Source organism: Candidatus Pelagibacter sp. PS_40 (assembly GCF_059417765.1).
Map to the genome: position 1 here is coordinate 1,210,197 of NZ_CM182064.1, position 86,764 is coordinate 1,296,960.

Below are 86,764 nucleotides of genomic sequence, written 5' to 3' on the forward strand. Positions count from 1 at the left end.
TCCATGTGGATGTGATGGATGGTCATTTTGTTCCTAATTTAACCATGGGTCCACCTATCATAAAATCATTAAGAAAATTCACAAAACTACCATTTGATGTTCATTTAATGATTTCACCCGTGCATAAGTATATTAAAGATTATGCAGATGCAGGTGCAGATATTATTACTATACACCCAGAAGCAACTGAAAATTTAGCAGTCTCTATTGACCATATTAAAAGTTTAGGAAAAAAAGTAGGGGTTTCTTTAAATCCAGAAAGTAAAATTAATTTAATAACTGACTTATTAAATGAGATAGATTTAGTTCTAATTATGAGTGTAAACCCTGGATTTGGAGGACAAAAGTTTATGCCAGAAGTTTTAGAAAAAATTAAAGAATTAAAAAAAATAAGAGATCAAAAGAATATAGATTTTGATATCGAGATTGATGGTGGGATTAATTTTGACAATAATAAACTAGCAATAGAAGCTGGAGCAAATATTTTAGTTTCTGGTACAACTATATTTAAAAATAACAATGGAGATATAAAAAAAAATATAGACCTTTTAAAATCAAGTTAGAATAATGATTTTAAACAATTCATTTAGACTTATTAAAAAAAAAATTCGTCACTTTTATTTAAACTCCTATCTATATAATAAAAAAATTACACCCTCTTCTATTGAGTTACTCGAATATCAGCCAAGCCCTAGCTTGTTAGATGGCCTTATAAAATATGATAAAAAAAAGATTAACATAGAAAATTATTCGTTAAATGAAATTTGGGATAATCCAAATTTAAAAGAAAAAGACCAACAAAATTTAAACAGTTTTTTTTGGCTATTTAGCCTAGATCTTAGATCTTCAAAAAAAGATACTCAAAATGTCATTAATCAATGGATTAATACAAATGACAGGTACAACTCTAAAAATTGGAAAATTGATATAATTGGAAAAAGAATAATAGCTTGGATTTCAAATTCTAGACTTACCTATGAAGATGGTAATATAGATTATAAAGACAAGTTTAACGGCACTATAAAGAAGCAGATCAATCACCTTATTAATGAAATTGAAGTCTCTGAATTAATCGATAATAAAATTATAGGCTGTGCAGCTATCATTTTAACTGGTCTATCGTACCCTCAAAATAATAATTATTTAAATATTGGGTTAAGTTTAGTAAAAAAATTAGCCAAATATTCATTGGATAATGATGGCTTTCCAAAATCAAGGAATATTAGACAGTTAAGTTTTTACTTAAAATATTTTATATTAATTAGGGAATGGTTCAAAGAATCTCAAAATGAAATACCAGATTTTATAAATGAAAATATATATTATTTAGGTCAGGCTTACACTTTTATTTGGCAAAACAATAAAATAGATTTTCTCTTTAATGGTAATCATAAAACAAATAACCATAATTTTGACCTTTATTTAAAAAGACTTGGATATAATTTTAAAAATCAAAATAATGAGCTGGGTGGCTATGTTGTCCTTAATAATAAAAAAAATTCTTTAATAATGGATATTGGATCGAGCCCAAATAAAAAATTATCTTCAGATTATCAAGCTGGTGCTTTATCTTTTGAGATTATATCAAATAATAAAAAATTAATTAGTAATTGTGGTTATTTTCAAAAAATTGATCATCAATTAAATGAGATATCTAAGTCAAGCGCAGTCCATAGCACACTAATTTTAGATGATAAATCCTCTTGTAATTTTAACAAAGTAAGAGGTAAAAAATCTAAAATTAATCAAGAATTAAGAATATTAAAAAAAAAAGTAGTATTTGAAAAAAATTATTGGAAAATTAATGCTTCTCATGATGGCTATTCAAAACCACTTGGTATTGTTCATGATCGAGAAATAGAATTTTACCCAGAACAATTAAAATTCATTGGCCATGATAAAATTATTTCTAACAAGGGTATTAAAAACTTAAAATTTGATATTAGATTTCATTTGGAGCCAAATATTCGATTAATGAAAACTCAAGATGAAAAATCAATACTTATTGATCTTGATGGAGAAGGTTGGAAATTTAGCTCAGAAAATTCTAAGATAAATATTGAAGAAGGGTTATATTTTGGAGAAAAAAATTCTTTTACAAATAATCAAAATATATTTATTTCAGGAATGACTAATGAAGAAAATCAAACTATAAGATGGGAAATCACAAAATTATAATGAAAAAAATAAAAAAAGCTCTTATTTCAGTATCTGATAAAAAAGATTTAGGCAGTCTTTTAAGAGTTTTAGCGAAATACAAAATTGAATTAATTAGCTCTGGAGGCACCTTTAAAGAAATAAAGAAACTTAAATTTAAATGCCAAGAAGTTTCAGAGTATACTGGTTCACCAGAAATTCTTGGTGGAAGAGTTAAAACGCTACACCCAAAAATTCATGCTGGTATATTAAGTAAAAGAAACGACAAATCTCACACTAAAGAACTAAAAGCTAATCAATATGATGAAATTGACCTTGTTATTGTTAACTTTTATCCTTTTGAAAAAACTTTAGATCAAACAACCAATCATTCAAAAATAATAGAGAATATTGATGTTGGAGGTCCCACTATGGTTAGGGCAGCTGCCAAAAACTATAACGATGTTACTGTTATTACATCCTCAGATCAATATGAAACCTTAATTAATGAATTAGAAAATAATAAGGGATCAACATCTATTGAATTTAGAGAAAAGATGTCTTTAGAGGCCTTTTCTGAAACAGCTTATTATGATGCTGTAATTTCTAACTATTTTAATAAAATTAAAAAAAACAATTTTCCCAAAAAAAAAATTATTTATGGAAATTTAATTGAAAAATTAAGTTATGGTGAAAATCCACATCAAGAAGCTGCAATTTATTCTAAAACTCAAAATCTTAATATTAAACAAATTCATGGTAAGCAGTTAAGTTATAATAATTATAATGATATTTTTTCTGCATTAACAATATCAAAATCTTTACCAAAAAACTCCGGAACCGTTATAGTTAAACACGCTAATCCTTGTGGTGTTTCGATTAATAAAAATAGTTTAAAAAGTTATAAATTGGCTCTTGCTTCTGATCCAGTTAGCGCTTTTGGTGGAATAGTTTCTTGTAATTTCAAAATGAATAAAATTCTAGCATTAGAACTTAATAAAATTTTCTTAGAGGTTATTATTGCTAATGGTTTTCAAACTGATGCTTTAAAAATTTTAAAAAAGAAAAAAAATATAAGAATTATTGATGCATCAGAATTTATGATGAAAGATTTAATAAGATTTGGCTCTGTGAATGAATCTATTTTAACACAATCTGAGGATTTAAAAGTTTTTGAACCTAAAGATTTCAAAGTTGTTTCAAAACTAAAACCAAATAAATCTCAGTTAAAAAATTTAATTTTTGCATTTAATGTTTGTAGATATGTAAAATCAAATGCAATTGTTCTTGCAAGCCAAGAAACAACCATTGGTATTGGTTCAGGACAACCTAGTAGACTTGATAGCTGTCAAATTGCTATAGATAAAATGAATAAATTTCAAAACTTAAAAGAAGATGTTGTAGCAGCTTCTGACGCATTTTTTCCATTTGTTGATGGTATTGAAAAATTAGTACAATCAGGAGTTTCAGCTGTAATACAGCCTTCTGGATCAATTAGAGATAAGGAGATAATAAAATTTGCAAACCAAACTGGTACTATTTTAGTTTTCTCTAAAACAAGACATTTTAGACATTAAAAATTTGATCAATTTTTGCTGCTAAAATAAAATCATTTTCTGACAGTCCTTCAATAGCGTGAGTAGTAATTACAATTTTAGCATATCCCCAACCAAACGAAATATCTGGATGATGATTTTCATTTTCCGATATTTCACTAACTTTATTTATAAAATTTTGACTATTAACAAAATTCTTAAAAGTAAAATTTTTCTCTAAAAAATATATTTCTTTTGTATTTTTTTTAACATCCCAACCATCAACTTTTTTTTGATATTTATGAATTTCACTAATATCAAAAGGTAAAATTCCACCCTCACATGGTACACATTTCTTATTAAGTAAATCACTCATTGATTAATTTATATAAAATTAAATATATATAGGATATTAAAAAATGAAATCCATTTAAGAAAATTGATAAATAATACAAAAAATTTAATATACTCATTAAAATGAATTTTTTAGAGGCCCAAAAATTTATAAAACAAAAAGAGTATGGAAAAGCTTTAGATGTTTTTTTAAAATTACAAAAAAATGGAATAAAAAATAACACTATTTATTTTTATTTAGGGTTAATATATTCAGAATTAAATGATTTTAATAAAAGTATATTAAATTACACGGAATATCTAAAATTTGATCCGGACTCAAAAAGTGCTTTATTTAATCTTGCTATTGCAAAACAAAGTATTGGCAAAATAGACTCTGCTAAAGATATTTATTTAAAATTAATCACTTTAGAAAAAAATAATATTAGACCATATTTTTCTCTTTTAATGCTTGATATTAATTTTTTAACAAATGAACATTATCAATATATTAATAAAATAAAAAAAAATGACCAAATTAGTCTTTATGAAAAAAGTTTGGTATATTTTATTTTAGCCAAGATAGCACAGAAAAATAAAAATTATAAAAATGAGATTAAAAATCTAAAAAATTTTAATATAAATAGTTTTAATTCTAATTTTACTTACAATAAATCTTCACAGTTTTATTATAATGAAATTATAAATAAATTTTACAATAAAATTCAATTTACAAATATTCAAAATACTCCAAAAAATAATACTCCAATATTTATAATTGGACTTCCTAGATCTGGTTCAACATTAATAGAATCACTATTAACTTCAAGTGATCAAACAGTAAAAACTTGTGCAGAGAGTCATGTTATTAATATGTCGATACTTGAACAAGTTGGTCCTAAAATTTTCTCAAAAAATTTTGATCCTAATAAATTTATATTTGAAATTAACCAAGCGAAATTAGAAAATTCTATTTTGAAAAGATACAATAATTTCAACGTTATAAACACAAATTTAAATTTTACATTTATTGACAAATCTCTTGAAAATTTTTTTAATATTGAGATAATTTTGAAAATTTTTCCTAACGCTAAGTTTCTACACACATTTAGAGACTCAATAGACTCGGTTATTTCAATATATCAATCTATGCTTCCTGAATTATCATGGACACATAAAATGGAAGATATATTAGATTACATAAATAACTATAAAAAAATAATAAATTATTTCAAAATAAAATATCCAAATATAATTTTAGATATAGATTTAAAAAAGTTTACTAATGAAGCTGAAGAAAATGGAAAAAGAATCTATGAATTTTGTAATTTAAAATGGAATAAAAAATATTTAGAATTTTATAAAAGAAAAGATTTATATAGTAAAACGATTAGTTTTAATCAGATTAGAAAAAAGATATCTATCTACGATATTAAAAAATATAGGCCCTATGTAGATTTACTAGATTCGTATAAAAATAAATATGAATGGTTAAAAGATACCTAATTTTATTTTATAAGATCTTTTTTTCTAAATGTTAATTGTGGTTCCAAGATACTATTAATAAAGCTTGATCTCACATCTCCAGAATAAATATTTTTGTAACTAAAATCGCCAATTAAATTAGCATAACTTATCCAATTTTTAATAATCAAAATATCAGATAAATTTATCCCTTTTAGAGATTTATGAATTTTTTTTTTATCTAGTTCATTTCTTATAGGAATCTTATTATCAATCATTAATTCTTTATTTTTCCAATTTTTATCATATTCCATTTGTTGCTTTTGGTTGACATTTATCTTTTCAAAATCTGGATATGATTCATAAAATTCTGAGCAGCCATGTTTTATTATAATCTGAATTCCCTCAAATTTATTCTTATTAGTAATTTCAGAAATTTTATCAAAAATTTTCTTCGCTTCATCTATTCCATCGCAATAAATATAACCCTTATAATTTCCTGGAATATTAAATCTAGTTTCTATTATGCACTTCCTTATATTGTTTTTTTCTAAATAAAGATTATCAAAAATAAAGAATAGTCTAATTAAATCCACTACATTTCTTAAAATTATTTGAATTTTATAACAGGCAAAACAATATTCAGGTATAATGTTAAATTCATTAAATACCTTAAAATGTCTTTTACAGTTTAAATCAATTGAATTTTTTCTATATATTTGTGTTTCATTATAGTTAAATTCTTTTTCATAAGTTTTAATTATATTATCACTAATTTTTAAAAGATTTTTTATATTTTCCAATTTGATAGAGTCATTATTGGTAATTTTATTATTAATATTTTTAATTTTATTATTTATTTTTATTAAAGAATGTTCATTTGCACTTTCTATTTTGACAACTAGAAATAAATTAATTAAATTTTTTTTTGCACTATAATTTTTTTCGTTCAAAATTAAAGCTTGTGAAAAATATTTTGCTGCAACTTCATAACAACCTAGTTCATTATAGGAGCTGCCTATATTGCTATATACTAAATCAAAATTAGGATTTTCTATAATTGCTTTTTTAAATGTCTTGATTGATTCATTAATTTTTCCAAGGTTAAATAAAGCTACACCAATATTATTATATATTCTAAATTTTTTATCTTCAAAAAGTAATATTTTATTATAATAATGAATTGAACTCTCCCAGTTTTTTTTTTTAAAATAAATTGATGCAAAAAGTTTATATATTAAATGTTTGTTTGAGTTTGTTATGATTATCTTTTTTAATTTAGTTAAACCATCATCCAAATATCCATCTTTTAATTTTTGAATAATTATATCGATTTCAATTGCGTTTTTAATCATATTAATAATATTATATTATTAATATTAATATGCACTTTTAATGAAACTAGATTGTGTTGTATATCTATTAAGATAACTAAGCGCTCAAAACAATGGAGCGGGTCAAGGGAATCGAACCCTCTACCTAATCGTTGGCAACGATTCGCTCTACCAATGAGCTAGACCCGCTTATAAAAGATATTATAAATAGATGGTTTTTTTAGTTCAATCAATAATAAAGTTTTAAATTAATATAACGATTTTTAATGAATATAACTAAAAGACTATTTACTAGAATTAAGTTTTTTAAACTATTGTTATTTATACCCAAGGTTAATCAAATCTTCTTCAAACATGTCATGTAGTTCTCTTTGTTGATCTTTATCTAAAATTTTCTTCCAATCATTATCAGGACCTAAATTAAAAAAAGGAATTTTCTCTTTATTATTTCTTGTGGGCACCGCTTCAACAAAACCATTTTTCTTTTCGTCATTTTTTAATTTGTCAAAATAGGTAGAGTTGACTGAATTTTTTAATTTATCATTGTTTATTTTTTCCTTTATGTTCAAAGTTTTATTTATAAATTCAATAATATCTTTAAATACTGCATACGTTTCCTTCAATAAATCTTCATATTGGATTATTTTTATTGGAATTTTTTTTTGAACTTTCCAAGATCTATAGTTTATTTTCCAAGAGCTTATAAATTGAAAGTCACTATAGCCATATTGTTCTACTCTCGCCACATCATAAATAAATTTATTTGGATCCGTCATCCATTTTAAAGATGTTTCATAATTTATCTCATAATGATTTCTTATTGATGTTATTACATTTCTGGGGTCTCTAACAATGTAAACGCATCCTGCAGAATTTTGTTTATTCGTGAAGTCATATCCGTTTACCTTACCAAAAACATTATGGGTTTTAAAAAATCTTATTTTTTTATCAGCATTGATTTTTTCCTGTGATTTAATCCATAGCTTTGTAGTATCTACCACATTTTCTTGATTATAATCAAAACCTGCAAAATGACTCCTTTCTGGGAACATTTCTATATTTTTTAAAATACTTTGTTCAAAAATTCCATCTTTTGAATAATAATAGGCGCTAATCAAAGTTCTTAACCAAGTATTTCCACTTTTTGGGTAAGAGGCTATCCAGAATATCATTGTACAATTATTATAGATGAATAATACTTATACTAGTAATAAAATTTTATGAAAAATTTACCAAAAACAATACCTGTTTTTCCACTTAGTAATTTTATTATATTTCCTCATACAACAGTTCCTTTAAATATATTTGAACCAAGATATATTGAAATGATTAATGATAGCATGAAAACAAACAAGATGATTGGTTTGGTTCAACCAAAAAATAATGATGATAGTTCAATCCCTGGTCTTCATAAGGTTGGCTGTTTAGGTAAAATAACCAATTTTAAAGATACATCAGATGGTAGGTATATGATTGATCTAAATGGTATAACGCGGTTTGTAATAACTAAAGAAATTAAAAGTTCAAAACCTTATCGTATTTGCGAAACTAGTTATGATAATTTTGAGCTTGATTTAACTCCTGAAAAAAAAAAATTAAAATTTTCTGATCTAGAGTCAATATTTAAGGATTTAAAATTATTATTTGAAAAAAAAGGATATATTATAAATTGGAAATCTTTAGAGAAACAAGATTTAAATGAAACGATAAATGCTCTAGCAATGGCATCTCCTTTTTCACTAGAAGAAAAACAAATTTTATTAGAAAGTAAAAATTTAGAAGAAAGAAAAGATAAAATTTCAGAAATATTGAGTACTTACAGTTTTGATGATTTTCACAATACAACTATTCAGTAGGCTTAAAAATTTATTCCTGCATCAGCTAGTTTAATAAAATAATTATTTAGATTTTTATTTTTTCCAATATTTTTAAGAATTTTGTTAAAGCTTTTATTTTGAATTTTTTTATCTAAATTAAAAGATTCATGAATTAAGTCAATGGCTTTAGAAAAAACAAAGTTTTTATCTTTCGTTTTTTTTTCAAATTCATCAAATATCTGTGAATCTAACTGCATACCCAATTCAATTTTGTCTTCAATAATTTTAGTTAGAATTCTAAGATCTCGTATTGTCATATTAAATCCTTGTCCTGCTAATGGGTGCACTCTGTGTAGCATGTCTCCAAAAGCTAAGATATTTTTATGATAATAGTTTCTTAAATTTGAAGAACTCAACTCAAAACTATTTAATTTATCAATTTTATTAATTAGATATTTGGGATTATTTTTATTAATTAAATCTATTACATCGCTATTATCAAATTTTTTATTCTTAATATCCATTGAGTATACTACAGATGTTTCAGTGTTAGAGATTGGTAAAAATGCAATTGGACCTTGCTTTGTAAAAATTTGAGTTGCTGTATTATTCTCTATTTTTTTATGTTTTAAAATAGTGGTATAAGCAAGATTATAATAATTTTTACTAATTTTTTTTGTAAAGTACTTTTTTGCTAAAAAATTATTTGCATCACAATTTATTATTAAATCATATTCTTTTTTATTTAAAAACTCCTCATTAATATTTTTGCTCAATATTATTTTTTTAAAAAATTTACTTTTAATAAGGTTATTATTTAACGATTTTAGAAGCTCATCATTTTTTATAATATAAAATAGATCATTTTTATCATTTTCAAATTTTAATAAATTTTCTGTATCAATTTTATCAGTATAAATTTCTATTCTATTTATTTTCCAGTAATTATTTTTTGAAATTTGAAAAATTTTTTCTTTGAAAAATTCAAAATTACTTTTAGATATTCCTATTGTTCTATTGGAGGAAAAATTACTATTTCTACTTTTATAATAATAATGAACATTTATTTTTTTATTTATAAGGCTTTTAGCTAAAGATAGAGCAGTTAGACCTTCACCAATAATACAAACATTCATAATAATTTTAATTTTAACAATAAAAATTAGATGATACAAAGTGATTAATTAGACTCATTTATTTATGGAATTTAAAAAATTAGCCAACAATACAATTAATTTTGGTATAAATAGAATTATAGAAACTGCTGGAATTGCTTTTATTATAATTGGTCTTCTTTTGCTGATTTCCCTTGCAACTTTTTCTCCTGATGACCCTAATTTTATTTTCCCAGATAATACAGAAATTAAAAATTTGCTTGGTTTTAATGGAAGTTACACAGCTGATCTTTTTTTTCAAACTTTTGGACTCATTTCTTTATTAATCCCATTTACACTCATATTTTCTGGCATAAATATAGTTCTGAATAAGAAAATTTTTTTGATATTTGAAAGTATTTTTTATTCAGTTCTTTATTCTTCATTTGGTTCTCTATTTTTCTCTTTTTTTTACCCTACTGCCTTCAACCTTTATATTAATGGAAATGGTGGTTTTATTGGAAAATATTTAGAAACAACTTTTTTAACTTCTTTAATTAATATTAATTCTCAAATTTCTTATTACTTTTTAATTTTAATTATTATAATTTTATTTTTAATTAGTATCCATTTTAAAATTATTTATTTTTATAAATTAATAAAAAAACTTTTTAAATTAATCTTTATAAAAAAAGAAAAAAATTATACTAATGAAAATGAGATAATTAGTGAATTTATACCACAAGAAGAAATTACAAATTTAATTCAAGAAGATTTACCTTTTATAAAAAGTGAAAATAAATCTCCTAGTAAAAAAATTCGCTTCAAACTACCTACTATCGACTTACTTAAAATCCCAACACAAAAAGATAGGGAAAAGCTAAAAGATGAAGATTATATTGATAGTGAATTTTTAGAAAAAATCTTATTAGATTTTGGGGTTAGTGGAGATATAAAGAAGGTTAGTCATGGCCCTGTGGTAACACTCAATGAATTTGAGCCAGCAGCTGGTGTTAAAGTATCAAAAATTATTAATCTCTCAGATGATATTGCTCGAAATACTAGCTCTGAATCAGCAAGAATTGCTACTATTCCAGGACGTAGCACCATCGGTATAGAGCTTCCAAATTCTAGTCGTGAGAATGTTTTTTTAAGTGAAATACTCTCTAACTCTGATTTTAATAAAAAAGATATTCGATTACCAATTGCACTTGGTAAGAACATTTCCGGTGTTCCTATTGTTGGAGACTTAGCTTCTATGCCTCACTTATTAATTGCTGGAACCACTGGATCAGGTAAGTCTGTTTGTATAAATACTATTATCTTGTCTTTACTCTACAGGCACACGCCAGACAAATGTAAGTTCATACTCATCGATCCTAAAATGCTTGAACTATCAACCTATGAAGGCATACCTCACTTATTGTGTCCTGTGATTACTGAGGCAAAAAAAGCAGCTTCTGTCTTAGGTTGGGTTGTTAAAGAGATGGAAAATAGATACCGACTTATGACCAAAGAAGGAGTTCGTAATATTGATGGCTATAATGCTAAGCACACTTTGGCCATGCCCTATATTGTTGTTGTAGTTGATGAAATGTCTGACCTAATGCTTGTTGCTGGTAAAGAAATAGAAAATTATATTCAAAAATTATCACAAATGGCAAGAGCTGCTGGAATTCACATTATAATGGCCACACAAAGACCAAGTGTTGATGTTATTACAGGAACTATTAAAGCAAATTTTCCAACCAGAATATCTTTTCAGGTAACCTCAAAAATAGATAGTAGAACAATTTTAGGCGAACAAGGTGCAGAGCAACTACTTGGTAAGGGAGATATGCTTTATATGTCTTCAGCAAATAAGATCGTTAGAATTCATGCTCCATTTGTATCTGAAACTGAAATTGAAAAAGTTAATAATTATTTAAGAAGTCAAGCAGAGCCAGATTATATAGATGAAATCTTAAATTTTGCTGATGAGAAAGAATTGAGTGGAGAAACTTCTAGCTCTGGAGATAAAGATGAGTTGTACCAGGCTGCACTTGATATTATTAAATCAGAAGGCAAGGCATCCACTTCATTTTTACAAAGAAAATTACAAATAGGGTATAATAGAGCTGCAAGAATTATTGATATGATGGAAGCTGACGGGGTTGTGAGTAAAGCTAATCACGTTGGTAAAAGAGATGTGCTTTAATGCGTAAAGTAATAATCATCTTATTGTTTTTCAGTTTTTATCTTCCAGTCAACTCATCCCCAAAAGATAAAATAATTTCGCAAATGAAACTTACTAATAATTTAAGTTTTAATTTCAAACAAACCATTAATGATAAAAGTGAAGATGGAAAATGTATCATTGAATATCCTAAAAAAATTTTTTGTGTATACAATAATGCTAATAAAAAAAATTTAGTTTCAAATGGACGTTCTTTAGTTATTAAGACTAATAATAAAGGAAGCTATTATCGTTATCCACTTAACAAAACTCCTTTAGAATTTTTACTAGATAAAGAATATCTAATTTCTAAAATAAAAGAACTGGAGCCAAGAGATATTGATAATAAGTATTTAAATTTTAAAATTTTTGAGAATAATAATGAAATTAATATTTTTTTTGATAAGAAAGATTTAAATTTAATTGGATGGCAAACTGAAGATATTTATCAAAACTTATCAATAACATTTATTTCTTCTATCAAAAAAAACAAAGAGATAGATGAAAAGATTTTTAAATTACCTGAAAATAATTAATCATCTAATTAAAGTTTCAGACTTAAAATTTTTCATACCTCTGGCTAGGTAATTTTTTAACGCATTTTTGTGATCTAGAGAACAAGTGTGAAGCCAAACTCTTACACCACCCATATTAAATGAGCACTTAATTGCCTCACTTAATAAATATCCTCCTAATTTTTTTCCAAAATATTCTTCTAAAATTCCAAAATAAGCAATTTCGGCTTCTTTGCTTTGTTTATTAAATAACAGTTCAAAATAGCCAGCTATTTCACTTTTATCTTTGAGAATGTATGTAGATAACTGATCATTAGAAACATAATCTGTCCATTTTAAGTCTGTCCAAATAAGTCTATCAATCCATTGACAGTTCTTACCAATAGATTTGTAAAAAAATTTATTTAATTGAAAATCTTTTGGTTCTACAAGCTCTACGGAGTAATTTTCTGCAGGCCTCTTAACTTCTTTTAATTCATCTAGAGATCTTATCTCTAAATAACTTCGGTAAATTTTTTCTGTCACTCAACCATTTTTCCAACTTTTTCTCCTCCAAATAAATGGAAGTGTAAATGTGGAACCTCTTGACCGCCATCTTCACTCAAATTTGTTAAAGCTCTATAACCTTTACCCGTGTCTGTTGAGATATTTAATATTTTCGAAACTTCTGTAATAGCTTTACTTAACGCAACGATCTCTTGATCTGAAGCTCTAGCATTAAAATCATCTAAATCAATGTACTCACCTTTTGGAATAACTAGTGCATGTATTTTTTTTTGAGGACTTATATCATGAAAAGAAAGAACATGTTCATTTTCAAATATTTTTTTACAAGGAATTTCTTTTCTCAAAATTTTTGCAAAAATATTATTTTTGTCGTAACTCATTATCTATTATTCTTTTCTTCAATACCTGATTGTTTTTTTCTGTCTTCCAACTCTTTTAAGACGTCTTCAAACTTAATATCGGCTGCCTCAAGTGTAACTAATATATGATATATTGTATCTGCTGCTTCATGAACTATATTAGATTTATCATTTAGGGCCTCTTTTAGTTCATCAAATTCTTCTTCCATTTTATCTATACATTTTGACAGGCCACCTAATAATAATGATGAAGTATAAGATTTATCTTCATCCTTATTTTTTCTGTCTCTAATTGTATTTACTAAATTTAATAGATTTTCTGACATCTCTAAATCCTAACGGGAATTCCTTTTGAATTCAAATATTGTTTAGCTTCATTAATTGAATGTGTTCCGTAATGAAAGATTGAAGCTGCTAATAAAGCGCTAGCATTGCCAAGTCTAATACCATCCACAAGGTGATCCAGGTTACCTACTCCACCCGATGCAATTATGGGTATGTTAACCGTTGAAGATATTTTAAACATTAAATCATTATCATAACCAATTTGGGTGCCATCTCTATCCATAGAAGTAACTAATAATTCTCCTGCTCCATTATCTTCCATTTTTTTTGCAAATTCTATTGCATCTATATTTGTGTTGTTTCTTCCACCATGAGTAAAAATCTCCCATTTATTGCCATTTTTTTTAGCATCTATTGCAACAACAATGCACTGTGATCCAAATTTTTTTGAACTTTCAATTATCATTTCAGGGTTTTGAACTGCCGCAGTATTGATTGAAACTTTATCTGCACCACAATTTAATAATTTATTAATATCTTCAACTCCTCTAACCCCACCCCCAACCGTTAACGGCACAAAACATTTTTTAGACGTTCTTTCAACCACATCATATATTGTGTCTCTATTTTCATTGGAAGCAGTAATGTCTAAAAAACAAATCTCATCAGCACCACCATCACTATAAATTTTAGCTTGCTCAACTGGATCACCGGCATCCTTTAAATCTACAAAGTTAATTCCTTTAACAACTCTGCCATTTTTAACATCTAAACAGGGTATAATTCTATTTTTAAGCATCTAATTCTTTTACTAATTCTTCCAGTTTAATATCACCATCATAAATAGCCTTACCAACTATTATTCCTTCAATATTTTTTAAACCTTTTGCTTTTTTAATGTCGTCAATTGAAGACACCCCTCCTGAAATAATTACCGGGCAATTAGATACATTTGCAACATTGGTTGTTTCTTCAAAATTAGGACTTTCTTTAGTGCCATCTCTATTTATGTCTGTATAGATTAATCTACTTGCACCATAATCGTTTACTTCTTTTAAAAAATCTAAAGTCAATTGATTAGAATTTTCCTTCCATCCTGAAACTGACAAGTATCCATCTTTAGCGTCTAGACCTAAGGCAATTTTATTTGGAAATTTTTGACATGCTTCTTTTAAAAAATTTTTATCTTTTATAGCTGCACTTCCTAAAATAACTTTTTCAACTCCTACATTTATATATTTTTCAATACTATCGATGCTTCTAACGCCTCCACCTACTTCAATTTTTAAATCAAATTTATGAACTATTTCTTTAATAATATCCAGGTTAACTGTCTCTCCCGTTAAGGCGCCATCTAAATCAACAATGTGTAAATTTTTAAAGCCATGATCTTTGTATTTACCAGCTTGATCAACCGGTGATATTTCATATTCAGTTTTGTTATTAAAATCCCCTTTAATTAATCTTACACATTTCTTATCTTTAATATCTATAGCTGGAAATATTTTCATATTTATAAATTTAAAAAATTTTCTATAATTTTAAGTCCTAATTTATCACTCTTTTCAGGGTGAAACTGGGTTCCATAGATATTTTCTTTTTCAACTGAACAAACAATATTTGATGAATAATTTGTTGTTGAAGAAATTACACTTTTATCATCTGGAATAAATTCATAGCTATGTACAAAATACATGTGTGATTTATTTTCTATGTTCTTAAAGATTTTATTATCTTTAATAATGTTAATTTCATTCCAACCAATGTGTGGAAGTTTGAATTTATTATTTTGATTATCAATTTTTGATACTTTTCCTGAAATCCAACCAAGTCCTTTTGTTTCAATTTCTTCATACCCAAGGTCTGCAAACATCTGTAAACCAACACAAATTCCAAGAAGAGGTTTTTTATTGGTTATTGCAAATTCATTGAGTGTTTCTACTAAACCATTTATGGCATTTAATGCATCAACACAGCTCTTAAACGATCCCTGTCCCGGTAAAACTACTTTATCGCTTGATTTAATCTTATTTAAATCAGAAGTCACTTCGATATTAACTTTATCTTTAGCGACCTCTTTAAAGGAATTTATTACAGAGCTGATATTTCCTGAGTTATAATCAACAATTGTGACATTCATTAAACTTATAATGAGCCTTTAGTTGATGGAATGCTCTTCTTATTTCTAGGGTCTATCTCTAAAGCTGTTCTTAATGACCTTGCTAGAGCCTTATAACAAGACTCAATTATATGATGACTATTATCTCCGTAAATATTTTCCATGTGCAAAGTTATTCCTGCTGATTGGGAGAAAGCTTGAAACCATTCTTTAAAAAGTTCTGTGTCCATCTCTCCAAGTCTTTCTACTTTTAATTTAACTTTCCATATTAAATAAGGTCTATTTGAAACATCAATTGCAACTCTTGTTAATGTTTCATCCATTGGAATCATTGCATGAGCGTACCTCTTAATTCCTTTAAAATCTTTCAATGCTTTTTTTAAAGCCTCACCTATAGCAATTCCAGTATCTTCTGTTGTGTGGTGAAGATCTATATGAGTGTCACCTTTTGCTTTAACTTTTAAATCAATCAGTGAATGCTTTGATAATTGTTCGAGCATATGATCTAAAAAACCTATTCCAGTATCAATTTTATATTGACCTTTGCCATCAATATTAACTTCAACACTAATACTGGTTTCTTTTGTTTTTCTGGAAACTTTTCCAATTCTGCTCATAATATATAATATGTATATAGGGATTAATTAACTATATCAATATTTGCAATCTACTACTTGAAGAATAAAAATTAATATCCATTTATAATCTATGACTACAATAGTGCTTATTAGAAAAAACAATGAAGTAGTGGTTGCTGGAGATGGCCAGGTTAGTATGGGCAATACTGTTATAAAAAGTACTGCTGCAAAAGTTAGAAAAATTGAAAAAAGAAATGTAATAGCTGGATTTGCTGGATCGACTGCAGATGCTTTAACTTTGTTTGAAAGACTAGAAGCAAAACTTGAAAAACATGCTGGTAATCTTCCAAGAGCAGCTGTTGAGTTAGCAAAAGACTGGAGAACTGACAAATACTTAAGAAGACTTGAAGCTTTAATGGCAATTGGTGATAAAGAAAATAGTTTTATAATCTCAGGAACTGGTGATGTGTTAGAACCAGAGGGTGATGCCATAGGTATAGGATCAGGTGGAAATTATGCTTTGGCTGCTGCTAAGGTTTTATTAGATACAGATTTGAGTGCTGAAGAAGTTGCTAAAAAAGCAATTCAAGTTGCATCTGAAATTTGTGTATTCACTAATAATAATATTAAAATTGAAAAAATTTAATGGAAGACACAAACGTTACACCTTTTCCAAAAGAAAAAACTGAAAAGAAAGATAACTCTTTAGTCAGTTCTTTATCACCTAGAGAAATAGTTTCTGAATTAGACAGATATGTTGTTGGACAAAATAAAGCTAAAAAGGCGGTGGCTATTGCTTTAAGAAATAGGTGGAGAAGACAAGCTTTAAAAGGTGAAATGAAGAATGAAGTTTTACCTAAAAATATTTTAATGATTGGGCCAACTGGAGTTGGTAAAACAGAAATTTCTAGAAGACTATCTAAGTTAGCTGAGGCTCCTTTTGTAAAGGTGGAGGCTACAAGATTTACTGAGGTTGGATATGTTGGGAGAGATGTTGAACAAATTATAAGAGATCTTCTTGAAATTGCAATTGCAATGGAGAAAGTAAAAAAAAGAAAAGAAGTTCATACGAAGGCACAAAAATTAGCAGAAGAAAAAGTTTTGGATGCTCTAGTTGGAAATAAAGCAAGTCTTGCTACTAGAGAAAGTTTTAGAAAAAGATTAAGAGATGGTGATTTAGATGACAACGAAATTGAAATTGAGGTAAATAATACTGGCTCTCAAGCTGCATTTGAAATTCCTGGAATGCCTGGAGCAAACATTGGAATGATAAATATTGGAGAGATGATTGGAAAATCTGTTGGTAATAAACAGAAAAAGAAGAAAATGACTGTCAAAGAATCTCATGAAATTTTAATTAATGATGAAGCTGACAAGCTAATAGAAGAAGATAAAATTATAAAATCAGCAAAAGATTCAACAGAAAATAATGGAATAGTTTTTTTAGATGAAATAGATAAAATTTCAGGAAGAACGGATAGATCTGGTGGGGATGTTTCTAGAGAAGGAGTACAAAGGGATTTGCTTCCTCTAATTGAAGGAACAACAGTTAGTACAAAATATGGTACAATTAAAACTGATCATATCTTATTTATTGCCTCTGGAGCCTTCCAGCTCGCTAAACCTTCAGACTTACTTCCAGAGTTACAGGGTAGATTACCAATAAGAGTTGAACTTGAAGCTTTAACCAGTGATGACTTTAAAAGAATTCTTAAAGAACCAGACTATAGTTTGATAAAACAATATGTTGCTCTTTTAAAAACAGAAAACGTTGAACTAGAATTTTCTGAGGATGGTATCGATGCAATTGCTAATATGGCTTCAGAAGTTAATAACACTGTAGAAAATATTGGTGCTAGAAGACTTCATACTATTATAGAAAGAATATTAGATGATATTAGTTTTACTGCAACAGATAGGGCTGGTGAAAAAATTATAATAGATTCTAATTATGTAAAACAAAATCTAGATGAGCTTGTTAAGGATACAGATTTATCTAAATTTATTCTTTAAATTTGTTTTTATTTTTAAGATAAATATAAAAAGCTCCACTACCACCATCTTCAATCTTAGCATCTGTTGTTTCAATAATAAATTGAGTTAAACTTTTATTTTTTTCAATAAATTCTGGAACTGAATATTTTAGTATGCTCAAATCTTTTGAGAGGTAAGGGTTTTCAATATTTTTAGATCTTAGTCCTTTGCCTGTAATCACTATTATTTTAGTAACATTTTCATCAAAACATTTTTGAATAAATTGTTCTATAGCTTTATTTGCTTCTTCAATAGTGTAACCATGCAGATCTATTTTCTTTATCTTCTCGTATCTTATACTTTTTTTAAGAATAAAATCTTTATTGGGAATTTTCTCTTTAGTGTTTAAAAAGTTTTCCCAGTCCTGTTTGTTTTTGTCTGGGTTATTTATATCTTTTTGTTTTACAGAATTTTTATTAAGAAGTTTTTTTTTATTGTTTAGGAAGTTTTCCCAATCTTCTTTATCTTTGTCTGTTATCTTCTTAATCAATTAGGTAATAGTATTAATTAATAACCAATTTGGATTTGATGATTTAATGTCTTTTGAAAAAACCCAAGTATCATAAACAGTTTTTATTTTCTCACTATCCCCTGATACAATATTTTTATCTTTATCTTTTACACATGTTATAATTTCACTAACAAAATCTACTGTAACTTCTAAGCTATCTTCAATCTTTTTATGAGTTTTAATTACAGCTGACTTAATACCTATAAAAGTTATTTCGGCAAAATGACCTTTGTTAGCTCTATCTTCAAGCGCCTCTTTAAACTGATCATAAATTTTTTTACTTAAAAGCGGTTTGCTTGCTATCAGCTTATTATCACTATCACTAAAATCTGTAATAATTGTTTCATAAGCAATTTTAGCACCTTTTAAAAATTCTTTTTGTGACACTTCATCAAAATTTTCACTAACTGGTTTTGGAGTTATATTTGTTTTTTGAAATTCCTTTTCAAATTGTGGTGGAATTTTCCCTTCGAAACCAGTTTTTTTACCAAGTATTCCTCTTAGACGAAGAAAAATAAAACCAGCAATCATTGCTAAAAGAATAATATCTATGTACTCAAAACTATAACTCATAATTTAATAATATTTACTATGTTGATTAATTACAACTAGCAATTTAGACTAAGGACAAATGAACACATTTTTATTATTATTAGTTGGTATTCCAATCGTTGAGATTTATTTGTTTATCAAGCTGGGTTCTCAAATTGGAGCCTTTAACACCATTTTACTTATCTTTATTACGGCTTTTTTTGGGGTTATCTACGCCAGATATGAGGGCTTTAACACTCTAAAGTCCGGGATGTCTCAAATGGTAAAAAATGAATTGCCAGTTTATGAAATTATTTCAGGTGCAGCTTTAGCATTTGCAGCATTACTTTTGATTTTACCTGGTTTTGCTACAGACTTCTTGGGTTTGTTAATAATATTTCCACCAACAAGAAAATTGATATTTAAAAAAGTATCAATTAAAAAAAGGCCTATAAATAAAAAACAAGATTTTATTAATGGTGAATTTGAAGATATAGAGGATGAAAATGACAAAAAATTATAAAATCATTGGAAGTTTTATTAAAGATATGTCGAGTGAAACACCTGACACTCCAACATATATATTTGTAAGAGATAAAATTTCTAAATACAAATTAAACATTGATATTAATTCAAAGGCAGTGAAAAATGGAATTATTGAAGTCAACACAATCATAAAATTTTCAGACCAACCTGAAATTTTAAAAAAAGCACATTTTGAGATAACTTACACATCTATAGTTAAAGTAGATGAAAAGGTTTCTGATAAAAAAGAAATGGAAAAAATTATTCTATGTGATGTCCCTAATAAAATTTATCCTGACCTAGAGAGAATATTTTTAAATTTATTAACCGACTCTGGTTATCCTGGAATAAAATTTGAAAAAAAAATTGATTTTACTGAATTATACAAACAAAGAGCTAATTAAAAAAATTCTTCTTTAAACTATTTTTTAAATATTCTTTATGAAGTTTAAGTTCTGCCTCTGATGGTTTAACTACTTTTTTATAATACTGATTTGTGTCATTGGAGTTTATTATTATTTTTTCATTATCTTCATTTTTAAAATTTAAAGTTGGTTCTTTTTGATCAAGAAGATTAATATAAACTTTAGCTAATAGATCACAGTCAATAAGAGCAGTATGTTGTGTTCTTTTTGAGTTATCTATTCTGTATCTTTTGCACAATGCATCAAGACTTATTGGAGAGCCTGGAAATTTATCCCTGGCTAAAGCAAGTGTGTCTACGACATTTTCACTATCTAATTTTTCCTTGCCTAGTAATGATAATTCATTATTTAAGTGAGATAGATCAAATTCGGCGTTGTGTATTACAAGTCTCTTATTTTCTATAAAACCTAAAAACTCATCAACTATATCTCCAAACTTTTTGTGGGTAGATAAAAATTCATCTGTATAACCATGAACTTCTAGGGCTTTTTCAGAAACTTTTCTTTCAGGATTAAGATAGCAGTGAAATCTATTTTTAGTTGGTATCAAATTTTCTAACTCGATGCATCCAATTTCTACAATTCTATGTCCATCTCTAACAGATAGTCCTGTTGTTTCAGTGTCTAGTATTACTTCTTTCATTTTATATAATTTCTTTTAGTATTTTTTTTACACTTTTCTTAACAAGCTTATTGGTAAAATTATTTTTAATAACATGATTGGCTTTTTTCTTTTTATAACTTAGTGGTAACTGTATTTTTTTAAATTGATTATATAAATTTAAATTAAAATTATCTCTTTTTTTTAGTCTTTTTATAATTTCACTTTTTTTTGACTGAACAAAAACTATTATATCACTTTTTTGGTTTAATTTATTTTCTAATAAGAGAGGAATGTCTAAAATTATAGCTTCTCTTTTTTTATTTTTTTTTAAAAAAATAGTTAATTTCTTTCTGACTTCTGGATGAATAATTTTAGTAATTTTTTTTAAATTTTTTTCACTGTCCTCTATTGCTTTTATAATTTGTATTTTGTTTGCTGGAAATACTGAAAAATATTTAGGTAAATTTTTTTTTAATTTTCTAAAACAATTTTTGTTTTTTTTATATATGCTTGCTACTTCTTGATCTGCATTAAAAACTGGATAACCAAAAAGTTTAGCAATATGACTTTTTCCAGAACCAATATCTCCTACGACTGCGATTTTAATCATACATCTAAAAGATTAATTGTTTCATTGTCTACTTCTGGAACAACTTTATGCCAGATAAAAAAGGCTTTTTGAGCTTGATAAATAAACATCATTTTACCATTTTTTGTTATTCCACCATACTTTTTTGCATTTTTTAAAAAGTTTGTTTCTGGTGGATTATAAATTACATCATAAAAGAATTTATCTTTGCTAATTTGTTGATAATTAATATTAATTTCATCTTCTTCTTTTAATCCAATGCTTGTTGCGTTTATGATTGTGTCAAAATCTAAAGTTTCTCCCCATTTAATTATTTCAATTTCTGGAAAATTTCTTTTTAGTTCTATTGCCTTTAATTCTGTTCGATTACTTAAATAAATTTTTTTAATTTGCATTTTTTTGAGCGCAATAATAATTGAGGGAACAACTCCACCCGCCCCAAGTATTAGAGCTTTTTTATTTTTAGTTTCTTGTTCTGTTTTTTCTAAACTAAGTTTAAAACCTTCAATATCAGTGTTATCGCCTAAAATTTTATTATCCTTTTTATAGATTGTGTTCACTGATTGAGAAATTTTTGCTTCTTCGCTTAACTCGTCTAAAAAAGGTATAACCGTTTTTTTAAATGGTACTGTTACATTTATTCCACAAATTTTTTCTTCTCTGATATTAAAAATTAAATCTTTAATCTCATTATTATTTAAAAGCTTTTTTTCATAAACTGCATCAATTTTATATTTTTTTATCCAATGATTATGTAATTTTGGTGATAAGCTATGATCAATTGGATTTCCTATAACTAAAAAATTTTTTTTCATTTTATAATTTTAAAATATTCTTTAATTTTTTTAACTGGAAGGCCCATGATTGTATCTTCATCTCCTTCTATCTTTGAAAATAAATTTCTTCCTTCTCCTTCAATTTGATAAACATTATAAGCATAGAGATCCTTATCAGAAATTTTTTTTAGGTAGTTCTCTAATTCTAAAAAAGTCATATTTTTCATGGTTAATGAGGCTTTATCAGTATAATTCCATATCATCGATCCGCCCCTTGATATACAAACTGAACTTATCAATTGATGAGTTTTTCCATTCATTTTTTTTAGTATTTCTAGGGCTTCTACTCTATCGTTTGGCTTTGATATTATTTTACCTTCTAAATCTATTACACTATCTGCTCCAAGTACTATTTCCTCTGAAAATTTTTGGCTAATTTTATTGGCCTTTAATTCTGCTAGATTTTTTGAAATAATTGTTGGAGTTGCTTTTTCTTTTAACAAACTTTCTTTAACACTATCCTCATCCACATTGGATGGCTCCACCCTAAATTGAATATTATTTTCTTCTAAAATTTTTTTTCTCACACCACTTTTAGATGCAAGTATTATTTCTTTAACCATTATTTTTTTTTATTTCATATATTTTAATAATTGATGCTGCAGTTTCTTCTACTGATTTTCTAGTAACATCAATTGTTGGCCATTTATATTTGGTAAATGTTTTTTTAGCTTCGTTAATTTCTTTTTCTATCTTATTGATATTTGTATAGTTTGTGTTTTCTTTTTCTTTAAGCGCATTCATCCTATTTTTTCTAATATCAACTAATCTCTGAGGTTCAGTTGTTAAACCAACTACACAAGAGAGATTAGGATTCTTTTTTAAGCTTTCTGGTATTGATTGCTCATTTACTAAAGGAATATTTAAAGTTCTATAACCTCTGTTAGCAAGATAAATTGAAGTTGGTGTTTTGCTTGTTCTGCTTACCCCCAATAATATCAAATCTGCTTTATCTACATCTTCAACAAGGTTTCCGTCATCATGAGCCATGGTAAACTGGATGGCCTCTATTCTTTCATAATACTCTTCATTTAAAGCATGTTGCCCGCTTGGGACATGAGATGCTTTTTGATTTAAAAGTTTGGAGAAGTTCATAATTAAATTTCCCAAAACACTGAAGCACGGAATCTTTTTTTCATTCCCCTTATTTGCCAAAAATTTTGCAAGTGAAGTGTCAACAATCGTATATAAAATTATTGCATTATCATTTTTTGTTGCCTCATCAATTATTTTAGTAGCTTGATTTTCCGTTCTAGTAAAAAAATAAGACTTAACATCATACTCTATGTTTTTAAATTGAGCTTTAATCGCTAGAAAAACTCTATCTAGTGTCTCACCTGTAGAGTCAGAAATAAGGTATATTTGATATGTATTACTCATGAATAAAATGTTGATAATTAAGTATTATTTTTATCATTCTTTAAAATAATCTTGTTTGTTATTTTTCTTTGTAAAAACCCATTTTTATAAACATTAATAAACATGTTAAGCATTAATATACATTTTATCTAACAATATTAAATAAACCCATAAATTTAAGATTATATAACAGTTCTATAAATTATTAATTGTTGATAAATCGTGTATAAAAACTGAAAAACAATTAATTACCATTATTCACATACTATATAACTAATACTATAATTAAATATTTACTTATTATTATGACACCCATCCAAGAAACCATAATAAACAAAAAAACTAATAATTCTCCAATATGGTTAATGAGACAGGCAGGTAGATATTTACCAGAGTTTAGAGAAATTAGAAAATTAAATCCAGATTTTATAAATTTATGTCTAAACGAAAACCTATCTTCAGAAATAACTTTACAACCTCTTAAAAGATTCGATCTAGATGCTGCTATAATTTTTTCAGATATTTTAATGATTCCATATGGATTAAACCAAGAGGTAAAATTTGAAAAAAATTTTGGTCCAAAACTGGGTTCATTAGATTTAGAAGAAATATCCAAGATTGATGAAATTGATTTTATAGAAAAATTATATCCAGTTTATAAATCAATTAAAAAAGTTAGCGAAGACAATTTAATAAAAAATAAAAATTTGATAGGATTTGTGGGTGCACCATGGACATTATTAGTCTATATGATTAATAAACATTCCCCAAAAAAAGATCTGGTAAAAAACTTTTTTAAAGATGAATTTTTAATAAATAGAATTCTAATAATTTTAGAAAAATTTTTGAAATTACATATTGACCAACAAATTAAGAACGGTGCTACAATAATTCAAATTTTTGACAGTTGGGCTGGTCTCTTAGAAGAAAAAGACCTACCAAATTATGTATATGTGCCAACACTAAATTTAGTGAATTATATTAAATCATTAAATATTCCTGTAATTTGTTTTCCAAGAGGAATAAAAAATTATAAAAATTATTGTGATATCGTTAAACCTGATGCAGTTAATATTGACTATGATGTTGATCCTGTTTCAATATGTAGAGAAATAAAAATACCAGTTCAAGGAGGTCTTGATCCTAAAGTTTTATTAACGGATAAAGAAAATTTGAAAAAAGAGACTTTGAAGTACTTAAACACCTTTAAAGATCATCCCTATATATTTAATTTGGGTCATGGGGTGTTGCCTGAAACCAATCCAGATATGGTAGAGTATTTGGTTAAAACAGTGAAAGATTATTAAATGAAAAAAGCAGTAATTTTATTTAACCTTGGTGGTCCTGATAAAATTGAAAATGTAGAGCCGTTTTTATTTAACTTATTTAATGATCCTGCAATTTTAAATTTACCAACTATATTAAGATACCCTTTGGCAAAACTGATATCTAACAGAAGAGCACCCGTTGCTAAAAAAATTTATGAAGAGCTAGGTGGCTCATCACCGATACTAAAATTAACCAAAGAACAATCAGAAGCACTAGAAACAAAATTAAACCAAACCGAAACCGATAGCGAATATAAATGTTTTATTGTAATGAGGTGTTGGAACCCTAGAGCAAATGATGTGATCAAAGACGTTCAATCATTTAACCCCGAAGAAATTATTTTAATGCCTCTTTATCCACAATATTCTGCCGCAACTTCTGGGTCTTCAATTAAAGAGTGGAAAAATGTTTGTAAAAAAAACAACTACCATGTTAAAACAAGTACAATATGCTGTTATCCAACAGATCAAAATTTTATCAACGCACACACAAAAGAAATAGTAAAAAAAATTAAGAATCTTAAAAACTTTAAACTAATATTTTCTGCTCATGGCCTGCCAGAAAAAAATATTAAAAAGGGAGATCCGTATCAATGGCAAGTAGAACAATCTGTTAAAAAAATAGTTGAGAATTTGAACATTGAAAACTTGGATTGGATATTAAGTTATCAAAGTAGAGTTGGTCCACTGAAATGGATAGGACCATCGACAGAAGATATAATTGTTGAAAATTCTAAACTTGGTAAACACATTGTTTTGGTCCCTATCGCATTTGTTTCTGAACACTCAGAAACATTGGTTGAACTAGATATAGAATATAAGGAGATTGCAGACACTAATGGATGCAAAAATTATACACGTGTTCCGGCTCTTGGCACTAATGAGGATTTTATTAAAGCAATGTCGGAATTAATAATAAAAAAAAATGAATATAAATTAAGTGAAAATCTTTATCCTCCAAAAATTCAGTGTCCTTCAAATTTCAAAAAATGTCCTTGTTTAAATTATGAATAGTTATTTACTGTTTAAAAGTCTTCATCTGATAGCTGTAATTTCTTGGATGGCTGGTCTTTTATATCTTCCAAGAATTTTTGTTTACCATGTTGAAAATATTGATCATAAAATTTCATCCTCAATATTTAAAACAATGGAAAGAAAATTATTTTATTTCATCATGATGCCAGCAATGATTTTATCTTGGATCTTTGGATTAATATTAATCTCTGTTATTGGACTTGAGGTCATCTTAACGCTTTGGTTAAAACTAAAATTAATATTAATAACTTTATTAACAATTTATCATTTCTATTTAGGTAAATTACTCAATGATTTTAAACTAGATCAAAATACTAAATCCTCTAAATTTTTTAGAATAATTAATGAAGTGCCAACAATATTGCTTATTTTGGTTGTTTTTATTGTTATATTTAAACCGATCTAGACTTGAAATACTCGTTAGAGTATATATATTCAAATCATCCAATAACCTTAATCACAATCCCTCAACATGAATATTCAAGAACTAAAACTAAAATCGTCTGAACAATTAATAGCTCAAGCAGAAAAGCTTGGGATTGAAAATGCTAGCACACTTAGAAAACAAGAAATTTTATTTGCGATACTAAAAAAAGTTGCAGAAAAAGAAGAAATAACTGGAGCTGGTGTTTTACAATTATTACAAGATGGATTTGGTTTTTTAAGAGCAATGGAATCAAACTATTTAGCTGGACCAGACGACATCTATGTTAGTCCAAGTCAAATTAGAAAATTTGGTTTAAGAACAGGAGACACAGTCGAGGGTCCTGTTAGAGCGCCCAAAGAGGGAGAAAGATATTTTGCATTATTACAAGTAGAAAAAATAAATTTTGAAGAACCAGAAAAAGCTCGTCACAAAATTGCATTTGACAATTTAACTCCACTCTACCCAAACAAACAAATGGTGATGGAAGTTGAGACAACCAAGATTGAAAAAAAACCAGACTTAACTCCAAGATTAATTGACCTTGTGAGCCCTATCGGAAAAGGTCAAAGATCAATAATTATATCACCTCCTAAAGCAGGTAAGACAATGATTTTACAAAGTATTGCAAACTCAATTGCAAAAAACTATCCAGAAAGTTATTTGATGGTTTTATTGATTGATGAAAGACCAGAAGAAGTAACGGATATGAAAAGAACAGTTAAAGGAGAGGTTATTAGTTCTACTTTTGATGAGCCTGCATCAAGACACGTTGCTGTAGCTGAAATGGTAATTGAAAAAGCAAAAAGATTAACTGAACATAAAAAAGACGTGGTAATTTTATTAGATTCGATCACAAGACTGGGTAGAGCTTATAATGCAGTAATTCCAAGTTCTGGAAAAGTATTAACAGGTGGAGTTGACGCGAACGCTCTTCAAAGACCAAAAAGATTTTTTGGTGCTGCAAGAAACATTGAAGAAGGTGGATCTTTAACAATCATCTCAACAGCATTGATTGATACGGGATCAAGAATGGATGAAGTAATTTTTGAAGAATTTAAAGGAACTGGAAATAGTGAAACAGTTCTAGATAGAAAAATTGCTGAAAGAAGAATTTATCCAGCAATTGATATAACTAAATCTGGAACAAGAAGAGAAGAATTACTTTTTGATAAAGATGACCTTTCAAAAATGAATGTGCTAAGAAGAATTATCAGTCCGATGGGAACAATGGATGCTATTGAATTTATTAATTCAAAACTTAAAGAAACAAAAAGTAATGCAGATTTCTTTAGCTCAATGAATAAACCAGCATAAGATTATTAAAAATAATCTTTTTAAATATATTTATTATAATAATATATTTCAATGGAAGAAAAAAGTTTAACATTCAAAAAATTATTTTATGAAAAAAAATATAATGAACTAATTTTTGCAATTCAAACTACCCCAGAAAAAAAACAAAAGACAACACCAATACAAAACTTATTAGGCGCCTGTATAACATTAAGATCTAATGGAAAATCAAAAGAAGATCTTCTTTGGGCAACAAAAATTTTTAAGCAAGCGTATTTTAATGAAAAACAAACAAATGATGGTTTGTTTTCCTTAGTAAACTTTATCAACACTTCTGTTGATATTAATAATTTTTTTGATGCTGAAGTTAATTTTAAAGAAATATTTCATTATTTTGAAGAAGCAAATTCGTTTTTTGGAGACAATGAAGGATTAATTTTAGCAATCCTACGTGTTTATAAACATCTTAACAATTCAGAAATGATTTTGTTTTATTTAAAATCCTTGGTTCAAAAAAAAAACTGCAAAATTAGTACTATTTGTAGTTATATTTATTTTAATTGTTTTAAAAAAGAACAAAACCAAAAATTTTTTCTTGATCAATCAAAACTTCTAGAACAGAATTTACCAAAATATGATGAGAAAAAATTAGTTAAAATCCATAAAAATAAAAATGATAAAATTAGGCTAGCTTTTCTGTCAGCTGATATTATTGGGAGGCACTCAATAACATATTTTTTAAAAACAATTTTACTTAAATATGACAAAGAAAAATATCAAATATTTTTATTTTTTAATAATACTAAAGAAGACCAAACCACAAACTTTTTTAAAGAAATAGTTGATCAGAGTTTTAACCTTAAAACATTGAATGATACTGATGCTATCAATTTAATTAGAAAAAATAAAATAGACATAATCATAGATCTTATGGGTATTACATCTGAAAATAGAATTGCACTTTTTAAAAATAGGTTGGCACCAATACAAATCTCCTGGTTAGGATATTGCAACACAACAGGATTGAGAAATATGGATTTTATTATTTCAGACCGAAATTTAATTTATCCAAACGAAGAAAATTTATACACAGAAAAAATAATTTTTTTACCAGAAATTTGGAATTGTCATTCAGGTTTTGACTTGAAAAGGAAAGACAACCCTCTTCCCTTTAAAAATAATAAGCACATAACCTTCGGGTCATTTAATAATTTTAATAAGATAAATAACAATGTGGTTGAAACTTGGTCTAAAATTCTTAAAGAAGTTACTAACTCAAAGTTGATTTTGAAATCATCGATAAAAAAAAATACAGAAAAACTAAAAGAGCTTTTTAAAAAGAATGATGTTTTAGAGTCAGTAACCTTTATTGAAAGAACCTCGTCTTACGAAGATCATTTGAATGTATATAAAAAAATTGATATAGCACTCGATACATTTCCTTATAATGGCGTGACCACATCTTTTGAAGCCATTTGGATGAATGTGCCCGTTCTAACGATGAAGGGCTTTAATTTTAATTCAAGGTGTGGCGAATCTATTAATAAGAATATAGGATTAAACTATTTAATAGCTGATGATGAAAATGATTATATATTTAAAGCTATCGAATTAAGTAATGATACTGAGAAACTAATCACCATTAGAAACAAAATATTTAAAGAGGGAACCTCAAGTTCATTGTTTGATATAAGTAAATTTTCTTTTGAGTTTTTTAAATCTTTAGAAACAGTTTATAATCAATTATAATATTTTAATGAACATCTATGCTTTATCTACTGGGCCAGGCCTTTCTGGAATTGCGATAATTAGAGTATCAGGTCCTGAAACGGATAAAATTGTAAAATTACTAACAAATGAAGAGATTCCAAAACCAAGAGTTGCCACATTAAGAAAAATCAACAAAATCAACACTTCCGAACTTATAGATGAGGGTATAATATTGTGGTTTCCTGGTCCTGAGAGCTACACAGGTGAGGATATGGCTGAATTTCATATACATGGTAGCAAGGCAGTAATTAATGCCCTACACCACTCTATTTCAAAAATTGAAAATTGTCGTTTAGCCGAGCCGGGTGAATTTACAAAACTTGCATTTCAAAATGGAAAAATAAATTTACTCAAAGCAGAAAGTATTGCAGATTTAATTTCGGCAGAAACTGAAATTCAAAGACAACAAGCAATAAAAATTATGAATGGAAATTCTGCAGATAAGTTTAATAAGTTAAGAGAAAAACTTTTAAAAATTTTATCACACGTTGAAGCAAAAATAGATTTTCCAGATGAAGACCTGCCTGAAGATATTTTGAAAAATATAAAAAAAATTTCTAATGAAGTAATTTCAAATATAAAAAAAATTTTAGATGATCAGAAAGTTGGTGAAAGAATTAGAGAAGGTTTTAAGATTGCAATCATAGGACCAACCAATGCTGGAAAATCTAGTTTACTAAATCACCTTTCTAATCGAGATGTTGCAATTGTTTCAGAAATAGCTGGAACAACAAGAGATGTAATTGAGACTCATTTAAATATTGATGGTTATCCAGTTGTTGTTTCTGATACTGCAGGAATTAGAGACTCTAAAAATGAAATAGAAAAAAAAGGAATAAAATTAGCACTTGATAAAGCAGAAAATGCAGACCTAAAGTTGATAGTTGTAGATGCCAAAAGTTTTGATTTTAAAGGAGTTTTGAAGGAATTGATGGATGAAAATGCAATACTTGTAGTTAATAAATCTGATCTTTTAAAAGAAGATTTAAATTCTGAAATAAAAAATTATGAACATGTTTTAATTTCAGTAAAAAATAATCTCAACTTAGAAGATTTAATCTTAAAAATTAAAAATAAATTGAAAAATAAATTTATCACAAGTGAAGATATTTTAATTACCCGTGCAAGACACAGACAACATCTCGAACAAAGCTTAAATTATTTAAAAAACTTTGAGGAAAAAAATGAATCAGATGATTTTGATAAAGCTGCAGAAGATCTTCGTTTAGCAACACGACATTTAGGAATGATAGTCGGAAAAGTAGATGTTGAAGAGATATTAGGTAGTATTTTCAATGATTTTTGCATTGGCAAATAATCAACATTTAAGGGGTTTTTTAGTCTATTTTTTCTATTTTAGTAGATAACCATAACTAATTCTTCAATTTTAATCATAAAAACGTAGCCTTAATTAACTTAAGAAATATTTATTAAAAAAATACTGTCTGCTTGTAAATATTTATATCAGTTATAAATTTAACTTATGAAAAATGATTTATCATTTGAGGTAGTAGTTATTGGAGGAGGACATGCTGGCTGTGAAGCTGCTGCAGCGTCTGCTCGTCTTGGTGTTAACACTGCCCTATTTACACACAAAATTGAGACCATAGGAGAGATGTCTTGTAACCCAGCGATAGGTGGTCTTGGTAAAGGTCACCTTGTAAGAGAGATAGATGCCTTAGACGGTGTGATGGGAGAGGTTGCAGATAAATCAGGTATACAATTTAGATTATTAAATAGAAGTAGAGGGCCAGCGGTACAGGGGCCTAGAACGCAATCAGACAGATCATTATACCGTAAATATATGCAAGAAAAATTACTAAACTATTGTAATTTAAGCATTTTTTCTGATCCTGTAATAAAATTTATTTTTAATAAAAACACTATAAGTGGTTTTGAAACAAAGTCAGGTAAAAAAATTTTATGTGGTAAGTTAATCTTAACAACGGGCACATTTTTGAATGGTTTGATTCATATTGGTGATGAAAGAACACCAGCTGGAAGGTTTGATGAAAAGCCTTCAACAGGGTTAAGTGAACAACTTGAAAAATATGATTTCAAAATAGGAAGACTTAAGACAGGAACACCACCAAGGCTTGATGCTAGAACAATTAAGTATGATAATTTAGAAGAACAGTTTGCAGATGAAGATCCTTACTTTTTTTCTTTCTTAACAAAAAAAAATTTAAACAAAAAAATTTCATGTCGGATGACTTATACGAATGAAAAAGTTCATAAGATAATCCAAAAAAATTTAAAAAAAAGTGCGATGTATTCAGGTAGCATACAGGGGGTTGGCCCAAGATACTGTCCTTCAATAGAGGATAAGATAGTAAAGTTTGCAGATAAGGACCGTCATCAGATATATTTAGAGCCAGAGGGCCTGAATGACCACACAATATACCCAAATGGAATATCTACATCTTTGCCTGAAGATGTTCAGCAAGAAATTTGTAACAATATCAATGGTTTAGAAAATGTTAAGATAATTAGACCAGGTTATGCCATAGAATATGACTATATTGACCCCAGAGAACTATTTTTAACTCTTGAAACTAAAAAAATTCAACATTTATATCTTGCTGGACAAATAAATGGAACGACTGGTTATGAAGAAGCTGCAGCCCAAGGATTAATTGCTGGAATTAATGCTGCGCTATCTTTTAAGAAAGAAGAGCCATTTATTTTAGATAGATCAGATGCATACATTGGAGTTATGATAGATGATTTGGTAACAAAGGGTGTTGCAGAGCCCTACAGAATGTTCACTTCAAGAGCAGAATATAGACTAAGTCTGAGAGCAGATAATGCCGACCAAAGGTTAACAAATAAAGGTATTGAAATTGGATTAATATCAAAACAAAGAGAGGATATTTTTAAAGATAAAGAACATAAATTAGCGATAATATCCAAAATAATGTCTGAGTCATCAATATCTCCAACAAAAATAAATAATTTTGATATTAAAATTGCAAAAGATGGCATTATAAGGAAATCTTATGAAATATTAACCCAAAAAGGTGTTGATATGAAAAAAATAAGAGAAATTTGGCCTGAAATTCCTTATTTTGATAAAAAAATAGACGAGCAAATTGAAATAAATGCTCATTACAGAGGTTATCTTAAAAAACAAAAAGCAGATATATTAGCATTTAAAAGAGACGAAAATTTAGTTATACCTGAAAATGTTAATTATGATGATCTTTCTGGACTATCAAATGAGGTAAAAGGCAAATTTAAACAAATAAAACCAAAAACTATGGGACAAGCACTGAGAATTGATGGAATAACTCCAGCTGCTGTATATATTTTGTTGTCACATGTAAAAAGAAAGTCTATTAAGCTAATAGCTTAATGGAAGAAATTTTTAAAAATTATCCACTACTAAAAAATCAAAATGTTCCACGTGAAACATTAATTGAGTTTGATCTATTCAAATCTATGCTTCAGGAGGAAAATGAAAAAATTAATATAATAAGTAAAGAAACAGCTAAAAATGAGATAATTAGAGAGCGTCATATAACTGATTCAGCGCAAATTATTGAATTTATTGATTTAAATAGTAATATTATAACAGATATAGGTTCAGGTGGAGGTATGCCAGGTATAATTATATCAATTATGATTAAAAATCAAAAAAATTTAGCCAAAGTTCATTTATATGAAAAAAGTCACTATAAAAGCTGCTTTTTAAGAAAAGTGTCTAGAGATTTAAAATTAAATACTGAAGTTATGCAAGAAAATATTTTTGAAGCAGAAAATTTAGACTCGGGTACAATAATGGCAAGAGCTTTTAAACCTTTACCAATAATTTTAGATTTAGTTTATAAAAATTTTAGCAGTTATAAAAATTTAATTGTATTCATGGGAAAAAATGGAGAAAAAGTTTTAGAAGAAACTTTAATGAATTGGGATTTTGATTTTGAAAAAAAAAAAAGTATTACGAGCGATGATTCATTTTTATTAAATATAAAAAAAATTAAAAAAAAAATTAAAAAACTAAATGCAAATTATTTCTATCATAAATCAAAAGGGTGGGGTTGGAAAAACAACAACAGTAATTAATCTTGCAGCAGGTTTAGCCCAACACGAAAAAAAAGTTTTAGTAATAGACCTTGACCCACAAGGAAACGCTACTACAGGTCTTGGTCTTTCAAATTTAGAAGATTCGACAGATACTATTTATGGGGTGCTGAATGGAACAAGAGTCATTTCTGATGTGATTAGAAAAACAGCGTTTAAAAATTTAGATATTATCACTTCAAATGTAGATTTATCTGGGCTTGAGGTTGAGACAGCCGATGATAGCATGAGAGCATTTATTTTAAAACGCGAATTAACCGCTTATTTAAATGATTCTAGAGCAACCTATGATTATGTGCTTATAGACTGTCCACCATCACTAAGCTTGCTTACGGTTATGGCTCTTGTGTCTTCTCACTCACTACTAGTTCCACTGCAGACTGAATTTTTTGCTTTGGAGGGTTTAACCCAGCTAATGAAAACCATAGAACGGATAAAAGTTAATTTAAATCCTGAATTAAAAATTAGAGGCATACTTTTAACAATGTTTGATAAAAGAAATAAGCTATCTACACAAGTTGAAAAAGAAGCAAGAGACTATTTTAATGAAAAAGTTTATCTAACAGTAATTCCAAGAAATGTTAGACTGTCCGAGGCACCGTCCCATGGCATGCCAGTTTTAATGTATGATAAATCTTGTCCTGGTAGTAAATCATATTTTAACTTTACAGATGAATTTATTAATCAAGAACAAAAAATAGGGAGCGCCGCATAATGGATGCAAATAAAATAAAAAAAGGCCTAGGTAGAGGTTTGTCATCTTTAATAGGTGAAACAAAAGCCGAAATAAATATCAATAAAGTTTCGATATCTGATCTCGTAAGTAATAAATTTCAGCCAAGAAAAACATTTGATGAGGAAAGTTTACAAGATTTAACTAACTCAATAAAAGAGAGGGGTATTATTCAGCCGATTATTGTCAGAAGATCTAGTGAAGGTAGCTCAAAGTATGAGATAATTGCAGGAGAGAGAAGGTGGTTGTCAGCACAAAAAGCAGGACTACATGAAGTTCCAGTGGTTATTACGGACGTAGGTGATTTAAAATCTTTAGAATTTGCAATTATTGAGAATGTTCAAAGAAATGATTTAAATGTAATAGAAGAAGCACAAGGTTATCAGCGTCTTATTGAAGAGTTTTCATATGATCAAGAAAAAGTAGCGCAATTTATTGGAAAAAGTAGAAGCCATATTGCTAATTGTTTGAGATTACTTAACCTTCCTCAAGCAGTTTTAAAGTTAATTGAAACGCAAAAATTATCAGCAGGACATGCAAAAATTTTAGTAGGTCTGGATAATGCAGAGTTTGTTGCAAATAAAATAATTGAAAAAAATTTCTCAGTTAGACAGTCAGAAAATTTTGTTAAAATATTTAAAACTAAAAAGCACTCTCTTAAAAAATCTAAGGATATTAACTTACAAGTCTTAGAGAACTCAATTAGAGAAAAAATTGGTCTTAATGTTTTAATTAAAAATAAAAAAAATAATTCAGGATCTTTATTATTAGAATATAAAGATTTAGATCAGTTGAATAAAATAATTGAAATTATTAAATCTAATTATTAGTTTTTTTTGAATTATTAATTATAAAATCTGCCAATATATTTTTAGCAAGCGCTGAGTTTTTTTTAACTAAAAGTTCAATTTCATTAGTTTTATAAATTAACTGCTCTAACCCATCTTTTTTCCAAGACCTTATTTGCTGAGTAACAAGAGGTTTATCTTTCCAAAAAATTGGTGGTTTACAAGCAGAAATTGCTTGTTCAATATTGTTTTTTTCATTAACCAATTCATGAATTTTAACTAGTCTTTTTAGTTTAGCTAATAATGTTCTAATTATTATAATATTATCTTCGTCTGAATAGTTGTTTTCACCTAAAATAGCGACTGTTTTCCTGGTATTTTTAGCAAGAGAGTGATCCACTAGTTCAGAAGCACTATAATTGTCTGCAAGGTTAGTTAATTTAATTATTTCTTGAATGTTCAAATTTTTTTTATTTAATGAAAAATTTTCAATCTTTTCTAATTCATTATTCAGGTTTTTTCTATCACCCCTGCTTCTTTCTACTAAGACATTAATTAATTGTTGAGATATTGGGATTTTTTTATTTCTAAAAAAAAGACTAATAATTGAGTTTAAAGTTTGATTATTATCTTCATAAAACGGGATACATACAATTGATCCTTCTTTTTCGAAGAGTTTTCTTAAGCTAGATCTTTTTTCCAAATTTTTTGAATTTAAGATAATTTGTATATCCTCAAGGTTTTTCTCCATCAACTCTTCTATGACTGTTTTAATTTTATCTGTAGCTCTATTAATAATTATGAGTTTTTCATTATCAAAAAAGGATTTAGTAAGAACACTATTAAAAAAAATATTAATATCATCTAATATCTCTTTTTCTTCATATCTATGAATTTTATCTTTATAATTTTTTTCAAATAAATTTTTAATATTTTCTTCTTTTAGACCTTCATTATCACCATAGAATAGATAAAATTTATAATTATTTAGTTTTATTTTGTTCAATTCAAACGACTTTAGTATCATTGAATATCAGATAGTTTAAAAATTAATTTATCAGAAGCTGTCTCAGCCAAATTATTTTTAATATCTTTTTCAAGCTGCTTTAAATCAAATTTATTAGAAATATTATTATAATTAAAACTTTCCAAAATTACGAAATTGCTTTTAAATTTATTGTTCATCAAAACTTCTACATTAATAGAAATTGAATTTTTAAAGGAAGTTGCGTCACCAGCAGTATTTTTTGATAAAATTACTTTTTCTGAAGTGCTAGAAATTTTTAGTATAAAGTCTTTCTCTTTTTTATCTTGAGCATAGTTATTTAGTTTTTCTTTGATCTTTAGATTAACTGTTTTATCTCCAACAAAGTTTAATTCACTTACTGAAAAACTATAATTTATAGAATTCTTTTTGGAGTATATTGCTTCATACCCACAAGATGATAGTAGCAATAAAAGAAGAAGTATAATTTGTTTTTGGAACATTTTTTATAGTATAATATTTATAAGTCTATTGGGTACAAATATTGATTTTTTTATTTTTTGGTCTTTTAGAAATTTTTCAATTTCTAGGTTTGTTTTTATGATCTCTAAAATTTCTTTTTCAACAACATCTCTTTTTACCTTTAAAATAGCTCTTTTTTTACCATTTATCTGAACAACAAAGTTAATATCTTCTTCTATTAAATCTTCCTTTGAAATTTTTGGCCAATTTATTTGATTTTCATTAATGGTATTTAAACATTCATTTGAAAAATGTGGAATAAATGGATTCATTAGAATTAAAATTTTTTTATAATTTTCAATTAAAATCTCTTTTTTTATAGGTTTGTCTATTTCTTTGATTAAAAAATTATACATTTCATAAAAGTTAGCAACTATTACGTTATAATGAAACTTTTCTAGGTTTTGGGTTATTTTATTAATTAGTTGATTAGTAAATTTAGTTAAATCGTTACCTTCACCGCCTTGGTCATTATTTTTTATTTTATTTAAAATTTTAGAATTTAATGTCCATAGTTTTTGAACAAATTTAAATGACGCTAACATTCCTTGATCAGACCATTGTACATCTTTTTCTGGAGGACTGTCTGATAAAATAAATAATCTAACAGAATCTGCCCCATAATTTTTTATTATATTCTCTGGATCTATTGTATTTTTTTTAGATTTTGACATAGACTCGGTTGGTCCAACAATTACTTTTTCAGAAGGATTATCTTTTTTATAAAATTCTTTACCATCTTCAGAAGACACTTCTTCTGGACTTAACCATTTATTATTTTGGTCTTTGTAAGTTTCGTGACAAACCATTCCTTGTGTAAACAATCCATCAAACGGTTCTTTTAATTTAAAATCATCATTTTTAAAAGAGAGTGCTTGCATAAAAAACCTTGAGTATAATAAATGTAAAATAGCATGTTCAACACCTCCGATATACTGGTCAACTGGCATCCAGTAGTTAGCTTCTTCTTGAGTGAAACCAAGATCTAAATTGTGAGGTGAGCAAAACCTTAAAAAATACCAAGAAGAATCCACAAAAGTATCCAATGTATCGGTTTCTCTCCTATATTTTTTGCCATCTAAGATAAAAAATTTCCAGCTATCTTCAGAGTCTAAAGGGTTTCCCGTATTGTTTAATTTCTCAATTTCTGGAAGTTTAACAGGCAGCATATCTCTTGGAATTTTAATAGGTTGATCATTTTCATCATAGGCCATTGGAATGGGACAACCCCAATATCTTTGTCTTGATATACCCCAATCTTTTAATCGATAATTAGTTTTTTTTGTCCCCAGGTTATTCTTTTCAAGAAATTCTATAGTTTTAACAATAGATTCACTTGGAACTTTTAAACCATCAAGAAAATCTGAATTATAAAGATATCCTTCACCCGTATATGCCTCGTTATTTATTTCAGAGTCTTTATCTTTTTCAGGCTTTACAACAGGTGTAATTTTTAAATTATATTTTTTTGCAAAATCTAAATCTCGTTGATCATGTGCAGGACAACCAAAAACAGCACCTAATCCATAATCCATTAAAACAAAGTTTGCAAAATAAACTGGAACTTTCATATTTTTATCTAGTGGGTTAACTGCAATCATATCAGTTTTAAAACCAAGTTTTTCTGCAGAAGCGATGGACTCTTCAGTAGTTCCTGTTTTAGAGCATTCTTCTCTAAATTTTTGAAATTCTTTATCTTCCTCATAATATTTTGCTATAGGGTGATCAACTGAAAGAGCAAGAAAAGAAAAACCAAATAATGTGTCAGGCCTTGTTGTGTAACACTTAATACTTTCAATAGGCTTTTCACTTTCAATTTCAAACTTAACTTCACAGCCAAATGATTTACCTATCCAGTTTTTTTGCATCACTTTTACTTTATTGGGCCAATTATCCAATCCATCTAACCCTTGCAAAAGTTCTTCTGAGAATTTTGAGATGTTAAAAAACCATTGATTTAACTTCTTTCTTTCAACTATGGCTCCCGATCTCCAACCCTTGCCATCTACAACTTGCTCATTAGCAAGAACAGTTTGATCAACCGGATCCCAGTTAACATAATTCTCTTTTCTGTAAACTAATCCTTTGTCATACAGGTCTAAAAAAAATTCTTGTTGATGTTTATAATATTCAGGCGAACAAGTTGAAATTTCTTTATCCCAATCAATTGATAGCCCAAGTTTTTTAAGTTGGGATCTCATAGTTTCAATATTTGATTCAGTCCAAGTCTTAGGATCTAAATTATTTTGTCTTGCGGCATTTTCTGCTGGCATACCAAACGAGTCCCATCCCATTGGATGAAGTACATTATAACCTTGTAAGGCCTTATAACGTGCTAGCACATCACCAATTGTATAATTTCTTACATGACCCATATGAATTTTCCCAGAAGGGTAAGGAAACATTTCTAGACAATAAAATTTTTCTTTTGTCTTATCTACTTTTGTGGAGAAGACTTTTTTTTCTTCCCAATAGGTTTGCCATTTTTTTTCAATGGTTTTGAAATTATATCTTTCCACAAAACTTAAATTAATTGATATATTGTTAATTAATTACGAGCGTCACTTGATACATAAGGTTTAAAATTCTTATCAATATTTTGTTTTTCGTAAATTGATGCTGTTTTTAAAATTTTGCTTTTTAATTCAGGAATTAGTGTCCCAGTTTTTTCTGATATCGTACAATTACTTTGAGCTGTACATACCCTATTAAAAATTTTTATGTCTAATCCATCAGCACGTATTTCATTTGACAAAAATCTAATTGAGATTTTAATACTCTCGTTTGAATTTTGATCGGTTGAGTACCAATCGGTAATTATAATACCACCACTATAATTAACAGAAGCTAAAGGCATAAAATCAATAGTATCAAGTGAAGCTCTCCATAATTCATTTGAGCTTGCAAATTCAAAAACTCCACTTCCTTTATTTTTATTCATGTCCATCAGCCTAAAACCCCTTCCTTCTTCGAGGTTTTTTTTAACTCTCAAAGTTGGATCTGGAGGGTTCTTTTTTGCATCTCCACCCATTTTTGCTAGTTGGCAGGACGTTAAACTTATGGATGCTATTAAAATTATAATTAAAAAGCGTAATTTATGCATTATATTAGTTTTATTATTAAGAATGAGAATACATATACCATATATAAAAAATATGAGAAAAAACTATATAATTAAACGTTTAAATAATGTGATAAAAATATCACATTTATAAAAATTTTAATCTTAAATAGCAGAAAATCAATAATTAAGCAGATTATCTGGTATTTATTCGGAGTTTAATATTAAACAATAACAACAAACAAAGGAAAAATATGAACAACTTTAAAAAAATCGGATTATCAGCTTTAGCTGGTTCTCTAGTTGCATTTTCTGCACATGCTGGTGAATTATCAGTTTCAGGTGGTGCTTCTTTAACAATAGCAGACGCTGATACTAACGGTACTGCTATCAGTGGTAACCAATTCTCTATGGGTGATTCAATCACTTTTAGCGGATCAGGTGAGATGGACAACGGTATGACTATCAGCGTATCTTATGAGCTAGATGGTGATGCTGCAGATACTGGCAATGAATTGGATAGCCACAGCATGACTTTAGACACTAATGGAATGGGAACAATTACGTTCGCAGGTCACGGTGGAAGTTCTGCAATGAGTGCAATTGATGACGTAACTCCAAACGCTTATGAAGAGTCTTGGGATGCTGTTACTGGTGCTGATACAGGTACACTAGTTGGTGGTTTATCAGGTAACAATATGTTTACTTATACATCACCATCATTTAGTGGTGCAACAATAACTATGGCATATTTAAATGCATCTGATGCTGTTACTGATGTGTCATACTCTGACTTTGCTATTGCATACTCACCAGAAATGGTTGACGGTTTAACTGTTGGTTATGGTCAAGGTGATACTGAAGAAACAACTGGTACAGAAATCGAACATACAGCTATGTATGTTAAATACACTTATGGTTCAGTAACAGTTGGTTACCAAGAAAATGAAGCTGATGCAGCTGCTGATGCGAGTGATATCGACTTCGAAGCTTTTGGTATTTCATATGCAGTTAGTGATAATATAACTATCGCATACAACCAGTCTGAGTCTGTAGTTGGTACTACTGGAACGCAAGAAGCTTCAGGTATCTCTGCTTCATTCACTTCAGGTGGTATGACTATCGCAGGTGTGATGAACGATGTAGATAATGTTGCTGGTGTTGCTACTAACGACACAGAAGGTTATGAACTTAACTTATCATTTGCATTCTAATTAATTTAGAACACAAATTAATAAAAGGGCCCCTTTTTAGGGGCCTTTTTTTTGTTCAAAAAAAGAAATACCAGCAAAGCCATGGCAATTAATAAGATTTAGTTTCTTTAAGTTGTCGTGAGAAATACCACCAAGGGCTATAACAGGCTTATTACTTAAAAGAGAGAGAGATTTAAATTTATTAAAACCTAAATAATTTTTATTTTTTTTAAATATTGAAGATAGAAATATAGCATTAACAAATTGCAATTCTTTTGTTCTGATTTCATAAATATTGTGAGCTGAGCCCAAGATAATGAATTTTTTTTTAAGTGAATAAGAAAGGTGTTTTTTATCTTTATTAAATGATGGAATATAAGCACCATCCAAATTAAGTTTTATAGCTAATTTTATATTATTAGAAATTAAAAACTTATTCCCTTTTTTCTTACAATAATTTTTTATTGTTAAAATTATTTTTTTATCAATTTTGTTATCATAATTTCTAAATATTATGATTGTTTTTTTATCCTGTTTATCTATGTGACTTTGGTCAAATTCTTTTATAAAGTAATATCTATCTAAAGTTTTATTATGCATAACACTGTTAAAAATTTAATTTATATAGAAGAGCTTATCAAATCAAAAGCAAATGATGATGAATTAGCTAAAGTTATAGCAGTATCAAAAACTTTCCCTATGGAAAACATTTTACCCCTAATAGAGCATGGGCACTTGCATTATGGAGAAAATAAGGTTCAGGAGGCGCTAGATAAGTGGAGTGACATAAAGCTTAAAAATAATGCTATTAAGCTTCATTTGATCGGAAGACTTCAAACTAATAAAGTTAAATTTGCATTACGAATATTTGATTATATTCACTCCTTAGATAGTGAAAAACTAGCAATTAAAATTTCGGAAGAGCAAAAAAAACAAGAAAAAAATACTAAGATATTTATTCAAGTTAATATTGGTAATGAAGATCAAAAATCTGGAATAAATAAAGACAACTTAATGGATTTTTATAAATTTTGTAAAAATTTAAATTTAGATATTATTGGCACCATGTGTATTCCACCAAATGATGGAAATACAGAGCAACACTTTTCTGAGATGAGTAAAATAAATCAACAATTAAATTTTAAAGACTTAAGTATGGGTATGTCAGGAGATTATCTAGAGGCAATTAGATATAATGCAACATATGTTAGAGTGGGATCAAAAATATTTGGTAGCAGAAGTTAACCTATTTTAATTTTAGTTTTTTTATCAATTAACTTTAGTAAAATTTCAAAATCTTTTTTTTTTAAAGCAATACATCCTGCGGTTGGTTTGTAATTATCTGTTAAATGAATAAATACTGCGCTCCCTTTACCTGGAATTTTTTTTTCATTGTGGCTAATTGAAATTATATAATCATATTTATGATCTTTTCTATACAGGTTTTCTCTGAGATTTTTATTGTTTGTTTTAATTTCTTCATTATATTTTTTATCATTTGGATCATCACACCAACCCATATCTTGTTTAATGATCTTTTTATTAATTTTACATTTTGGAATACCAATGCGATCTTTTCTAAAATACAATTTTCTTAAATTAAATGACCCTTTTGGGGTTGAATGATCCCCCTCTTTTTTATTAATATTTATGCCACTTTTTCCAACACAGCATTTCAATTTAAAGTCATCAATTATAAGAGTGTTTTTATTTGGTACATGAATTATCATAAGTAATATTAAATATAATTATGCAAAATGTTTTTATTTTAAACTTTAATTCACTATATGAAATTTTAGACGAGATAAAAGAAAATTTATCTTTCACAATTATAAAAATTGAGAATGAAGAAGATTTTAAAAAGAAATTTGATCTAAATAGATTAGATTATTTAGTAATTTCAAAAACAGATCATAAATTACTATTAAATGATGATATAAATGCTAAAAATTTTTCAGCTTTTATTGATTTGCCTTTATCTTTTAAAAAATTAATAGAGTTAATAAATATTAAATTAATTAAATTAAAATTTACCCAACAGTCTAATATTACAATTAAAGATTATGAATTAAATCTAAATTCTAAATTTTTTTCTAAAGATAATTTAAAGTTGAGATTAACAGAAAAGGAAATTGAAATTATATTATATTTAAATGATAAAAAAATTAAACACAATGTTGAAGACCTACAAAAAAATATATGGGGTTATGCAGCAAATATGGAAACCCATACGGTAGAAACACATATTTATAGATTACGAAAAAAAATAAGTGATTTGTTTAAAGATGAAAAATTTATATTAAGCCATAAAAATGGCTATTTTATTGACTAAAATAGGTTAATTTAATCTAGCTCCAACTTTTTGAATTATCTTTGAAGACATTTCAGTACCTTTTTCGAGACATTCTTTTGTTGAACTATTATTAATTAGTCCATGAAGAAAACCAGCTGCAAAGAGATCTCCAGCACCCGTTAAGTCTACAATTTTTAAATTTGGTTTAGTTTGACATTCTACAATTTCTTCATTTTTAATGGCAATACTTCCTTTTTCACCGCGTGTAACAATTAAAAGTTTCCCCAAATGTTTGCCAAATTCAATAACATCCTCAAAGTTTTTAGCGTCAATTAATGATTTAATTTCTTGTTCGTTAGCAAAAGTAATATCAAGTTTATTTTGAACTAAATCTAAAAAATCACTTTTATGTCTCTCTACACAAAATTGATCAGATAAGGACATTACTTTGGTATTAGAGAGCAACATGGTTTTATCAAAAGCTGACTTTGGTTCACCCTCATCCCACAAATATCCCTCTAAAAATATCATTTCGCTTTCTTTTACAGCTTTTTCATCAATATCACTGGGGTTAATTTTTCCAGCAATACCTAAAAATGTAACCATAGTTCTTTCAGCATCTGGTGTGATTAAGATTAAACAAGTCCCCGTCGGTGAGATTTCCTTTTTTTTATTATAAAAATATTGAACTTTTTCTTTAGTCAGACCTTCTTCGTATTTTTGTCCTAAATCATCATCGTTAACTTTACCTATAAACCCGACATCATTTCCTAATTGTGATAATCCAACAATAGAGTTTGCAATTGATCCACCAGAGATAGTTTGGTCTATCTTAAGACTTGATAAAAGTTTTTTAAATTCTATTTCGTCAACCAGTTTCATTGTACTTTTTGTTAATTGATTATTTATTAAATATTGGTCATCAACTTTACAAATGACGTCAACAATGGCATTACCAATTCCTAGTATTTTCATATTAAGTTTTTTTTATTTTAACTGGATTTTTTCGATTAGGATAACAAGTCGTGCAAATTTTACAAGTCAAACCATAACATTCCCTTGCCTTACAAAATTCTCTTCCATAATAAATTATTTGTAAATGCAATTTGCTCCATGTTTTTTCTGGGAATATTCTTTTTAAATCTTTTTCAGTTTGAATTACATTTTTGCCATTCGTTAAACCCCATCTTTGAGCCAATCTATGGATGTGAGTATCAACGGCAAATGCTGGAACTCCAAAACCTTGAGACATAACTACACTTGCAGTTTTATGGCCTACACCCGGCAGTTTTTCCAGCTCTTCAAAGCTTTTGGGTACTTTGCCTCCATGCCTTTCAAGAAGCTGTTTAGACATCAAATAAATACTTTTAGCCTTAACTCGAAAGAGACCAATACTTTTAATCAATTTTTCTATTCGTTTTTTGCCTAATTTTACAAAATGTTCAGGTCTATTATATTTTGGATATATATTTTTAGTTACATTATTAACATTTAGATCAGTACATTGTGCCGATAAAAGAACTGACATTAAGAGAGTAAAGTTACTAGTATGATCTAGCGGGATAGGAGTTGTTGGATAAAGTTTATTTAAAATCTTTAGTATTTTTTTTGCTTTATCTTGTTCATCCATTATTTAAAGTTCAATAAATCTCTCATCGAATAAAGTCCTGGTTTTTTATTAATCAACCATTTTGCAGCAGTTAGAGCTCCATCTGAATAAAGTGCTCTATCAAAAGCCTCATGATTTAATTTTATTATTTCTTTTCCACTAGAAAATGTAACTTCATGTTCACCAATAATTTCACCTTTTCTAATTGAATTGAAATTAATTTTTTTTCCATAAGGAAAAGATTTTTTATTTAAAAATTTTTTACCCATTAAGTTATAAAGGTTTTTATTTTTTCCATCTGCAATTCCTTTTCCTAGCATTAAAGCTGTTCCTGATGGGTAATCTTTTTTGTGTTTGTGATGAACTTCAAATACCTTGCTCAAATATTCTTCATTTAGTGACTTTGAGGCAATTTCAGTTAAATACATTAATAAATTAACACCAAGGCTCATATTCCCAGCTTTTAAAATTGGAATGGTTTTTGAAAATTTTTTAATCAAGGCCTCTTCTTTTTGATTAAATCCTGTTGTTCCAATTACTACTCTTTTTTTTAATTTTGAGGCAATTTTTAAAATATCTAAAGTACAGTTTGGGACTGTAAAATCTATTATTACATCAGTTTTTTTAAAAGTTTGTTCGGTGTTTACATCAAGCTTGATACCAGCAATTTTTTTATTGATAGCTTTGTTTTCTGTTAGAGCAGTTAGTTCAAAGTTTTTATTATTTTTTGAGGATTTAATAAGCTGTTGACCCATTCTCCCTAGACAGCCAGAAATAGCTAAATTAATTTTTTTCATCTAGGAAAATATTAACCTTTTTTAGTTAATTAGTCTTTAGTTTTTCCAAAAACTTTTTGCTTTTTGAAAGAATTGTTTGATACTTGGATTGGACTTTTCATTTTCAATTTCTCTAAATTTTTCAAGTAACTCTTTTTGTTCTTTATTTAAAGAAATAGGAACTTCAGTATTTACTTGGACATAAAGGTCTCCATTTCCACTACCTCTCATATAAGGCATGCCTTTACCTTTTAGCCTAAATTGTTTTCCATTTTGAGTTCCATCAGGTATTTTAATTTTAGCTTTTCCACCATCAATTGTTGGTATCTCTATTGTGGTTCCTAAAGCTGCATCAGCAATGGATATAGGAAATTCAAAGAATAAGTTTTCATCAGACCTTTTAAATAAATCATGTGAATGAACATTTACAAATAGATAAAGATCACCACTTGCTCCACCTTTAGAACCTGCTTCTCCTTTTCCAGCTAATCTAATCCTAGTTCCATCATCGACACCCTTAGGTATTGTAACTGATATTTTTTTGGAGGCTTGTTTGTTTCCTTGACCATTACAATCTGTACATGGATTTGTTATTTCTTCACCAGAGCCTGCACATTGAGGACAAGTTTGTTGAACTGTAAAAAAACCTTGGTTAGATCTTACTTTTCCATTTCCACCACAAACCGTACATCTATCTGGAGAATGACCAGGTTTAGAGCCATTACCTCTACAAGTATTACATTTTTCTGTAGTTGAGAATTTTATATCTTGTTTTTTACCCTCATATGCTTCTTCGAGGGTAATAGATAAATCATATCGAAGATCAGAACCTCTATTATTAGTTTTTCGTCTTCCTCTTGATTGTCCACCACCAAAATCTCCAAAAAAATCTTCAAAAATATCTGAAAAATCTGCTCCACCAAAACCACCACCAAAGCCTCCACCTTGTCTGCCTCCACCACCCTCAAAAGCAGCGTGACCAAAGTTATCGTAGTTTTGCTTCTTTTCTTTATCTGAAAGGATGCCGTAAGCTTCACCAGCTTCTTTAAATTTATCTTCTGAGGCTTTATCACCTGGGTTTTTGTCTGGGTGATATTTTACAGCTAATTTACGGTAAGCAGATTTTAATTCTTCAGGACTTGCACTTTTGCTAACCCCTAAGACGTCATAAAAATCTCTTTTAGCCATAAGTTACTTTAAGATGATAGTTGCTGTAAGTCTTAGGCGCTTTTTTCTTTATCTTCTTCTTTGCCTTCTTTGCTTTCTTCTTTAACTTCTTCAAAGTCAGCATCAACTACATTATCGTCTTTTTTTCCTTCATCATTTTTATCACCTTCTTTTGGTGAGCCTTCTTTTTTCTCTTGAGATTTATAAATTGCTTCACCTAACTTCATAGAGGCTTGAACTAAAGTTTCAGTTTTCTTTTTAATTTCTTCGGTATCAGTTCCTTTAATAGCTTCTTTTAAGTCAGTTGAGGCATCTTCAATTGCTTTTCTATCAACATCAGAAACTTTGGCACCATGCTCTTTTAGATTTTTTTCAGTAGAGTGTAAAAGAGTGTCTGCTTGATTTCTAACATCAACAGATTCTCTTTTCTTTTTGTCCTCTTCTTTATTTGCTTCAGCATCTTTTACCATTTTTTCAATCTCTTCATCACTTAAGCCACCTGAGGCCTGGATTTGAATTTTTTGTTCTTTCCCAGTTCCTTTATCTTTAGCAGAAACACTCACAATTCCATTTGCATCAATATCAAAAGTTACTTCTATTTGAGGCACTCCTCTTGGAGCAGGCGCAATTCCAACTAGCTCAAAATTTCCTAACATTTTATTGTCAGATGCCATTTCTCTTTCACCTTGAAGCACTCTGATTGATACAGCAGGTTGATTGTCATCAGCTGTAGAAAATACCTGGCTTTTTTTTGTTGGTATTGTTGTATTTTTTTCAATTAATTTTGTTGAAACCCCACCTAATGTTTCAATTCCAAGCGATAAAGGTGTTACATCTAAAAGAAGCACATCTTTAACGTCTCCTTGAAGAACACCAGCTTGGATTGCAGCACCCATTGCAACAACTTCATCAGGGTTTACACTTTTATTAGGTTCTTTACCAAAAAAGTTTTTAACTTCAGATAGAACTTTAGGCATTCTTGTCATTCCACCAACCATTACAATTTCATCAATTTCACTTGCAGTAAGCCCTGCATCTTTAAGAGCAGTTTTACATGGTGGTAATGTTCTTGAGATTAAATCTTCAACCAAAGCTTCTAATTTTGCTCTAGTCATTTTTAGATTGATATGTTTTGGACCAGTTTTATCAGCTGTTATAAAAGGTAAATTAACGTCTGTTTGCTCTGCAGAAGATAATTCAATTTTTGCTTTTTCAGCAGCTTCTTTTAATCTTTGAAGAGCCAATTTATCTGATCTTAAATCAATTCCAGAATCTTTTTTAAATTCACCAATTAAATAATCAACGATTGTATTGTCAAAGTCTTCACCACCTAAAAATGTATCACCATTTGTAGATTTAACTTCAAATACACCATCACCCAACTCAAGGATAGAGACATCAAAAGTTCCACCACCAAGGTCATAAACAGCAATTTTTTTATTTTGTTTTTTATCTAAACCGTAAGCAAGAGAAGCAGCTGTTGGTTCATTAATAATTCTTAAAACTTCAAGACCAGCAATTTTACCAGCATCTTTTGTTGCTTGTCTTTGAGCATCATTAAAATATGCGGGAACTGTAATTACAGCTTTCGTTACTTCTTGGCCTAAATATTTTTCAGCTGTTTCTTTCATCTTTTGAAGAATAAAAGCTGAAATTTGAGAAGGTGAATATTTTTCCCCTTTAGCTTCAATCCAAGCATCTCCCTTTTCTGAATTCACAATTTTAAAAGGTGCAGCTGCAATATCTTTTTTTACAGTAGGGTCTTCAAAACTTCTTCCAATTAATCTTTTTACAGCAAAAATAGTATTTTCAGGGTTAGTTACAGCTTGTCTTTTTGCAGGTTGACCTACAAGTTTTTCCCCATCCTCAGTAAAAGCTACAACTGAAGGAGTTGTTCTTGCACCCTCAGCATTTTCTAAAACTTTTGGCTGACTACCTTCCATGATAGAAACACATGAATTTGTTGTTCCTAAATCTATTCCTATAATTTTGCTCATAATTTAATTCCTTCCCTTCATATAAGTGTTAATTTTTAATCTACAAGTTCTTACAATTATAATTAATTGTCTGAATTTTCTTTATTTTCCTCGCTTTTTTGTTCATCTGGAGTTTTGGTTTTTTTTGAAACTCCGACTAATGCTGGTCTTAAAAGTCTATCTTTCATCATAAAACCTTTTTGAATTTCTTGAACTATTGTTCCAGGTTCTTTTTGATCGTCATCAATTTCCATCATAGCTTGGTGTTGATTGGGATCCAATTTTTTACCAATAGAAACAACAGGTGTAATTCCATTTTTTGAAAAAATTGACACCATATCTTTACTAATAATTTCAAAATGCTCTAAAGTTTTTTTTAAAGCTTCAGTATCTTTTAGTACTTCATCACTTTCTAAAATTTGTTTTGACCTTTCAAGATTATCAATTAAATTTAAAGCTTCTTTTGCAAAAGAAAATCCACCATAATCAAAAGCATCATCTTTTTCTTTTTCAAATCTTCTTCTTTGATTTTCCATTTCAGCAAAAGTTCTAGTAAGCTTATCTTCTAACTCCTTAATTTTTTCTTCAGGTGTAATCTCTTTTGCCTCTTCTGTTTTATCAGCTGAAATTTCTTGTTCTACTTGGTTTTGCTCCTCAGCTTTATTCTCTTTAATTTCTTCATTTTGGTTTTCAGAATTAATGTTTTGATCTTTTTCCATGACAACTTATATGGTATGAAATTTGATAATTGCTAGATGTTAAAGAATAAAATTATAAAATTGTTGGTAGGCACTAATAATAAAGGAAAATTAAGAGAAATTAAGGATTTATTGCCTAAAAATGTTGAAATATACTCTCCACAGGACTTTAAAATAAAAAGCCCTCCTGAAAATGGCAAAACATTTAAGGAAAACTCCTTAATCAAAGCTAAATTTTTTTCTAAAAAATCAAAAATGATATGTCTGTCTGATGACTCGGGCTTAGAAATAGATGTTTTAGATGGAGACCCTGGAATTTATTCAGCTAGATGGGGAGGTAAAAAAGGTGATTTTAAAAAAGCAATGAATAGAGTTTTTAAGGAGTTAGATAAAAAAGACAAAAATTGGCGAGAGAAAAAAATTAAGGCCAGGTTTATTTGTGCCTTAACCATTTATAATAAAAATAAAGAAATAATAAATTCTATTGGAAAGGTTGAAGGTTTTATTTCACCAGTTATAAAAGGTAAAAATGGTTTTGGTTATGATCCTATTTTCATACCACTTGGAAAAAAAATTACATTTGGTGAAATGAGAGCATCACAGAAATATAAAATAGATCATAGATTTAAAGCTTTTAAAAAAATTAAAAAACTTTTTTAAATTCTCCATCTTCAGCTTTATAAAAATTTAAAATATGATTAATTTTATTGTTTTTAATTTCAAAAACTCCAACCTTTCCTTTAAACAAGGTTTTTTTAGTAAACATTTTTTTATCAATAACAGATTCGTTTTGAAGAATTAAATAATACACAAGCCCAACCAAGTCATAACTTAAAAATGACAATTGATTAGGGTACTGATTATATTTTTCAAAATATTCATTAGAAAATTCATCATAATTATCTTTATTTGCAGAAGGAAAATACAAGGGTTGTGAGCTTGTCTCTTTTAAAAGAGACTCATCAAACCATTGATTAAGAGTAATAAAATATTTTTCTTTAGGAGTTATATCCGTATAAAGCAGGGAAGTTGTTACACTTTTTAAACTTTCATCAAAATCAGAAATTACCACTGAATCAAATTTTACACTACCAAGAGTATCTCTCTTTTTTAACCTTTCAATTAAGAGCTCTTTATTGCTTTGTTCCGATTTCTCTAATCTATTTATTTCATCTTCAAGGTTTTGTTTTCTAATTTCATAACGTGTAATTTTTTCAATTTGTTTGGTAAGTTTAGTTGGGTCAGTATTATAAATATAATTTTCTAATATTTTTATTTTAGAATTAGAAATAGCTTTTTCAATTTCATTTTTAAAACCTACATCTGGAGTAAGAAAGATAGTTTTTTTTATTTCGTTTAATTCTATAAACTTCTTAATTGCATTTAGTTGTGAAGTTGCATTAATTCCAGCGTTGATAATGTTTTTGGAAAAATTATCATTCTTATTCGTTAGAGCCAAGAATGTTAATTCACTTAACTCACTTAGGTAAATTAGACTTTCGTTAAAAACTGGACCAATTACAATTTTTATTCCTGAATTAGCCAACTCTTTAGCTGCCTTTAAAGTGACCTCAGGGTTTGACTGTGTATCTTTTGGTATAATCTCAATTGATGCATTGTTAATTGTATTAATTGCAAGACGTGTAGATTTAATTATAGATTGTCCTATTTCAGAGTTCTTTCCAGTTAAAGGGACAAGAAGACCAATCCTAATTTTCTCATTTGCCAAGAGTGCTACTGGAGTAATTGAGAAACCAAAAGCTAAAAAAAGTATAATTTTAATAATTTTGTTCATTTTAATGTTATTATTATAACTATTATAATTTGATGATTCTACATACTGAAAATATAAATAATAAAGTTAAAAGTGGTCTTTATATTGTATCTACTCCAATTGGGAACTTAAGCGACATCACTTTAAGAGCCCTAGAAGTATTAAAAAAATCGGATTATGTACTGTGTGAGGATACACGTATTTCAAAAAATTTATTAGAACGGTATGAAATTAAATCAAAACTTATTGCAAATCATAAATTTAATGAAAAAAAAAATTTATCGAAAGTAATTGATATTTTAAAATCAGGATCGGTCGTTTCTTTGATTTCTGACGCTGGAACTCCATCTATCTCAGATCCAGGAGCTATATTAGTCAATGAATGTGTTATTAATGAAATAGATATCTTTCCAATTCCGGGTGCGTCAGCTGTTTCTTCTGCAGTTTCCATAAGTGGATTTAATGAAAAATATTTTTTTTATGGTTTTTTTCCAGATAAAAATAGCAAATTAAGTGAAGATTTCGAAAGACTTGCAAATTTAGAGGGCTGTATTGTTTTTTTTATTTCTCCACGAAAATTTAATAGATCGATAAAAGATTTAAAACGTTACTTTTCAAATAGAAAAATTTTGGTTTGCAGAGAAATGACAAAATTTTATGAGGAATATATAAGAACAGATGTGGAGACACTTGAACCATTTAAATCTGATCCCAAAGGAGAGTTAACAATTGTTATTTCTGAAAAGGTAAAAGAAAAAAATTCATCGATAATATTAAAAGAATCTGATAAAGTAATTATTCAAAAATTAATTAAAAAACTAAGCATAAAAGATATTACAGATTTAATTAGCCAAAATACGAATGTATCAAAAAAAGAAATTTACAATTATTGTTTAAAAATAAAAAATGAAAAATAAAATATTTTTAATAAGTTTAATTTTTTTAATCTTAACAGGGTGTGTTGGGATTAGCTCAAAAGGAGTTTTTGGAACAGGTGTTAGTGTTGCGTTTGATCCAAGATCTTTAGGGACCCAAATAGACGATTCTGTAATGCAAAAAAATTTAGCTGCGAGATTAGCCCTAAGAGACAAGAGCTATATCTTAGCTGTTAGCACAAAAGTTTTAGATGGAAAAATTTTTGTAACAGGAAAAGTAGATGATCCTGAAGAAAAACTTCAAATTACTAAACTTGCATGGGAAACAAAAGGTGTCAGATCAGTTAAAAACGATATTAAAATAAAAGAAGATTTTAATTTCAAACAATCAGCTAAAGATTTGTTAATTACATCTCAACTTCGTACTGCTTTAATATTTAACAAAAAAATTAAAGCAACCAATTATCAAATTGATACTTATAAGAAAAAAATATTTATTTATGGGATTTCTTTAACCACAGAAGAAAGAAAAGAAGTAATAAATGAAGCAAAAGAAATACTAGATGTAGAAGATGTTATTGCAAGTATTGTCTTGGTTGAAGATTTAAGAATTCAAAAAAATTAACTTTTTTTATAATCAATTACATCAGCAGAGTAGGCAGCAACTGAAGCTAAATTTATGATTTCTGAAGTAGATGACCTTAAAGGAGCTATTTCAATGGGTTGACCCAATCCAATTAAAAGAGGACCAATAACTTTTGTGTCACCTAAGCTTTTCATCATTTTATAAGAAATAGCAGCACTGTGTTGGCCCGGCATTATTAATATATTTGCATTTCCTACAATACTTGAGAAAGGATATAATTCTTTGTACTCTTCATTTAAGGCAACATCTGGCTGCATGTCCCCATCAAAATCAAAATCTACATTTTTATCTTTTAAAATTTCAACAGCCTTTTTTATATGTTTAGTTCTACTTGTTAGAGGTTGACCAAAAGTAGAGTGAGAAACAAAAGCAACTTTTGGAACAAATCCAAACATTTTAACAACCCTAGCTGATGAAATTGCAATTTCTGCAAGCTCCTCTGAACTTGGATATTCATTTACACTCGTGTCTCCAACAAAAATAGTTTTTCCTTTAGCAACAACCATATTTAATCCAAACATGATTTCACCTGGTCTAGCATCTATAACTTGTGTAACTTTATCAAAAGAAGCTCCAAATCTTCTAGTATTTCCAGTGACAGCACCATCTGCATCACCACAAGCAACCATACAAGATGCCCATACAACCCTATCATTTCTAACTAATCTATCACAATCTCTTTCCAAAAGACCTTTCTCTCTTTGCAATTTTTCAAATAAAAAGTTTACGTACTTTTCTCTTTTTTCTTTGTCTTCAGAATTAACTATTTCAATATCAAAATTTTGATTGTAGCCAATTTCTTTTATTCTTTCTTTAATTTTATTTTTTTTACCAATTAAAATTGGTGTACCCAATTTAGAATTTTTAAATGCAATTGCCGCCTTAAGAGTGTTTTCGTCTTCTCCATCTGCAAAAACAATTCTCTTTTGATTTTTTTTGATATGAGAGTTAATACCTTGCATAATAGTTACTGAGGGATCTAGTCTTTGTTTGAGTTGGTCTCTATAAGCCTCAAAATCTTTTATATGTTTTTTTGCAACACCACTATCCATAGCAGCTTTTGCAACAGCTGCAGGAATTACACTAATCAGTCTTGGATCAAACGTGGATGGAATTATATAATCTTTTCCATATTTAGGACGATCTCCTCCCATTGCGGCAACAACTTCATCTGGAACATCTTCTCTTGCTAATTTTGCAATTGCGTTTGCAGCTGCAACCTTCATTTCTTCATTAATAGTTGTAGCTCTTACGTCTAATGCTCCTCTAAAAATATAAGGAAAACCAATTAAATTGTTTACTTGATTGGGATAATCAGATCTTCCAGTTGCAATAATGGCATCATCTCTAACTTCCATTATTTCTTCAGGTGTTATTTCAGGATCAGGATTCGCGCAGGCAAAAATTATTGGGTTCTTAGCCATAGTTTTTACTAACTCTTTTTTCAAAGCTCCTTTGGCAGATAATCCTAAAAATACGTCAGCTCCATTTATAGCTTCTTCTAAAGTTCTTTTTTTAGTTTCTACTGCATGGGCAGATTTCCACTGGTCCATTCCCTCAGTTCTACCTCTATAGACCACTCCTTTACGATCAAGCATGATTACATTTTCACTAAGTACACCACTATTTTTAAATAAATTTGTACAAGCAATTGCTGATGCACCTGCTCCATTTACAACAACTTTAATGTCTTTTATTGATTTACCACTAATATCTAAGGCGTTAATTAATGCAGCTGTAGTTATAATTGCTGTTCCATGTTGATCGTCATGAAAAACTGGAATATCTAAAATTTCTTTTAATTTTTCTTCAATTATAAAACAATCAGGAGCTGCGATATCTTCTAAGTTAATACCACCAAAACTGCATGCAAAGTTTTTAATACTATTAATAATTTCATCGGAATCTTGAGAGTCAATTTCTAAGTCAATAGAATCGATATCGGCAAATCTCTTAAATAAAACTGCCTTTCCCTCCATGACAGGTTTAGATGCAAGTGCTCCTAAATTACCCATTCCTAAAATAGCTGATCCATTACTTATCACTGCAACTAAATTTCCTTTAGATGTATAATCGTATGCTGTCTCTGGATCGTCAGCGATTGCTTGAACTGGAACTGCAACACCAGGAGAATAAGCTAATGCCAAATCTCTCTTAGTTGTCATTGGTTTTGAAGAATTTATTTCTATTTTTCCTGGCTTATTTAAGCTGTGGAATTCTAGAGCCTCTTTATCAGTATAATGATCTATTTTAGTTTTTTTCATTTATGTTAATTAGATATACAAATGGAGCAAATTTAAGACTAATATGATTTATGAACCTTATTAAGTCAACAAGCACGTTTAGCTTTTTTACAATAATTAGTAGGTTACTGGGCTATTTAAGAGATATTTTAATAGCAGTATTCCTTGGAACTGGAATTTTGGCAGATGCTTTCTTTGTGGCGTTTAGAATTCCCAACACTTTTAGAAGGTTATTTTCTGAAGGAACATTTAATGCAGCTTTTGTTCCAAGCTACTCATCATTATTGAATAAAAAAAAAGAAGCACAAAATTTTGCTAATAGTATTTTTAATCTACTCACCCTAGGTCTAATAATTTTAGTTCTGATTGTAGAGATATTGATGCCTTTATTTGTTTATCTAATTGCACCAGGTTTTGAAGGCGATTATGATAAAATGGAACTAGCTATAACCTTAACAAGAATTACCTTCCCATTTTTAATTTTCATAAGTTTGGCATCATTTTTTTCTGCAATTTTAAATTCACATAATAAATTTGCAATAGCGTCCGCTGCGCCAATTATTTTAAATATACTTTTAATTGGAGTTTTGTTATTTGCAAAAATATTAGACGATAATCTTGTTTATTATTTATCTTATGCTGTAACCATTTCAGGCGTTGTACAATTTATTTTTCTATACTTTTTTGTAAAAAAAAATTTTTCACCTAAGATTAAATTTAAAATTAACATTAATAAAAAAATTAAAAACTTTTTTAAAAAATTATTACCTAGTATTTTTTCATCAGGTGTTACTCAAATAAATATTTTAGTAGGAACAATTATTGCATCTTTTCAAGCTAGTGCGGTTTCTTACCTTTATTATGCTGACAGAGTTTATCAAATAAATTTAGCCATTGCTGGAATTGCAATTGGTACAGTTATTTTACCCCAACTATCCAAATATGTTAAAAGTCAAAATAAAGATAAAATAAACTTAATTCAAAATAAAGCTTTAGAACTTAGTCTATTCTTGAGTATCCCAGCAACAGTTGCATTATTAATTGCCTCAGAAGAAATTATTTCTTCATTATTTGGCTATGGTTCTTTTGATGAATTAAGTGTTAAGAATTCAGCAAAAGCTCTATTTTATTTTGCAATTGGTTTGCCTGCTTTTTCATTAATAAAAGTTTTTTCGACATTTTTTTTCGCAAGACATAATACAAAAATACCGTTTTATATTTCATTATTATCTGTTTTATTAAATATATTTATAAGCGTTATCTTTTTTAAACAAATTGGTTTTATAATCATACCAATCGCAACTACCACTTCATCCTGGTTTAATGCATTGCTATTGTTTATCTTTTTAAAAAAAGAAAGTTTTTTCAATTTTAATCATATCTTTATAGATAGATTAATTAAAATTTTAACAGCATCAGTGATTATGGGAATATTTTTTAATTATATAATTTATTTTTTTAATAATGAATTATCCTATCAAGAAAATTTTAAAGCGATCTATTTAGTGGGTGCTGTTATTACTGGTCTTATATTTTATTTTTTCATTGCAGTTTTAATCAAGGCTTTTAAAAGAACAGATATTAATTTAAACTATTGATATGATTAAAAAAATTTTTTCTGGAGTACAACCTACTGGTAACTTACATTTAGGAAACTATCTCGGAGCAATTAAAAATTTTGTAAAACTCCAAAATGAAAAAGAAAATGAGTGTATTTTTTGTGTAGTTGACCTTCATGCAATTACAGTAAAACAAGATCCTAAGGAACTAAAAAAGAATATAAGAGAAACTGCGGCAACATTTATTGCAAGTGGAATAGATCCTAACAAAAGTATAATTTTTAATCAATCAATGGTTCCAGCTCACTCTGAAGCCGCATGGATATTAAGTTGTGTTTCAAGAATTGGCTGGCTTAATAGAATGACTCAGTTTAAGGAAAAAGCTGGAAAAGATAAGGAAAAAGCTAGTATTGGCCTTTACTCCTATCCAGTATTAATGGCTGCTGATATCCTGTTGTATGACGCAACTCATGTTCCTGTTGGTGATGATCAAAAACAACACTTAGAACTTTGTAGAGATATAGCACAAAAATTTAATAACGATTTTAATGCAACAGATTTTTTAAAAGTTCCAGAGCCCTTAATACAGAAAGAGTTTTCTAGAATAATGAGTCTTAAAGATGGTTTAAAAAAAATGAGCAAATCAGATCCTTCAGATTTGAGCAGAATTAATCTTACAGATAATAGCGAAGAGATTTTAAATAAAATTAAAAAAGCAAAAACGGATCCTTTGCCACTTCCTTCAGATATTAAAGATTTAAACGAAAGACCAGAAGCTGAAAATTTATTAGGGATTTATTCAAGTTTAAAAAATCAAAATTTAGAAAAATCTATTATTGAATTTAAAGGAAAAAATTTTTCGGAGTTTAAAGAGAAGTTATCAGAGACTTTAATTGAAACAATTGATCCAATTTCAAAAGAAATAAAAAAATTATTAAATGATGAAGGTTATTTAGATAAAATTCTTTTAGAAGGTTCTAATAAAGCTAATAAAATTGCTTCAAAAAAAATAAAAGAAATTAAAGATTTAGTAGGTTTTTAATAAGATTATATTAATTAGTTTAAATTTTCTCAGTAATCATTATATATAAAAAGATGTTTATTCAAACTGAAGTAACACCAAACCCAAATTCACTAAAGTTTTTGCCTGGAAAAACAGTTTCCAATAATGGATCATTTGAAGTGATAAAAAAAGAAGAAACTGATAATGAATTAGTAAGAAATATTTTATCAATTAATGGGGTAACAGGCGTATTTTTAGGAGAAGATTTTATATCTATAAATAAAAATGAAGAAGTAAATTGGGAAGATATTAAACATATAGCCATTTCACTGATTAATGATTTTTATTCTACAGGAAAAGAATTTGTAATTGCCAATGAGTTACTTGGAGAAAAAAAAGAGGAACACACTGAAATCGAAAAGCAAATTATAAGTATCTTAGAATCAAAGATTAGACCTGCTGTTGCAAAAGATGGTGGTGATATTAAATTTAAAGAATTTAAAGATGGAATTGTTAAGGTAGAATTACAGGGAAGCTGCTCTGGTTGTCCCAGCTCGACAATGACCTTAAAACAAGGTGTACAAAATCTTTTGTGTCACTATTTACCTGAGGTTAAAGAAGTGGTTGCAATATAGTTATGAGAAAAAAAACAATTATTAGAAAAAAACTTACATCATTTTTTCAAACTGCAAAAAATTTAAAAAAAAAAATAAACTAGATGCACAAAAAAGTGGACTAGATAATCTTTCAAGAACTTTTTTATCAAGTTTAATCATTATATCGATTTTTTTTATAGCTCCATTAGCCATTAATCTTACAAAAGAAAAAATGATACTTTCTAAGGACTATGAAAATAACTCAAAGAATAATTTAAAAAAATTATTAGAAAACAAAACAACAAAACTAGATGAACAATTAAATAAAAAGTTTTTATATGAAGATGTTTTAACATTCGATGAACAGCCCTCAGATGCCATACTATTAAGTGCTGCAACAATTGAAGAACTTTTTAAATCAACAAATTATAATTTAAAAGATGTTAGAGAAAATAAATTAGTAAAGCCTATAAATTTAGATCTATTACCAAAAGAAATTGGAAAAATAGAAAATACTAAAAAAAGAAAAGAATTATTCATTCAGATAATTTTGCCTTTAGTCATTGATGAAAATAATAGTATTAAACTAGATAGAATAAAGCTCTTTAGTATTTTAAATAAAAGCAAAAATACAAAGACAGAACAAGAGTGGTTAAACATAAAATTTAAACAATATGGAGTTGTAAACAAAGATTTATCTACATTGAAAATTAGAATGGATGAAGTGCCCGTTTCAATGGCAATTGCACAAGCTGCAAAGGAAACTGGTTGGGGAACATCAAGGTTTGCTCAAGAGGGAAATGCATTGTTTGGTCAGTGGACGTGGAGTGGTGAAGGAATAAAACCGGCCGATGCAGAAGATGATAGTACACATAAAGTTATGAGATTTAAGGTTTTGCAGGCGTCCGTAAAAGCATATCAAAGAAATTTAAACACACACTCGTCTTATAAAGATTTTAGAAGTGCAAGAGCAGAATTGAGAGATGAAGGAAAAGAATTAGACAGCATGATTCTTACCGAATACTTAGATAAATATGCAGAGACAGGAAAAGAGTATGTTAAAATTTTACAACAAATTATTAGACAAAATGATTTAACAGATTTTGATGATGCGAAGTTATTACCATCTAGCAAAGATTTAGAAAGTTTAATTTAATTTTGATTCACTGAAAATTGAACGCCGAACCATCTCCATATTCCATCATCATTAAGTGAACAATTAACTCTACCTCTTCTGAATGTGAATTTTTCTCTAAAATTTATGTTTAGTATATTTTTATTAAAAGTAATATTTGACTTATCCCATCCACTACCCTCATCAGAGAAACAATTAATATTTTCTATATTTTTTTGATTTTCAAAAAATTCAACAGATAGTTTTGGTGGATTGTTATTGATAATATACTTGTCTTTAGGGTTTAAAGATTTGTATGGAAGTGGGCCAAGATTAATTAAAAATTTGAATCTTTCTAAGTCACCATATTTTTCATTAATTGGGAATCTGGGTAATTCATGAGGATCTTTATTAATATCAATAACACCAGAATGTTGTCCAAAAGCAAAATCAAAATTTTTGGAAATAAAATCTTTAATAGTTTTGCTATACTCACCAAATGGGTATGAAAAAAAAATTGGGTTATAGCCTAAGTTCTGATTAAAAATTTTAATTGAAGTATTAATATCAGCCAAAAAATTTTTTGTTTCTAGATCAACCAGGTAATTATGAGAATGTGAATGATTGCCAATGTAAGCATATGGCTCTTTTTCTACTTCTTGTATTTGTTGCCAACTCATATAGCCAGTTTTACCTACGGTTTCAGTTGAAACAAATAAAATAAAAGGAATTTTCTCTTTTTTCAAATATGGCCACGCAATTTTATAAAAAGATAAGAAAGCATCATCTACAGTGATAAGTATTTCTTTTTTATTTTTTGGAAAATTAAATTCTTTTTGTAAATATTGTGGATCAAAAAATTTATAATTTGAGGTATTGATTATAGACATTTGTTCTTTGAAAATATCCATTTGTATATTTGTTGAAGGATACTTATTTTCATCAAATCGGTGATACATCAAAGAAAGAATACCACTATCTTCAGAATAATATTTGATATTATTTTCTTCTGCTTTAGAATTGACAGCAAATAACATTATTATAATGAAAAATTTAATAGTAGATGCCACAAGAGATAAAATTTTTTTAACACTCATAGTTAGTGAAAATATTTATACTTGTACTCATGAAAATAGTAAAATTAATTTTGAAAAATTAATGATCTTAATTAATGATTTTTTAAAGGTAAATTCCTCTACTTTAGATCAAATTGATATTATTTATGTTAATAGAGGACCCGGTAGTTTTGCAGGAATTAGAAATTCATTAGCGACGATTAAAGCTTTATTTCTAACAAAAAAAATCAATTATTATTGTTTTAGTTTTGAAGATTTTAAAGGATTTAAAGAAGTTAAGTATGAAGAAGTCCCTAGTTTATGTGAAAAATTTAAAATTAAAAAGAATTTGATTAATCCTATTTATTTAAGTTAAAATTAAAAAATGTCAGAAAATATTGAACAAAAATGTTTAGCTAAAGGAGTTAAACTAACGGATCAAAGAAAAATTATCGCAAAAGTAATGTCAGAGTCTAATGACCATCCAGATGTAGATGAACTATATAATAGAGTTTCAAAGATTGATCCAAAAATAAGTATTGCCACAGTATATAGAACAGTAAAACTTTTTGAGGAGTCTGGAATTTTAGCTAAACATGATTTTAAAGGAGGCAAAGCTAGATACGAGGAATTAAATGAAGGACATCATGATCATTTAATTGATGTTAAATCAGGAGAAATTATTGAATTTGTGGATGAAGAGATAGAAAAGCTACAAGAAAAAATTGCTGATAAATACGGTTATCGATTGGTTGATCACAAATTAGAGTTATATGGGGTTAAAAAAAAATCCTAACACAATGTTAAAAAAAATTTTTATTAAAACTTTCGGTTGTCAAATGAATGAATACGATTCAAATCGTATATTCGATACTGTAAAAAAAATAGGCTTTGAAAAAACTGAAAAATATGAGGATGCAAATTGTTATCTTTTAAACACCTGTCATATTCGTGATAAAGCAAAAGAAAAGGTTTACCATGAAATAGGAAGAGTCAAAAAAATTTTTAGAGAGAAAAAAAAACCAATTGTAATTGTTGCTGGTTGTGTTGCTCAAGCTGAAAATCAAGAAATGTTAAAAAGAGAACCTTATATTGATATTGTAATTGGTCCACAGTCTTACCATAAAATAAATGAGGCAATATTAAATCATTTAAAAAACAAAAAAAAAGAGGAAGAAACAGAATTTGATACAATTTCTAAATTTAATTATTTAAGTCAGATTAAAAATAAAGACAGTAAAGTCTCTTCATTTTTAACAATCCAAGAAGGTTGTGATAAATTCTGTCATTTTTGTGTAGTGCCTTATACTCGTGGACCAGAATACTCCAGACCTTTTGACCAAATCATAAATGAAGCAAAAGAATTGGTTCAAAGTGGTGCAAAAGAAATTATCTTGTTAGGTCAAAATGTAAACGCATACAGTTATGATGAGGAAGGTAAAGAATATAGACTATCAGATTTGCTAATCAAACTTGATAGCTTTGATAAACTTGAAAGAATTCGATACACAACATCTCATCCCAAGGATATGACAGATGATTTGATTAACGTTTATAAGACATCATCTAAACTGATGCCCCTTGTACATTTACCAGTACAAAGTGGATCAAATAAAATTTTAAATCTAATGAATAGAAAACATACCATTGAAGAATACCTGCTAGTTTATGAAAAGTTAAGGATGATTAACCCAAAAATTGAGTTTTCTAGTGATTTTATTATTGGATACCCAGAAGAAGATGAGCAAGATTTTAAAATGACAATGGAACTAATTGAAAAAATAAAATTTATCAACTCTTATTCGTTTATTTTTAGCCCAAGACCAGGAACCGTTGCTGCAAATTTAAAACTCGTGGATCAAAAAAAATCCAAACAAAGATTAGAGATAATTCAGGAGAAATTATTTAATAACCAAATACAAAAAAATAAATCTCTAGAAAATAAAATTTTAAATGTTCTAGTAGAAAATAAAATGAAAGACGGGATTAAGTTATTTGGAAGAACAGAATATATGACATCAGTAATTTTTGATGGCAATATAGAAAATATTGGAAAACTTGTGCAAGTCGAAATAACAAGTAGTAATCAAAATAGTCTTTTTGGAAAATTAACTGAAAGCTCTAAAAAAAAGGTAGCTTAAAATTGAATAATACAGTTTCAAAAAAAATTAATTCAACATTAAAATTTGTATACTCTGATAATAACTCTTTAAGCGTTATCTTTCATGATAATGATTTATTAATGGGAGTTGTTGGTGAGTTTAATGAAAATTTAAAAGAACTTGAAAAAATTACTAATACAAATCTTTATTCAAGGGGAAATTCTATTTTAATAAAATCAACCCCAGAACAAAACGAAATTACAAAAAATGCCATTCAATTTCTTGCAAATCAATTTATTAACAATGGCAGTATTGAGAAAAAAGATATAATCTCATCTATAGATAAATTTATGATTGAGGAAAAAGTAAAAAATCAAAATGTTTCTGACATAATTAAAACACCAAAAAAATCTGTTATCCCTAGATCAGAGAGACAAAAAGAATATGTCAGAGCTTTAAGACAAAGTGATATTGTCATATCTGCAGGCCCTGCAGGGACAGGTAAAACTTTTTTAGCAGTAGCAGTTGGGTTAACTATGCTGCTTGATAAAAAGATTGAAAGAATTATTCTATCAAGACCAGCAGTAGAAGCGGGTGAGAGACTTGGGTTTTTACCAGGAGATATGAAGGAGAAAGTAGATCCTTATTTAAGGCCTCTATATGATTCTCTCTATGATTTATTTGATTTCGAAAAAATACAGAGAATGATTGAAATTGGTGATATTGAAATAGCACCACTTGCTTTCATGAGAGGAAGAACGTTAAAGAATTCTTTTGCAATTTTAGATGAAGCCCAAAATGCAACAGATACTCAAATTAAGATGTTTTTAACACGTATAGGTGAGAATTCTAAAATTGTTATAAATGGTGATCCTTCTCAAATAGATCTACCAAATAAAAACATGTCAGGCCTAAGTAGATCTAAGAAATTACTTGGACACTTAAAAGAAATTTCAGTTGTAGATTTTGATCATTCAGATGTGGTGAGACATCCTTTGGTATCTAAGATTGTAAAAGCGTACTCTGACCAAGAAAATGATTAAAATTGATGTAGTTTCGGAGTGCACTCTCTGGAGCAAAAAAATCAAAAGAAATAAAATTTTTTTTAATTCTATTCTAAAATTTTTTCCAAAAAAATATAAATTTATAGGTAAAAAAATAAATCTAACAATTTTACTTTCAAATAATAAGAATATTAAAAAGCTAAATAAAGATTTTAGAAATAGAAATAAACCTACAGATGTATTATCATTTCCATTTGAAAAAAAATTTAACCCAAAAAAATCAAATTATCTTGGTGATATAGTAATTAGCTATGAGTTTATGAATAAACCAAAAAATATAAGCATTTTAGAGTTTAAACAAAAAGTAGTTAAAATTTTTATTCATGGATTTCTTCATTTATTAGGACACGATCATATAAAACTAAAAGATTTTAAAAAAATGATTAAAGAAGAAGATTTAATTTATAAATTTATCAAAACAAAAGTTGCTTAACTTGCTTAAAAAAAATTTTTTAAACATATTATATGTATTTTTTTTAGGTGCTATCAGCTCTTACAGCTTGCCACCTTATAATTATTTTATAATTAATTTTTTTACTTTTTCGTTATTTTTTATTTTTCTTTTTACACAAAAAAAAAATAATCAAAATAATAAATCTTTCTTTAAATATGGATGGTTTTTTGGTTTTGGTTATTTTTTATGTAGTTTATATTGGATTGCAATTTCCTTAACTTTTGATGAAAGCTTTAAATTTTTAATACCTATAGCTATAGTTTTATTTCCTGCTTTTCTTGCAATATTTTATGGATTAATAACTTATTTGTTTTCTGTTTTTTATTCTAGAGATGTTGTTAGTACATTTTTTATTTTTTCAATTTTATTTGGATCTATTGAATTTATTAGAGGGACCATTCTTACTGGTTTTCCATGGAATTTAATTGCTTTTAGTTTTTCAGAAAGTATTTATTTTATTCAAATTCTTTCAGTAATTGGGACTTATTCTTTCAATTTAATTTGTATATCTTTGTTTACTGTTCCAGCTGTATTTATCTTAAGAAAAACCAGAAAAGAAATTATTGTCTGTTTTTTCTTTATAATAATTTCTGTAGGTTTTTTAGTTTTTGGCAATTTAAAATATAATCAATTTAATACTACAGCTGATATTAAAAATAATTTTACAATAAGAGCCGTATCACCCAATATTCGTTTAGACCGATTTTATTCAAAGCAGGATGAATTAAAGATAATACAAGAACTAATTACCTTGAGTAGTCCAGAAAAAAAAGAGCCAATGATTTTTTTATGGCCTGAAGGAATTATTCCAGACAGTTATTTAAGAGATATGGATATATATAAGGAATTATTTTCAAATAGTTTTTCTAGTGATGATTTAATAATCATGGGTCTAAATAGTGTAAAAACTAAAAATAATGAAAATTTATTTTTTAATTCAATGGCGATTTTTAACAATAAATTGGATTTAATTCATAGTTATAACAAAAATAATTTAGTGCCATTTGGAGAGTTTACTCCATTTGAATCAGTACTTAGTTTAATAGGACTTAAAACAGTAACCAATGATTACCAATCTTTTTCAAAAGGTGAGAACCAAAAAGCACTCTTAATAAAAAATGACAAGATAGAATTAAAATTACTACCCTTAATTTGTTATGAAATTATTTATTCAAATAGATTATTTAAAGACAAAAACTTTGATTATATAATTAATATTTCAGAAGATGGATGGTTTGGAAATTCTATTGGCCCAAAACAGCATTTTGCACACAGTATCTTTAGATCAATTGAAAGTGGAAAATATGTAATTAGATCAGCAAACAATGGAATATCTGCCATTGTTAATCCAATAGGTATTATAGAAAAAAAAGTTGAGTTTGGCACTACTGGTTATGTTGATTTTAAAGAGAGTAAAATCCTTAAATCTACACCTTATATAAATTATGGGGATAAGATATTTTTTATACTTATTTTATTATATATTTTTTTAATTTTTTCATTTAAGAAAATTACACATGAGTAATTTAAAAAATTTTTTATTTACAAGCGAGTCTGTTTCTGAAGGACATCCAGATAAAGTGTCAGATCGTATTTCTGATATGGTTGTGGATAGCTTTCTTTCAGGTGATCCTTTTTCAAGAGTAGCATGTGAAACTTTAACCACTACAAATAAAGTTGTTTTAGCTGGAGAAGTAAGAGGACCGAGCATCAAAGAAGAAGACCTTATTCAAAAAGTAAGAGAATGCATCAAGGATATAGGGTACGATCAAGATGGTTTTACTTGGAGAGAAGCTACAAAAATAGAAAGCCACCTTCATGCACAATCTGCTGATATAGCCATGGGTGTGGACTCATCAAGTAATAAAGATGAGGGAGCGGGTGACCAAGGAATAATGTTTGGTTATGCTTGTAACGAAACTGAAGAATTAATGCCAGCACCAATTCATTATTCTCATAAGATTTTGAGATTAATGGCGGAAGATCGAAAATCTGGAAAATTAAAAAATATTGAGCCAGATTCAAAAAGTCAGGTCACGTTTGAGTATATAGATGGAAAACCAACCAAAGTAAAATCAGTTGTTATATCTTCACAACACTCAGCAGATGTAGATCAAGCTAAAGTTAGAGAATTATTAAAACCTTATTTATTAAAATCAATTCCAGAAAAGTTTTTGAAAGATTTTAATGAAGAAGAATTATATATAAATCCAACTGGAAATTTTGTAATTGGTGGCCCAGATGGGGATTGTGGTTTAACAGGTAGAAAAATTATTGTAGATACTTATGGTGGAGCAGCACCTCATGGTGGAGGAGCTTTCTCTGGTAAAGATCCAACTAAAGTTGATAGATCAGCTGCTTATGCAGCAAGATATATTGCTAAAAATATTGTTGCATCTAACATTGCTGAAAAATGTTTAATTCAACTAGCATACGCAATTGGAGTTTCTAAACCTTTATCAATTTATGTAGATTTATTTGATAATGATTTAGAAAAAAATAAATTTGTAACAGAAAAGATCTCAGAAAATTTTGATTTAAGCCCAAGAGGTATAAGAGAAATGCTTGGCTTAAATAAACCTATTTATGAAAAAACAGCAGCTTATGGTCATTTTGGAAGAGTGCCTGAAGCTAACGGTTCATTTTCATGGGAAAAAACTGATAAAAAAGACGTTTTTTCTAAATAGTTGCTATTGAATTAAAAAAAAATCTTTATATATTGCCCTTACATTATTGAAATTACAGAATGGGCTTTAGCCCATTTTTTTTTGGAGCTAATAAACTTATGTTAAATAGAAGATCAGATAAATTAGAATTATTAAGAATTGCTGAAGCAGTTGCTTTAGAAAAGTCTATAGATAAAGAATTAATTATAGATTCCATGGAAACTGGAATTGCAAAAGCTGCCAAATCAAAATTTGGACAGGACAATGAAATTAAAGTTTTAATAGACAGAGAAAGTGGCGATATTGGAATTTTCAGAAAATTAATTGTTGTAGAAAAGCCAGAAAATACAAATACAGAAATTAATCTTCAAGATGCAATCATTTTAAATGAAGTCAACAAAGATAAAAAAATTGGTGACGAAATTTTACAACCGCTTCCCTCTTTTGATTTTGGAAGAATAGCTGCACAAACAGCAAAACAAGTTATTAGTTTTAATGTAAGAGAAGCAGAACGTGAAAGACAATACAATGATTTTATAGATAAAAAAGACTCAATTCTAAGTGGAATTGTTAAACGTCTAGAGTTTGGAAATGTGATAGTTGATTTAGGTAGAACTGAAGCAATTATTCAAAAAAATGAAATGATCCCTAGAGAAAACATTAAAGCTGGAGATAGAGTTAAAGCTTACTGTTATGATGTTAAAAGAGAAGCTAGAGGACAACAAATATTTTTATCAAGAGCACATCCAAAATTTATGGAAAAATTATTTGTTCAAGAGGTTCCTGAAATTTATGATGGTTTAATTGAAATTAAATCATCAGCAAGAGATCCTGGAAGTAGAGCAAAAATCTGTGTTAAAGCAGTTGATACTTCATTAGATCCAGTAGGAGCTTGTGTTGGAATGAGAGGATCAAGAGTCCAAGCAGTGGTTAACGAATTACAAGGTGAAAAAATTGATATTGTTAATTGGTCTGAAGATCCAGCAATAGTAGTTTCAAATGCATTGTCACCGGCTGAAGTTCAAAGAGTGAACGTTGATAGTGTTGCAAAAAAATTAGATGTAATTTTAACAGAAGAAAATTTAAGTAAAGCAATTGGTCGTAGAGGTCAAAACGTAAGACTTGCTACTAAATTATTAAATTACGAAATTAATATAATGACTGATGCAGAAGATTCAGAAAGAAGACAATCTGAATTTAAAGAAAAAACTGAAAACTTTGTTAAAAATTTAGAGCTGGATGAAACATTAGGACAATTACTTGTTGCTGAAGGTTTTTCTTCAATCTCAGATATTAAAGATAGTTCACCAGAAAATTTAATGAAAATTGAAGGTATAGAGGAAGACACTGCCAAGGCTTTGATTGAAAGAGCAAAAGAGTTTTACCAAAAAGATCAAGAAGATATTACTCAAAGAATTAAAGATTTGGGACTTCAAGATGATCTTATAAATCACAAAGGACTGACCCCTGGAATGTTAGTTACTTTAGGAGAGCAAAAGATTTTAAAATTAGAAGATTTTGCAGACCTTGCCTCTGATGAATTAACAGGTGGTTATGATGTTGTGAAAGGTGAAAGAATTAAGATTCAAGGATACCTTGAAGATTTTGCTTTATCAAAAACAGAAGCGGATGAATTAATTATGTCTGCAAGAAGCATAATTTACAAAGATTGAGTAATGAAATATGGAAAACAAAAAAACAAAATTAACACTGTCTGGCATAGCCAAGAAATCGATAGAGAATATAGAGTTAGCAAAAACTCAAAGTAAAAATTCCGTTGTAATTGAAAAAAAGCCCAGCAAATTCGCACCTAGAAGTAACTTTACTAGACCTGCTAGTGTTAGGTCAAAACCAGCAGTATCAACAACAAGTAGTTTCCCTCCAAGAACCACATCAGCACCTAAACCGGCTTCTCCAATAACTAATGATTATGAAAAACGTAAGTTAGCTGAACAAAGAGCAACTAGAAGATTGAAAGGGGATACAGGTAAACCTGAAACTAAAAAAAGAGAATTAAAATTAACAGTATCAAGAGCATTAAGTGATGAGATTGAAGCAAGATCAAGAAGTATGGCTTCGCTTAAAAGAGCAAAATTAAAAGAAAATAGAGAACTTACTAAAGAAGAAATTCAAGAAAGCTTAAAGCCTGTAAAAAGAGATGTAAATATTCCTGAAGCAATAACAGTGAGAGAACTATCTAACAGAATGGCTGAGCAATCAAGCAATGTAATTAAACATTTATTTGGAATGGGTGTTACGGTTACTATCAATCAAACATTAGCAGCAGATACTGCCGAATACTTAGTAAAAGAATTTGGTCACAATCCGATTAGAGAAACAAAAGCAGAAGAAATTATTCAAAAAATAAAAGAGTCTAGATCTGAAAATTTAAAGAATAGACCACCAATCGTAACTGTGATGGGCCACGTGGATCATGGAAAGACCTCGGTATTGGATGTTTTAAGAAGTGCGAATGTTGTCTCTGGTGAATTTGGTGGAATAACACAACACATTGGAGCTTACCAAATACAACACGAATCTAATAAACTGACTTTTATTGATACACCAGGTCATGCTGCATTTACAGAAATGAGAGCTAGAGGATCAAAATTAACAGACGTTGTAGTATTAGTAGTTGCTGCAGATGATGGTGTTAAACCTCAAACAATAGAATCTATAAAACACGCAAAAGCTGCGAACGTTCCAATAGTTGTAGCAATTAACAAGTGTGATCTACCTGAGGCAGATCCACAAAAAATAAAGAACCAACTTTTAGAATACGAACTTATTGCAGAAGATCTATCGGGAGATACTTTAATGGTTGAAATTTCTGCAAAAAATAAAAAAAATTTAGATAAGTTAGTAGAGTCGATTGTTCTACAAGCAGAAATTTTAGACTTAAAAACTGACTTTGAATCTAAAGCTACAGGAATTGTTTTAGAATCTAAAATTGATATTGGCAGAGGAGCTGTTGCAACAGTTGTAGTTACATCTGGAACAATTAAAAAAGGTGATTTCTTTGTTAGTGGATTAAAATGGGGAAAAGTAAGAGCTTTAATTAATGATAAAGGAGAAAATGTTAATGAAGCACCACCATCAATGCCAGTTGAAATTCTTGGAATTAATGGAGCGGCTAAATCTGGAGATGATTTTATTGTACTAGATTCAGAAAAAGAGGCAAAAACATTAAGTCAGAATAGAGCAGAAGAAAGCAAAACTGGTGGAAGTCCTTTAACTTTTGCTACTCAAGACTCGGCTTTTGCTGATAAGTCAGCTGCAGAATTAAATATTATCGTAAAATCAGATGTTCATGGATCTGCAGAGGCAATCAAAAGTGCGATTAATCAAATTACCCATGATGAAGTAAAACCTAAAATAATTTTATCTGATATTGGAATGGTAACAGAAACAGATGTAACTTTAGCAAAAGCATCTAACGCTGCACTAATTGCATTTAATGTTAAACCAAGTAAGGAAGCAAAAAAATTAGCAGAAAATGAAAAAATTGTAATCTCTTCTTATAATATTATTTATGAAGTTTTGGATTATATTAAATTAAGAATGTCAGGACTTCTTGCTCCAGATGTTCAGGAAAAAATTATTGGTACAGCTCAAATTTTAGAAATTTTCAAAGTTTCAGGTACAGGAAAAGTTGCAGGCTCAAAAGTAACTGAAGGTGAAATAACTAGTGGCGCAAGTGCTAGGGTAGTAAGAGATGGAGCAATTATTTATACGGGTAAAATAAGTACTATTTTTAGAGAAAAAGATCAGGCAAAACAGGTTAGTAATGGCCAAGAGTGTGGAATAACGCTTAAGGACTTTATCGATTTCCAGAAAAACGATACAATAGAGGCCTTTAGTACGACTACAACGGATAGAACAGTATAATGGCTGATAGAATAGGAAAACCAGTATCACAGAGACAATTGCGTGTTGGAGAGATGATTAGGCAATCTTTAGGCATGATTTTTGCCAGAAATGAAGCTAAGGTCCCAAATTTAGAAACTAATACTATAACGGTTACTGAAGTAAAAATGAGTCAAGACCTTAAAATTGCAAAAGCTTACGTATTACCATTAGGTGGTAAAGATTCGGAGTTAGTTATTAAAAAATTAAAAGAATATTCTTTCTTAATTAGAAAAGCTTTATCTAAAAAAATAATTATGAAATATTTACCAAAAATACTTTTTGCTAAAGACGACTCATTTGAGTACGCAGAAAAAATAGAAAACTTAATAAAACAAACAAATAAATAGGAAAATAAATAGTATGACGAAAAAAGCAGAAGAATTAAAAATGCACGAGAAGGACACTGGTTCTTCAGAAGTACAAATTGCATTATTAACAGGAAAAATTGAAACTCTTTCAGCACACATTAAACAATTCAAAAAAGATAAACACTCTTCGGTTGGATTATTAAGAGCAGTAAATAGAAGAAAAAAATTGTTAGAATATTTAAAGAAAAATAAATTTGATTCTTACAAAAATGTATTAACTCAATTAAATTTAAGAAAATAGACAGAAGGAAACGGAAAATAGATGTTCAAAGTATACAAGAAGGAAATTGAAGTAGCAGGTAAGAAGATAAGTTTAGAAACAGGTAAAGTAGCAAGACAAGCAGACGGAGCAATCATTGCTTCATGTGGTGAAACAGTTATTTTAGCAACAGTAGTAGGAGCCAAAAAAGTAAATCCAGATATGGATTATTTTCCTCTGTCTGTAAATTACCAAGAAAAATATTATGCAGGTGGTAAAATTCCTGGTGGATACTTTAAAAGAGAAGCAAGACCAACTGAAAGTGAACAATTGATTTCAAGATTAATTGATAGACCCATCAGACCTTTGTTTCCAAGTGAATTCAAAAATGAAGTTCAGTTATTACCAACTGTAATCTCATATGATAAAGACAATCAACCAGATATTTTAGCAATTACAGCTTCATCAGCTGCATTAGCCATTTCAGGAATGCCATTTATGGGGCCTGTAGGTGCTTCAAGAGTTGGTTTAGTTGATGGAAAATACATATTAAACCCATCAAAAGCTGAGTTAGAAAACTCTACTTTAGATTTAGTTGTAGCTGGTACTAAAGATGCTGTGCTGATGGTTGAGTCAGAAACGTCAGGTTTAACAGAAGAAGTAATGTTAGATGCAGTTAAGTTTGGTCACGAAGGTTTTGTTCCAGTAATCGAAATGATCGAGGAACTTGCAAAAGAATGCAGAAAACCAGAATGGACTGTTGAGAAAAAAGATTTATCAGAAGTTAAGAAAAAACTTGAAGAAAACTTTACAGAAGATTTAACTAAAGCTTTTGCAACAATAGACAAACAAGATCGATCAAATCAAATTTCAGAAATTTCTGATAAAGCAAAACAACTTTTTGCAGATGATGAAAATTACTCTGATTTCAATGTTAATGATGAATTAAAAAATCTTGAAAAGAAAATTGTTAGAACTGATATTCTTAAAAATAAAAAAAGAATTGATGGCAGAGGCTTGGCTGATGTAAGAGCTATTGAGTGTGAAGTTGGTGTTTTACCAAGAACTCACGGATCAGCTCTATTTACTAGAGGCGAAACACAAGCGATTGTAGTTACTACTTTAGGTACATCTGATGACGAACAAAGATTGGAAAGTTTAGATGGACAGCATAGAGAAAGATTTATGCTTCATTACAACTTCCCTCCTTTCTCAGTTGGTGAAACTGGAAGAATTGGAACTGGAAGACGTGAAGTTGGTCATGGAAAATTAGCATGGAGAGCAATTAACTCTTCATTACCTCCAAAGGAAGAGTTTCCATATACTTTCAGAATAGTATCAGAAATTACAGAATCCAATGGTTCTTCATCAATGGCGAGTGTTTGTGGTGCATCTCTTGCACTTATGGATGCTGGAGTGCCAATTAAAGAGCCAGTTGCAGGTATTGCAATGGGGTTAATTAAAGAAGGCGATGATTTTAGTGTCTTGTCAGATATTTTAGGTGATGAAGATCACCTTGGAGATATGGACTTTAAAGTTGCTGGAACTAAAGATGGAATTACTTCTCTTCAAATGGATATTAAAATTACAGGTATCACATTTGAAATCATGGAGCAGGCTTTAAAACAAGCAAAAGAAGGAAGAATTCATATCTTAGGTGAAATGAATAAAGCTTTAAGTGAATCAAGAGCTGATGTTGGTGAACACACTCCAAAAATGGAACAAATTACTGTTGATAAAAAAGATATTGCAGCTGTAATTGGAAAAGGTGGAGCAACGATTAGAGAAATTGTTGAAAAATCAGGTGCTAAACTAGATGTGAACGATGAAGGTGTGGTAACTGTTGCTGCTCCGGACGAAGAGTCCAGAAACATTGCTATGCAAATGATCAAAGACATCACAGCAAAAGCTGAACTAAATAAAATTTATTCAGGTAAAGTAATGAAGATTATGGAGTTTGGTGCATTTGTAAATTTCTTAGGTAAACAAGATGGTCTTGTTCACATTTCAGAACTTGCTACTAAAAGAGTAGAAAAAGTTACTGATATTGTTAAAGAAGGTGATGAAGTAAAAGTTAAAGTGATTGGTTTCGATAGAGGTAAAGTTAAACTTTCTATGAAACAAGCTGCTGAATAATTTTAAATTAAAATTCTAAACCTCTGGAATGAAAGTTCTGGGGGTTTTTATTTAAAAATTACTAAAAAACTTAAATGATTTTTAACTACTTAAAAGATATATACAAAAAATTATACATATTACAAAATTTATATATTAAGAATAAAATTTACAAAAAAAGAAAATTTTATTCTCAAAGCAAAGAAGACATCTTTGTATTAAAGTATTTCAAAAACAAAAAAAAGGGTTTGTACGTAGATGTGGGCTGTCATCATCCATCTAGAATTAATAATACATTTCTTTTATACAAACATGGATGGAGAGGTGTAAATATAGATATGAGCAAACTATCCATAGATTTATTCGATGTATCAAGAAAAGAAGATGTTAATATTCATGCTGCTGTTTCAACTAAAAATAAAATAATAGACTATTATACAAACAAAAATTTATTTTTAAGTGCGAGTATTATTCAAAAAAAAGGTAGCTCAAAATTTAAATATAAAGAAAAGGTTTCTTCAAAGCCTTTAACAAAAATTTTAGATAAAACAATTTATAAGGATAAGCAGATAGACTTTTTAAGTATTGATGCAGAAGGAGCAGATTATGAAGTACTAAAATCTTTAGATTTTAAAAAATATAAACCAAAATTAATTTGTATTGAAATTTGGCAAGATCAAATAGAAGAGTTTAATATCAAAAAACATGAAATTTATAAATTTTTATTTAACAAAAAATATAAATTAGTTACAAATTTAGCTGATAATTTTATTTTCAAAAAAATTATATAAAAAATATAAACACTCTATTTAAGTTAAGAGGTTTTTTTTATATGTCTTTAATTGAAAAAACCTTTAGCCACTCTTTTGTTTTGCTGGAAAGTATTCTACTTCTGAAAAACGATCTGTCGGAAAAATCCAATAAAATTCAAGGGTTTCTTTTCCATTATTTTTCAAGGCATGTTCAGCATTTCCAGCTATATAAACTACATCGCCCTTTTTAATTGTTTCAAGTTTACCTGATTTATTTAAAATTCCTTTACCATTCGTAACCACATATATTTCTGCTGGTGAGTGATAATGAAGTGTTAAATCTCCACCAGGCGCTATTTCAGCAAAACCAAGGGATAAACCAGAACTACCATCAAAATCTGCATCAATTAAAAATTTCCACCTTACTCCAGGATACTTTTCAGTTGATGACCATTCTTGACTCAAAACAGAAGCAAGATTTTTTACAAAAATCATTCAAAATCTTAGCTTATGTCTTATTTTTTTTAAATATAAATTATTAAGTCTAAAAAATTCTTCCAAATTTTTTTAACTAAATTTAACTATATTTTAGGTAATATTTTTAGGATCTGGCATTCCAACCTTGTTATATCCAGCATCTACGTAATGAATTTCACCAGTAACACCATTTGCAAGGTCGCTTAATAGATATAATGCTGAATTTCCAACATCATGAATATCTACGTTTCTTTTAAGGAAAGAATGATCTTCATTCCACTTGTATAAGAATTTTGCATCTCCAATAGCAGAAGCTGCTAAAGTCTTAATGGGTCCAGCACTTATAGCATTCACTCTCATGCCTTTAGCACCTAAATCTCTTGCAAGGTACTTAACACTTGCCTCAAGAGCTGATTTACAAACACCCATTACGTTATAATTTGGAATAGCTTTAGTAGATTCGTAAGTTAAGGTTAACATGCTTCCACCTTCTTTCATTATTTTAGATGCTTCTTTTGCAACTTCTGTAAATGAAAAACATGAGATTAACATACTTCTTAAAAAGTTTTCTCTAGTAGTGTTTAAATACTCACCTGATAATTCTGATTTATCTGAAAATGCAACTGCGTGAACCACAAAATCTATTTGTCCCCATTCAGATTTAATATCTTCAAAAAGTTTTATTACTTCTTCTTTATTCTCAACATCACAACTAAATGTAGCTTTTGAATTTAATTTTTCTGCTAAAGGGATTACTCTTTTCTTTAATGCATCACCAAGATAAGTGAATGCAAGTTCAGCTCCAGCTTCTGCAAGTTTCTGCGAAATACCCCAAGCGATAGACCTTTCATTGGCAACGCCCATGATTAATCCTCTTTTGCCTTTCATTAAACTCATTTAAACCTTTTCAAAAATTAAAGTTGCATTTGTTCCACCAAAACCAAAGCTGTTAGACATAACAGAGTTTAATTTAACATCTGTTTCAGTTTTAGTAACGATTGGGAATTTTTTTGCTTCATCATCCATGTCAGTGATGTTAGCTGAAGCTGTGATAAAATTATTTTTCATCATGATTAAACTATAAATTGCTTCATGAACAGAAGCAGCACCTAGTGGATGACCAGAAAGGGATTTAGTAGAGCTTATTTTTGGTACCTCAGCACCAAATGCTTCTCCAACACCTCTAAGTTCTGTTATATCTCCAACAGGAGTTGAAGTTCCGTGAGTGTTTAAGTAGTCCATTTTATTTTTAGCAGTTGCTAAAGCCATTTTCATACATCTAACAGCACCTTCACCAGATGGGGCTACCATATCATACCCGTCAGAAGTCGCTCCATAGCCTGTTAATTCAGCATATATGTTTGCACCTCTTGCTTTTGCATGCTCGTATTCCTCAAGCACCAAAACTCCACCACCACCTGCTATTACAAAGCCATCTCTAGTCTTATCATAAGCTCTAGAAGCAGTTTCAGGCGCATCATTGTATTTAGAAGATAATGCAGTCATCGCATCAAACATTGCAGTCATTGCCCAGTGTAATTCTTCACTACCACCTGCAAACACAACGTCTTGTTTACCCATTTGAATTAATTCACTTGCATGACCGATACAGTGTCCGCTAGTTGCACACGCAGAACTCATCGTATAATTAACTCCTTTAATTTTAAAAGGTACAGCAAGAGTTGCTGAAGATGTACTAGCCATAGTTCTTGGAACAATAAATGGTCCCATTAACTTTGGAGTTTTGGCTCTAGTCTTATCAACTGATAAAACAACATTCTCTATTGAAGGACCCCCAGAACCCATAACTATTCCAGTTTTAAAATTACTTATATCTTTATCCTCTAATCCTGAATCCTTAATAGCTTCTTTCATTGCAATGTAATTATATGCAGATCCAGAGCCCATAAATCTGATAGTTTTTCTATCGACATGATCTTCAAGTTTAATATTTGGTTTGCCATGAATGTGGCTTCTTAAATTATGCTCTTTATATTCCTCGCAAAAAGATATTCCAGATTTTGAATTTAAAAGAGATTGATAAACTTCTTCTTGATTATTCCCCAAACAAGAAACAACTCCCAAACCTGTAACTACTACTCTTCTCATTATTTAAATAACCCCACTTTTAAACTTTCTGCTGAATATATTTTCTTGTCATCGGCAAATACTAAACCATTTGCCAAACCAACCGTTGTTCCACCTGGTGCCATAATTTTTTTCATATCAATTTCATATCTTACATTTTTAACATTTTGTAAAACTTCACCAGTGAATTTTACTGTACTCACGCCTAAAGCTCTCCCTTTGCCTGGATTGCCAAGCCAACCAAGATAAAAACCAACTAACTGCCACATAGCATCCAAGCCAAGACAACCTGGCATAACAGGGTCTCCTTTAAAGTGACAATCAAAAAACCAAAGGTCTTTTTTGATATCAAGCTCCGCTTTTAAAGAGCCTTTGCTAAAAGCACCATTGTCCTCGTTGATTTCAGTTATTCTATCAAACATGAGCATTGGTGGAAGCGGTAATTTTGCATTACCTGGGCCAAAAAGTTCGCCATTTCCGCAGCTTATTAGCTCATCATATGTGAATGAGTTTTTTTTCATAAATTTCAGTCCCTTAATACTTGATTTATGATGATTATAATATAGAAATAGTTTAGAATTATTATAAACAATAATGAATAATATTAATATATACAAAGAAAAACTGAGAGAATCTGGCTTAAGACCAACTAGACAAAGGTTAAAAATCTGTGAAGTATTGTTTTCACCTGAAAAAACTTTTCATTTTACGATAAATGATTTGACCAAAATTATTGAAGAAAAGTTGAGTGAAAAAATTTCCCTAGCAACAGTTTACAATACAATTCATGCATTTAAGAAAAAAGGATACTTAAAAGAAATTTCAATTAATAGTGATAAAAGTTATTTTGACACTAACGTAACTGAACACCATCACTTTTTTGACGAAGATACAAATGAGTTGATTGATTGTAGCAACGAAGAAATTGATTCAGTGAATATAAAAAGAAATATCACAGGAAAAAAAATAAAATCAGTAGAAGTATTGATTAAAGTTGCAACTGATAATCAAACTCAAAAATAATTCAATAATTTCAATAATTTAATAATTACATTAAAATAATTCTAAACTGTTGACTTACAGTTTAGAATGATTATATGTACACCATAATCATTAAGGAGAAAAATATGTCATTAAAAGGAAGTAAAACAGAAGAAAACTTAAAGGATGCATTTGCAGGCGAGAGCCAAGCAAACAGACGTTATTTATATTTTGCTCAAAAAGCAGATATCGAAGGCTATAACGATGTAGCATCTGTATTTAGATCTACAGCTGAAGGTGAAACAGGTCATGCACATGGACACCTTGAGTATCTTGAAGAAGTTGGAGATCCAGCAACGGGACTACCAATTGGTGAGACTAAAGCAAATTTAGCTTCAGCAGTACAAGGTGAAACTCATGAATATACAGACATGTACCCAGGTATGGCAAAAACAGCTAGAGAAGAAGGTTTTCCAGAAATAGCTGATTGGTTTGAAACTTTAGCAAAAGCTGAAAAATCACACGCAGGTAAATTCCAAAAAACATTAGAATCTATTGCGTAAATAAAACTTAATTTATGGTGGGGTTTTCCCCCACCATTAAATCCTAAAATTTTAAATATGAGTAAAGAAGGCAGTATAGACGCACCCATTAGACACCCAATCAATTTTGAGCATCCAGATTTTTTAGATCCTAAAAAATTAGATGACGAAATGAGAAGAGCATTCGATATCTGCCATGGATGTAGAAGATGTTTTAATTTATGTGACTCGTTTCCAAAATTATTTGACATGATAGATGAGTCAGAAAATGAGGATGTAGAAAGTTTAAAAAGTGAACAGTTTGAACCTGTAGTAGATGCTTGCACATTGTGTGATATGTGTTTTATGACCAAGTGTCCTTATGTACCGCCACATGATTTTGATTTAGACTTTCCTCACTTAATGTTGAGATACAGAACAGCTCAAAAAAAATTAAATAAATTACCTGCAGTACCGGCACAATTAGCTCGAATTGATAGAAATGCAAAAATTGGTGTAATGTTATCATCCCTTATAAACTGGGCATCAAACATTAAAAATACATTTTTTAGAAAAATATTAGAATTAGTTGCTGGAATTGATATGAGGGTTAAGCTTCCAACCTACAATTCAGAAACATTTACAAAATATTTTAAAAAAAATAATATTCCAGTAAACAGTGAAGCTCCATCTAAAGATAGAAAAGTTGTAATTTATTCAACATGCTTTGTTAATTTTAATAAAAAAGACACTGGTGTAGCTGCATTAAAAGTTTTAAAAAAAAATGGAGTAGAGGTTCAAGAGGCTTACCCAGGTTGTTGTGGAATGCCTTATCTCGAGCAAGCAGATTTACCAAAAGTTGTGGAGCAAGCTAAAAAAGTTTCCAAAGATTTATTAGAGTGGGTAGATAAGGGTTATCAAATTATTACTCTAACAGCCAGCTGTGGTCTAATGTTAAAATTTGAATGGCCATTGCTATTACCAAACGATGAAAATATTAAAAGACTTTCAAAAAGTGTTAGTGATATAGATGAGTATATCGTTGATATAGCACAAAACGAAGGCTTAGCAGAGGGCTTACAAGAAATTGATGGTGGGGTTACAGTTCACAACGCTTGTCATGCAAGAGCACAAAATATGGGTATTAAATCTAGAGATATGCTTAAATTCATTCCTAATATAAAAATGGATGTTGTTGAAAGATGTGCTGGTCACGGAGGAACTTTTGGTGTGATGAAGGAAACTCACGATCTAGCTATAAAAGTTGGAACACCAACAGCAAAACAAATTAAAAATAAAAATAATAAATACATGGCTTCAGATTGTCCTTTGGCAGGTAAGCATTTGAAACAATTAGAAACAGACACAAATATTTCAAATGATGAGGCACTTCATCCTATCGAATTAATGGCAAAAAGTTATAGATTGTAATTATGAGTAAAGAAAAAAGACTAATAGAAAAAGAAGACTTGCTACCATCTGATGTTTACGCAAAAAGTAGAAAACAAATCAGAAAAGATTTAGTTGAGTTTAAAAAAGATAGAAGAATAGCACTTGGTCCTTATGCTACTTTTTATTTTGAAAGTTTTGAAACTATGGTTGCCCAAGTTCAAGAAATGCTTCACATCGAAAAAGGTGGAGATGAGCAATTAAAAGATGAATTAATAGCCTACAATCCCTTAGTACCAAGTGGAAAAGAACTTATAGCAACATTAATGTTTGAAATTGATAATCCAATTTCAAGAGCTAAATTTTTAGGTAAAGTTGGAGGTATTGAAGAAAAGGTATTTATGAAAATTAATAATGAAATTGTTAAAGCAGTTCCAGAAGCAGATGTTGACAGAACATCAGCAGAAGGAAAAGCTTCTTCAGTACAGTTTATCCATTTCAAATTAAATGATGATCAAATTTCTAAATTTAAATCAGATAGTGCAACTATCGAACTTGGGATTGATCATAAAGAGTATACTCACACAACAAAACTATCAGAAAATAGCATTAAATCGCTATGTGATGATTTTATCTAATAGAACCCCAAATATTTTCAGTTTTGATCCAGCCTGAATAATCTTCAGTTTTTACGTTACACCATATATTTTCACATTTTTTTAAGATTAATAGTCTTCCCTTTTCTAGTTTGGCTATTGGTTTTGAAAAGTTAGATGGTTTTTTATATAAAATTTTATCTTCTAAAATAATAATAGAATTTGATTTTTTAATCTGAGAAATGTGGATCCATCCACTATTATTTTTTAAATCTACAATTCTCCTAAAATTTTCTTTTTGATCTATTTGTTTTATCGGTAAATTTATTTTTTTATAAATATATTTGATTTTTGAATCAAAACTTGGTCCATATCGAACATTTACTTTACTTTTTTTTAAAGAAAGAAACTTTTCTTCTGCCATTGAAAATTGACCAAATAAAACTGATAGACACAAAAACCAGATAGCTATTTTTTTTATCATTTACAAAAACAGTTTTTTCTTTTTTTAAGTTTAACTTTTCTAAAATTTAATTGTAATAAATCTAAGATAAAAATATATCCATCAAGACTTTTTCCAATACCAAGTATTTTCTTTAAAACTTCATTTGCTTGTATTGTTCCAATTATACCAGCAACAGTGCCAAGAATACCTTCTGACTCGCAATTTAATAAGTCATCTGAAATATCAGAGTCTTGAAAAAAACATCTTAAACATGGAATTTTTTTATTTTTAAAATTAAAAGTAAATATATGACCGTCAAATTTACTTATGGCTCCGGTTACAAGTATTTTTTTAAATTTATAACAAAAATCATTTAATAAAAATTTTGTTGAAAAATTATCAGAACCATCAACTATATAATCATAATCTTTTATAATTTTCTTAAAGTTATTTTTATCAAGTCTTATTTTGTAAATTTTAATTTTAATACTTGGGTTTATTTTTTTAATTTTAACCCTTGCTACTTGAACTTTAAATTTTTCTATATCGCTGGTGTTATAAAGACTTTGTCTGTGTAGATTAGATAAACTAACTTTATCATCATCAACTATACCTATCGAACCAACCCCAGCTCTTGCAAGAAATTCTGCAACAGGAGATCCTAAACCACCCATTCCAACAATTAAAACTTTTGAAGATATAATTTTTTTTTGTCCAATAGTGCCAATATCTTTAAGTACTATTTGTCTTGAGTATCTTTCTATTGATGCTTTTTTTAATTGGCTATTCATTTACCTGTTGAGCCAAATCCACCATCACCTCGCAATGTATCAGGTAAATTATCTGTTTCTTCAAACTCCATCTTAATTACAGGCATTAAGACCATTTGTGCTATTCTATCTTTATTGTTGATAAGGAAATCTTCTTTACCATGATTAAAAAGTATAACTTTAATTTCTCCTCTATAATCACTATCAATTGTCCCCGGAGTGTTTAAAACTGTAATACTTTTTTTAGCAGCCAAACCAGATCGAGGACGAATTTGAACTTCATAATCCTCTGAAAATGCCATTGAAAGCCCTGTAGGAACCAAATATGAGCTATTAGGTGCTATTCTAATAGGCTCCTCTATAAAAGCCATCAAATCCATACCTGAAGCACCATCTGTTTTGTAAGCAGGTAATTCTACTTTAGGATTTAATTTTTTGATTAATACTTTAGCCACTGAATTTTAATTTAATCTTTTAATAACTCTATCTACTATTTCATCAGAAATTTCAGATTTACTTTTTATTGTAAGCCTTTCATCATCCATATTTTTATCTCTATAATAAATCGAAACTTCATTAAAACTAGAGTCAAATCCAATTGCTTTATTGGAAACATCATTTGCAATTATCCAATCACAGTTTTTTTCATCTAATTTTTTTTTTGCATTTTCTTCTATATTATTAGTTTCTGCAGCAAATCCAATTACCAACTTTGGTCTAAGAGAATTATGTTTTGATACATAATTTAAAATATCAATATTTTTTTCTAGTTCTAGATTTAATTTTTCTTGCTTTTTAATTTTGCTATTACTTATTTCTTTAACTTTAAAGTCAGCAACAGCTGCTGAAAAAATTGCTACATCTGTTGGTAAATTATTTTGTGCAGCTTTAAACATTTCGTCTGCAGTTTCTACTTTAATTAAGTTTATATTGTTGCCTACTTTTAAATTTGTAGGTCCAGAAATTAAAGTGGTTTGAAATCCTTTTTTAGCAAATGCTTTTGCTAAAGCATAACCTTGTTTTCCAGAAGATTTATTTGTTATAAATCTTACAGGGTCAATATATTCATTAGTTGGTCCAGCCGTTACTAAGGCTTTTAATTTATAATTTTTATTTAATTCACTAAAGTATAAATTAATTTCTTGAACAATATTATCTGGTTCAGTCATTTTCCCTTCACCAAATTCTCCACAGGCCATATCTCCAATTTCAGGACCTATAATTTTATAACCAAATGATCTTAATTTTTTAAGGTTTTCTTTCGTCGATGGATGGTCCCACATTCTAACATTCATTGCTGGTGTTAAAAAAATATCTTTATCGGAAGCCAAAATTACAGTTGAGGCAAGATCATCTGAAGACCCTGTGCTTAATTTTGAGATTGTATTAGCGGTAGCTGGAGCTACAACAATTAAGTCTGCCCATCTAGATAGTGAAATATGATCCATTTCAGCCTCATTTTCAGGGTTAAATAAATCGTCATAAACTTTTTCTTGAGATAGTGAGGCAACGGACAAAGGAGTTACAAATTCTTTAGCACTTTTAGTAAGAATAGTTTTAACCTTTGCACCTAATTTTTTTAATGATCTGATTAATTCTAAACTTTTGTAAGCAGATATGCCACCACATATTATTAAAAGTATTTTTCTTTCAGATATATTATTCATTGTGAGAATTAAAATACTACTAGACCAAAAATTACAAGCAGTAATAAACCAACAATAGACTGATTTCTAAAGGCAGTCATTTCAGATCTCTTTTCATTTAAGGCAGTAAATGAATTTGAATTTTGGGGGATCTGTCCACTTGCTAAAAATGATAAAGCTTGATTGGCTTTATCCATAATCTCTGGAAAATCAGGCAATCTTTTAATTACTTCAGTAGTACTTTTTAAACTTTCATTTAAGGTATTAATTGGATCTTTTGTTTCTCTTAACCAACTTTCTAAAACTGGTTTTGAAGTTTCCCATATATTGGTATTAGGGTTAAGTTTTCTCGCAACACCCTCAACCACTACCATTGTTTTTTGTAACATTAATAATTGAGGTTGAGTTTGCATATTAAATTTTTCAGTAACTTCAAAAAGTTGTTTTAATAATTTTCCCCCAGAAATATCTTTTACAGATTGACCAAAAATTGGTTCACCAATTGATCTTAATGCTTGTGCTAAATCATTAACAGGCACATCTTTAGGAACTAGACCAGCAACCAAATGTACCTCAGCAACTTTTTTGTAGTCTCTTTGAATAAATCCAAATAAAATTTCAGCTAAAAATCTTTTGCTAAGATTGTCTAATCTTCCCATTATTCCAAAATCTATAGGAACAATTTGCCCATTATCGTCAATAAATATATTTCCTTGATGCATGTCAGCATGAAAAAAACCGTCTCTAACAGCATGTCTTAAAAAATGCTGAATTACATCAGAGGCTATTCTCTTAGTATCTATATTTCTTTTTTGTAAATCTTCTGTTTCACGAATAGAAACGCCTTCTACCCAATCAAGTGTCATGACATTTTCGCTTGTAAAATTCCAATAAATAGCAGGAACTCTAAAACCTGCATCATTCTTTGTATTTTCGGCATATTCATTTGCAGCTGCTGCTTCAAATCTTAAATCCATTTCTAAATTAGTTATTTCTTTAAGAAGAAAAACTACTTCTACCAATTTCAGCCTTTTTGTTTTTTTTATAAATGACTCAACCATAAAAGCAAAAAGCATCAAAGCATCTATCTCTTCATTAAATACTTTTTTTATATTTGGTCTTAAAATTTTAATAGCAACATCTTTTATGGTTCCATTGTCATTTATTTTTGCTTTATGAACCTGTGCTATTGAAGCTGCTGCAACTGGTTCACTTAAATCAATGATTGAATTGAAAGTATCATCTCCTAGGTCTTTTTTAATTATTGCCTTTGCTTCAGTTAAAGTAAAAGCGGGCAATCTATCTTGTAAGCCCTCTAACTGTTTTGCTAAATCATCTCCGATAATATCAGGTCTAGTAACCAAAAATTGTCCTAACTTAATAAATGTAGTTCCCATTGATTGTAGCGACTTAGAAAGTTTTGCTCCTTCATTTTCGTTTAAATTATTTTTATTAGGTGGAGAAAAAGAAAATGAAAGTATTTGGAAGAGAATCTTAATTGCTAATGGTGGTTTTTTAAATTTAGAAAGAATAGTTAATATATCAGAACGAGCTAATTTTCTTCCTAATTTAAATAAGATGAATATTTTTTTTAACATTAGATTTTCCAGCCTGAATGAATAGCTACAATTCCACCTGATAAGTTTCTATAACTGCAGTTAACAAATTTATTTTTATTCATTAAATCAATTAACTCTTCTTGATTAATAAACTCTTCAATACTTTTAACTAGATATTCATAAGGTTCTTTTTGTCCAACTATAGCTTTTCCAACTAAAGGAATAAGTTTTGAATAATTTTTATATATAAAGTCTAAATTAGAGTTTTGAATTTTAGAAAATTCTAAACATAAGTAACGACCTCCTGGTTTTAAAACTCTATAAGCTTCTGATAAAGCTTTATTTAGATCTTTAGTATTTCGTAGTCCAAAACTAATTGTATAATAATCACAAGAATTATCTTTAATAGGCAACTTTTCAGCTGGAGCAATTATCCAATTGATATTTTTATAAGTATTTAACTTTTCTTTGCCTTTACCAATCATCCCTTTATTTGGATCAACGCAAAATATTTCACCATTTTTATCAGTTGCATCTAAAAAAAGTTTACCAAGATCTCCAGTTCCGCAGGCGACATCAATTAAAGTTTTATTATTTGAAGGGTTCATCCAACTTAATAGATCTTTTTTCCAAATTCTATGAACACCCAATGACATAAAGTCATTCATTAAATCATATTTGTCATAGACATTATCAAAGACACTTTGGACAAGGCCCTTTTTGTTTTGGAGATATTGCTGCATATTAAATTTATTATTTATTGATAATATAGTCTCAAATGCCAGAATTACCAGAAGTAGAAATAGTCAAACAATCGCTATCTAAAAAATTAGAGCATAAAAAAATCAAAAAAATAATAATTACGAATAGAAATTTAAGGTTTAAAATTCCTTTAAAATTTGAAGAATTATTAAAAAATAAAATTATTAAAAAAGTAACTAGATTTTCAAAGTATTTGATCTTGAATTTTTCTGATCAATCTTTTTGTTTAATTCATTTAGGGATGTCTGGAACTGTTCATTTAATAAAAAAAAATAATATTAGTAAGTTTACCAATACTAGTTTTTATAATTCACCAAGCCTACCAAAAAAACATAATCATGTTGAAATTCATTTTAAAGGTTTAAGAGTTATATACAATGATCCTAGAAGATTTGGATTTTTTAAATTTATAGAAAACAAGAAGGAACTTGAAAAAAGATTTAGTCATTTAGGACCTGAACCATTTTTTAAAAATTTTAACTTAGAATATTTAATTGGTTATTTCACAAATAAAAAAAAGGATATAAAAAGTTTCTTATTAGATCAAAAATTTGTATCAGGAATTGGAAATATTTATGCTAGTGAAATTTTATTTTTATGTAAAATTAATCCAATTACCTATGCATCAAAGTTAACCAAGCAAGATTGCAAAAAAATTATTACTTATTCAAAAAGTGTACTTAATAGGGCTATTAAAAAAGGAGGGTCAAGTATTCGAGATTTTAAAAACATCACTGGAAAAAGTGGAAATTTCCAAAAAGAATTTAGGGTGTATCAAAGAGAAAATCTAAGCTGCTTAAGAACTAAATGTAATGGGAAAATTCAGAAAATATTTATATCTAATAGGTCAACATTCTTTTGTAATACATGCCAAAAATAGGGAATTATTCTATTGACCACTATAAATTCTCAAGCTATACCACTGCGCTTATGGCAAACACAAAATCAGCAATTAAAAGAATTAGAAGAATTGCTACACAAACATTGGTTAATAAGGCTCGTAAGAGCAAGTATAGAAATGCTATAAAAAAAATGAACCTTCTTCTGGTAGAAAAGAAAAAAGACGAAGCTCTAAAATTCTTGCCAAAGTTGAACTCTGAGTTAATGAAAGTTGCAAAAACTGGAATTATAAAGAAAGCAAATGCTTCAAGAAACATTTCGAGAATAACAAAGAAAATTTCAGCCTTATAATAAATTTATAAGACTATTTTAAATTTCAACTAATAGTACTTACATCATATAAGAAATCAAATTTTTAGATTAACTATATATAGATTTAGTAAAATAAAAAGAAACATAATTTATAAATCACACAATCATAGATTTTAAATTTGTAAAACTTAATCGTTCAATCAAACAACACTGTGGCAAAATAATTTTTAAGATTTAAAACAGACCACCTCTTGGTTGTAATATTATATCAGCTTAGAGAGAATATTCCCGTTTGAAATGAATCACCTATAGATTTAATTTATTTTTATTTTTACTAAATTATTTATTGCAAATATTAATTTTATTTATTTTTGCTTTTACAAAATTATTTATTGCAAAAAAATTATTTTGCTTCTAACTGACCTTATTCCTACAAATTTTT

93 protein-coding genes, 1 tRNA gene and 1 pseudogene (1 of these 95 running past the window's edge) are annotated in these 86,764 nt (G+C 28.5%); 50 read left to right on the forward strand and 45 right to left on the reverse strand.

The genetic code is table 11. The features are described from left to right. The 3 genes in view from rpe to purH are tightly spaced (at most 4 nt apart) and all read left to right on the forward strand, a layout consistent with a single transcriptional unit that may run on beyond the window. Positions 1–563 carry the 3' portion of a ribulose-phosphate 3-epimerase gene (gene rpe, locus AC5SLW_RS06425; protein WP_018413669.1) on the forward strand. It extends 97 nt beyond the left edge of the window, so the window shows 563 of its 660 coding nt (coding positions 98–660); its start codon lies beyond the left edge, outside the window; it ends in the stop codon at positions 561–563. 4 nt (positions 564–567) lie between these two features. Beyond that, entirely contained in the window at positions 568–2,178 is a 1,611-nt protein-coding gene (locus AC5SLW_RS06430; RefSeq protein ID WP_494575019.1) for a heparinase II/III family protein, read from the forward strand. Then, on the forward strand, positions 2,157–3,713 hold the full coding sequence (gene purH / locus AC5SLW_RS06435) for a bifunctional phosphoribosylaminoimidazolecarboxamide formyltransferase/IMP cyclohydrolase (protein WP_494575021.1): 1,557 nt from the start codon (positions 2,157–2,159) through the stop codon (positions 3,711–3,713). Before AC5SLW_RS06430 ends, purH begins: the two co-directional genes overlap by 22 nt. Here the strand turns inward: purH and AC5SLW_RS06440 are convergent. Then, the gene (locus AC5SLW_RS06440; RefSeq protein WP_494574014.1) at positions 3,703–4,047 is read right to left on the reverse strand and encodes a 4a-hydroxytetrahydrobiopterin dehydratase; all 345 of its coding nucleotides are present in this window, start codon (positions 4,045–4,047) and stop codon (positions 3,703–3,705) included. The genes purH and AC5SLW_RS06440 overlap by 11 nt on opposite strands. Before the next feature lie 101 nt (positions 4,048–4,148). On the opposite strand from AC5SLW_RS06440, the gene AC5SLW_RS06445 reads away from it, so the two are divergent. Continuing rightward, on the forward strand, positions 4,149–5,510 hold the full coding sequence (locus AC5SLW_RS06445; protein WP_494575023.1) for a tetratricopeptide repeat-containing sulfotransferase family protein: 1,362 nt from the start codon (positions 4,149–4,151) through the stop codon (positions 5,508–5,510). A gap of 2 nt (positions 5,511–5,512) precedes the next feature. Here the strand turns inward: AC5SLW_RS06445 and AC5SLW_RS06450 are convergent, their stop codons facing one another. The 3 genes from AC5SLW_RS06450 to AC5SLW_RS06460 form a co-directional block, all read right to left on the reverse strand. Beyond that, positions 5,513–6,823 (reverse strand): tetratricopeptide repeat protein, encoded by a 1,311-nt coding sequence (locus AC5SLW_RS06450; protein ID WP_494575025.1) that lies wholly within the window; start codon positions 6,821–6,823, stop codon positions 5,513–5,515. Positions 6,824–6,916: 93 nt separating this feature from the next. After that, positions 6,917–6,991, reverse strand: a tRNA-Gly gene (locus AC5SLW_RS06455). 128 nt (positions 6,992–7,119) lie between these two features. Next, complete coding sequence (locus AC5SLW_RS06460; protein WP_494575027.1) at positions 7,120–7,974, reverse strand: sulfotransferase domain-containing protein; 855 nt, start codon at positions 7,972–7,974, stop codon at positions 7,120–7,122. Positions 7,975–8,022: 48 nt separating this feature from the next. Here AC5SLW_RS06460 and AC5SLW_RS06465 point away from each other — a divergent pair, with 48 nt between their 5' ends. After that, complete coding sequence (locus AC5SLW_RS06465) at positions 8,023–8,658, forward strand: LON peptidase substrate-binding domain-containing protein (protein WP_494575029.1); 636 nt, start codon at positions 8,023–8,025, stop codon at positions 8,656–8,658. Positions 8,659–8,660: 2 nt separating this feature from the next. Here AC5SLW_RS06465 and AC5SLW_RS06470 read toward each other — a convergent pair whose 3' ends face one another. Next, complete coding sequence (locus AC5SLW_RS06470; protein WP_494575031.1) at positions 8,661–9,755, reverse strand: FAD-dependent monooxygenase; 1,095 nt, start codon at positions 9,753–9,755, stop codon at positions 8,661–8,663. Positions 9,756–9,819: 64 nt separating this feature from the next. On the opposite strand from AC5SLW_RS06470, the gene AC5SLW_RS06475 reads away from it, so the two are divergent. Beyond that, entirely contained in the window at positions 9,820–11,910 is a 2,091-nt protein-coding gene (locus AC5SLW_RS06475) for an FtsK/SpoIIIE family DNA translocase (RefSeq protein ID WP_494575033.1), read from the forward strand. An 83-nt stretch (positions 11,911–11,993) separates the two neighbouring features. Further along, a complete protein-coding gene (locus AC5SLW_RS06480; RefSeq protein ID WP_494575035.1) occupies positions 11,994–12,464 on the forward strand; it encodes a LolA family protein in 471 nt (156 codons plus the stop codon). Here AC5SLW_RS06480 and AC5SLW_RS06485 read toward each other — a convergent pair whose 3' ends face one another. Genes AC5SLW_RS06485 through hisB form a run of 7 tightly spaced genes read right to left on the reverse strand, consistent with a single transcriptional unit; the run spans position 12,465 to position 16,330 of the window. Beyond that, on the reverse strand, positions 12,465–12,968 hold the full coding sequence (locus tag AC5SLW_RS06485) for a GNAT family N-acetyltransferase (RefSeq protein ID WP_018413680.1): 504 nt from the start codon (positions 12,966–12,968) through the stop codon (positions 12,465–12,467). Beyond that, the gene (locus tag AC5SLW_RS06490; RefSeq protein ID WP_018413681.1) at positions 12,965–13,330 is read right to left on the reverse strand and encodes an HIT domain-containing protein; all 366 of its coding nucleotides are present in this window, start codon (positions 13,328–13,330) and stop codon (positions 12,965–12,967) included. Before AC5SLW_RS06490 ends, AC5SLW_RS06485 begins: the two co-directional genes overlap by 4 nt. Continuing rightward, positions 13,330–13,635 (reverse strand): phosphoribosyl-ATP diphosphatase, encoded by a 306-nt coding sequence (gene hisE, locus AC5SLW_RS06495; RefSeq protein WP_494575038.1) that lies wholly within the window; start codon positions 13,633–13,635, stop codon positions 13,330–13,332. Before hisE ends, AC5SLW_RS06490 begins: the two co-directional genes overlap by 1 nt. Positions 13,636–13,637: 2 nt before the next feature. Continuing rightward, entirely contained in the window at positions 13,638–14,393 is a 756-nt protein-coding gene (gene hisF / locus AC5SLW_RS06500; RefSeq protein WP_018413683.1) for an imidazole glycerol phosphate synthase subunit HisF, read from the reverse strand. Next, positions 14,386–15,105 (reverse strand): 1-(5-phosphoribosyl)-5-[(5-phosphoribosylamino)methylideneamino]imidazole-4-carboxamide isomerase, encoded by a 720-nt coding sequence (gene hisA / locus AC5SLW_RS06505; protein WP_018413684.1) that lies wholly within the window; start codon positions 15,103–15,105, stop codon positions 14,386–14,388. The genes hisF and hisA overlap by 8 nt, the downstream gene beginning before the upstream one ends. Positions 15,106–15,107: 2 nt before the next feature. Further along, positions 15,108–15,734: an imidazole glycerol phosphate synthase subunit HisH gene (hisH, locus tag AC5SLW_RS06510; protein WP_018413685.1), complete on the reverse strand. Its 627-nt coding sequence runs from the start codon at positions 15,732–15,734 to the stop codon at positions 15,108–15,110. 5 nt (positions 15,735–15,739) lie between these two features. Further along, positions 15,740–16,330 (reverse strand): imidazoleglycerol-phosphate dehydratase HisB, encoded by a 591-nt coding sequence (gene hisB / locus AC5SLW_RS06515; protein ID WP_018413686.1) that lies wholly within the window; start codon positions 16,328–16,330, stop codon positions 15,740–15,742. A gap of 91 nt (positions 16,331–16,421) precedes the next feature. Here hisB and hslV point away from each other — a divergent pair, with 91 nt between their 5' ends. Both hslV and hslU read left to right on the forward strand, forming a co-directional pair. Continuing rightward, a complete protein-coding gene (gene hslV, locus AC5SLW_RS06520; protein ID WP_006997574.1) occupies positions 16,422–16,937 on the forward strand; it encodes an ATP-dependent protease subunit HslV in 516 nt (171 codons plus the stop codon). Next, positions 16,937–18,304 carry an ATP-dependent protease ATPase subunit HslU gene (gene hslU, locus AC5SLW_RS06525; RefSeq protein ID WP_018413687.1) on the forward strand — a complete coding sequence of 456 codons (1,368 nt, stop codon included), beginning with the start codon at positions 16,937–16,939 and terminating at the stop codon, positions 18,302–18,304. Before hslV ends, hslU begins: the two co-directional genes overlap by 1 nt. Here hslU and AC5SLW_RS06530 read toward each other — a convergent pair. Together AC5SLW_RS06530 and AC5SLW_RS06535 are read right to left on the reverse strand one after the other, a co-directional pair. Further along, complete coding sequence (locus tag AC5SLW_RS06530; protein WP_018413688.1) at positions 18,294–18,815, reverse strand: Smr/MutS family protein; 522 nt, start codon at positions 18,813–18,815, stop codon at positions 18,294–18,296. The genes hslU and AC5SLW_RS06530 overlap by 11 nt on opposite strands. Then, positions 18,816–19,409: a Tim44/TimA family putative adaptor protein gene (locus AC5SLW_RS06535; protein ID WP_494575042.1), complete on the reverse strand. Its 594-nt coding sequence runs from the start codon at positions 19,407–19,409 to the stop codon at positions 18,816–18,818. Positions 19,410–19,467: 58 nt separating this feature from the next. Here AC5SLW_RS06535 and AC5SLW_RS06540 point away from each other — a divergent pair, with 58 nt between their 5' ends. Both AC5SLW_RS06540 and AC5SLW_RS06545 read left to right on the forward strand, forming a co-directional pair. Continuing rightward, a complete protein-coding gene (locus AC5SLW_RS06540) occupies positions 19,468–19,890 on the forward strand; it encodes an FxsA family protein (protein WP_494575044.1) in 423 nt (140 codons plus the stop codon). Beyond that, complete coding sequence (locus tag AC5SLW_RS06545) at positions 19,874–20,296, forward strand: protein-export chaperone SecB (RefSeq protein WP_494575046.1); 423 nt, start codon at positions 19,874–19,876, stop codon at positions 20,294–20,296. Before AC5SLW_RS06540 ends, AC5SLW_RS06545 begins: the two co-directional genes overlap by 17 nt. Here AC5SLW_RS06545 and dnaQ read toward each other — a convergent pair. The 5 genes from dnaQ to AC5SLW_RS06570 are packed head-to-tail and all read right to left on the reverse strand — an operon-like array spanning position 20,289 to position 23,726. Continuing rightward, positions 20,289–20,960, reverse strand: a complete 672-nt coding sequence (gene dnaQ / locus AC5SLW_RS06550) for a DNA polymerase III subunit epsilon (protein WP_018413692.1) — start codon at positions 20,958–20,960, stop codon at positions 20,289–20,291. The two genes, AC5SLW_RS06545 and dnaQ, sit on opposite strands and share 8 nt — an antisense overlap. A 1-nt stretch (position 20,961) precedes the next feature. Continuing rightward, positions 20,962–21,531, reverse strand: coding sequence for a dephospho-CoA kinase (gene coaE / locus AC5SLW_RS06555; protein WP_271767333.1), 570 nt, complete (start codon positions 21,529–21,531; stop codon positions 20,962–20,964). Continuing rightward, positions 21,528–22,325 carry a shikimate dehydrogenase gene (aroE, locus tag AC5SLW_RS06560; RefSeq protein WP_494575049.1) on the reverse strand — a complete coding sequence of 266 codons (798 nt, stop codon included), beginning with the start codon at positions 22,323–22,325 and terminating at the stop codon, positions 21,528–21,530. Before aroE ends, coaE begins: the two co-directional genes overlap by 4 nt. Then, positions 22,322–22,909 (reverse strand): Maf family protein, encoded by a 588-nt coding sequence (locus AC5SLW_RS06565; RefSeq protein WP_494575051.1) that lies wholly within the window; start codon positions 22,907–22,909, stop codon positions 22,322–22,324. Before AC5SLW_RS06565 ends, aroE begins: the two co-directional genes overlap by 4 nt. Beyond that, positions 22,902–23,726, reverse strand: coding sequence for a pyruvate, water dikinase regulatory protein (locus AC5SLW_RS06570; protein WP_494575053.1), 825 nt, complete (start codon positions 23,724–23,726; stop codon positions 22,902–22,904). Before AC5SLW_RS06570 ends, AC5SLW_RS06565 begins: the two co-directional genes overlap by 8 nt. A 284-nt stretch (positions 23,727–24,010) precedes the next feature. Here AC5SLW_RS06570 and hemE point away from each other — a divergent pair, with 284 nt between their 5' ends. From hemE to AC5SLW_RS06620, 10 genes and pseudogenes are all read left to right on the forward strand, one after another. After that, the gene (gene hemE / locus AC5SLW_RS06575; protein ID WP_494575055.1) at positions 24,011–25,012 is read left to right on the forward strand and encodes a uroporphyrinogen decarboxylase; all 1,002 of its coding nucleotides are present in this window, start codon (positions 24,011–24,013) and stop codon (positions 25,010–25,012) included. After that, positions 25,013–26,047 carry a ferrochelatase gene (gene hemH, locus AC5SLW_RS06580; protein WP_494575057.1) on the forward strand — a complete coding sequence of 345 codons (1,035 nt, stop codon included), beginning with the start codon at positions 25,013–25,015 and terminating at the stop codon, positions 26,045–26,047. After that, positions 26,040–26,474, forward strand: coding sequence for a protoporphyrinogen oxidase HemJ (gene hemJ / locus AC5SLW_RS06585; protein ID WP_018413699.1), 435 nt, complete (start codon positions 26,040–26,042; stop codon positions 26,472–26,474). Before hemH ends, hemJ begins: the two co-directional genes overlap by 8 nt. 66 nt (positions 26,475–26,540) lie before the next feature. Next, positions 26,541–27,809: a transcription termination factor Rho gene (rho, locus tag AC5SLW_RS06590; RefSeq protein ID WP_006997560.1), complete on the forward strand. Its 1,269-nt coding sequence runs from the start codon at positions 26,541–26,543 to the stop codon at positions 27,807–27,809. A 51-nt stretch (positions 27,810–27,860) separates the two neighbouring features. Then, positions 27,861–29,537 (forward strand): O-linked N-acetylglucosamine transferase, SPINDLY family protein, encoded by a 1,677-nt coding sequence (locus AC5SLW_RS06595; protein ID WP_494575060.1) that lies wholly within the window; start codon positions 27,861–27,863, stop codon positions 29,535–29,537. A gap of 7 nt (positions 29,538–29,544) precedes the next feature. After that, entirely contained in the window at positions 29,545–30,876 is a 1,332-nt protein-coding gene (gene mnmE, locus AC5SLW_RS06600; protein WP_494575062.1) for a tRNA uridine-5-carboxymethylaminomethyl(34) synthesis GTPase MnmE, read from the forward strand. Between the two features lie 165 nt (positions 30,877–31,041). After that, a complete protein-coding gene (gene mnmG / locus AC5SLW_RS06605) occupies positions 31,042–32,913 on the forward strand; it encodes a tRNA uridine-5-carboxymethylaminomethyl(34) synthesis enzyme MnmG (RefSeq protein ID WP_494575064.1) in 1,872 nt (623 codons plus the stop codon). Beyond that, positions 32,913–33,548 (forward strand): annotated as a pseudogene (locus AC5SLW_RS06610) (16S rRNA (guanine(527)-N(7))-methyltransferase RsmG); the annotation flags it as partial. The gene mnmG and the pseudogene AC5SLW_RS06610, both read left to right, overlap by 1 nt. Before the next feature lie 13 nt (positions 33,549–33,561). Next, a complete protein-coding gene (locus tag AC5SLW_RS06615) occupies positions 33,562–34,356 on the forward strand; it encodes a ParA family protein (protein WP_018413704.1) in 795 nt (264 codons plus the stop codon). After that, positions 34,356–35,204 carry a ParB/RepB/Spo0J family partition protein gene (locus AC5SLW_RS06620; RefSeq protein WP_494575067.1) on the forward strand — a complete coding sequence of 283 codons (849 nt, stop codon included), beginning with the start codon at positions 34,356–34,358 and terminating at the stop codon, positions 35,202–35,204. Before AC5SLW_RS06615 ends, AC5SLW_RS06620 begins: the two co-directional genes overlap by 1 nt. On the opposite strand, the gene holA is transcribed toward AC5SLW_RS06620, so the two are convergent. From holA to AC5SLW_RS06640, 4 genes are read right to left on the reverse strand one after another with little or no spacing between them, the layout of a single operon-like run. After that, positions 35,194–36,168 carry a DNA polymerase III subunit delta gene (holA, locus tag AC5SLW_RS06625; protein ID WP_494575069.1) on the reverse strand — a complete coding sequence of 325 codons (975 nt, stop codon included), beginning with the start codon at positions 36,166–36,168 and terminating at the stop codon, positions 35,194–35,196. The two genes, AC5SLW_RS06620 and holA, sit on opposite strands and share 11 nt — an antisense overlap. A gap of 17 nt (positions 36,169–36,185) precedes the next feature. After that, positions 36,186–36,650 carry a hypothetical protein gene (locus AC5SLW_RS06630; protein ID WP_494575071.1) on the reverse strand — a complete coding sequence of 155 codons (465 nt, stop codon included), beginning with the start codon at positions 36,648–36,650 and terminating at the stop codon, positions 36,186–36,188. 3 nt (positions 36,651–36,653) lie between these two features. Then, positions 36,654–39,188 (reverse strand): leucine--tRNA ligase, encoded by a 2,535-nt coding sequence (leuS, locus tag AC5SLW_RS06635; protein ID WP_494575073.1) that lies wholly within the window; start codon positions 39,186–39,188, stop codon positions 36,654–36,656. A 29-nt stretch (positions 39,189–39,217) separates the two neighbouring features. Continuing rightward, a complete protein-coding gene (locus AC5SLW_RS06640; RefSeq protein ID WP_018413709.1) occupies positions 39,218–39,772 on the reverse strand; it encodes a DUF3576 domain-containing protein in 555 nt (184 codons plus the stop codon). Between the two features lie 212 nt (positions 39,773–39,984). On the opposite strand from AC5SLW_RS06640, the gene AC5SLW_RS06645 reads away from it, so the two are divergent. Continuing rightward, positions 39,985–40,944: a porin gene (locus tag AC5SLW_RS06645; protein ID WP_494575075.1), complete on the forward strand. Its 960-nt coding sequence runs from the start codon at positions 39,985–39,987 to the stop codon at positions 40,942–40,944. Positions 40,945–40,980: 36 nt separating this feature from the next. On the opposite strand, the gene AC5SLW_RS06650 is transcribed toward AC5SLW_RS06645, so the two are convergent. Continuing rightward, entirely contained in the window at positions 40,981–41,523 is a 543-nt protein-coding gene (locus AC5SLW_RS06650) for a thiamine phosphate synthase (protein ID WP_494575077.1), read from the reverse strand. On the opposite strand from AC5SLW_RS06650, the gene AC5SLW_RS06655 reads away from it, so the two are divergent. After that, entirely contained in the window at positions 41,518–42,168 is a 651-nt protein-coding gene (locus AC5SLW_RS06655; protein ID WP_494575079.1) for a YggS family pyridoxal phosphate-dependent enzyme, read from the forward strand. The two genes, AC5SLW_RS06650 and AC5SLW_RS06655, sit on opposite strands and share 6 nt — an antisense overlap. Here AC5SLW_RS06655 and AC5SLW_RS06660 read toward each other — a convergent pair. Continuing rightward, complete coding sequence (locus tag AC5SLW_RS06660) at positions 42,165–42,653, reverse strand: L,D-transpeptidase family protein (RefSeq protein WP_018413713.1); 489 nt, start codon at positions 42,651–42,653, stop codon at positions 42,165–42,167. The genes AC5SLW_RS06655 and AC5SLW_RS06660 overlap by 4 nt on opposite strands. A gap of 20 nt (positions 42,654–42,673) precedes the next feature. Here AC5SLW_RS06660 and AC5SLW_RS06665 point away from each other — a divergent pair, with 20 nt between their 5' ends. Beyond that, positions 42,674–43,255, forward strand: coding sequence for a winged helix-turn-helix domain-containing protein (locus AC5SLW_RS06665; RefSeq protein WP_494575082.1), 582 nt, complete (start codon positions 42,674–42,676; stop codon positions 43,253–43,255). A 6-nt stretch (positions 43,256–43,261) separates the two neighbouring features. Here AC5SLW_RS06665 and AC5SLW_RS06670 read toward each other — a convergent pair whose 3' ends face one another. From AC5SLW_RS06670 to AC5SLW_RS06695, 6 genes are all read right to left on the reverse strand, one after another. Beyond that, positions 43,262–44,191 (reverse strand): adenosine kinase, encoded by a 930-nt coding sequence (locus tag AC5SLW_RS06670; protein WP_494575084.1) that lies wholly within the window; start codon positions 44,189–44,191, stop codon positions 43,262–43,264. A 1-nt stretch (position 44,192) separates the two neighbouring features. Beyond that, positions 44,193–44,846 carry an endonuclease III gene (nth, locus tag AC5SLW_RS06675; protein WP_494575086.1) on the reverse strand — a complete coding sequence of 218 codons (654 nt, stop codon included), beginning with the start codon at positions 44,844–44,846 and terminating at the stop codon, positions 44,193–44,195. After that, on the reverse strand, positions 44,846–45,622 hold the full coding sequence (gene dapB, locus AC5SLW_RS06680; RefSeq protein WP_494575088.1) for a 4-hydroxy-tetrahydrodipicolinate reductase: 777 nt from the start codon (positions 45,620–45,622) through the stop codon (positions 44,846–44,848). Before dapB ends, nth begins: the two co-directional genes overlap by 1 nt. Before the next feature lie 36 nt (positions 45,623–45,658). Further along, positions 45,659–46,789: a molecular chaperone DnaJ gene (gene dnaJ / locus AC5SLW_RS06685; RefSeq protein WP_494575091.1), complete on the reverse strand. Its 1,131-nt coding sequence runs from the start codon at positions 46,787–46,789 to the stop codon at positions 45,659–45,661. Between the two features lie 32 nt (positions 46,790–46,821). Continuing rightward, positions 46,822–48,765, reverse strand: coding sequence for a molecular chaperone DnaK (gene dnaK / locus AC5SLW_RS06690; RefSeq protein WP_494575093.1), 1,944 nt, complete (start codon positions 48,763–48,765; stop codon positions 46,822–46,824). A 62-nt stretch (positions 48,766–48,827) separates the two neighbouring features. Then, entirely contained in the window at positions 48,828–49,463 is a 636-nt protein-coding gene (locus tag AC5SLW_RS06695) for a nucleotide exchange factor GrpE (RefSeq protein ID WP_494575095.1), read from the reverse strand. A gap of 36 nt (positions 49,464–49,499) precedes the next feature. On the opposite strand from AC5SLW_RS06695, the gene rdgB reads away from it, so the two are divergent. Continuing rightward, positions 49,500–50,102 carry an RdgB/HAM1 family non-canonical purine NTP pyrophosphatase gene (gene rdgB, locus AC5SLW_RS06700; RefSeq protein ID WP_011281659.1) on the forward strand — a complete coding sequence of 201 codons (603 nt, stop codon included), beginning with the start codon at positions 49,500–49,502 and terminating at the stop codon, positions 50,100–50,102. Here the strand turns inward: rdgB and AC5SLW_RS06705 are convergent. After that, positions 50,086–51,237 (reverse strand): ABC transporter substrate-binding protein, encoded by a 1,152-nt coding sequence (locus AC5SLW_RS06705; protein WP_011281660.1) that lies wholly within the window; start codon positions 51,235–51,237, stop codon positions 50,086–50,088. The genes rdgB and AC5SLW_RS06705 overlap by 17 nt on opposite strands. 32 nt (positions 51,238–51,269) lie before the next feature. Here AC5SLW_RS06705 and rsmI point away from each other — a divergent pair, with 32 nt between their 5' ends. Both rsmI and AC5SLW_RS06715 read left to right on the forward strand, forming a co-directional pair. Beyond that, entirely contained in the window at positions 51,270–52,133 is an 864-nt protein-coding gene (rsmI, locus tag AC5SLW_RS06710; protein WP_494575098.1) for a 16S rRNA (cytidine(1402)-2'-O)-methyltransferase, read from the forward strand. Further along, positions 52,123–52,716, forward strand: a complete 594-nt coding sequence (locus tag AC5SLW_RS06715) for a BON domain-containing protein (RefSeq protein WP_011281662.1) — start codon at positions 52,123–52,125, stop codon at positions 52,714–52,716. Before rsmI ends, AC5SLW_RS06715 begins: the two co-directional genes overlap by 11 nt. On the opposite strand, the gene AC5SLW_RS06720 is transcribed toward AC5SLW_RS06715, so the two are convergent. After that, positions 52,713–55,001: an NADP-dependent malic enzyme gene (locus AC5SLW_RS06720; RefSeq protein ID WP_011281663.1), complete on the reverse strand. Its 2,289-nt coding sequence runs from the start codon at positions 54,999–55,001 to the stop codon at positions 52,713–52,715. The genes AC5SLW_RS06715 and AC5SLW_RS06720 overlap by 4 nt on opposite strands. Positions 55,002–55,051: 50 nt before the next feature. Here AC5SLW_RS06720 and murJ point away from each other — a divergent pair, with 50 nt between their 5' ends. From murJ to AC5SLW_RS06735, 3 genes are read left to right on the forward strand one after another with little or no spacing between them, the layout of a single operon-like run. Then, positions 55,052–56,578 (forward strand): murein biosynthesis integral membrane protein MurJ, encoded by a 1,527-nt coding sequence (gene murJ / locus AC5SLW_RS06725; RefSeq protein WP_494575101.1) that lies wholly within the window; start codon positions 55,052–55,054, stop codon positions 56,576–56,578. Between the two features lies 1 nt (position 56,579). Then, entirely contained in the window at positions 56,580–57,581 is a 1,002-nt protein-coding gene (trpS, locus tag AC5SLW_RS06730) for a tryptophan--tRNA ligase (protein ID WP_011281665.1), read from the forward strand. A 53-nt stretch (positions 57,582–57,634) separates the two neighbouring features. Beyond that, positions 57,635–58,177 carry a NifU family protein gene (locus AC5SLW_RS06735; RefSeq protein ID WP_006997529.1) on the forward strand — a complete coding sequence of 181 codons (543 nt, stop codon included), beginning with the start codon at positions 57,635–57,637 and terminating at the stop codon, positions 58,175–58,177. Positions 58,178–58,210: 33 nt separating this feature from the next. On the opposite strand, the gene AC5SLW_RS06740 is transcribed toward AC5SLW_RS06735, so the two are convergent. Next, on the reverse strand, positions 58,211–58,351 hold the full coding sequence (locus AC5SLW_RS06740; protein ID WP_494575103.1) for a hypothetical protein: 141 nt from the start codon (positions 58,349–58,351) through the stop codon (positions 58,211–58,213). Positions 58,352–58,370: 19 nt separating this feature from the next. Between AC5SLW_RS06740 and AC5SLW_RS06745 the strand changes: the two genes are divergently transcribed. After that, positions 58,371–59,294 (forward strand): glucosaminidase domain-containing protein, encoded by a 924-nt coding sequence (locus AC5SLW_RS06745; RefSeq protein ID WP_494575105.1) that lies wholly within the window; start codon positions 58,371–58,373, stop codon positions 59,292–59,294. Here the strand turns inward: AC5SLW_RS06745 and AC5SLW_RS06750 are convergent. Further along, entirely contained in the window at positions 59,291–60,289 is a 999-nt protein-coding gene (locus AC5SLW_RS06750; protein ID WP_494575107.1) for a polysaccharide deacetylase family protein, read from the reverse strand. The two genes, AC5SLW_RS06745 and AC5SLW_RS06750, sit on opposite strands and share 4 nt — an antisense overlap. A 7-nt stretch (positions 60,290–60,296) precedes the next feature. Here AC5SLW_RS06750 and AC5SLW_RS06755 point away from each other — a divergent pair, with 7 nt between their 5' ends. The 13 genes from AC5SLW_RS06755 (at position 60,297) to AC5SLW_RS06815 (ending at position 73,975) form a co-directional block, all read left to right on the forward strand. After that, complete coding sequence (locus AC5SLW_RS06755; protein WP_006997526.1) at positions 60,297–60,683, forward strand: peptidase M22; 387 nt, start codon at positions 60,297–60,299, stop codon at positions 60,681–60,683. A gap of 9 nt (positions 60,684–60,692) precedes the next feature. Continuing rightward, the gene (locus AC5SLW_RS06760; RefSeq protein WP_006997525.1) at positions 60,693–61,103 is read left to right on the forward strand and encodes a Fur family transcriptional regulator; all 411 of its coding nucleotides are present in this window, start codon (positions 60,693–60,695) and stop codon (positions 61,101–61,103) included. Next, entirely contained in the window at positions 61,081–62,448 is a 1,368-nt protein-coding gene (miaB, locus tag AC5SLW_RS06765; RefSeq protein ID WP_494575110.1) for a tRNA (N6-isopentenyl adenosine(37)-C2)-methylthiotransferase MiaB, read from the forward strand. The genes AC5SLW_RS06760 and miaB overlap by 23 nt, the downstream gene beginning before the upstream one ends. Before the next feature lie 2 nt (positions 62,449–62,450). Further along, complete coding sequence (locus tag AC5SLW_RS06770; RefSeq protein ID WP_011281670.1) at positions 62,451–63,452, forward strand: PhoH family protein; 1,002 nt, start codon at positions 62,451–62,453, stop codon at positions 63,450–63,452. Then, on the forward strand, positions 63,445–63,906 hold the full coding sequence (gene ybeY / locus AC5SLW_RS06775) for an rRNA maturation RNase YbeY (RefSeq protein WP_494575112.1): 462 nt from the start codon (positions 63,445–63,447) through the stop codon (positions 63,904–63,906). Before AC5SLW_RS06770 ends, ybeY begins: the two co-directional genes overlap by 8 nt. A 1-nt stretch (position 63,907) precedes the next feature. Continuing rightward, complete coding sequence (gene lnt, locus AC5SLW_RS06780) at positions 63,908–65,452, forward strand: apolipoprotein N-acyltransferase (protein WP_494575114.1); 1,545 nt, start codon at positions 63,908–63,910, stop codon at positions 65,450–65,452. Next, entirely contained in the window at positions 65,445–66,614 is a 1,170-nt protein-coding gene (gene metK / locus AC5SLW_RS06785; protein WP_494575116.1) for a methionine adenosyltransferase, read from the forward strand. Before lnt ends, metK begins: the two co-directional genes overlap by 8 nt. A gap of 98 nt (positions 66,615–66,712) precedes the next feature. After that, positions 66,713–68,266 carry a transcription termination factor NusA gene (nusA, locus tag AC5SLW_RS06790; protein ID WP_026225039.1) on the forward strand — a complete coding sequence of 518 codons (1,554 nt, stop codon included), beginning with the start codon at positions 66,713–66,715 and terminating at the stop codon, positions 68,264–68,266. A gap of 10 nt (positions 68,267–68,276) precedes the next feature. Then, entirely contained in the window at positions 68,277–70,481 is a 2,205-nt protein-coding gene (infB, locus tag AC5SLW_RS06795; RefSeq protein ID WP_027306833.1) for a translation initiation factor IF-2, read from the forward strand. Next, a complete protein-coding gene (gene rbfA / locus AC5SLW_RS06800; protein WP_006997517.1) occupies positions 70,481–70,849 on the forward strand; it encodes a 30S ribosome-binding factor RbfA in 369 nt (122 codons plus the stop codon). The genes infB and rbfA overlap by 1 nt, the downstream gene beginning before the upstream one ends. Positions 70,850–70,862: 13 nt before the next feature. Beyond that, on the forward strand, positions 70,863–71,111 hold the full coding sequence (gene rpsO / locus AC5SLW_RS06805; RefSeq protein WP_006997516.1) for a 30S ribosomal protein S15: 249 nt from the start codon (positions 70,863–70,865) through the stop codon (positions 71,109–71,111). Between the two features lie 21 nt (positions 71,112–71,132). Beyond that, positions 71,133–73,205, forward strand: coding sequence for a polyribonucleotide nucleotidyltransferase (gene pnp / locus AC5SLW_RS06810; protein WP_011281676.1), 2,073 nt, complete (start codon positions 71,133–71,135; stop codon positions 73,203–73,205). 74 nt (positions 73,206–73,279) lie between these two features. Further along, positions 73,280–73,975 carry an FkbM family methyltransferase gene (locus tag AC5SLW_RS06815; RefSeq protein WP_494575120.1) on the forward strand — a complete coding sequence of 232 codons (696 nt, stop codon included), beginning with the start codon at positions 73,280–73,282 and terminating at the stop codon, positions 73,973–73,975. 63 nt (positions 73,976–74,038) lie between these two features. On the opposite strand, the gene AC5SLW_RS06820 is transcribed toward AC5SLW_RS06815, so the two are convergent. From AC5SLW_RS06820 to fabA, 4 genes are all read right to left on the reverse strand, one after another. Beyond that, positions 74,039–74,431: a cupin domain-containing protein gene (locus tag AC5SLW_RS06820; RefSeq protein WP_011281678.1), complete on the reverse strand. Its 393-nt coding sequence runs from the start codon at positions 74,429–74,431 to the stop codon at positions 74,039–74,041. A gap of 93 nt (positions 74,432–74,524) precedes the next feature. Then, positions 74,525–75,310 (reverse strand): enoyl-ACP reductase FabI, encoded by a 786-nt coding sequence (locus AC5SLW_RS06825; protein ID WP_006997513.1) that lies wholly within the window; start codon positions 75,308–75,310, stop codon positions 74,525–74,527. Next, positions 75,311–76,522: a beta-ketoacyl-ACP synthase I gene (gene fabB, locus AC5SLW_RS06830; RefSeq protein WP_011281680.1), complete on the reverse strand. Its 1,212-nt coding sequence runs from the start codon at positions 76,520–76,522 to the stop codon at positions 75,311–75,313. After that, entirely contained in the window at positions 76,522–77,022 is a 501-nt protein-coding gene (gene fabA / locus AC5SLW_RS06835; protein WP_011281681.1) for a bifunctional 3-hydroxydecanoyl-ACP dehydratase/trans-2-decenoyl-ACP isomerase, read from the reverse strand. Before fabA ends, fabB begins: the two co-directional genes overlap by 1 nt. A gap of 73 nt (positions 77,023–77,095) precedes the next feature. Between fabA and AC5SLW_RS06840 the strand changes: the two genes are divergently transcribed. From AC5SLW_RS06840 to AC5SLW_RS06855, 4 genes are all read left to right on the forward strand, one after another. Continuing rightward, positions 77,096–77,524: a Fur family transcriptional regulator gene (locus AC5SLW_RS06840; protein WP_006997510.1), complete on the forward strand. Its 429-nt coding sequence runs from the start codon at positions 77,096–77,098 to the stop codon at positions 77,522–77,524. Between the two features lie 104 nt (positions 77,525–77,628). After that, positions 77,629–78,045: a rubrerythrin family protein gene (locus AC5SLW_RS06845; RefSeq protein WP_006997509.1), complete on the forward strand. Its 417-nt coding sequence runs from the start codon at positions 77,629–77,631 to the stop codon at positions 78,043–78,045. Between the two features lie 57 nt (positions 78,046–78,102). Then, positions 78,103–79,434, forward strand: a complete 1,332-nt coding sequence (locus AC5SLW_RS06850) for a (Fe-S)-binding protein (RefSeq protein WP_006997508.1) — start codon at positions 78,103–78,105, stop codon at positions 79,432–79,434. Positions 79,435–79,436: 2 nt separating this feature from the next. Continuing rightward, on the forward strand, positions 79,437–80,030 hold the full coding sequence (locus AC5SLW_RS06855; protein WP_006997507.1) for a DUF3501 family protein: 594 nt from the start codon (positions 79,437–79,439) through the stop codon (positions 80,028–80,030). On the opposite strand, the gene AC5SLW_RS06860 is transcribed toward AC5SLW_RS06855, so the two are convergent. From AC5SLW_RS06860 to ubiE, 6 genes are read right to left on the reverse strand one after another with little or no spacing between them, the layout of a single operon-like run. Beyond that, positions 80,023–80,472 carry an SH3 domain-containing protein gene (locus AC5SLW_RS06860; RefSeq protein WP_011281682.1) on the reverse strand — a complete coding sequence of 150 codons (450 nt, stop codon included), beginning with the start codon at positions 80,470–80,472 and terminating at the stop codon, positions 80,023–80,025. The two genes, AC5SLW_RS06855 and AC5SLW_RS06860, sit on opposite strands and share 8 nt — an antisense overlap. Beyond that, on the reverse strand, positions 80,469–81,224 hold the full coding sequence (locus AC5SLW_RS06865) for a HesA/MoeB/ThiF family protein (RefSeq protein WP_011281683.1): 756 nt from the start codon (positions 81,222–81,224) through the stop codon (positions 80,469–80,471). The genes AC5SLW_RS06860 and AC5SLW_RS06865 overlap by 4 nt, the downstream gene beginning before the upstream one ends. Beyond that, positions 81,221–81,658: a dUTP diphosphatase gene (dut, locus tag AC5SLW_RS06870; RefSeq protein ID WP_006997504.1), complete on the reverse strand. Its 438-nt coding sequence runs from the start codon at positions 81,656–81,658 to the stop codon at positions 81,221–81,223. Before dut ends, AC5SLW_RS06865 begins: the two co-directional genes overlap by 4 nt. A 6-nt stretch (positions 81,659–81,664) precedes the next feature. Continuing rightward, positions 81,665–82,870 (reverse strand): bifunctional phosphopantothenoylcysteine decarboxylase/phosphopantothenate--cysteine ligase CoaBC, encoded by a 1,206-nt coding sequence (gene coaBC, locus AC5SLW_RS06875; protein WP_494575125.1) that lies wholly within the window; start codon positions 82,868–82,870, stop codon positions 81,665–81,667. 8 nt (positions 82,871–82,878) lie between these two features. After that, the gene (gene ubiB, locus AC5SLW_RS06880; protein WP_006997502.1) at positions 82,879–84,447 is read right to left on the reverse strand and encodes a 2-polyprenylphenol 6-hydroxylase; all 1,569 of its coding nucleotides are present in this window, start codon (positions 84,445–84,447) and stop codon (positions 82,879–82,881) included. Next, complete coding sequence (ubiE, locus tag AC5SLW_RS06885) at positions 84,447–85,151, reverse strand: bifunctional demethylmenaquinone methyltransferase/2-methoxy-6-polyprenyl-1,4-benzoquinol methylase UbiE (RefSeq protein ID WP_011281685.1); 705 nt, start codon at positions 85,149–85,151, stop codon at positions 84,447–84,449. The genes ubiB and ubiE overlap by 1 nt, the downstream gene beginning before the upstream one ends. Positions 85,152–85,186: 35 nt before the next feature. On the opposite strand from ubiE, the gene mutM reads away from it, so the two are divergent. Beyond that, positions 85,187–86,050, forward strand: coding sequence for a bifunctional DNA-formamidopyrimidine glycosylase/DNA-(apurinic or apyrimidinic site) lyase (gene mutM, locus AC5SLW_RS06890; RefSeq protein ID WP_011281686.1), 864 nt, complete (start codon positions 85,187–85,189; stop codon positions 86,048–86,050). A 50-nt stretch (positions 86,051–86,100) separates the two neighbouring features. Continuing rightward, positions 86,101–86,361, forward strand: a complete 261-nt coding sequence (rpsT, locus tag AC5SLW_RS06895) for a 30S ribosomal protein S20 (RefSeq protein WP_011281687.1) — start codon at positions 86,101–86,103, stop codon at positions 86,359–86,361. Positions 86,362–86,764 lie beyond the last annotated feature (403 nt).

Bases quoted from the DNA above. Each gene is read 5' to 3' on its own strand.
- AC5SLW_RS06470 (WP_494575031.1), bottom strand. From the start codon at position 9,755: ATGAATGTTTGTATTATTGGTGAAGGTCTAACTGCTCTATCTTTAGCT.
- ubiB (WP_006997502.1), bottom strand. From the start codon at position 84,447: ATGTTAAAAAAAATATTCATCTTATTTAAATTAGGAAGAAAATTAGCT.
- AC5SLW_RS06480 (WP_494575035.1), top strand. From the start codon at position 11,994: ATGAAACTTACTAATAATTTAAGTTTTAATTTCAAACAAACCATTAAT.
- hslU (WP_018413687.1), top strand. From the start codon at position 16,937: ATGGAAGACACAAACGTTACACCTTTTCCAAAAGAAAAAACTGAAAAG.
- miaB (WP_494575110.1), top strand. From the start codon at position 61,081: ATGGGGTTAAAAAAAAATCCTAACACAATGTTAAAAAAAATTTTTATT.
- rho (WP_006997560.1), top strand. From the start codon at position 26,541: ATGAATATTCAAGAACTAAAACTAAAATCGTCTGAACAATTAATAGCT.
- AC5SLW_RS06705 (WP_011281660.1), bottom strand. From the start codon at position 51,237: ATGAACAAAATTATTAAAATTATACTTTTTTTAGCTTTTGGTTTCTCA.
- hisE (WP_494575038.1), bottom strand. From the start codon at position 13,635: ATGTCAGAAAATCTATTAAATTTAGTAAATACAATTAGAGACAGAAAA.
- AC5SLW_RS06840 (WP_006997510.1), top strand. From the start codon at position 77,096: ATGAATAATATTAATATATACAAAGAAAAACTGAGAGAATCTGGCTTA.
- hemE (WP_494575055.1), top strand. From the start codon at position 24,011: ATGACACCCATCCAAGAAACCATAATAAACAAAAAAACTAATAATTCT.
- AC5SLW_RS06535 (WP_494575042.1), bottom strand. From the start codon at position 19,409: ATGAGTTATAGTTTTGAGTACATAGATATTATTCTTTTAGCAATGATT.
- metK (WP_494575116.1), top strand. From the start codon at position 65,445: ATGAGTAATTTAAAAAATTTTTTATTTACAAGCGAGTCTGTTTCTGAA.
- AC5SLW_RS06660 (WP_018413713.1), bottom strand. From the start codon at position 42,653: ATGATAATTCATGTACCAAATAAAAACACTCTTATAATTGATGACTTT.
- AC5SLW_RS06565 (WP_494575051.1), bottom strand. From the start codon at position 22,909: ATGGTTAAAGAAATAATACTTGCATCTAAAAGTGGTGTGAGAAAAAAA.
- coaBC (WP_494575125.1), bottom strand. From the start codon at position 82,870: ATGAATAATATATCTGAAAGAAAAATACTTTTAATAATATGTGGTGGC.
- murJ (WP_494575101.1), top strand. From the start codon at position 55,052: ATGAACCTTATTAAGTCAACAAGCACGTTTAGCTTTTTTACAATAATT.
- infB (WP_027306833.1), top strand. From the start codon at position 68,277: ATGGAAAACAAAAAAACAAAATTAACACTGTCTGGCATAGCCAAGAAA.
- AC5SLW_RS06865 (WP_011281683.1), bottom strand. From the start codon at position 81,224: ATGAATAGCCAATTAAAAAAAGCATCAATAGAAAGATACTCAAGACAA.
- AC5SLW_RS06490 (WP_018413681.1), bottom strand. From the start codon at position 13,330: ATGAGTTACGACAAAAATAATATTTTTGCAAAAATTTTGAGAAAAGAA.
- AC5SLW_RS06825 (WP_006997513.1), bottom strand. From the start codon at position 75,310: ATGAGTTTAATGAAAGGCAAAAGAGGATTAATCATGGGCGTTGCCAAT.
- trpS (WP_011281665.1), top strand. From the start codon at position 56,580: ATGATTAAAAAAATTTTTTCTGGAGTACAACCTACTGGTAACTTACAT.
- AC5SLW_RS06445 (WP_494575023.1), top strand. From the start codon at position 4,149: ATGAATTTTTTAGAGGCCCAAAAATTTATAAAACAAAAAGAGTATGGA.
- rpsT (WP_011281687.1), top strand. From the start codon at position 86,101: ATGGCAAACACAAAATCAGCAATTAAAAGAATTAGAAGAATTGCTACA.
- AC5SLW_RS06655 (WP_494575079.1), top strand. From the start codon at position 41,518: ATGCATAACACTGTTAAAAATTTAATTTATATAGAAGAGCTTATCAAA.
- AC5SLW_RS06450 (WP_494575025.1), bottom strand. From the start codon at position 6,823: ATGATTAAAAACGCAATTGAAATCGATATAATTATTCAAAAATTAAAA.
- AC5SLW_RS06430 (WP_494575019.1), top strand. From the start codon at position 568: ATGATTTTAAACAATTCATTTAGACTTATTAAAAAAAAAATTCGTCAC.
- AC5SLW_RS06460 (WP_494575027.1), bottom strand. From the start codon at position 7,974: ATGATATTCTGGATAGCCTCTTACCCAAAAAGTGGAAATACTTGGTTA.
- AC5SLW_RS06820 (WP_011281678.1), bottom strand. From the start codon at position 74,431: ATGATTTTTGTAAAAAATCTTGCTTCTGTTTTGAGTCAAGAATGGTCA.
- hisF (WP_018413683.1), bottom strand. From the start codon at position 14,393: ATGCTTAAAAATAGAATTATACCCTGTTTAGATGTTAAAAATGGCAGA.
- hemJ (WP_018413699.1), top strand. From the start codon at position 26,040: ATGAATAGTTATTTACTGTTTAAAAGTCTTCATCTGATAGCTGTAATT.
- hisA (WP_018413684.1), bottom strand. From the start codon at position 15,105: ATGAAAATATTTCCAGCTATAGATATTAAAGATAAGAAATGTGTAAGA.
- pnp (WP_011281676.1), top strand. From the start codon at position 71,133: ATGTTCAAAGTATACAAGAAGGAAATTGAAGTAGCAGGTAAGAAGATA.
- hslV (WP_006997574.1), top strand. From the start codon at position 16,422: ATGACTACAATAGTGCTTATTAGAAAAAACAATGAAGTAGTGGTTGCT.
- hisB (WP_018413686.1), bottom strand. From the start codon at position 16,330: ATGAGCAGAATTGGAAAAGTTTCCAGAAAAACAAAAGAAACCAGTATT.
- AC5SLW_RS06665 (WP_494575082.1), top strand. From the start codon at position 42,674: ATGCAAAATGTTTTTATTTTAAACTTTAATTCACTATATGAAATTTTA.
- dnaQ (WP_018413692.1), bottom strand. From the start codon at position 20,960: ATGAAAGAAGTAATACTAGACACTGAAACAACAGGACTATCTGTTAGA.
- ubiE (WP_011281685.1), bottom strand. From the start codon at position 85,151: ATGCAGCAATATCTCCAAAACAAAAAGGGCCTTGTCCAAAGTGTCTTT.
- rpsO (WP_006997516.1), top strand. From the start codon at position 70,863: ATGACGAAAAAAGCAGAAGAATTAAAAATGCACGAGAAGGACACTGGT.
- rdgB (WP_011281659.1), top strand. From the start codon at position 49,500: ATGTTAAAGAATAAAATTATAAAATTGTTGGTAGGCACTAATAATAAA.
- rsmI (WP_494575098.1), top strand. From the start codon at position 51,270: ATGATTCTACATACTGAAAATATAAATAATAAAGTTAAAAGTGGTCTT.
- AC5SLW_RS06715 (WP_011281662.1), top strand. From the start codon at position 52,123: ATGAAAAATAAAATATTTTTAATAAGTTTAATTTTTTTAATCTTAACA.
- aroE (WP_494575049.1), bottom strand. From the start codon at position 22,325: ATGAAAAAAAATTTTTTAGTTATAGGAAATCCAATTGATCATAGCTTA.
- AC5SLW_RS06755 (WP_006997526.1), top strand. From the start codon at position 60,297: ATGAAAAATTTAATAGTAGATGCCACAAGAGATAAAATTTTTTTAACA.
- AC5SLW_RS06855 (WP_006997507.1), top strand. From the start codon at position 79,437: ATGAGTAAAGAAAAAAGACTAATAGAAAAAGAAGACTTGCTACCATCT.
- mnmE (WP_494575062.1), top strand. From the start codon at position 29,545: ATGAACATCTATGCTTTATCTACTGGGCCAGGCCTTTCTGGAATTGCG.
- AC5SLW_RS06845 (WP_006997509.1), top strand. From the start codon at position 77,629: ATGTCATTAAAAGGAAGTAAAACAGAAGAAAACTTAAAGGATGCATTT.
- hisH (WP_018413685.1), bottom strand. From the start codon at position 15,734: ATGAATGTCACAATTGTTGATTATAACTCAGGAAATATCAGCTCTGTA.
- fabB (WP_011281680.1), bottom strand. From the start codon at position 76,522: ATGAGAAGAGTAGTAGTTACAGGTTTGGGAGTTGTTTCTTGTTTGGGG.
- AC5SLW_RS06650 (WP_494575077.1), bottom strand. From the start codon at position 41,523: ATGCATAATAAAACTTTAGATAGATATTACTTTATAAAAGAATTTGAC.
- nusA (WP_026225039.1), top strand. From the start codon at position 66,713: ATGTTAAATAGAAGATCAGATAAATTAGAATTATTAAGAATTGCTGAA.
- AC5SLW_RS06850 (WP_006997508.1), top strand. From the start codon at position 78,103: ATGAGTAAAGAAGGCAGTATAGACGCACCCATTAGACACCCAATCAAT.
- rbfA (WP_006997517.1), top strand. From the start codon at position 70,481: ATGGCTGATAGAATAGGAAAACCAGTATCACAGAGACAATTGCGTGTT.
- AC5SLW_RS06745 (WP_494575105.1), top strand. From the start codon at position 58,371: ATGATACTTTCTAAGGACTATGAAAATAACTCAAAGAATAATTTAAAA.
- hemH (WP_494575057.1), top strand. From the start codon at position 25,013: ATGAAAAAAGCAGTAATTTTATTTAACCTTGGTGGTCCTGATAAAATT.
- AC5SLW_RS06640 (WP_018413709.1), bottom strand. From the start codon at position 39,772: ATGCATAAATTACGCTTTTTAATTATAATTTTAATAGCATCCATAAGT.
- AC5SLW_RS06615 (WP_018413704.1), top strand. From the start codon at position 33,562: ATGCAAATTATTTCTATCATAAATCAAAAGGGTGGGGTTGGAAAAACA.
- AC5SLW_RS06735 (WP_006997529.1), top strand. From the start codon at position 57,635: ATGTTTATTCAAACTGAAGTAACACCAAACCCAAATTCACTAAAGTTT.
- dnaJ (WP_494575091.1), bottom strand. From the start codon at position 46,789: ATGGCTAAAAGAGATTTTTATGACGTCTTAGGGGTTAGCAAAAGTGCA.
- AC5SLW_RS06760 (WP_006997525.1), top strand. From the start codon at position 60,693: ATGTCAGAAAATATTGAACAAAAATGTTTAGCTAAAGGAGTTAAACTA.
- dnaK (WP_494575093.1), bottom strand. From the start codon at position 48,765: ATGAGCAAAATTATAGGAATAGATTTAGGAACAACAAATTCATGTGTT.
- AC5SLW_RS06545 (WP_494575046.1), top strand. From the start codon at position 19,874: ATGACAAAAAATTATAAAATCATTGGAAGTTTTATTAAAGATATGTCG.
- AC5SLW_RS06595 (WP_494575060.1), top strand. From the start codon at position 27,861: ATGGAAGAAAAAAGTTTAACATTCAAAAAATTATTTTATGAAAAAAAA.
- dapB (WP_494575088.1), bottom strand. From the start codon at position 45,622: ATGAAAAAAATTAATTTAGCTATTTCTGGCTGTCTAGGGAGAATGGGT.
- AC5SLW_RS06540 (WP_494575044.1), top strand. From the start codon at position 19,468: ATGAACACATTTTTATTATTATTAGTTGGTATTCCAATCGTTGAGATT.
- AC5SLW_RS06670 (WP_494575084.1), bottom strand. From the start codon at position 44,191: ATGAAAATACTAGGAATTGGTAATGCCATTGTTGACGTCATTTGTAAA.
- purH (WP_494575021.1), top strand. From the start codon at position 2,157: ATGGGAAATCACAAAATTATAATGAAAAAAATAAAAAAAGCTCTTATT.
- AC5SLW_RS06440 (WP_494574014.1), bottom strand. From the start codon at position 4,047: ATGAGTGATTTACTTAATAAGAAATGTGTACCATGTGAGGGTGGAATT.
- AC5SLW_RS06740 (WP_494575103.1), bottom strand. From the start codon at position 58,351: ATGGCTAATGGAGCTATAAAAAAAATCGATATAATGATTAAACTTGAT.
- AC5SLW_RS06620 (WP_494575067.1), top strand. From the start codon at position 34,356: ATGGATGCAAATAAAATAAAAAAAGGCCTAGGTAGAGGTTTGTCATCT.
- ybeY (WP_494575112.1), top strand. From the start codon at position 63,445: ATGATTAAAATTGATGTAGTTTCGGAGTGCACTCTCTGGAGCAAAAAA.
- coaE (WP_271767333.1), bottom strand. From the start codon at position 21,531: ATGATTAAAATCGCAGTCGTAGGAGATATTGGTTCTGGAAAAAGTCAT.
- AC5SLW_RS06750 (WP_494575107.1), bottom strand. From the start codon at position 60,289: ATGTTATTTGCTGTCAATTCTAAAGCAGAAGAAAATAATATCAAATAT.
- fabA (WP_011281681.1), bottom strand. From the start codon at position 77,022: ATGAAAAAAAACTCATTCACATATGATGAGCTAATAAGCTGCGGAAAT.
- AC5SLW_RS06475 (WP_494575033.1), top strand. From the start codon at position 9,820: ATGGAATTTAAAAAATTAGCCAACAATACAATTAATTTTGGTATAAAT.
- AC5SLW_RS06860 (WP_011281682.1), bottom strand. From the start codon at position 80,472: ATGATAAAAAAAATAGCTATCTGGTTTTTGTGTCTATCAGTTTTATTT.
- AC5SLW_RS06645 (WP_494575075.1), top strand. From the start codon at position 39,985: ATGAACAACTTTAAAAAAATCGGATTATCAGCTTTAGCTGGTTCTCTA.
- AC5SLW_RS06695 (WP_494575095.1), bottom strand. From the start codon at position 49,463: ATGGAAAAAGATCAAAACATTAATTCTGAAAACCAAAATGAAGAAATT.
- AC5SLW_RS06720 (WP_011281663.1), bottom strand. From the start codon at position 55,001: ATGAAAAAAACTAAAATAGATCATTATACTGATAAAGAGGCTCTAGAA.
- AC5SLW_RS06815 (WP_494575120.1), top strand. From the start codon at position 73,280: ATGATTTTTAACTACTTAAAAGATATATACAAAAAATTATACATATTA.
- AC5SLW_RS06630 (WP_494575071.1), bottom strand. From the start codon at position 36,650: ATGTTCCAAAAACAAATTATACTTCTTCTTTTATTGCTACTATCATCT.
- AC5SLW_RS06465 (WP_494575029.1), top strand. From the start codon at position 8,023: ATGAAAAATTTACCAAAAACAATACCTGTTTTTCCACTTAGTAATTTT.
- mutM (WP_011281686.1), top strand. From the start codon at position 85,187: ATGCCAGAATTACCAGAAGTAGAAATAGTCAAACAATCGCTATCTAAA.
- AC5SLW_RS06570 (WP_494575053.1), bottom strand. From the start codon at position 23,726: ATGAGTAATACATATCAAATATACCTTATTTCTGACTCTACAGGTGAG.
- nth (WP_494575086.1), bottom strand. From the start codon at position 44,846: ATGGATGAACAAGATAAAGCAAAAAAAATACTAAAGATTTTAAATAAA.
- mnmG (WP_494575064.1), top strand. From the start codon at position 31,042: ATGAAAAATGATTTATCATTTGAGGTAGTAGTTATTGGAGGAGGACAT.